At 63.6% G+C, this 115,002-nt stretch carries 101 protein-coding genes, 1 tRNA gene, 1 other RNA gene, 2 pseudogenes and 1 riboswitch (2 of these 106 cut by a window edge); of the genes and pseudogenes, 40 read left to right on the top strand and 65 right to left on the bottom strand.

Annotation, left to right across the window (positions count from 1 at the left end):
- A protein-coding gene (locus J2T23_RS04645) for a DUF8094 domain-containing protein (RefSeq protein WP_141183386.1) crosses the window boundary here: on the bottom strand, positions 1-1,376 show its 5' portion. It extends 292 nt beyond the left edge of the window; the window shows 1,376 of its 1,668 coding nt (coding positions 1-1,376); the start codon lies at positions 1,374-1,376; the stop codon falls past the left edge of the window.
- 234 nt (positions 1,377-1,610) lie between these two features.
- Between J2T23_RS04645 and J2T23_RS04640 the strand changes: the two genes are divergently transcribed.
- Complete coding sequence (locus tag J2T23_RS04640; RefSeq protein ID WP_307357612.1) at positions 1,611-2,924, top strand: AI-2E family transporter; 1,314 nt, start codon at positions 1,611-1,613, stop codon at positions 2,922-2,924.
- 10 nt (positions 2,925-2,934) lie between these two features.
- Here J2T23_RS04640 and J2T23_RS04635 read toward each other — a convergent pair whose 3' ends face one another.
- Both J2T23_RS04635 and J2T23_RS04630 read right to left on the bottom strand, forming a co-directional pair.
- On the bottom strand, positions 2,935-3,732 hold the full coding sequence (locus J2T23_RS04635) for an alpha/beta hydrolase (protein WP_307357610.1): 798 nt from the start codon (positions 3,730-3,732) through the stop codon (positions 2,935-2,937).
- A 45-nt stretch (positions 3,733-3,777) separates the two neighbouring features.
- Entirely contained in the window at positions 3,778-4,131 is a 354-nt protein-coding gene (locus J2T23_RS04630; protein ID WP_141160064.1) for an Rv1322 family protein, read from the bottom strand.
- Positions 4,132-4,249: 118 nt separating this feature from the next.
- Here J2T23_RS04630 and nucS point away from each other — a divergent pair, with 118 nt between their 5' ends.
- Together nucS and J2T23_RS04620 are read left to right on the top strand one after the other, a co-directional pair.
- Positions 4,250-4,945 carry an endonuclease NucS gene (nucS, locus tag J2T23_RS04625; protein ID WP_141160063.1) on the top strand — a complete coding sequence of 232 codons (696 nt, stop codon included), beginning with the start codon at positions 4,250-4,252 and terminating at the stop codon, positions 4,943-4,945.
- Positions 4,946-5,252: 307 nt separating this feature from the next.
- Entirely contained in the window at positions 5,253-5,456 is a 204-nt protein-coding gene (locus J2T23_RS04620; RefSeq protein ID WP_011692441.1) for a cold-shock protein, read from the top strand.
- A gap of 148 nt (positions 5,457-5,604) precedes the next feature.
- On the opposite strand, the gene J2T23_RS04615 is transcribed toward J2T23_RS04620, so the two are convergent.
- From J2T23_RS04615 to J2T23_RS04550, 14 genes are all read right to left on the bottom strand, one after another.
- Positions 5,605-8,169, bottom strand: coding sequence for a bifunctional lysylphosphatidylglycerol flippase/synthetase MprF (locus tag J2T23_RS04615; protein ID WP_370871395.1), 2,565 nt, complete (start codon positions 8,167-8,169; stop codon positions 5,605-5,607).
- A gap of 32 nt (positions 8,170-8,201) precedes the next feature.
- On the bottom strand, positions 8,202-9,530 hold the full coding sequence (locus J2T23_RS04610; protein WP_307357607.1) for an alpha/beta hydrolase: 1,329 nt from the start codon (positions 9,528-9,530) through the stop codon (positions 8,202-8,204).
- A 5-nt stretch (positions 9,531-9,535) separates the two neighbouring features.
- Positions 9,536-9,967, bottom strand: a complete 432-nt coding sequence (locus J2T23_RS04605; protein ID WP_307357605.1) for a DUF2550 domain-containing protein — start codon at positions 9,965-9,967, stop codon at positions 9,536-9,538.
- Positions 9,968-9,977: 10 nt separating this feature from the next.
- Positions 9,978-10,262: a F0F1 ATP synthase subunit epsilon gene (locus J2T23_RS04600; RefSeq protein WP_018760117.1), complete on the bottom strand. Its 285-nt coding sequence runs from the start codon at positions 10,260-10,262 to the stop codon at positions 9,978-9,980.
- 1 nt (position 10,263) lies between these two features.
- Entirely contained in the window at positions 10,264-11,718 is a 1,455-nt protein-coding gene (gene atpD, locus J2T23_RS04595) for a F0F1 ATP synthase subunit beta (RefSeq protein ID WP_110541032.1), read from the bottom strand.
- Positions 11,719-11,800: 82 nt separating this feature from the next.
- Positions 11,801-12,691: a F0F1 ATP synthase subunit gamma gene (locus J2T23_RS04590; protein WP_141160060.1), complete on the bottom strand. Its 891-nt coding sequence runs from the start codon at positions 12,689-12,691 to the stop codon at positions 11,801-11,803.
- Positions 12,692-12,763: 72 nt separating this feature from the next.
- Positions 12,764-14,401, bottom strand: a complete 1,638-nt coding sequence (gene atpA / locus J2T23_RS04585; RefSeq protein WP_141160059.1) for a F0F1 ATP synthase subunit alpha — start codon at positions 14,399-14,401, stop codon at positions 12,764-12,766.
- A gap of 78 nt (positions 14,402-14,479) precedes the next feature.
- A complete protein-coding gene (locus J2T23_RS04580) occupies positions 14,480-15,307 on the bottom strand; it encodes a F0F1 ATP synthase subunit delta (RefSeq protein ID WP_141160058.1) in 828 nt (275 codons plus the stop codon).
- Positions 15,307-15,858, bottom strand: a complete 552-nt coding sequence (locus J2T23_RS04575; protein ID WP_141160057.1) for a F0F1 ATP synthase subunit B — start codon at positions 15,856-15,858, stop codon at positions 15,307-15,309. Before J2T23_RS04575 ends, J2T23_RS04580 begins: the two co-directional genes overlap by 1 nt.
- 55 nt (positions 15,859-15,913) lie before the next feature.
- Positions 15,914-16,132 (bottom strand): ATP synthase F0 subunit C, encoded by a 219-nt coding sequence (gene atpE / locus J2T23_RS04570; protein ID WP_003804776.1) that lies wholly within the window; start codon positions 16,130-16,132, stop codon positions 15,914-15,916.
- Between the two features lie 110 nt (positions 16,133-16,242).
- On the bottom strand, positions 16,243-17,043 hold the full coding sequence (atpB, locus tag J2T23_RS04565) for a F0F1 ATP synthase subunit A (RefSeq protein ID WP_141160056.1): 801 nt from the start codon (positions 17,041-17,043) through the stop codon (positions 16,243-16,245).
- 81 nt (positions 17,044-17,124) lie between these two features.
- Positions 17,125-17,463: an AtpZ/AtpI family protein gene (locus J2T23_RS04560; RefSeq protein ID WP_141160055.1), complete on the bottom strand. Its 339-nt coding sequence runs from the start codon at positions 17,461-17,463 to the stop codon at positions 17,125-17,127.
- The gene (locus J2T23_RS04555) at positions 17,456-17,938 is read right to left on the bottom strand and encodes a Cg1360 family ATP-synthase-associated protein (RefSeq protein ID WP_141160054.1); all 483 of its coding nucleotides are present in this window, start codon (positions 17,936-17,938) and stop codon (positions 17,456-17,458) included. The genes J2T23_RS04560 and J2T23_RS04555 overlap by 8 nt, the downstream gene beginning before the upstream one ends.
- Before the next feature lie 110 nt (positions 17,939-18,048).
- On the bottom strand, positions 18,049-19,161 hold the full coding sequence (locus J2T23_RS04550) for an MraY family glycosyltransferase (protein WP_141160053.1): 1,113 nt from the start codon (positions 19,159-19,161) through the stop codon (positions 18,049-18,051).
- 289 nt (positions 19,162-19,450) lie between these two features.
- On the opposite strand from J2T23_RS04550, the gene J2T23_RS04545 reads away from it, so the two are divergent.
- Positions 19,451-20,347 carry a glycosyltransferase gene (locus J2T23_RS04545; protein WP_307357599.1) on the top strand — a complete coding sequence of 299 codons (897 nt, stop codon included), beginning with the start codon at positions 19,451-19,453 and terminating at the stop codon, positions 20,345-20,347.
- Between the two features lie 33 nt (positions 20,348-20,380).
- Here J2T23_RS04545 and J2T23_RS04540 read toward each other — a convergent pair whose 3' ends face one another.
- The 10 genes from J2T23_RS04540 to argS form a co-directional block, all read right to left on the bottom strand.
- A complete protein-coding gene (locus J2T23_RS04540) occupies positions 20,381-21,148 on the bottom strand; it encodes a WecB/TagA/CpsF family glycosyltransferase (protein ID WP_307357597.1) in 768 nt (255 codons plus the stop codon).
- Positions 21,148-21,954, bottom strand: coding sequence for an L-threonylcarbamoyladenylate synthase (locus tag J2T23_RS04535; protein WP_307357595.1), 807 nt, complete (start codon positions 21,952-21,954; stop codon positions 21,148-21,150). The genes J2T23_RS04540 and J2T23_RS04535 overlap by 1 nt, the downstream gene beginning before the upstream one ends.
- Positions 21,951-22,832 carry a peptide chain release factor N(5)-glutamine methyltransferase gene (gene prmC / locus J2T23_RS04530; RefSeq protein WP_307357593.1) on the bottom strand — a complete coding sequence of 294 codons (882 nt, stop codon included), beginning with the start codon at positions 22,830-22,832 and terminating at the stop codon, positions 21,951-21,953. Before prmC ends, J2T23_RS04535 begins: the two co-directional genes overlap by 4 nt.
- A 10-nt stretch (positions 22,833-22,842) precedes the next feature.
- Complete coding sequence (gene prfA, locus J2T23_RS04525; protein ID WP_307357591.1) at positions 22,843-23,916, bottom strand: peptide chain release factor 1; 1,074 nt, start codon at positions 23,914-23,916, stop codon at positions 22,843-22,845.
- A gap of 285 nt (positions 23,917-24,201) precedes the next feature.
- A complete protein-coding gene (gene rho / locus J2T23_RS04520) occupies positions 24,202-26,325 on the bottom strand; it encodes a transcription termination factor Rho (RefSeq protein ID WP_307357589.1) in 2,124 nt (707 codons plus the stop codon).
- A gap of 292 nt (positions 26,326-26,617) precedes the next feature.
- Positions 26,618-27,592, bottom strand: coding sequence for a homoserine kinase (gene thrB / locus J2T23_RS04515; RefSeq protein ID WP_307357587.1), 975 nt, complete (start codon positions 27,590-27,592; stop codon positions 26,618-26,620).
- A 2-nt stretch (positions 27,593-27,594) separates the two neighbouring features.
- Positions 27,595-28,701, bottom strand: coding sequence for a threonine synthase (gene thrC / locus J2T23_RS04510; protein ID WP_141160045.1), 1,107 nt, complete (start codon positions 28,699-28,701; stop codon positions 27,595-27,597).
- A complete protein-coding gene (locus J2T23_RS04505) occupies positions 28,702-30,018 on the bottom strand; it encodes a homoserine dehydrogenase (protein ID WP_141181835.1) in 1,317 nt (438 codons plus the stop codon).
- Entirely contained in the window at positions 30,019-31,491 is a 1,473-nt protein-coding gene (lysA, locus tag J2T23_RS04500; RefSeq protein ID WP_307357585.1) for a diaminopimelate decarboxylase, read from the bottom strand.
- A 5-nt stretch (positions 31,492-31,496) separates the two neighbouring features.
- The gene (gene argS / locus J2T23_RS04495; protein WP_307357583.1) at positions 31,497-33,161 is read right to left on the bottom strand and encodes an arginine--tRNA ligase; all 1,665 of its coding nucleotides are present in this window, start codon (positions 33,159-33,161) and stop codon (positions 31,497-31,499) included.
- A 143-nt stretch (positions 33,162-33,304) separates the two neighbouring features.
- Between argS and J2T23_RS04490 the strand changes: the two genes are divergently transcribed.
- The 4 genes from J2T23_RS04490 (at position 33,305) to J2T23_RS04475 (ending at position 36,450) form a co-directional block, all read left to right on the top strand.
- Positions 33,305-33,826, top strand: coding sequence for an FMN-binding protein (locus tag J2T23_RS04490; protein WP_307357582.1), 522 nt, complete (start codon positions 33,305-33,307; stop codon positions 33,824-33,826).
- Positions 33,827-33,829: 3 nt separating this feature from the next.
- Positions 33,830-34,702, top strand: a complete 873-nt coding sequence (locus J2T23_RS04485; RefSeq protein WP_307357580.1) for an FAD:protein FMN transferase — start codon at positions 33,830-33,832, stop codon at positions 34,700-34,702.
- On the top strand, positions 34,699-36,264 hold the full coding sequence (locus J2T23_RS04480; RefSeq protein ID WP_307357577.1) for a ferredoxin--NADP reductase: 1,566 nt from the start codon (positions 34,699-34,701) through the stop codon (positions 36,262-36,264). Before J2T23_RS04485 ends, J2T23_RS04480 begins: the two co-directional genes overlap by 4 nt.
- 113 nt (positions 36,265-36,377) lie before the next feature.
- Positions 36,378-36,450, top strand: a tRNA-Arg gene (locus tag J2T23_RS04475).
- 89 nt (positions 36,451-36,539) lie between these two features.
- On the opposite strand, the gene J2T23_RS04470 is transcribed toward J2T23_RS04475, so the two are convergent.
- Positions 36,540-37,490 (bottom strand): cation diffusion facilitator family transporter, encoded by a 951-nt coding sequence (locus J2T23_RS04470; RefSeq protein WP_307357575.1) that lies wholly within the window; start codon positions 37,488-37,490, stop codon positions 36,540-36,542.
- Between the two features lie 125 nt (positions 37,491-37,615).
- Between J2T23_RS04470 and J2T23_RS04465 the strand changes: the two genes are divergently transcribed.
- From J2T23_RS04465 to hrpA, 3 genes are all read left to right on the top strand, one after another.
- Positions 37,616-38,668 (top strand): M4 family metallopeptidase, encoded by a 1,053-nt coding sequence (locus tag J2T23_RS04465; protein ID WP_307357572.1) that lies wholly within the window; start codon positions 37,616-37,618, stop codon positions 38,666-38,668.
- Between the two features lie 61 nt (positions 38,669-38,729).
- Positions 38,730-39,062 carry a protealysin inhibitor emfourin gene (locus J2T23_RS04460; RefSeq protein WP_141160037.1) on the top strand — a complete coding sequence of 111 codons (333 nt, stop codon included), beginning with the start codon at positions 38,730-38,732 and terminating at the stop codon, positions 39,060-39,062.
- A gap of 62 nt (positions 39,063-39,124) precedes the next feature.
- The gene (gene hrpA, locus J2T23_RS04455) at positions 39,125-43,105 is read left to right on the top strand and encodes an ATP-dependent RNA helicase HrpA (protein WP_307357570.1); all 3,981 of its coding nucleotides are present in this window, start codon (positions 39,125-39,127) and stop codon (positions 43,103-43,105) included.
- Positions 43,106-43,174: 69 nt separating this feature from the next.
- On the opposite strand, the gene J2T23_RS04450 is transcribed toward hrpA, so the two are convergent.
- Genes J2T23_RS04450 through J2T23_RS04440 form a run of 3 tightly spaced genes read right to left on the bottom strand, consistent with a single transcriptional unit; the run spans position 43,175 to position 45,638 of the window.
- Positions 43,175-43,603, bottom strand: a complete 429-nt coding sequence (locus J2T23_RS04450; protein WP_307357567.1) for an HIT family protein — start codon at positions 43,601-43,603, stop codon at positions 43,175-43,177.
- A complete protein-coding gene (locus J2T23_RS04445) occupies positions 43,600-44,748 on the bottom strand; it encodes an NAD(P)-dependent alcohol dehydrogenase (protein ID WP_307357566.1) in 1,149 nt (382 codons plus the stop codon). The genes J2T23_RS04450 and J2T23_RS04445 overlap by 4 nt, the downstream gene beginning before the upstream one ends.
- The gene (locus J2T23_RS04440) at positions 44,745-45,638 is read right to left on the bottom strand and encodes a sulfurtransferase (protein ID WP_307357565.1); all 894 of its coding nucleotides are present in this window, start codon (positions 45,636-45,638) and stop codon (positions 44,745-44,747) included. The genes J2T23_RS04445 and J2T23_RS04440 overlap by 4 nt, the downstream gene beginning before the upstream one ends.
- Before the next feature lie 91 nt (positions 45,639-45,729).
- Here J2T23_RS04440 and J2T23_RS04435 point away from each other — a divergent pair, with 91 nt between their 5' ends.
- A complete protein-coding gene (locus J2T23_RS04435; RefSeq protein WP_370871390.1) occupies positions 45,730-46,833 on the top strand; it encodes a PLP-dependent cysteine synthase family protein in 1,104 nt (367 codons plus the stop codon).
- On the opposite strand, the gene J2T23_RS04430 is transcribed toward J2T23_RS04435, so the two are convergent.
- Positions 46,830-47,486: an MBL fold metallo-hydrolase gene (locus tag J2T23_RS04430; RefSeq protein ID WP_307357563.1), complete on the bottom strand. Its 657-nt coding sequence runs from the start codon at positions 47,484-47,486 to the stop codon at positions 46,830-46,832. The two genes, J2T23_RS04435 and J2T23_RS04430, sit on opposite strands and share 4 nt — an antisense overlap.
- 90 nt (positions 47,487-47,576) lie before the next feature.
- Here J2T23_RS04430 and J2T23_RS04425 point away from each other — a divergent pair, with 90 nt between their 5' ends.
- A complete protein-coding gene (locus J2T23_RS04425) occupies positions 47,577-48,038 on the top strand; it encodes a Fur family transcriptional regulator (protein ID WP_141161536.1) in 462 nt (153 codons plus the stop codon).
- On the opposite strand, the gene J2T23_RS04420 is transcribed toward J2T23_RS04425, so the two are convergent.
- The 5 genes from J2T23_RS04420 to J2T23_RS04400 form a co-directional block, all read right to left on the bottom strand.
- Positions 48,016-48,900 carry a metal ABC transporter permease gene (locus J2T23_RS04420; protein ID WP_307357561.1) on the bottom strand — a complete coding sequence of 295 codons (885 nt, stop codon included), beginning with the start codon at positions 48,898-48,900 and terminating at the stop codon, positions 48,016-48,018. The genes J2T23_RS04425 and J2T23_RS04420 overlap by 23 nt on opposite strands.
- The gene (locus J2T23_RS04415; protein ID WP_307357559.1) at positions 48,900-49,718 is read right to left on the bottom strand and encodes a metal ABC transporter ATP-binding protein; all 819 of its coding nucleotides are present in this window, start codon (positions 49,716-49,718) and stop codon (positions 48,900-48,902) included. The genes J2T23_RS04420 and J2T23_RS04415 overlap by 1 nt, the downstream gene beginning before the upstream one ends.
- The gene (locus J2T23_RS04410) at positions 49,715-50,701 is read right to left on the bottom strand and encodes a metal ABC transporter solute-binding protein, Zn/Mn family (RefSeq protein ID WP_307357557.1); all 987 of its coding nucleotides are present in this window, start codon (positions 50,699-50,701) and stop codon (positions 49,715-49,717) included. The genes J2T23_RS04415 and J2T23_RS04410 overlap by 4 nt, the downstream gene beginning before the upstream one ends.
- Positions 50,702-50,841: 140 nt before the next feature.
- Complete coding sequence (locus J2T23_RS04405; protein WP_141160028.1) at positions 50,842-51,912, bottom strand: hemolysin family protein; 1,071 nt, start codon at positions 51,910-51,912, stop codon at positions 50,842-50,844.
- On the bottom strand, positions 51,909-53,243 hold the full coding sequence (locus tag J2T23_RS04400) for a hemolysin family protein (protein ID WP_307357555.1): 1,335 nt from the start codon (positions 53,241-53,243) through the stop codon (positions 51,909-51,911). Before J2T23_RS04400 ends, J2T23_RS04405 begins: the two co-directional genes overlap by 4 nt.
- Positions 53,244-53,771: 528 nt before the next feature.
- Between J2T23_RS04400 and J2T23_RS04395 the strand changes: the two genes are divergently transcribed.
- The 4 genes from J2T23_RS04395 to J2T23_RS19865 all read left to right on the top strand — a co-directional run bounded on the left by J2T23_RS04395 (position 53,772) and on the right by J2T23_RS19865 (position 59,491).
- Positions 53,772-57,587, top strand: a complete 3,816-nt coding sequence (locus J2T23_RS04395) for a multifunctional oxoglutarate decarboxylase/oxoglutarate dehydrogenase thiamine pyrophosphate-binding subunit/dihydrolipoyllysine-residue succinyltransferase subunit (RefSeq protein ID WP_307357553.1) — start codon at positions 53,772-53,774, stop codon at positions 57,585-57,587.
- Positions 57,588-57,741: 154 nt separating this feature from the next.
- Positions 57,742-58,341: a GDSL-type esterase/lipase family protein gene (locus J2T23_RS04390; RefSeq protein ID WP_141160025.1), complete on the top strand. Its 600-nt coding sequence runs from the start codon at positions 57,742-57,744 to the stop codon at positions 58,339-58,341.
- 84 nt (positions 58,342-58,425) lie between these two features.
- The gene (locus J2T23_RS04385; RefSeq protein WP_307357550.1) at positions 58,426-59,259 is read left to right on the top strand and encodes a DUF4097 family beta strand repeat-containing protein; all 834 of its coding nucleotides are present in this window, start codon (positions 58,426-58,428) and stop codon (positions 59,257-59,259) included.
- A gap of 157 nt (positions 59,260-59,416) precedes the next feature.
- Positions 59,417-59,491 (top strand): 50S ribosomal protein bL37, encoded by a 75-nt coding sequence (locus tag J2T23_RS19865; RefSeq protein WP_369299106.1) that lies wholly within the window; start codon positions 59,417-59,419, stop codon positions 59,489-59,491.
- 101 nt (positions 59,492-59,592) lie between these two features.
- Here J2T23_RS19865 and rsrA read toward each other — a convergent pair whose 3' ends face one another.
- The gene (gene rsrA, locus J2T23_RS04380) at positions 59,593-59,853 is read right to left on the bottom strand and encodes a mycothiol system anti-sigma-R factor (RefSeq protein ID WP_141160023.1); all 261 of its coding nucleotides are present in this window, start codon (positions 59,851-59,853) and stop codon (positions 59,593-59,595) included.
- Complete coding sequence (locus tag J2T23_RS04375; RefSeq protein ID WP_370871394.1) at positions 59,850-60,662, bottom strand: sigma-70 family RNA polymerase sigma factor; 813 nt, start codon at positions 60,660-60,662, stop codon at positions 59,850-59,852. The genes rsrA and J2T23_RS04375 overlap by 4 nt, the downstream gene beginning before the upstream one ends.
- Before the next feature lie 237 nt (positions 60,663-60,899).
- Between J2T23_RS04375 and J2T23_RS04370 the strand changes: the two genes are divergently transcribed.
- The 8 genes from J2T23_RS04370 (at position 60,900) to J2T23_RS04335 (ending at position 68,540) form a co-directional block, all read left to right on the top strand.
- Positions 60,900-61,448, top strand: coding sequence for a DoxX family protein (locus tag J2T23_RS04370; protein ID WP_141160022.1), 549 nt, complete (start codon positions 60,900-60,902; stop codon positions 61,446-61,448).
- A 6-nt stretch (positions 61,449-61,454) separates the two neighbouring features.
- Positions 61,455-62,840, top strand: a complete 1,386-nt coding sequence (gene aroA / locus J2T23_RS04365) for a 3-phosphoshikimate 1-carboxyvinyltransferase (protein WP_307357547.1) — start codon at positions 61,455-61,457, stop codon at positions 62,838-62,840.
- Positions 62,824-63,939: a ribosome small subunit-dependent GTPase A gene (rsgA, locus tag J2T23_RS04360; RefSeq protein ID WP_307357544.1), complete on the top strand. Its 1,116-nt coding sequence runs from the start codon at positions 62,824-62,826 to the stop codon at positions 63,937-63,939. The genes aroA and rsgA overlap by 17 nt, the downstream gene beginning before the upstream one ends.
- Positions 63,940-63,983: 44 nt before the next feature.
- Positions 63,984-64,796, top strand: coding sequence for a histidinol-phosphatase (gene hisN, locus J2T23_RS04355; RefSeq protein WP_141160019.1), 813 nt, complete (start codon positions 63,984-63,986; stop codon positions 64,794-64,796).
- Between the two features lie 152 nt (positions 64,797-64,948).
- Positions 64,949-65,062, top strand: a riboswitch (SAM riboswitch).
- A gap of 36 nt (positions 65,063-65,098) precedes the next feature.
- Positions 65,099-66,514, top strand: a complete 1,416-nt coding sequence (locus J2T23_RS04350) for an aminotransferase class V-fold PLP-dependent enzyme (RefSeq protein ID WP_307357541.1) — start codon at positions 65,099-65,101, stop codon at positions 66,512-66,514.
- A gap of 84 nt (positions 66,515-66,598) precedes the next feature.
- Positions 66,599-67,357 (top strand): class I SAM-dependent methyltransferase, encoded by a 759-nt coding sequence (locus tag J2T23_RS04345; protein ID WP_307357539.1) that lies wholly within the window; start codon positions 66,599-66,601, stop codon positions 67,355-67,357.
- A gap of 47 nt (positions 67,358-67,404) precedes the next feature.
- Complete coding sequence (locus tag J2T23_RS04340; protein ID WP_141160016.1) at positions 67,405-68,115, top strand: metal-dependent transcriptional regulator; 711 nt, start codon at positions 67,405-67,407, stop codon at positions 68,113-68,115.
- Between the two features lie 47 nt (positions 68,116-68,162).
- Complete coding sequence (locus J2T23_RS04335) at positions 68,163-68,540, top strand: hypothetical protein (protein ID WP_307357537.1); 378 nt, start codon at positions 68,163-68,165, stop codon at positions 68,538-68,540.
- Positions 68,541-68,584: 44 nt separating this feature from the next.
- Here the strand turns inward: J2T23_RS04335 and J2T23_RS04330 are convergent, their stop codons facing one another.
- Positions 68,585-69,568 carry a S1C family serine protease gene (locus tag J2T23_RS04330; protein WP_141160014.1) on the bottom strand — a complete coding sequence of 328 codons (984 nt, stop codon included), beginning with the start codon at positions 69,566-69,568 and terminating at the stop codon, positions 68,585-68,587.
- Positions 69,569-69,730: 162 nt separating this feature from the next.
- Here J2T23_RS04330 and J2T23_RS04325 point away from each other — a divergent pair, with 162 nt between their 5' ends.
- Positions 69,731-70,195 carry a pyridoxamine 5'-phosphate oxidase family protein gene (locus J2T23_RS04325; protein WP_141160013.1) on the top strand — a complete coding sequence of 155 codons (465 nt, stop codon included), beginning with the start codon at positions 69,731-69,733 and terminating at the stop codon, positions 70,193-70,195.
- 12 nt (positions 70,196-70,207) lie between these two features.
- Here J2T23_RS04325 and J2T23_RS04320 read toward each other — a convergent pair whose 3' ends face one another.
- Both J2T23_RS04320 and J2T23_RS04315 read right to left on the bottom strand, forming a co-directional pair.
- Positions 70,208-71,263 (bottom strand): zinc-dependent alcohol dehydrogenase family protein, encoded by a 1,056-nt coding sequence (locus J2T23_RS04320; protein ID WP_141181854.1) that lies wholly within the window; start codon positions 71,261-71,263, stop codon positions 70,208-70,210.
- Positions 71,260-72,207, bottom strand: a complete 948-nt coding sequence (locus tag J2T23_RS04315; protein ID WP_307357535.1) for a hypothetical protein — start codon at positions 72,205-72,207, stop codon at positions 71,260-71,262. Before J2T23_RS04315 ends, J2T23_RS04320 begins: the two co-directional genes overlap by 4 nt.
- 95 nt (positions 72,208-72,302) lie before the next feature.
- On the opposite strand from J2T23_RS04315, the gene J2T23_RS04310 reads away from it, so the two are divergent.
- Positions 72,303-72,773 (top strand): pyridoxamine 5'-phosphate oxidase family protein, encoded by a 471-nt coding sequence (locus J2T23_RS04310; protein ID WP_307357533.1) that lies wholly within the window; start codon positions 72,303-72,305, stop codon positions 72,771-72,773.
- A 44-nt stretch (positions 72,774-72,817) separates the two neighbouring features.
- Entirely contained in the window at positions 72,818-73,828 is a 1,011-nt protein-coding gene (locus J2T23_RS04305) for a zinc-dependent alcohol dehydrogenase family protein (RefSeq protein ID WP_307357532.1), read from the top strand.
- Positions 73,829-73,852: 24 nt separating this feature from the next.
- Here J2T23_RS04305 and J2T23_RS04300 read toward each other — a convergent pair whose 3' ends face one another.
- From J2T23_RS04300 to J2T23_RS04225, 16 genes and pseudogenes are all read right to left on the bottom strand, one after another.
- Positions 73,853-74,878 (bottom strand): ATP-dependent 6-phosphofructokinase, encoded by a 1,026-nt coding sequence (locus J2T23_RS04300; RefSeq protein ID WP_307357530.1) that lies wholly within the window; start codon positions 74,876-74,878, stop codon positions 73,853-73,855.
- Positions 74,875-78,063, bottom strand: a complete 3,189-nt coding sequence (locus tag J2T23_RS04295; protein WP_307357528.1) for an HAD-IA family hydrolase — start codon at positions 78,061-78,063, stop codon at positions 74,875-74,877. The genes J2T23_RS04300 and J2T23_RS04295 overlap by 4 nt, the downstream gene beginning before the upstream one ends.
- A gap of 57 nt (positions 78,064-78,120) precedes the next feature.
- Positions 78,121-78,585, bottom strand: a complete 465-nt coding sequence (locus J2T23_RS04290) for a pyridoxamine 5'-phosphate oxidase family protein (protein WP_307357525.1) — start codon at positions 78,583-78,585, stop codon at positions 78,121-78,123.
- A 177-nt stretch (positions 78,586-78,762) separates the two neighbouring features.
- Positions 78,763-79,131, bottom strand: a transfer-messenger RNA (tmRNA) gene (ssrA, locus tag J2T23_RS04285).
- Between the two features lie 73 nt (positions 79,132-79,204).
- Positions 79,205-79,678, bottom strand: a complete 474-nt coding sequence (gene smpB / locus J2T23_RS04280) for an SsrA-binding protein SmpB (protein ID WP_307357523.1) — start codon at positions 79,676-79,678, stop codon at positions 79,205-79,207.
- Positions 79,679-79,759: 81 nt separating this feature from the next.
- Complete coding sequence (locus J2T23_RS04275; RefSeq protein ID WP_307357521.1) at positions 79,760-81,190, bottom strand: M23 family metallopeptidase; 1,431 nt, start codon at positions 81,188-81,190, stop codon at positions 79,760-79,762.
- Between the two features lie 27 nt (positions 81,191-81,217).
- The gene (ftsX, locus tag J2T23_RS04270) at positions 81,218-82,132 is read right to left on the bottom strand and encodes a permease-like cell division protein FtsX (protein ID WP_141160004.1); all 915 of its coding nucleotides are present in this window, start codon (positions 82,130-82,132) and stop codon (positions 81,218-81,220) included.
- On the bottom strand, positions 82,129-82,917 hold the full coding sequence (gene ftsE / locus J2T23_RS04265; RefSeq protein ID WP_141160003.1) for a cell division ATP-binding protein FtsE: 789 nt from the start codon (positions 82,915-82,917) through the stop codon (positions 82,129-82,131). Before ftsE ends, ftsX begins: the two co-directional genes overlap by 4 nt.
- Positions 82,918-83,103: 186 nt before the next feature.
- The gene (gene prfB, locus J2T23_RS04260; protein WP_018760183.1) at positions 83,104-84,219 is read right to left on the bottom strand and encodes a peptide chain release factor 2; all 1,116 of its coding nucleotides are present in this window, start codon (positions 84,217-84,219) and stop codon (positions 83,104-83,106) included.
- A gap of 47 nt (positions 84,220-84,266) precedes the next feature.
- A complete protein-coding gene (locus J2T23_RS04255) occupies positions 84,267-84,713 on the bottom strand; it encodes a pilus assembly protein TadG-related protein (protein ID WP_141160001.1) in 447 nt (148 codons plus the stop codon).
- Positions 84,710-85,096, bottom strand: a complete 387-nt coding sequence (locus J2T23_RS04250) for a hypothetical protein (RefSeq protein ID WP_141160000.1) — start codon at positions 85,094-85,096, stop codon at positions 84,710-84,712. Before J2T23_RS04250 ends, J2T23_RS04255 begins: the two co-directional genes overlap by 4 nt.
- A gap of 157 nt (positions 85,097-85,253) precedes the next feature.
- On the bottom strand, positions 85,254-85,670 hold the full coding sequence (locus J2T23_RS04245) for a TadE family protein (protein WP_307357519.1): 417 nt from the start codon (positions 85,668-85,670) through the stop codon (positions 85,254-85,256).
- A 3-nt stretch (positions 85,671-85,673) separates the two neighbouring features.
- Complete coding sequence (locus J2T23_RS04240) at positions 85,674-85,970, bottom strand: hypothetical protein (RefSeq protein ID WP_141159998.1); 297 nt, start codon at positions 85,968-85,970, stop codon at positions 85,674-85,676.
- Between the two features lie 73 nt (positions 85,971-86,043).
- Complete coding sequence (locus J2T23_RS04235) at positions 86,044-86,958, bottom strand: type II secretion system F family protein (protein ID WP_141161534.1); 915 nt, start codon at positions 86,956-86,958, stop codon at positions 86,044-86,046.
- Between the two features lie 23 nt (positions 86,959-86,981).
- Complete coding sequence (locus J2T23_RS04230; protein WP_141159997.1) at positions 86,982-87,839, bottom strand: type II secretion system F family protein; 858 nt, start codon at positions 87,837-87,839, stop codon at positions 86,982-86,984.
- A pseudogene (locus J2T23_RS04225) lies at positions 87,836-88,162 on the bottom strand (CpaF family protein); the annotation flags it as partial. The pseudogene J2T23_RS04225 and the gene J2T23_RS04230, both read right to left, overlap by 4 nt.
- Positions 88,163-88,346: 184 nt before the next feature.
- On the opposite strand from J2T23_RS04225, the gene J2T23_RS04220 reads away from it, so the two are divergent.
- From J2T23_RS04220 to J2T23_RS04200, 5 genes are all read left to right on the top strand, one after another.
- Positions 88,347-89,456, top strand: a complete 1,110-nt coding sequence (locus J2T23_RS04220; RefSeq protein ID WP_307357514.1) for a hypothetical protein — start codon at positions 88,347-88,349, stop codon at positions 89,454-89,456.
- Between the two features lie 23 nt (positions 89,457-89,479).
- Positions 89,480-90,328 (top strand): class I SAM-dependent methyltransferase, encoded by an 849-nt coding sequence (locus J2T23_RS04215; protein ID WP_307357512.1) that lies wholly within the window; start codon positions 89,480-89,482, stop codon positions 90,326-90,328.
- Between the two features lie 811 nt (positions 90,329-91,139).
- Positions 91,140-92,120 (top strand): hypothetical protein, encoded by a 981-nt coding sequence (locus J2T23_RS04210; RefSeq protein WP_307357509.1) that lies wholly within the window; start codon positions 91,140-91,142, stop codon positions 92,118-92,120.
- A gap of 355 nt (positions 92,121-92,475) precedes the next feature.
- Entirely contained in the window at positions 92,476-92,760 is a 285-nt protein-coding gene (locus J2T23_RS04205) for a hypothetical protein (RefSeq protein ID WP_307357507.1), read from the top strand.
- Positions 92,761-93,118: 358 nt separating this feature from the next.
- Positions 93,119-93,562, top strand: a complete 444-nt coding sequence (locus J2T23_RS04200) for a hypothetical protein (RefSeq protein ID WP_307357505.1) — start codon at positions 93,119-93,121, stop codon at positions 93,560-93,562.
- Positions 93,563-94,827: 1,265 nt separating this feature from the next.
- On the opposite strand, the gene J2T23_RS04195 is transcribed toward J2T23_RS04200, so the two are convergent.
- The 3 genes from J2T23_RS04195 to J2T23_RS04185 all read right to left on the bottom strand — a co-directional run bounded on the left by J2T23_RS04195 (position 94,828) and on the right by J2T23_RS04185 (position 102,143).
- Positions 94,828-96,030, bottom strand: coding sequence for an AlbA family DNA-binding domain-containing protein (locus J2T23_RS04195; protein ID WP_307357503.1), 1,203 nt, complete (start codon positions 96,028-96,030; stop codon positions 94,828-94,830).
- 379 nt (positions 96,031-96,409) lie between these two features.
- Positions 96,410-99,073, bottom strand: a complete 2,664-nt coding sequence (locus tag J2T23_RS04190; RefSeq protein WP_307357501.1) for a site-specific DNA-methyltransferase — start codon at positions 99,071-99,073, stop codon at positions 96,410-96,412.
- Positions 99,060-102,143, bottom strand: coding sequence for a BPTD_3080 family restriction endonuclease (locus J2T23_RS04185; RefSeq protein ID WP_370871389.1), 3,084 nt, complete (start codon positions 102,141-102,143; stop codon positions 99,060-99,062). Before J2T23_RS04185 ends, J2T23_RS04190 begins: the two co-directional genes overlap by 14 nt.
- Before the next feature lie 527 nt (positions 102,144-102,670).
- On the opposite strand from J2T23_RS04185, the gene J2T23_RS04180 reads away from it, so the two are divergent.
- Entirely contained in the window at positions 102,671-103,261 is a 591-nt protein-coding gene (locus tag J2T23_RS04180; protein ID WP_307357496.1) for a hypothetical protein, read from the top strand.
- On the opposite strand, the gene J2T23_RS04175 is transcribed toward J2T23_RS04180, so the two are convergent.
- Entirely contained in the window at positions 103,185-104,021 is an 837-nt protein-coding gene (locus J2T23_RS04175) for a hypothetical protein (protein WP_307357494.1), read from the bottom strand. The genes J2T23_RS04180 and J2T23_RS04175 overlap by 77 nt on opposite strands.
- Before the next feature lie 233 nt (positions 104,022-104,254).
- Between J2T23_RS04175 and J2T23_RS04170 the strand changes: the two genes are divergently transcribed.
- Entirely contained in the window at positions 104,255-104,833 is a 579-nt protein-coding gene (locus J2T23_RS04170) for a recombinase family protein (RefSeq protein WP_307357492.1), read from the top strand.
- Here J2T23_RS04170 and J2T23_RS04165 read toward each other — a convergent pair.
- Both J2T23_RS04165 and J2T23_RS04160 read right to left on the bottom strand, forming a co-directional pair.
- Entirely contained in the window at positions 104,820-106,319 is a 1,500-nt protein-coding gene (locus J2T23_RS04165) for a recombinase family protein (RefSeq protein WP_307357490.1), read from the bottom strand. The two genes, J2T23_RS04170 and J2T23_RS04165, sit on opposite strands and share 14 nt — an antisense overlap.
- A gap of 53 nt (positions 106,320-106,372) precedes the next feature.
- Positions 106,373-107,287, bottom strand: a pseudogene (locus J2T23_RS04160) (TadA family conjugal transfer-associated ATPase); the annotation flags it as partial.
- 734 nt (positions 107,288-108,021) lie between these two features.
- Here J2T23_RS04160 and J2T23_RS04155 point away from each other — a divergent pair.
- The gene (locus J2T23_RS04155; RefSeq protein WP_141159995.1) at positions 108,022-110,523 is read left to right on the top strand and encodes a GH25 family lysozyme; all 2,502 of its coding nucleotides are present in this window, start codon (positions 108,022-108,024) and stop codon (positions 110,521-110,523) included.
- Between the two features lie 61 nt (positions 110,524-110,584).
- Here J2T23_RS04155 and rfbA read toward each other — a convergent pair whose 3' ends face one another.
- Complete coding sequence (gene rfbA, locus J2T23_RS04150) at positions 110,585-111,454, bottom strand: glucose-1-phosphate thymidylyltransferase RfbA (RefSeq protein WP_141159994.1); 870 nt, start codon at positions 111,452-111,454, stop codon at positions 110,585-110,587.
- 55 nt (positions 111,455-111,509) lie between these two features.
- Here rfbA and rfbB point away from each other — a divergent pair, with 55 nt between their 5' ends.
- The 4 genes in view from rfbB to J2T23_RS04130 are tightly spaced (at most 8 nt apart) and all read left to right on the top strand, a layout consistent with a single transcriptional unit that may run on beyond the window.
- Positions 111,510-112,508: a dTDP-glucose 4,6-dehydratase gene (gene rfbB, locus J2T23_RS04145; protein ID WP_141159993.1), complete on the top strand. Its 999-nt coding sequence runs from the start codon at positions 111,510-111,512 to the stop codon at positions 112,506-112,508.
- 3 nt (positions 112,509-112,511) lie between these two features.
- Positions 112,512-113,942, top strand: a complete 1,431-nt coding sequence (locus J2T23_RS04140) for a sugar nucleotide-binding protein (protein WP_307357487.1) — start codon at positions 112,512-112,514, stop codon at positions 113,940-113,942.
- Entirely contained in the window at positions 113,939-114,664 is a 726-nt protein-coding gene (locus tag J2T23_RS04135) for a glycosyltransferase family 2 protein (RefSeq protein ID WP_141159991.1), read from the top strand. The genes J2T23_RS04140 and J2T23_RS04135 overlap by 4 nt, the downstream gene beginning before the upstream one ends.
- Before the next feature lie 8 nt (positions 114,665-114,672).
- Positions 114,673-115,002: the 5' portion of a DUF2304 domain-containing protein gene (locus J2T23_RS04130; protein WP_141159990.1), read on the top strand. 57 nt of this gene lie beyond the right edge of the window; 330 of the gene's 387 nt are visible here — the first part of the coding sequence; it begins with the start codon at positions 114,673-114,675; the stop codon falls past the right edge of the window.

The following is a 115,002-nucleotide window of genomic DNA, read 5'->3' as shown; positions in this document are numbered from 1 at the left end:
GAGAAGTTGCCGTTTTCGCCGGCCTTGACCACCTCTGCCTGGTAGGACAGGGTGTCGGCGATGTACGGGGAGGATTCGCCCTCTGTGAGCTTGTCCTTGAACGGCGAGTCCGCGGACGTGAGCCGGTCGGCGAGGCCTGACATGGCTTCCTCGCCGCTGTAGAGCAGCCCGGACTTGTCCGAGGCGGCCAGGGTTTCGGTGCCCCCGCGGCTTATGTTGGGGAAGGTGGTGCCCGGTTGAAGGGGCGTGGTTTCCATGAGCTTGTAGTTCTCACGCGGAGACTGCTGGACCAGCGTCAGGATCTGCGGCACGACATTGCCGTCGCCCTGGGTCACGGCCAGCACCGAACGCGGCCAGTCACGGCCGCTGGTGACCACCGTCGTCAGAAGCTTGGTGGAGCGGACGGGCATGCGGGGCTCATAGGATGCCACCTGGGAGCGGATCTTGTAGTTCTGGGTGCGGACTTCCAGTTCCGGGCCGGCAACCCGGTCCGTGAGCTTGGCGGCGTCCTTGGCAGCGTCCCCGGCGTCGGTGGCGCTGGAGACCTGCTCGAGGATCCGGCGGAACTGGGCGTCCAGCAGGACCGGTGAGCCGGATGCTTCCTTGGCCGGCGATGAGGCACTGCCCGAGGGCTGCGGGCTGGGGCTGGCCGCCTGGGCGGCGGCGCCGGATCCGGCCAGCACGGCTGCCGCCACACCAGCGGCCACCATGGTGACCCTGGAGGAAGAGGCCGACGACGGGGCCTGGCCTTGGGCCTTCCGGGCCCGGGCACGGCGGGCGAAACCGGAGTCGCCGCCTTCGCCGTCCTTCCGGCGGGCAGAAAGCAGCGCCAGGACGATTCCGCCCAGGATCAGGATGCTGCCGATGACCATCAGCGGAACAGCCCACGGGGTGGACGTGTCATTGGGGAAGGTCATGGAGATGTTGGCCGGCGCCGGTTTGGTGCCGTCGGCCGCCAAGAGGAGGCTCCAGTCGCCGTCCGCGGGCGGCGTCCAGGTGTACTCCAGCTCGCCGCTGGCGTTTTCGCTCGATACCCAAAGGTCCGAGCCCGCGGGGTTGGGGGCAGTGCCTTCGCCGTCGGCGTGCTCAACCGAGAGGGACTTCCCGTCCTCGGAAACCCCGTTAATGGTGTTATGGGCTGTCTTGCCCACCCAGGCGTCGACGTCGTCCGGCCGGCCGGAGGCCAGCAGGAAGTTCCCGTCACCTTGGATGTTGATCTTGACCGTGCCGCCGTGCAGGGTGCGCAGCTTCTGGTCGATCACTGTCAGCGGCGCCGCGGCGGCGCCGGCCGGCGCGGAAGCCGTAAACGTCTCGGAGGGAGCCCAGATGGTTCTCTGGCCGATACCGGCCAAAAGTGTCAGGAGGCCGAGCAGCACAAGTGCGGCTGCAGTCTTTAAACGCAAGGGAAACACCTATCATCAGCGGGGGTTTGCCTTCAATAGTAACCTTTCTGTTATCAGGGAGCCCTTTTAGGCCTGCGTCCGCCCGGCACCGCCGGTGCCCGGGAGGCGCCTTCGGCTCGCGGTGGCAAGCCTGCTGATAGTGTTTGCGATGATCATCACACCGGCCCGCGCAGGCGGTGCCACGCACGGAACAGGCCCCCAAAACCATTGACTGACAAGACGGACCCGTCCTCGGCTGCAGCCGGAAATCCAGGGGATCCCAGGGGCCCTGTCCCTGCCGCCGTTCCTCCGCTGGGCATGGCCGCACGCCGTGGTGGCTCAGCCGCTGCAGCCCTTGGCCACGTGGTCCGCAGGCTCCGGCAGCCGCTGCCCGGCGCGCAGCCCCGGCTGCGGTTTGAAATGCCGCCGGAATATACCGGACAGCTTCCGGAGGAGGACCACGACGGCGGCGAGGAGCCGCAGTTCGGCCATCCCGGACCCCGGATGTCACCCCAGCACCCGCTGTATATGGGGTTCATGGGTACCGTGGGCGTGGGCCTGGCGCTGTTGGTCTACTGGATCGGTTCCCACACGACGCAGCTGCTGCTGTGGATCGTTGCTGCGCTGTTCATAGCACTGGGCCTGGAGCCGGTGGTGGGCTGGCTCGAAGGCCGGAAGATCCCCCGGCCTGCCGGAATCCTGGTCTCGGTGGCGGTCCTGATGGGCGCCGTCGTCGGTTTCTTCGCCACCCTCATTCCCACCATCGTGGAACAGGTCTCCGAGATTGTGCGGCAGGCGCCGGACTGGGTACGCAACTTCATGGATTCCGACCTCTTCCGCAGCCTTGACGACCAGTTCGGCGTACGCGACCGCATCACCGAGGAACTGAACAAGTTCGTCAACGACCCCGCAGCGATGGGTGGTATTTTCGGCGGGGTGCTGGGCTTCGGTTCCACCGTGGCCAACAGCCTCTTCGGGGCCCTGATCGTCCTGGTGCTGAGCCTGTACTTCCTGGCCGCCCTGCCGGCCATGAAGAAGTGGGGCTACCGCCTGGCTCCGCGCTCCCGGCGGAAGCGGGTGGCCGCCCTGTCCGAGGAGATCACCCGGTCGGTGGGAAACTACGTGATCGGCCAGGCCTGCGTTGCCCTGCTCAACGCCACCTTCGCCTTCGTGGTGATGTCCATCGTGGGCATTCCATTCGCCCTGCTCCTGGCGTTCGTGGTCGTCCTCCTGGCTTTCATCCCTCTCGTGGGCGGGATGATCGCAGGCATCGTGGTGACCCTCGTGTCCCTCACCGAGGGCTGGCAGGTGGCGGCCATCTATGCTGTCTGCTACTTCGCCTACCTGCAGTTCGAGGCCTACTTCATCTCACCGCGCATCATGCAGAAGGCCGTGGCAGTCCCCGGCGCCGTGGCGGTCATTTCCGTTATCGCCGGCGGCAGCCTGCTGGGCGTGCTCGGCGCCCTGATCGCCATCCCCACCGCGGCCGCCGTGCTGCTGCTGGTCCGCGAGATCTACATCGTCCGGCAGGACCAGCACTAGGCCCGGGACGTCACGCGCCGGCGGTTGCCACCGGTCCGTCCCATTCGTGCGGCAGTCCTGTTCCGCCGTGGCCCGGTACCACCTGGGCCACGATGTCGTTCAGGACCCGGGCCGCGTACTTCTCCCCCACCCAGAGGTGCTTGGCCCCGGCCACCCCCTCCACGCGGGCCTGCGGGACCAGGCGGAAGCGTTCGGCGGCTTCGGCCGGCTGGAGGAAATCGTCATGCTCGGGGACCAGGACGGTGAGGGGCTTGCCGGACTCCGCCCAGAGCTGCAGGTGCTTGTCCGTGGCGCGGTGCAGCGGGGGCGACAGCAGTATGGCGCCTTCGATCTGGCCGGCTACCGGCTCCACGGCCCCGTACATCAGGGCCAGTTCGGTCCCAAAGGACCAACCCACCAGCCAGCGGTTGGGCAGGCCCCGTTCGACGGCGAAGCGGACGGCGGCCTCCACGTCATGGCGCTCCCCCACCCCTTCCTCGAAGGTGCCGGTGCTGGTGCCGCGGGGCGAGGCGGTGCCCCTGGTGTTGAAGCGCAGCACAGCAACGCCCGCCAGCGCCGGCAGCCGGTAGGAGGCCTTGCGGTACACATGGGAATCCATGAAGCCGCCGTGGGTGGGCAGGGGGTGGAGTGTGATCAGCGTGGCCCTGACCGGGCCCGATTCCGGCAGCGCCAGCTCCCCCACGAGCGTGTGGCCATCCTCCGTCTGCAGCTCGATGTTCTCGCGCCGGGCAGGCAGGACCGTGGAGGCACGGATGGGCGCGGGCCCTTGGGTTTGGGTGAACTGGTACGACGCCGGATCAAAAGTCATGCCTGCCAGCTTAGCGACAGCGGAGCCCGTCCAGCCCCGAGCGGGTCAGCGGTAGCGGTAGCTGCGCGTCATCCAGCAGTTGGTGTGCCAGTGCCGCCGTTCCGCCAGGCCGGCAGCCGCCCCAAAGAGGTGGTCGTCCTTCCACACCACCAGGTGCGCAACACCGGGCAGGACGGCCGTGGAGCATTCCGGGCAGATGTAGGTCTTCTCGGCGTTCTTGGCGGTCATGGTCCGGACCATCCACTCGCCGTCGGGGGCGCTTTCACGCCGGGCGATGCCGGCGCGTGCGCGTTCAAGGTCCAGCTCGGGAACGTCCGCACTCCCCTTCCGCCCTGCACCGCGGCCCGAAACGGGGCCCTTGCCGGAAGCAGGACGGCGGGGACGGTTGGAACGCGGCATATATCCATTCTGCCCCAGCGGATCCCCCGCCCACGCCGCGCCGCAGGTCCCCCGCCGCCCCACCAGGCCGTCCGCCGTCGGGCACGGCCCGCCTGGTCCACGCGATAGTCTGTACGGCGTGCGACTCGTCATAGCCCATTGCTCCGTTGATTACGTTGGCCGGCTTAAGGCCCATCTCCCCCTTGCCACCCGGCTCCTGCTGGTGAAGGCGGACGGGTCCGTGCTGGTGCATTCCGACGGCGGCTCCTACAAGCCGCTGAACTGGATGAGCCCGCCGGCGACGCTGCGCGTCTCGTCCCCCGACGAAGTGGACCTGGAACTGGGCGTGGTGGAGCAGTGGACCGTGCAGTCCGCCAAGACCGACGACCGGCTGATCATCAACATCCACGAGAAGGTCAGCGAGTCCTCCCACGACCTCGGCGTTGACCCCGGGCTGATCAAGGACGGCGTGGAAGCGGACCTGCAGCGGCTGCTGGCCGAACAGATTGAAACGCTGGGCCAGGGCTATTCCCTGATCAGGCGCGAGTACTTCACGGCGATCGGCCCCGTGGACATCCTGGCCCGGGACGCAGACGGCGCCACCGTTGCCATCGAACTCAAGCGCCGCGGCGACATCGACGGCGTGGAGCAGCTGACCCGGTACCTGGAACTGCTCAACCGCGACCCCCTGCTGGCACCTGTCCGCGGAATCTTCGCTGCGCAGCAGATCAAGCCACAGGCAAAGGTCCTTGCCAACGACCGGGGGATCGACTGCATCACCCTGGACTATGACGCCATGCGCGGGGTGGACGACAGCGAATCCAGGCTCTTCTAGGAATTCACCTTTGTTGCTTTGGGCACCTAATTGGCGCTTGTATGAAGGTATCTTCCGTGTCACCTGCTTTTTACCCAAATTTTCTCCTTTTTACCGGCCGGGCCGTTGACCTGCGGGAACGGGCATGAAATTCTTGTCTCAGTCTTTGTGTAGGTGTTTTTCATGCTTGCAAGACATGTTGCGAGCGCGAAGCTCCTGCAACGCCGGATCCTTCCCGGAAAAGGCAAACCAGGATTCTTCTCGCGGAGTGACCAAGGCCGGCACGCGGTGTGCCGGTCTTAAAAAGTTCCACAATGAGGAGAAATAAATGGCACAGGGAACCGTCAAGTGGTTCAACGCTGAAAAGGGCTTCGGCTTCATCACCCCGGACGACTCCGATGGCGATGTCTTCGTTCACTACTCCGAGATCCAGACCGGCGGCTTCAAGACCCTCGACGAGAACCAGCGCGTTCAGTTCGAAATCGGCCAGGGCGCCAAGGGTCCCCAGGCTACCGGCGTGACGCTGGTCTAGCAGCCGCCGGCCGCACATTTGCGGCCGAAAGCTTCAACAAATGATCCCTGGGAAATTTCCCGGGGATCATTTGTTTGTCTGTAAATAGGCACAGCAAATGCAAATTAATCGCTTTGGGCCATAAGGCCTTCACGGGCCGTGGAGCCGCTCAGGTAACCAGCTTGCGGACCAGCCGGGCGCCCTGCGCCAGGGAAAGCCCCGGCAGGTAGGCACGGGTCAGCGCCCTCCCGATCGCCGGCAGATGGAGTGGGTCCTGGTAGTACAGGTAGAGTGCCCGGTACTCAGGCTTGAACCGGGACTTGAACGCTGCCAGGGAACGGAAGCCGTAGACCGGCTCCAGCGCGTGGCCCACCAGGTCGAGGATCCGTACCAGGTTCTGCGCGCCCTCGTCGGTGGCGGTCCCGTCCTCCGTTCCGGCATCATCCCCTGTCCCCTCTGCCTCCGGCTCCCCGGCCCGGGTGTGCTGGGCCTCCGGTCGGCTGGCAAGGGGCGAGCCGGACAGCGAAATCATGTCCACCGAATCGCGCAACTCCAGGACTGCGGAGGCGATCAGGAATTCCATCACTCCCGGGAAGCCCTCGCTGCCCCGGCGCATAACGTCCAGCGTCCTGCTGACCAGCCGGCCGCCGTCGTACACCGGAAGCCAACTGGTTACCCCGTGAACCGCACCGTTGCCGTCCACGGCGAGGCAGCAGAGCACTTCCTCGTCATCGAGTTCGTCCACTCCCCCGAGGGTGAACCCCATTTCCGGCACTGACTTGCTGGCTGCCCATTCTTCCGACACTTCATTCAGCCGCGACCGCAGTGCCGCCGGCAGCGAATGGTAGGAGCCCCACACTGCATGCACGCCCAGTTTGGTGGCACGGTTCAGTGCCGTCCTGACGTTCTGCCACTCCTTGCCCTTGAACTCCAGTTCGTTCAGCGCCAGCCGGGTCTCCTGTGCCACCGCCACGCGCGAGAAGCCCCGTTCCTTGAGTGCCGGCCACAGCGTGTCGTCGCAGGAATACAGGGCCGGGACCAGCGCCTGGCTGCGGCAGTAATCCAAGAACCCCTCCGTGACCCGCTGTTCCGCCTTGCGGTCACCAAAGGCACCGCCCAGGGTCAGGGCCACCGTCCCGTGCTGCTGGAAGGCAACGGCCCCAGCACCGTCCGGGCTGAACCAGTATGTGTTGGGTTCCCACAACGCCATCCAGGACAGGGGGCCACCGCCCTGGTGCAGCAGTTGGCGGGCACGGTCCTTGTCCTGCCGTCCGAAGTTCAGCCCGTGGTGCCGGCCGACGAGCACCCACCAGACGGCGATCAGCGCCACCAGCCAGAACACGGGACCGGAGTAGGCAAACAGGATGGCTTCTGCGCTGTCCCGCTCCGGGAACGCCCTGCGGAAGTGCTGCGGGATGGGCACCGGGACGTATTGCCGGGCCAACTCTGCGAAGAGGCCCAGCAGCCCGCCGTCGCGGGCCAGGCCGCCGGACCAGAACCAGGCAACAGTGTAGGAGCCCGCCAGGACGAGCCACGTTCCACAGACAACGGCCCCGAGGGTGCGGCGGGCGCCCGGGCGCGTCTGCACGCGGAACTGGCGGCGGTTCAGCCACAGGACCACTGCCAGCAGCAAGGGGACAACCACCAGGGGAAGCACATGGGCAAAGGCCGAAGCCAGCGGGGTCGCATGGGTCCCCTGGAGTCGCGAGGGAACGAGGGCGAAGAGGGCAAGGTAGACGGCTGCCAGGGCCGTGACCGCCAGCTGGATGGCCAGGGCTATGCTGAGCGCCAGGCGCCGTCCCCGCCGCATGCCGTCCGCGCAGATCAGCAACAGGATCACCGGCACCACGGCCAGGGCCAGTCCGAACGGCCCGGCAAACCCTGCCCTCCCCGTTTCCAGGCATGAAGCATCAACGGTGGCCCCGCAGTTGAACACCAGTTGGCTGAGCGTGGGCATCGGACTGAGCACCACATCCCGCAGCAGCGCCAGCGGTCCGGTGGGCGCGCGCGTGATTCCCGTGAGGATGGGGCCCACTGCGAAGACCGCGACCGTGAGGGCCAGCAGGTTCCTGGTCTCGCGGCCGGTGGACCGGTGGCGGTGGAGCCGGCCCTGGTCGCCCTGGATCCACCAGCCCGCCAGGAGGCCCAGGAGGGCCCCGATAAGGCCTATCACCGTTTCGGCGTGACCGACATAGAGGACCAACAGGATCGAGATGGACAGCACCGCGGTGCGGAGCCGGCGCTGCCACAGCAGCGTGATCCGGGCACTCGCCGCCAGGCCCGCCGTCAGTACCGGAGCGTAGGGTCCGATCAGGCTGTCATCGACCATCTTGTCCAGCCAGCCGTCGCCCACGTACACCGCCAGCTGCGTCACCAGGAGGAACACAGTCACGGCAACAAACTGGCCGCCGAAGAAGAGTCCGACGGCGGCGCGGCGGCCCAGCTTGCGCTCGGCGAGTCCGAGCAGCAGCACGATCATCAGTGATGCGCTGAGGTAGGCCAGCGGATTCGTGGCAAAGAAGAGGCTGGTGAATAGGGACCACCATTTGCCGTCCCGCAGGCCGGGTCCGCTGACTGAGGCGAGCCCCAGCAGCCGCTCCGGCGGACCGTCCAGGAAGCTCCCGGTCAAGGCAGCGGCGGCCAGGAAGGCGACCACCACGCCCAGCGTGAAGGGCATGGATTTCAGCGTGCCAAACACCTGCTGGACTGCCGGACGGCCGACGGCGGCCCACATCAGCACCATCGTGCGGTCCGGTTTCCTGGTGCTCACCACTGCAGGCCCCACTGGCTGCCGAGGAACTGCAGCGCGTCAGCAAAGCGCTTGGACGATGTGTCCCAGGAGTGGCCGGTATGTTCCACCTCGTGGGCCTGCACGGTGAAGCCCGCATTCCCGGCGGCTGCGGCCAGGGCGTGGAGGTTCCCCACGAACTCCGGATCGTTCTGGCCTGCAGTGAGGTACATGCCGCTGGACTCGAAGCGTTGGTGTTTCATGATCTCCAGAGGAGTCTGCTTGATGAATTCATCGGGGTTTCCGGGAAAGGCTGCGTCGATGGTCTTCTGCCGTTCCTTGGCAATGGCGGGTTCGGCTTCACTGGAAAATGCCAGCACGTCGGCGTAGATGTCCGGATGCCGCGTCCCCATCTGAACAGCGCACGTGCCGCCGAAGGAAAACCCGCCCACGGCCCAGTGGCGGTGGTTGGTGTCCACCGCGAGGGTGGAACTGATCCAGCGTGGCACGTCCTGTGACAGGTACGTGTCCGCGTTGGCAATCCGGCTGTCCATGCACATGGTGTTGGCGGACTGTGATCCATTGGGGTCCGGGATGACCACCACCGGGGCCACTCCCCCGTGTGCGGCGGCGAAGGAATCCATGTGGCCGCGGAGGGCGCCGCCCGTAAGCCAGTCGGCCGGGCCGCCCGGCTGCCCGGCCACCAGGACCAGTACCGGCAGCGCCGGCCGGTTGGCGGCAAAGTAGGCCGGCGGAAAGTAGATAAAAGCATCACGGGTCGTCATCCCGGAAGCCGGGCCGGGGATGGCGGTCTTCCGCAACTCGCCGCCCGCCGGCAAGTCCCCCTCCGGCTTCCAGCCTTGAAGCGGGGCACCGTCTGGTTCGCCCGCGTGCCGCATCAAATCCTGCTCGAGCACCGGGATGCGGGCCAGTGCCGTCCCCATCAGGTCACTGACCGTCCTGTTCAGGCCAAAATAGGCGTTGATCTGGATCGTTGAGAGAAGCACCACCAGGACTGCGGCCAGGAAACCTGTTCCGTAATGCAGCCAGCTGGTCCGCGGCATTCTCAGGATGCCCAGGATGACAGCGGAAACAGCCGGCACGAACCAAAGGAGAACGGGACCGGGAATGTCCTCCGGGAAGACGGTGAGCACGTTGATCATGACCCAGTGGACTGTTGCCACCAGCACGAACGCCGCGGCTACTGCACTGAAGACACGGATTGCCCAGGCCCTGGTGCGCATGGCGGCATCTTCGGAGGCGCGCCAGGGCGGCACCAGAAGGTAGGCTGCGCCGCCAACTCCCAATACCAGGACGGTTCCATAGAGTGGACCGTCCGTAAGCCGGATGTCTGAAAACCAGTCCACGTTGGCTAGCGCCAGGTCCCCACGCCGATGACCGGGCCTGCTTCCAGCCAGGACGAAAGACCCGTATAGGCGTCGAATTTCATGGCGAAGTGCAGGTCCTGCCCCTCGTAGCGGAGTTCGACGATCACCACGTCGGGCTGGACTCTGACAGCCTCGGCTTCGGTCGGTTTCCTGCGTCCCAGCAGCTCGAGGGAACTGCGCTTGAACGTGTATTTGGGCCGGACGCTCAGGGAGATGAGCCTGAACCACTCAAGGTCATTGTCCTGATAACGACAAACCCCCATCTGCCAGCTGTTCCCAGCTACGCAAATGGAGGCGTCCACCGTGCCGAGGGCACGCCGCAGGTTGAAGCGGCGCACCCCCGAAAGGCACAGTGCAAATATCAGCAATCCGAAAACGATTGCCAGTGCGATGAACGAAATACCCGGTGCGTCCATCAAGGTCGTGCTAGCGGATCCCAGCGGTAGCCGAGCCGCCCAGCTGGGCGTTGTCAGCAACGATCACCACGCGGTTGTTGTCAACGGAGAAGAACCCGCCGTCCACATCCACCGCAATACGGTCCCCGGATACCGGCTGGATTGCCAGTTCACCTTCGGCCAGGATCGCCAGCAGGGGCGAGTGGCCGGGCAGGATTCCGATTTCACCATCGCTGGTGCGGGCCTTGACCATCTTGGCCGCTCCGGACCACACGAAGTGGTCCGCTGCGACAATCTCAACCTCAAGCTCAGCCATATTACTTGGTCTGTTCCTGGATCTTGGCCCACTGGCGCTCAACGTCATCGAGGCCGCCGACGTTGAAGAACGCCTGCTCCGCGATGTGGTCCAGCTCGCCGTCGCAGATGGCTGCGAAGCCCTCCACGGTGTCCTTGATGGAAACCGTGGAGCCCTCGACGCCGGTGAACTGCTTGGCGGTGTAGGTGTTCTGCGACAGGAACTGCTGGATGCGGCGTGCACGCGACACCACGATCTTGTCCTCTTCGGAGAGTTCGTCGACACCGAGGATGGCGATGATGTCCTGGAGTTCCTTGTTCTTCTGCAGGATCTGCTTCACGCGGACAGCCGTGTTGTAGTGGTCCTTGCCGATGTACTGGGGATCCAGGATGCGGGACGTGGACGTCAGCGGGTCCACGGCCGGGTACAGGCCACGGGAGGCGATTTCACGGGAAAGTTCCGTGGTGGCATCCAGGTGCGCGAAGGTGGTGGCCGGGGCCGGGTCGGTGTAGTCATCTGCGGGAACGTAGATGGCCTGCATCGAGGTGATGGAGTGGCCCTTGGTGGAGGTGATGCGCTCCTGCAGGAGGCCCATCTCATCGGCCAGGTTGGGCTGGTAGCCCACGGCCGAAGGCATGCGGCCCAGCAGGGTGGAAACCTCGGAACCTGCCTGGGTGAACCGGAAGATGTTGTCGATGAAGAGCAGCACGTCCTGGTTCTGCACATCGCGGAAGTACTCCGCCATGGTCAGAGCGGACAGGGCCACGCGGAGGCGCGTTCCCGGCGGCTCGTCCATCTGGCCGAACACAAGGGCGGTGTCCTTGAGGACGCCTGCCTCTTCCATTTCCACCCAGAGGTCGTTGCCCTCACGGGTACGCTCGCCAACACCGGCGAACACGGAAGTACCACCGAAGTTGCGGGCAACACGGGTGATCATTTCCTGGATCAGAACGGTCTTGCCCACGCCGGCGCCGCCGAAGAGGCCGATCTTTCCACCCTTGATGTAGGGGGTCAGGAGGTCGATGACCTTGATGCCGGTCTCGAGCATCTCGGTGGAGCCTTCGAGCGAAGCGAAGCTGGGGGCCTTGCGGTGGATGGGCCAGCGTTCGCTGACGTCCAGCTCAGACTCGGCAACGTCCAGGGGCTGGCCCAGCACGTTGAAGATGTGGCCCTTGACGCCGTCGCCTACGGGAACGGAGATCGGGGCACCGGTGTCGATGACGCCGGTCCCGCGGACCAGGCCGTCGGTCGCCTGCAGCGAGATGGCACGGATGAGGTTGTCGCCGAGGTGCAGCGCAACTTCGAAGGTGATGGTCTTGGTCTCACCGTTGAGAGTGATCTCGGTGGTGAGGGCGTTGTAGATCGACGGGATTGCGTCAGCCGGGAATTCGACGTCGACAACCGGGCCGATTACGCGCGCAATACGGCCGGTTGCACCGGACGTTGCGGCTACGTGTTCGGTAGCAGTGGCAGTCATCTCTCTCACTTCATTCAGTAGATGGCGTGGGGTTAAGTCTATCTGTGGTGGTGCTGGTTACGCGGAACCGAGGGGCCGGAGGCTAGGACGCGAGAGCGTCGGCACCTGCAACAATCTCAGAAAGCTCCTGCGTAATTTCGGCCTGGCGGGCCGTGTTGCGCAGGCGCGTGTACTTCTTGATCAGGTCCGTTGCGTTGTCGCCTGCGGACTTCATCGCCCGCTGGCGGGCGGCAAGCTCGGACGCTGCCGCCTGCAGCATGGCTGCGAAGATACGGGATTCGATGTAACGCGGGAGCAGGGCGTCAAGGACACGCTCAGTTTCCGGCTCGAACTCGTACAGCGGCAGGAGATCCGATTCGGAAGCAGCCTGTTCTTCCACTACTTCCAGCGGAAGCAGGCGGATGACCGTCGGCTCCTGCGTAACCATGGACTTGAAGCGGGTGTAGACAACATGGATTTCGTCCACGCCGCCCTCTTCGAAGTCGGTTGCGAAGTCTGCCAGCAGCGCTTCGCCGATTTCACGGGCGGTGGCGAACTCTGGAGCGTCGGTTCCTCCGGTCCAGACCCGCGAGTACTCGCGGTTCCGGAAATCGAAGTACGCCTGGGCCTTGCGGCCCACGAGGTAGGTTTTGACTTCCTTGCCTTCGTCGTGGAGCAGCTCGAAGAGACCTTCCGCCTGCTTGAGCACACTCGCGGAGTAGGAACCTGCCAGGCCACGGTCCGAGGTGATTACCAGGACGGCGGCACGGCGGATCTGCTCCGGCTCAGTGGTCAGCGGGTGGTCGATTTCGCTTTGGCTGGCGACAGCAGAAACGGCGCGCGTGATCGCGTTCGCGTAAGGCAGTGAAGCTGCTACGCGCGCACGGGCCTTCCCGATGCGCGAGGTAGCGATCAGTTCCATCGCTTTGAAGATCTTGCGCATCGACGTGGTCGAGCTGATCTTCTGGCGGTAGACCCGGATCTGGGCTCCCATACTTATCCTTTCCTAACATTCCGTAGCCGGGTGTGCCGGACCCTGGGGCCCGGCACACCCGGCGATGCGGAACTAGCGCTTCTGCTTGACGATCTTTTCCTGGTCGACTTCGCCCTCGGAGATAGCGTCATGCTCCTCGTGGCCGGCGCCTACCAGGTGGTTGTCACCCTCGCCGAAGAAGCCCTTCTTGAAGTCCACGATGGAGGACTTGAGGGCAGCAACGGTGTCGTCGTCCAGCACGTTGGTCTGGGCCAGCGTGGTCAGGATCGAGGACTTGTGGCGCAGGTGCTCCAGGAACTCAGCCTCGAAGCGGCTGATGTCCTCGACGGGAACGTCATCCAGGTAGCCGTTGGTGCCGGCCCAGATGGAGACGACCTGGTCCTCGACCGGGAACGGTGAGTACTGGCCCTGCTTGAGCAGTTCCATCAGGCGGGCGCCACGGGTCAGCTGCTGGCGGGATGCTGCGTCCAGGTCGGATGCGAACATCGCGAACGCCTGCATGTCGCGGTACTGGGCCAGGTCCAGCTTCAAAGTACCGGAGACCTTCTTCATGGACTTGACCTGGGCGGCACCGCCAACGCGGGACACCGAGACACCCACGTCAACAGCGGGGCGCTGGTTGGCGTTGAAGAGGTCCGACTGCAGGAAGATCTGGCCATCGGTGATGGAGATGACGTTGGTCGGGATGTAGGCGGACACGTCGTTCGCCTTGGTCTCGATCAGCGGCAGGCCCGTCATGGAACCGGCACCGAGCTCGTCGGAGAGCTTGGCACAACGCTCCAGCAGGCGGGAGTGCAGGTAGAAGACGTCGCCCGGGTAGGCTTCGCGTCCCGGCGGGCGGCGGAGCAGCAGCGACACGGCGCGGTATGCCTCGGCCTGCTTGGACAGGTCATCAAACACGATCAGGACGTGCTTGCCGCCGTACATCCAGTGCTGGCCGATAGCCGAGCCTGCATACGGTGCCAGATACTTGAAGCCTGCGGGGTCGGACGCAGGAGAGGCCACGATGGTGGTGTACTCCAGCGCGCCGTTGTCCTCGAGGGTCTGGCGGATGGCGGCGATGGTGGACGCCTTCTGGCCAATGGCAACGTAGATGCAGCGCACCTGCTTGGTGACATCGCCTGAAGCCCAGTTGGCCTTCTGGTTGATGATGGTGTCGATCGCAATGGCCGACTTGCCGGTCTGGCGGTCGCCAATGATCAGCTGGCGCTGGCCGCGGCCGATCGGGATCATCGCGTCAATGGCCTTGAGGCCGGTCTGCATCGGCTCGTGCACCGACTTGCGCTGGGTCACGCCCGGAGCCTGCAGCTCCAGCGCGCGGGTGGTCTCCGCCTTGATCTCGCCAAGGTCGTCCATGGGCTGGCCCAAGGGGTCAACTACACGGCCAAGGAAGGCGTCGCCAACCGGAACGGACAAAACCTGGCCGGTCCGGTGCACTTCCTGGCCTTCTTCGATGCCCTGGAAGTCACCGAGGATAATGACACCGATCTCGCGGACGTCAAGGTTCTGGGCCAGGCCCAGCGTGCCGTCTTCGAAGCGAAGAAGCTCATTCGCCATGACCGAGGGAAGGCCCTCAACACGGGCGATGCCGTCACCTGCGGTCGTTACACGGCCAACCTCTACGCGCTCTGCGTTTCCGGGTTCGTAGGACGCCGCGAACTCGTTCAACGCATTACGGACGTCGTCGGCGTTGATGGTCAATTCGGCCATCTGCAGTCCCTGCTCTCCTGTTTGTGATCACCGCAAACGGTGACCGGGGTTTCTATCAGTTTGGTTGTGCTTGTCCGGCTAGCCGGCCAGCTGGCGTTGCAGCTCACCCAGCCGGGTAAGGACGGAAGCGTCGAGCACTTCGTCACCCACCTGGACACGGATTCCGCCAATGAGCGCCGGGTCAACGTTGATGTTGACCTTCAGTTCCCGCCCGTACAGTGCATTCAGGCCTGCCTGGAGGCGTTCCAGCTGCGTCTGCGACAACGGGCGGGTTACGCTGACCGTAGCAATCCAGCGCTGCTGCCGCTTGGCCGCCAGCTCGGCGAACCGCTCCACAAGCCTGGTGGGCTTGATACCGCGGGGCTGGCTGACTGCCTGGCTGATGAGGACTTTTGCTTCCTCGCTCACACCGGGTACCAGTTTCCCGGCAAGGGCAGCCTTCGCTGCGGCACTTGCCTGCGGTTCGGACAGAGCACGTTGTACCTCGTGGCTGGAGGCAACAGCCTGGTTGAAGGAAAACAGATCGTTTTCCAGCTCTTCCAGGCCAGTGATTCCGGAGGCAGAAACGGCCGACTTGTTTTCGGCAACGGAAATGACCACCGTTGCGGCAAGAGTCTCGAGTGCATCGCCGATGTCACGCGCCGATGCCCAGCGTGAGCTGGCCAGTCCGCCCGCGATCTCAGCAGCATCAGCGGAGACTTTTCCGCTAACCAGCTGCCTCACCAGCGCCGACTTTTCGTCACCGCTGCGGGAGGGGTCAGTCAGGGCACGGCGCAAGCCAGCCGAGCTGTCCACCATTCCCAGAATTCCGAAGAGTTCCTTTGCCAGCTGCAGCGACGCCGTAGGAAGCTTGGCTTCCAAAGCGGCAAGGGCTGTTGCCAGCGATTCGCTCGATACGCCTGCCATTACTTAGCTGCACCTGCGTTCTGGGACTCCAGATCTGCCAGGAAGCGGTCCACGACCCGTGCTGCGCGTGCGTCGTCGTCGAGGGACTCGCCCACGATGCGGCCGGCAAGGGTGGTGGCCAGGGTGCCAACCTCGGAGCGCAGTGACACAACGGCCGCCTGGCGCTCGGATTCGATCTGTGCGTGGGCCTGCGCGGTGATGCGGGCAGACTCTGCGGCTGCCTTTTCCTTGAGATCCGCGAGGATCTGGGCACCTTCGGCGCGGGCTTCCTCACGGATGCGGTTGGCTTCGGTGCGGGCGTCGGTCAGCTGCTGCTTGTACTCTTCGAGTGCAGCAGACGCCTCAGCCTGGGCCTTTTCAGCCTTGGCGATGCCGCCTTCGATGGCCTCGGCACGCTCTGCGAAGGTCTTCTCGAACATCGGGACAACATACTTGACCACGATGAAGAAGAGGATGGCAAAGCCCACGAAGACAACCAGCATTTCCCAGCCATTGGGAACAAGGGGGTTGACGTCGCCTTCAGCGGCGGCTGAGATGATCAGCTGATGCATATTTCACCCGTCCTTATCTACTAGGTTCTGAATGTTCGCTGAAGTTCTGAAGGGTTTACTTGAGAACGAAAGCGAAGACCAGGCCCAGGATGGCGAGTGCTTCGGTCAGGGCCAGGCCGAGGAATGCGATCGGCTGCAGGACGCGCTGGGCTTCCGGCTGGCGCGCAACGCCGTTGATGTAGGCAGCGAACACGAGACCCACACCGATACCACCGCCGATAGCCGAGAGGCCATAGCCGATGAGGTTGAGGGAGCCGTTGATGGAGCCTTCCATTTTTTTTCCTTTCAAGATGCCACTCTGTGTGGCAGGTTGTTTGGGTTGCTTCATCCCCGCAAGGGGAAGACTGTGGTGTGCGGCCGGAGCGTGCTGCCCCGGCAGCGTGCCTAGTGGCTGTCGGCGTGCAGTGCACCTTCGATGTAGATCGCGGTCAGCAGCGTGAAGACATAAGCCTGCAGGACCATGATCAGGGCTTCAAGCATGTACATGGCGATGGCACCGGCAAGGACCAGGACCGAGGTGCCCTTCAGCAGGAAGTTCTCCTGCATGATCAGGTACTCGATGCCGGAACCGGCGATCATCACGATCAGGTGGCCGGCGAGCATGGTCGCGAACAGACGGAGGCTGTGCGTGACGGGCCGGACAACGAAGTTGGAGATGATTTCGATCGGGATAACGATCGGCAGGATGTACCACGGCACGCCCGAGGGAACGGTGGCCAGCTTGAAGTAGCGGATGCCGTTCTTCTTGACGCCGATGGCGATCCAGGTGATGTACACCAGGCCGGCCAGCACGTACGCTCCACCCACGTGCGAGAACGTGGGGAGCTGGAACACCGGAATGGCGCCGTAGATGTTGTTGACCAGGATGAAGAAGAACAGGCTGAACAGCAGGGGGACGTACTTGATGAAGTCCCGGCCGCCGATGATGTCCTTGGCGATGCCGTTGCGGACGAAGCCGTAGGCGGCTTCGCCGGCGAACTGGAGCTTGCCGGGTACCAGCTGCTGCTTGCGTGCTGCGAGCACGAAGAAGACGGCGATAAAGACGACAGAGAGGAGGACCAGCAGCATCTGCTTGGAGAATCCTTCTGCGGCACCCCACGGCAGGATTGCCGGCAAATGCATTTCGTTAATACCAGGAGGAGTGAACTCTCCTGAATCTTGGGCCGGGAGCGCAAGCGCGATCAACGCGTTTCCTCTCTGCAGTGTCCATCATTGGGCGTTGGGCGGGGTCCGGCAGCCTGACAGCCTGCTGTTCCCCCTGTGAAATTATTTGGCATTATCTTCTCCGTCCTGGGACGGTGCGCTGGGAGCATGGCGCCCATCAGCATTTTTGCGGGAACTGGTGAGGCCATGCATGTGGGAAAGGTAGAAACCTCCGACGGCTCCAAGCAGAGCGCCTGCGAGCACAATCCAGCGCGTTCCCCACAGATAATCCAGTCCCCACCCTATCAAACTCCAGACGATGATTCCGCCAATGATGTAGCTGAATACAGCCATTCCAGCGTTGTAGCCGCCATCGGTGGATGCGTCGGAAGAAACCTCTGCGGAGCCGTGTGGGCCGCGCTTGCCATGTGCGGCGCGTGCGGTTTTTTTCGGATCACGCATCGGATGCTCCCTTGTCTTCTGGATCGTTGTAGATCTGGAGGCGTGCCCTGCTGAAGCCATGGATCTCCGCGGCCTGCCACAAGACGACAGCCACAACGGCGCCGATGATGAACCACCGGCCATGAAGCCACTCCGGAGCACCTATAACGAACAGGACGACGGCAAAACCGACGACCTTGATGAAGTAGGTGGCTACGAACATCCCGATTGCACCGGAGGGGTTGCGGCGTCCCACGAAGTGCCCCACCAGCAGGCTGATGCCGAAGAAGAGCATCACCAGCAGGCCGCCCAGGAAACTGGACACCGCCCCGGTTGCCCCGTTGAGGATGCCGGCCGGAACTGCGCAGAGCACAAGCCCTGCCGTGGCGGCAATCGAGCTGCGCTTGAGCAGGTTCAGCCAGAGCGAACGGGTGGGACCGGACGTACCAACGGGTCCATTGCCGGAGGCAGATCCGGACTCGGCGTTGGAGGTCATGCGATCCCATCGTCGGCACCACATGGCAGATCGCCAGGAGGCAGTGGGTGGAGTGGCAGCTTGGGCTGCCCCTAAATTCTACACGAGATAGAAATAATTCAGAACCGCCGTTACGCCGTGGTTTCGCTACTGCCGCGGGACAGGTAGGGCCAGGCGGTCACCAGTCCCATGACCAGCGTGGCAAAGATGTCCACGGCAAGCACAATGTGCCAGGGGAAGACGGCGAACGCCAGGCCGCCGAAGGAGAGCACGGCGGTCCAGAGGTACATCAGGATCACGGCAGTGCGGTGGGAATAGCCGATGTCCAGCAGTTTGTGGTGCAGGTGTCCGCGGTCTGCGGACCAGGGCGACCGGCCGCGGGCCGTCCGGCGAACGACGGCCAGTCCAAGGTCCAGCAGCGGGAGGAACAGGACAGCGAAGGGAAGCAGGATGGGAATGACGGTGGAAATACCGTTGGCGCGGTCATAGAGCCCGGAGGTAATCTGCCCCGTCGACACAACGCCGGCCGACGCCATGAGGAGCCCGATCAGCATGGCACCGGAGTCGCCCATGAAGATCTTCGAGGGAAAGAAGTTGTGCGGCAGGAAGCCCAGGCACCCGCCCACGAGGACCGCGGTTATGAGGGTTGCCAGGTCCGAATAATCCAGCAGCACCGCGTTGCGGTGGACCCAGTATGCGGTGATGAAGAAAGCCGTGCCGCCAATGATGGCAACGCCCGCGGCCAGGCCGTCCAGCCCGTCGATGAAGTTGAAGGCGTTCATGGTGGTGACGATCAGCCCGGCGGTCAGCACTATCCGCAGCGTTCCGTCCTGGAGGTAGATTGGCTCCGGCACCCACGGGACGATGGTCATCTGGACGCCCCAGATCGCCACCGTGAGGCCCGCAGCACTTTGGCCGATCAGCTTCACCCACCAGCGGATGTCCAGCAGGTCGTCAGCCACACCGACCAGGACGATCACGGCCGCCCCTGCCAGCACGCCCCACGGCGAAAAGTTGTTCCGGTAAATGTCCTTGACGAAGAAGGACTGGCTGGCAACAACCAGCGCCACCATGACGCCCAGGAAAATGGCCAGGCCGCCCAGCCTGGACACGGGCGTGGAGTGCATGTCCCGGCTGCGGATGGGCAGGTGCAGCTCGAGCCTGTGCCCCACGACGCGGGCGCCCCACGTGGCCGCGTAGGAGACGATGGCGGCGGTGAGGCCCATGAGCAGGTACATGATCATGGGATGGGTACCGCTCCGGGAGTGGTGGTGCCAGAACCGCTCAGCTGCGGCGGCAGCCGGTTGGGGGTGGGTGGGCTCACGGGCCGGGAATCTGTTCGTCGATAAATGAAACTTCTCCGTCGCCGAGCGCGCAGCAGGCATTGCGCACAGACATACGCGCAGCGCCTTACAGGGCTGTATTACAGTGGACTCTAGTCAAAGATACTAGTGCCACCGGCACCATGGCTCCGCGCCACACGGGCGCACTACCGGCGGGGAACTCCCTGGCAGCCATGCTGAAAGGACCCCCATGACCCCCCGCATTGCGGTTGCCGCCGTGACCTTCGACCGGCCCAAGGAACTGTCCGTCCTGCTGGACGCGATCAACGCCCAGAGCCGTCATGTCGACACGATCTGCCTGGTGGACAGCGGCACCACCCCGGCCGCGGATGTGGCGGCGGCCCATCCCAACGTGGACTATGTCCGCTCTGAAGCCAACCTGGGCGGCGCAGGCGGGTTTGCGCTGGCCGCCCTCAAGGCAGTGGCCAGCGGTGCCCGCTGGATCTGGATGATGGACGACGACGCCGAGCCGGTAGATCCGGAATGCCTCGCCACGCTGCTTCGAGAGGCTGAGGCACGCGACCTGGAGGCCGTGGTCCCCTTGGTCACGGCGCCCGGCCATCCGGACCGGCTGTCCTTCTTCTTCCGCCTGGACGGAAAGGTCACGCACGACCGGGCGGAGGTGGAGAAACTCGGATTCCTGCCGGACGACGGGCACTTCTTCAACGGTGCACTGATCCGCTCGGACGTGTTCTTCAAGGTGGGCCTGCCGGACATGCGGCTGTTCATCCGCGGCGATGAAGTTGATTTCACCATCCGGCTGCGGAAGGCCGGGATCCGCTTCGGCACCGTCACCACCACCGCCATCACGCACCCGCACGCCTTCGGGGAAACGCAGCATGTCTACGGCGCACGCTGGCACGTGATCGTCCCGGACTCCGCCTTCAAGCGCTTCTACTACTACCGGAACCGCGGCTACCTCATCCGCCGCTACTTCAGGGTGCGCTCCTTCGTCGCCGACGTGGGCGGCTACCTGGGCTACTTCCTGCAGCGCCGGGACCTACCGGGCTTCCTGGGGTGGGCGCGGTCGTTCACCACCGGGCTGCGCGGCAAGGGCTTCGCCCCGCTCGAAGAGCAAAAGTTCTAGGAAAAGCCCGCCAGCGCTGCCTCCGGGGCCCGCTTACCTGTCCAGTCCGGACTTCCTGAGCCTGCGGGCACCCAGGAGCCACAGCAGGACCCAGGGCTCTCCCAGCACGCGGTACGCGACCCGTCGCGGATGCAGGAGCAGGCGCCATGCCCATTCCAGCCCCATGCGGCCCAGCCACCGCGGGGCCAGCTTCTGGACCCCCGCCAGCTGTTCGATGGCACCGCCCACTGCGCAGTACACAGCAGGGGGCATGTCAGCGAGCCGCCGCTGCATCACTTCCTCCTGGAGCGGCATGCCCAGTCCCAGCAGGACCAGCTGTGGTTGTTCACGGTGCAGCCAGGCAACGGCTGCGTCTTCCAGGTCGGGGCCCCATCCTTCGCCGGGGAATCCGGACACGCGTGCGCCGGGAACGATATCCTGGAGCCGGCTGACTGCCCCCGCATTCGCCTCAACGCCGGCGCCGATCACGGCAATCCGTTCCAGTCCCTGGACCTGGTCCAGGGCCGGCAGCCAGTCGGTGGACCCCAGCCGGTAGTCCATGACGGGCCCGTCGGCGTTGCCGGTCCTCCCCCACAGCCACAGCACCGGCGCCCCGTCCAGGAGCACCACGTCGCTTTCCTCGTAGAGCCGGCGGAAGCCGTCGTCGGACAAGGCCAGCGTGACGCTGTGCAGGTTGTGGCCCAGGACCGTGCGGGTGGCTCCCTCCGCTATGAAACTGCTCAGTTCCGCCACCAGCTCGGGGACCCGCAACGGAGTGGCCTGCACGCCGAGGACCGGGACCTGCTGGCGCTCCAGCGTCATCACGGCTGCTGGTCCCCGGCAGGGGCGGTGGATTCGGTGTCCGGCGCCGTCACGGCGGACGAGCCGGCTTCCGACGCCGGGACGTCGCCGCCGTCCTGCGCATCGCCCGCCGGCGCGGCGCCTGCATCTCCAGCAGGAGTGGGGTCCTCCCCCAGGCCAAGGACTCCGGGGACGTGCTCGCGGAGCTGGTCAAGGCTCACTGCTCCGTCGCGCACCACGCGCAGGACGGGTCCGGTGGCGTCCACGATGGTGGACGGCACGCCGGGATCGCCTTCCAGGGGACGCGGGCCACCTTCCAGGTACACCTCCACGGAATCGGCCAGCTGCTCGCGGGCAGCGGCGGCAGTCTGGGCCGGAGCCTGGCCGGTGCGGTTGGCTGAAGACACGGCGAGGGGGCCGGTCAAGGTCAGCAGTTCGAGGGCAACGTCGTCGGCGGGCATCCGCAGTGCCACGGTCCCCTTGGTTTCGCCCAGGTCCCAGTCGAGGGACGGCTGAGCGTGCAGGATCAGTGTCAAGCCACCGGGCCAGAAGGCCTCAGCCAGCTTGCGCGCTTCCGCGGACACCTCGGTGGCCAGGCCGTCCAGCGCGTTGATGCGCGGGATCAGGACGGGCGGCGGCATGGTGCGGCTCCGCCCTTTGGATACCAGCAGCATGGTCACGGCCTGCGGCGAGAACGCGTCCGCGCCGATCCCGTACACGGTGTCCGTGGGGAGCACGACGCACTTCTTTTCGCCGATGGCGCGCTGGGCGTCCTCGAGGCCGCGGGCGCGCTCGTCTTCAATGGTGCAGTCATAAGTTGTGGTCACTGGCCCATTCTTTCATTCCGTGTGGCCTGGTCCGCGAGGACGGCGCTGGTGGCGCGGTCCTTGCCGTTGAGGTCCAGGTGCGTCGTGATGTGCGTCCAGGCTCCGGTCCTGGCAAGCATGGCGGCAATCCAGCCGGCCTGCACTTCGGCGTGTTCCATGACGAAGTAACCCCCTGGCCGCAGCAGCCTGGCAGCGGACTTTGCCGCCGCCGTCGGAAGTTCCATGCCGTCCGCTCCCCCGCCATACAAGGCCTCGGGCGGATCGTGCAGCGCTACTTCGGGTTCGTTGGGGATGGCTTCCGCCGGGATGTACGGCGGGTTGGATACTACGACGTCGACGCTTCCGTTGAGTTCCTGAAAGGCGTCGCGCAGGTCCCCCAGGACAAGGTCCACACCGAGCGGCACCAGGTTTTTCGCGGCCCAGGCGTGCGCAAAGGGGCTGAATTCGACCGCGTGCACCTCGGCATCGGGAACCTCCGAAGCGAGCGAACCCGCAATGGCGCCTGAGCCCGTGCCGAGGTCCACGATCCGGGGAGCCTGCATCCCCTTGACGTGGTCGATGGCCAGCTGCACCACCGATTCTGTCTCCGGACGCGGGATGAACACGCCAGGTCCCACGGCCAGCTCCAGGTAGCGGAAATGCGCCACCCCGGTGATGTGCTGGAGCGGCACCCGCCCGGCCCGTTCGGCCACCAGCTCCGCATAGCCGTCGGGAGCCGGCGTGTCGCCCAGCATCAGCGCGCGGAGCCGGCCGAGGCCCACGTTCAGCAGGTGGTCGGCCAGGAGCTCGGCGTCCACCCTGGGGCTGGGCACGCCGGCGTCGCGGAGGACGGCCGTGGCCGCGCTAACGGCCTCGGCGAGGGTCTGGCCCGCGTTCATACCGGGAGGACTAGTCGCCGATGGCGTCCAGGCGTGCCTGTTCGTCCATCTCGATCGCGGACTGGATCACCGGTTCCAGGTCGCCGTTCATGACCTGGTCAAGGTTGTACGCCTTGTAGCCGGTGCGGTGGTCCGCGATCCGGTTCTCCGGGTAGTTGTAGGTGCGGATCCGCTCGGAGCGGTCCATGGTGCGGATCTGCGACTTGCGCTGGGCCGAGTTCTCGGCGTCGATCTGCTCCTGCTGGTGGGCCAGGATGCGGGCGCGGAGCACGCGCATGCCGGCCTCGCGGTTCTGGAGCTGGGACTTCTCGTTCTGCATCGCGACGACGATGCCGGTAGGAAGGTGCGTGATGCGGACGGCCGAGTCCGTGGTGTTGACGGACTGGCCGCCGGGGCCGGAGGAACGGTAGACGTCGATTTTGAGGTCGTTCTGGTTGATTTCGAGTTCTTCGGGCTCGTCCACTTCGGGCAGGACCAGCACGCCGGCCGCGGAGGTGTGGATGCGGCCCTGGGACTCAGTGACGGGCACGCGCTGGACGCGGTGCACGCCGCCTTCGAACTTGAGCCGGGCGTACACGCCTTCGGCGGGGTCGTTGGAGTTGCCCTTGACGGCCACCTGCACGTCCTTGTACCCGCCCAGGTCCGACTCCGTGGCGGAGATGATTTCGGTCTTCCAGCCGCGGGACTCCGCATAGCGGGTGTACATGCGCAGCAGATCGCCGGCGAACAGGGCAGCCTCGTCGCCGCCTTCGCCGCCCTTGACCTCGAGGATCACGTTGCGGGCGTCGTCGGGATCGCGGGGAATCAGCAGGCGCCGCAGCTTGGCCGCGGCAGTTTCCAGGGCAGCCTCCAATTCAGGGACCTCGGCAGCGAACTCGGGATCCTCGGCAGCCATTTCCTTGGCCGCGGCAAGGTCATCCCGGATGCCTTCCCACTTGTGGTAAGCCTCGACAATGCCATTGAGCTGAGCCGACCGCCGCCCCAGCTTCCGGGCAAGCCGCTGGTCAGCATAAACAGCAGGATCCCCCAGCTGCGCCTGGATGGAGTCATGCTCATCAAGCAGGCCCTGTACGGACTCAAACATTTAAAACCTCTTTCGACTTGTACGAGTCTAGTGACAAACGGGACGTGGCCGCGGCGGTGAGTCCGCGCCCACGCACGGCAGGCGACCCTGCTGAGGAGGCGTTCGGTTTTGCCGCCCCGGGAGTGGCATCGGGCCTGCCGGAGCTGGGCGGCAAACGATCGAAGATCGTGAAGCCGCCCAGCGAAGGGGCGGGGGCGGCAAAACTGAACGACGAAGGCGGGGGCGGCAAAATCCGAACGACAAAGGCGGGGCCGGCAAAATGCGTCGGCCCCGCCTCTGGTGAAGCTACTTGTCGTTATCCGACTTAGCACCAAGCGTCGTCTTCTGGACCTGCATGAGGAACTCGACGTTGCTCTGGGTTTCCCGGATCTTGTTGGTGAGCAGTTCAAGGCTCTGCTGGGTTTCGAGTCCGGAGAGGACGCGGCGCAGCTTCCACATGATCTTGACTTCTTCGGGCGAGAGCAGGTTTTCTTCGCGGCGGGTGCCGGATGCGTTGACATCCACGGCCGGGAAGATGCGCTTGTCGGCCAGCTGGCGGGACAGGCGGAGTTCCATGTTGCCGGTGCCCTTGAACTCTTCGAAGATGACCTCGTCCATCTTGGAACCGGTCTCGACGAGGGCGGTGGCCAGGATGGTCAGCGAGCCGCCGTTTTCGATGTTCCGGGCGGCACCGAAGAAGCGCTTGGGCGGGTAGAGGGCTGCGGAGTCGACGCCACCGGACAGGATGCGGCCGGAGGCCGGTGCTGCCAGGTTGTAGGCGCGGCCCAGGCGGGTCATGGAGTCCAGCAGGACCACCACGTCCATGCCCATTTCCACCAGGCGCTTGGCGCGTTCGATGGAGAGTTCGGCCACGGTGGTGTGGTCGTCGGCGGGACGGTCGAAGGTGGAGGCGATGACCTCACCCTTGACGGTGCGCTGCATGTCCGTGACTTCTTCGGGCCGTTCGTCGACCAGCACCATCATGAGGTGGACCTCAGGGTTGTTGGTGGTGATGGCGTTGGCGATGGACTGCAGGATGAGCGTCTTGCCGGCCTTGGGCGGGGAGACGATCAGGCCGCGCTGGCCCTTTCCGATCGGGGCCACGAGGTCGATAACGCGGGGACCGATTTTCTTGGGGTCGGTCTCGAGGCGCAGGCGCTCCGACGGGTAGAGCGGAACCAGCTTGGCGAACTCGACGCGGTCCTTGAGTTCTTCGGGCGTCTTGCCGTTGACGGACGTGACGCGCACCAGGGCGTTGAACTTCTGGCGGTTGGACTGCTGGCTGCGGTCTTCGCCTTCGCGGGGTGCACGGATGGCACCCACCACGGCGTCGCCCTTGCGCAGGTTGTACTTCTTGACCTGGGCCAGGGAGACGTAGACGTCGTTGGGGCCGGGCAGGTAGCCGGAGGTGCGGATGAACGCGTAGTTCTCGAGAACGTCCAGGATGCCGGCAACCGGCAGCAGGACGTCGTCGTCGGTAACCTCAACGTCGTCCACGTCCGGTCCCTGGTTGCGGCCGCGGCGGCGGTCGTTGCGGTCGCGGAAGCGGTCGTTGCGGGAGTTGTCCCGGTCCTGGCCGCCGGAGCGGTCGTTGCGGTCATTCCGGTCGCGGCGGTTGCGGCGGTTGCGGCGGCTTCCGCCGTCGGAGTCGTCGTTGTCCCGGTTGTCCCGGCCGCCGTCGCGCTGGCCGGCGTCGCGGCTGCCGCTGTTGTCGCGGCCGCCGTCGGAATCGCGGGTGTTGTCGCGGCCGCGTGTCCGGCCGCCATCGCGGCGTTCGGTGCGCTGCCCGGCGTCCCCTGCTTCTGCGGGGGCTTCGGTGCGCTGTTCACCTGCACGCTGTTCCGTTGCCGGCTGCTCTGCCGGGGTTTCGACCGGCGCTTCCTGGATGGAGGCGGCAGCGGCTTCGCTGCGGCGGCGGTTGCGGGTGCGGGGCTGGCGGCGCTCTGGGGCGCCTTCGGATGCCTCGGTGCTTTCCGCGGGGGCGGCCGACGGCGCCTCAACGGCTGCGGTGGCAGGCGCCGCAGCGGTTTCCACGGCGGGAGCTTCGGCTGCCGGGGCTACCACGCCGTCGCTGACGGCGCGGCGGCTGCGGCCGCGTCCGCGGGCACGGGTGCCTTCAGCGGCCGGAGCTTCTGCGGTGGCTGCTTCCGGAGCGGCTGCAGCCGGAGCCACGGTGCTTTCCGAAGCCTTGTCCGCTGCCTTGGCAGGGGTCTTGACGGTCAGGTTGCCTGCGCGGTGGGCGGAGATGGCCGAGACCAGGTCCCCCTTGCGCATGCGGGAGCCGCCGGAGATACCGAGCTGGCTGGCGAGGGCCTGCAGCTGGGCGAGCTTAAGGCCGGCAAGGCCGCTGCTCTTGGCGGGTGCTGCCGATGATTCGGCAGCAGAAGTTGTGTGTTCCACAGCTGGCGACAGCTCAGTGGTTTCGGTCACGAAGGATCCTTCCCCCTCGACGGCGTCCAGACTGGGAGCTGGACGCGATGATTTGATCTGGGCTGCAGTTCAGATCTGCAGCCGGATTTCAGCCTTGCCGGTTGGATTTCGGCCAGCAGGGCCGGATACTGATTCACCTTGCGCTGCGCCCACGGCGCAACGCCTGACTGACGCTTCAGGGGCAGTTGGATGCTGCAGATTCCTGCGACAGACCAAGCAGGTGGCACCGGAATACATTCACAGTGGTAGATCAAACAGCAACTGAATGCAGGAGCAGATCAGATAGGCGGAATTACCGCCGGTGCACGTCCACCTTAGCACCTTCAACGTCCACTGCGAGCTTCAGCACACGCCAGCCGATGTCCGGCGTGTTCTCCGCCGTAAAGGCTTCGATGAAGGCCACGGCGTCCGTGCCCTGCGCTTCTCCGTTGGCCAGCACCAGGACGGTGGGCCCTGCACCGGAAACCACTGCGGCATAGCCTGCCTTGCGGAGGGCGCCGATCAGTGCCGCACTGGGCCGCATGGCCTCCGCGCGGTAGCTCTGGTGCAGGTAGTCCTCGGTGCCCGGCACCAGGAATTCCGGCTTTTGCGTGAGCGCGTGGATCAGCAGCGCTGCCCTGCCGGAATTCATGGCGGCGGCGTGGTGTCCCACAGAGGCCGGGAGCAGGGCGCGGGCAGCTTCGGTGGAGAGTTCGAAATCGGGCACCGCCACGACGGGGATCACGGATCCGGCAACTGTGGCACTGGTGCTGCTGTACTGCTCACTGTCCTGCCACGACAGCGCCAGTCCGCCGAAAATCGCGGGTGCGACGTTGTCCGGGTGGCCTTCCATCTCGCTGGTGAGCTGGAGGATCCAGTCCTTTCCGCGGCGGCTTTCGGCCGGAACCATGGCATTGGCAGCCGAGACTGCGGCCACCACGGCTGATGCGGAGGAGCCCAGCCCACGGCCGTGCGGGTTGACGTTGCGGGCCGTCACCTTCAGGCCTCCGTGCCGGTAGCCAAGCCGCTCAAACGCTGCGTCCATGGCCCTGATTACCAGGTGGCTGGCATCCCGCGGAAGGGTGTCTGCGCCCTCGCCGCTGAGCTCGAAGACGAGTTCGTCCGTGTCCAGGCTTTCCACGGTCAGGGTGTCGTGCAGGGCCAGGGCCAGTCCCAGGCTGTCGTATCCGGGGCCCAGGTTGGCCGTCGTGGCCGGGACGCGGACGGTAACGCGCTGGCCCGGCTCGATCAGTTGCAGTCCAACGGCGGCCTGCGAGGTGGTGTCCAAGGCTATTTTTCTTCCAGTCCCAGCTCAGCGGCCACAGTGACAACGTCATTCGGAACCTTGACCGGTTGGACGTCGTTGCCGTCTTCGGTGCGAAGGGCCCACTGCGGGTCCTTGAGGCCATGGCCGGTGACGGTAATGACGATGGTCTTTCCGCTGGGGACCTCACCGGCGGCGTGCTTCTTGAGCAGGCCCGCCACGCCGGCCGCGGATCCGGGCTCCACGAAGACGCCTTCCTTGGCTGACAGCCAGCGGTGGGCGTTCAGGATCTCCTCGTCGGTGACGGCTTCGATGAGCCCACCGGATTCGTCACGGGCGCCTACGGCACCATCCCAGGACGCCGGGTTTCCGATGCGGATGGCGGTGGCGATGGTGTCTGGTTCCGTGATGGGGTGGCCTGCGACAAACGGGGCGGCACCGGCGGCCTGGAAGCCCCACATTGCGGGCGTCTTGGTGGATACAGCGGGAAGCGTGCCGGCGGTGTCCGATTCGAAGGGGGCGCAGTACTCCTTGTAGCCCTTCCAGTAGGCCGTGATGTTGCCGGCGTTGCCCACGGGCAGAACGTGGATGTCCGGTGCATCACCCAGGGAATCGACCACTTCGAAGGCGCCGGTCTTCTGGCCCTGGATGCGGGCGGGGTTGACGGAGTTGACCAGGAAGACGGGGTAGGACTCCCCCAGCTTGCGGGCGATGTCCAGGCAGTTGTCGAAGTTGCCGTCCACCTGCAGCAAGGTGGCACCGTGCGCGATCGCCTGGCTGAGCTTGCCCATCGAGATCTTGCCCTCGGGCACCAGGACGGCGCATTTGAGGCCGGCGGCCGTGGCGTAGGCTGCGGCGGACGCGGAGGTGTTGCCGGTGGAAGCGCAGACCACGGCCTTGGCGCCGGAGGCCACCGCGGCAGTCATGGCCATGGTCATGCCCCGGTCCTTGAAGGAGCCGGTGGGGTTCATGCCCTCCACCTTCAGGTAGACCTCGGACCCGGTGAGTTCTGAGAGCTTCTGCGCGTGAACCAGAGGGGTGCCGCCCTCGCCCAGGGTGATCACCCTGGTGGACTCCGTCACGGGCAGACGGTCAGCGTATTCGCGGATGACGCCGCGCCATTGGTGAGCCACTTAGACTCCTTCTACCCGCAGAACGGATGTAACTGAATTGATGACGTCCAGGCCCTTTACGGCCTGGACGGTGGCTGCAAGGGCAGCCTCTGATGCGCGGTGGGTGACAATCCGCAGTTCGGCCGACTCCACGTTGGATTCCGCATCCCGGTGGATGGTCTGCCGCATGATTTCGATGGAGACGCCGTGCTCGGCGAACAGCTGGGCAATCCGGGCCAGCACACCGGGCTGGTCTGCAACGTCCAGGCCGATGTAGTAGCTGGTGGTGGCCGCTTCGATGGGCAGCGCCGGGACGTGGCCGGTGGTGGTTTCCGTGCGCTGGGGTCCGCCCAGGACCAGGCGGCGGGCGGCCGACACGAGATCGCCCATAACGGCTGACGCCGTGGGGGTTCCGCCGGCGCCCTGGCCGTAGAACATCAGCTCGCCGGCGTTCTCGGCTTCGATGAACACGGCGTTGAAGGCACCACGGACCGCGGCCAGCGGGTGTTCGCGCGGCAGGAGGGTGGGGTGGACACGGACGGACACGCCTTCCTTGCCGTCAACGTCGGTCAGTTTCTCCGCGATGGCCAGCAGCTTGATGACGAAGCCGGCGTCTTTCGCCGCGGCGATGTCGGCAGCGCTGACGTTTGAGATTCCCTCGCAGTGGACGTTCTCCAGGGCGAAGCGGGTGTGGAAGGAGAGCGAGGCCAGGATGGCAGCCTTGGCGGCGGCGTCGTGGCCTTCGACGTCGGCCGTGGGATCGGCTTCCGCGTAGCCAAGGCGCTGGGCCTCGGCGAGGGCGTCCGCAAACTGGGCACCGGTGGTGTCCATCTGGTCGAGGATGAAATTGGTGGTGCCGTTGACGATGCCCAGCACGCGGGTGATCCGGTCGCCCGAGAGGCTGTCGCGGATGGGGCGCAGGATCGGGATGGCTCCGGCGACGGCGGCCTCGTAGGACAGCTGGACGCCGGCCCTATCCGCCTCTTCGTAGAGCGTGGGGCCATCCTGCGCCAGGAGTGCCTTGTTTCCGGTCACCACGCAGGCGCCGTTCTGCAGCGCGGAGAGGATCAGCGTGCGGGCGGGCTCGATGCCGCCCATCAACTCGATGACAAGGTCGGCGTCCTTGACCAGCGTTTCGGCGTCGGTGGTGAAAAGATCCTGCGGCAGGTCCACGTCGCGGGGGGCGTTGACGTTGCGCACGGCGATGCCGCTGAGCTGCAGGCGGGCACCGGCGCGGGCAGCGAGGGCGTCCGCGTCCTCAATGAGGATCCGCGCAACCTGGGCTCCAACGTTGCCACAGCCCAGCAGGGCTACTTTCAGCGTTCGCATTTCCGTCATTCAGGCTCCCATGTCGCGGTTCAGCAGGTCTTCTTCGGTTTCCCCGCGGACAATCAGCCGGGAAGATCCGTCGCGCACCGCGACAACGCCCGGCCGGGCCAGATAGTTGTAGTTGCTCGAGAGGGCCCAGCAGTAGGCGCCGGTTCCCGGTACAGCAAGCAGATCACCGGCTGCCACGTCCTCGGGCAGATATACATCTCTAACAACTATGTCGCCGCTCTCGCAATGTTTGCCCACCACGCGGGACAGCTGCGGGGCGGCGCCGGACGTCCGCGAGGCCAGGACGGCCGAATAATCCGCGTCGTACAGCACCGGGCGGGCGTTGTCGCTCATGCCGCCGTCCACCGAAACATACCGGCGGGGATACGTAACGTTGTTGCCCGCGTCACCGTCGCCGGAGGTGCCGGGTACGTCCACGCGGACCGTCTTCAGCGTGCCCACTTCGTACAGCGTGAAGGTGGTGCTGCCCACGATGGCGCGTCCCGGTTCGATGGAGATGCGCGGCGCGTCGATGCCCAGCTCGGCGCAGGTGGAACGCACGACGGCGGCCATCGCGTTGGCGATCTCCGCGGCGGGGCGGGGGGTGTCCACCGGCGTGTAGGCGATCCCGTAGCCGCCGCCAAGGTCCAGTTCCGGCAGGGTGATGGAGTACTTTTCCTGCATGGCGGCCAGGAAGCGCAGCAGTTTCTCGGCGGCCAGCGCAAACCCGTCCGGCTCGAAGATCTGGGAGCCGATGTGGCAGTGCAGGCCCAGCAGCTCGATGCCAGGATGCGCTGATGCGGCTGCCACCGCTTCCTCGGCAGCGGAGATCCCGGCTTGATCGGTGGTATCGGCAGCCATCGAGAGGCCGAACTTCTGGTCCTCGTGGGCGGTGGCGATGAATTCGTGCGTGTGGGCATGCACGCCGGGGGTGAGCCGCAGCATGACCTTCGCCTGCTCCCCGCGCCCCTGCGCGATCGCGCCGACCCGCACGAGCTCATCAAGGCTGTCCACCACGATCCGCCCCAGGCCCATGTCAAGCGCCCGGTGGATCTCGCCGTCGGACTTGTTGTTGCCGTGCAGGGCGACGTCCGCGCCGGGAATTCCGGCCCGGTAGGCCACGGCGAGTTCGCCGCCCGAGGCCGTGTCCAGCCGCAGCCCTTCTTCCTCCACCCAGCGCACCACCGCGGTGCAGAGGAATGACTTGCCGGCGTAGTAGACATCCACTCCCCCGCAGATATCCGCGAAGGCGTCATTGAAGGCGTCGCTGAATGCCCTGGCGCGGGCACGGAAGTCGTTCTCGCTCATCACGAAAAGCGGGGTCCCGTATTGCCGCTGCAACTCGCTGACGGGGATGCCGCCGATGCTGAGTTCACCGTCCCCGTTGCGTGCTGCGTCGCCGGCCCACATCGGTTCGTGGAGGGCATTGAGGTCATCCGGAACGGTAAGCCATTCCGGGGCAAGCGGAGATCCCTGTGCTGCTGCGTGCGGCATCGGTCCTACATCCGTTCCGGCGCGGAAACGCCCAGGAGGTCAAGGCCGTTCGCCAGTACCTGGCTGGTGGCGTCATTCAGCCAGAGCCGGGTGCGGTTGAGGTCCGTGACGGGTTCTTCACCCATGGGGGCAATGCGGCAGGCGTCGTACCAGCGGTGGTAGGCCCCGGCGATGGCCTCGAGGTGGCGCGCCACGCGGTGCGGTTCGCGCAGTTCCGCGGCCTTGGCCACGATGGAAGGGTAGCTGCCCAGGTAGGAGAGCAGCTCGTTTTCCGTAGCGTGGTCCAGGAGCGAGGCGTCGAAGCTGTCCTGGGCGTCCACCTGGCGTTCGACGCCGGCAGCCACCGCGTTGCGCGCGGCGCCGCGGGAACGGGCGTGGGCGTACTGGACGTAGAACACTGGGTTCTCGTTGCTGTGCTTCTTCAGCAGCTCCGGATCAAGCGTCAACGGCGAGTCGGCGGGGAAACGGGCCAGGGAGTAGCGGACGGCATCCTTGCCCAGCCACTCAATCAGGTCCTTGAGCTCGATGATGTTGCCCGCGCGCTTGGACAGCTTGGCTCCATTTACCGAAACCAGCTGGCCAATCAGCACCTCGATGTTGACTTCTGGATCATCCCCGGCCGCGGCCGCAATGGCCTTGAGCCGGTTGATGTAGCCGTGGTGGTCGGCGCCCAGGAGGTAGATCTTTTCCGTGAAGCCGCGGTCCTTCTTGGACAGGTAGTAGGCGGCGTCCGCGGCGAAGTAGGTGGGCTCGCCGTTGGCGCGGATCATCACGCGGTCCTTGTCGTCGCCAAAGTCCGTGGTCCGCAGCCAGACCGCACCGCCGTCGTCGAACACGTGGCCCTGCTCGCGAAGGCGCGCCACGGCGCTCTCGATCGCGCCGGCGTCGTGCAGTTCCTGCTCGGAGAAGAAGACGTCGAACTCGACGCCGAACTCTGCCAGCGTGGCCTTGATGTCCTTCATCTGGGCTTCATAGGCCGCGGCCCGGATGACGGGCAGGGCCGCAACTTCGGTGAGCTCGCGGATGTCGGGGTGGGCGGTGAGCACTTCGTGGCCAAGGTCCGCGATGTACTGCCCGGGGTAGCCGCCGTCGGGCACGGGAAGGCCGTGCAGCCGGTTATAGACGGAGGTGGCGAAGGTGTTCATCTGCGAGCCGGCGTCGTTGATGTAGTACTCCGCAGTGACGTCGGCGCCGGAGGCGCGCAACACCCGGGCAATCGAGTCACCCAGGGCTGCCCAGCGGGTGTGTCCGATGTGCAGCGGCCCGGTGGGATTGGCGGACACGAACTCCATGTTGACCGTGCGGCCGGCGAGCGCCGTATTGGTGCCGTAGCTCCGGCCGGCCTCAACGATGGCCTTGGCCAGGGCACCGGCTGCCGCGGCGTCAACGGTGATGTTCAGGAATCCCGGGCCGGCGATGTCCACGGCGGAAACACCATTGATGGACTTCAGCCGGGCACTGAGGATGGCAGCGAATTCACGCGGGTTGGTCCCTGCCGGCTTGGCGAGCTGGAGGGCGATGTTGGTGGCCCAGTCGCCGTGGTCCCTGTTCTTGGGTCGCTCCACGCGCACCTCAGCAGGAATTGCTGATTCCGCAAGGGCGATTTCGCCGGCGGCGACGGCGTCCTTGAGGCAGGCGGATATGGCGAGGGAAAGTTCTTCGGGAGTCACCCCCCTAGCCTACCGGGGGCCAGTGACAGCAAAGAATTTAACGCCGGCCGAAGCCCCGGGGCGAACCTTTCGGGCAGATCCGGCGTTATGCAGAGCGTAGCCACTGCCGCACGGCATGACCTCAGAGTGAAACGAGAGCCTTCATGAGACCCTCCACCCGTAAAAGCCCGTCCATATCCGCAGGCTCCCCGGCAGCGGGCGGCGCCCTCCGCCGGACCCTCTACGCCGGAATCGCCGGCTTGTCACTGGCCGGAACCGTGGCGGGCTGTGCACCCTCGGCGGCCGAGGCCCCGTCGGCCACCAACGGCGCCCCCGGAAACTCCTCCGCCGCGCCGTCGGGCGGCTCCACCGCCCTGGCCGGCAGCGGTGGCAGCTACAAGGACGGCACCTACAGCGCGGACGGCAACTACGTTTCCCCCAACGGCACGGAGACGGTCGGCGTGCAGTTGACCCTCGCCGCGGGAAGAGTCACCGATGTGCAGATCACCCAGCACCCGTCCAACCCGAATACCCGCAAGTTCCAGGGTGAGTTCGCCGGCGGCATCGCGGCGCAGGTGGTGGGCAAGAACCTCGACGAGCTCAACGTTTCCAAGGTTGCCGGCTCCTCCCTGACCAGCGGAGGCTTCAACCAGGCCGTGGGCAAGATCAAGTCGGAGGCGCAGTAGGCGGTGTCCGGCACGGACTGGGAGGGCTTTGCGTTCCAGGGGATCGGCACCGACTGGGAGATCTCCACTCACCTGCCCTTGACGGCGGCGTTGCGGGAGAGCCTCCTGGACCACATTGAAAGGTTCGACGCCGCGTGGTCCCGGTTCAGGGCCGACTCGCTGGTGGCGGCGATGGCCCGCGCACCGGGACGCTACCGGTTTCCCGACGAGGCCGCAGCGCTCGGCCCGTTGTATTCCACCCTGTACGGTTTGACCGACGGCGCCATGACGCCGCTGATCGGCAGCAGCCTGGAACGGCTGGGGTACGATCCCGCCTACTCGCTCCGGCCGGCAGGTCCGCCACTCCCGGCGCCCGCCTGGGAGTCGGTCCTCAGCTGGTCCGGGACCAGCCTGACGGCCAGTGAGCCGGTGGTGCTGGACATCGGCGCCGCCGGCAAGGGTTTGTTGGTGGACCTGCTGGCCGCCGAACTGGAGGGCGCCGGCACCGGATCCTTCATCATTGATGCCAGCGGCGACCTGCTGGTCCGCGGCCCGGACCCCGTCAGTGTTGCCCTCGAACACCCCTACAACCCGGCCCAGGCCATCGGCGTCGTGGAGCTGGACGGGCGGGCCCTGTGTGCTTCCGCGGCCAACCGGCGTGCTTGGGGCGACGGACTGCACCACGTCCTGGACGGAACCACCGGGCAGCCGGTGCGGACCGCCGTCGCCACCTGGGCGCTGGCGGAAACAGCCATGGTCGCCGATGCCCTCGCCACCGCCCTCTTCTTCGTTCCGGGCGCCCTGCTCGCGGACACGTTCGATTTTTCCTGGCTGACAGTCTTTTCCGACGGCAGTGCAACCTACTCAGCCGAATTCGAAGGGAAGCTGTTCTCATGAGTTCCGTGGACACACCCCAAACCGGCCCGGTTCCCTCCCTGAGGGGACGAATAGGGACCGCCGTGGGCAGGTTCACCATGTACCGGCTTATCCTCCTGGTCCTGGCCGCCCTTGCCGCCTACAGCCTGCTCCTTGACGTGCTGGGCTGGCTGACGTTCGGCATCCCCGAAATGCTGGCACACCTGGCACTGTGCCTGGGAATGACCTGGGCCACCAACCGGGCGCTTGCGGCGCTCTTCCGGGTTAATCCCCACACCGAGTCCTCCCTGATCACAGGACTGCTGCTCTACTTCCTGTTCTGGCCCTCCCTGCAGCCGATGGACCTGGCGGGGGTGGCGCTGGCGTGCGTCCTGGCGTCGGCGTCGAAATACGCATTGGCGTGGCGCGGACGGCACATCTTCAATCCTGCCGCGGCGGGCGCCTTCGCCACCGGCCTGACCGGGCTGAACGTCGCCACCTGGTGGGCGGCCACTCCGGCCATGCTCTGGCTGCTGGTGCCGGGCGTGCTGCTGGTCCTGAACCGCACGCGCAAGCTGTTGATGGCAGCCGTGTTCACAATCGTTGCAACCGCCATCATCAACGTTGAGCTGCTTCGCTCCGGCATGACCGTCGGGATGGGCCTCTGGCAGGCCCTCGCGCAGCGTCCGGTGCTCTTCTTCGTGGGTTTCATGCTGACCGAGCCCCTCACACTGCCGCCGCGGCGACGCCAGCAGCTGGTCCTTGCCGGCGTGGTGGGAGTGCTCTTCGCGCTCCCGTGGAACCTGGGTCCTGTGGCGAACTCCCCCGAGGCGGCGCTGCTGGCGGGCAACCTGCTGGCCTTCCTGTCCGGCCAGCGCGGGGCCGTGAAGCTCCGGTTTGCTGGAAGCCGCCCGCTGACGCCCACCACTGCCGAGTTCTCTTTCGAGCCCGCCAGGCCGGTGCGTTTCCTCCCCGGACAATACATGGAGCTGGACCTCCCGCACGCCAGGCCGGATGGGAAAGGCCGGCGCCGCGTGTTCAGCCTGACCGGTTCCCCTGGCGGGCGCCTGGTGTCCTTTGGCGTCCGCACGGCCGGTCCGGCGTCTGCGGCAAAGGAGGCGCTCCTGGCACTGCGGCCCGGCGACCCAGTGACGGCCACGGCGGTGGGCGGCGACTTTGTCCTGCCGCGGGATCCCCGCCGGCCGGTACTGCTCATCGCCGCAGGCATCGGCATCACGCCATTCGTGTCCCACCTGTCCTCCGGCGCCTTGCGGGAGCGGGATGCCATCCTCCTGCTCCTGGCCAGGAGCGCTGACGAAGTTCCCTACACAGACGAACTCCGGTCATCCGGCCTCCCGGTGATGGTGATGCTGGCAGACGGCTCCCGGCCGCCGTCGGGCCTGGCCTCAGCTTCACCCGGGGCGCGCGGCGAGCCCGGCCCTCCCGGCCGGCTGGATGGAAAGGCGCTTGCAGCGCTTGTCCCGGACATTGCCCGCCGGGAGGTCTACGTCTCCGGCTCCCCGGCAAGCGTCGCATCCCTGCGCCGGGCAGCGCGGCACGCAGGTGCGCGCAGGGTCAGAACCGACTCTTTCGCCGGCTACTGAGGCCTCGCCGGCAGCCGCCGCGGACAAGACCCTGCGCCTGTTTTCCCTTGCGGGCCACCTTCCTGCTAAGCTCTAGGACGTCCCGCCGGGAACGGCAGGATATCCGGAAAATTGCCCTCGTAGCTCAGGGGATAGAGCGTCTGCCTCCGGAGCAGAAGGCCGTAGGTTCGAATCCTACCGAGGGCACATGGAAACCCCCGCCGCTTCTTGGAGCGGCGGGGGTTTTTCGTTCCCCGGGGTCCCCCCGCCCTGCGCCGATCACCCCCGGAACAGGGTCAGAAATTCAGTGCCGGCTCATCAAGGGTTGCCAGGGTCAGCACGGCTTCTTCAACCGTTGCGTGGTCCTCCAGCTCCCGCTCGATCCTGCGCAGGGCCACTGCCACCTCATGCTCCGGATGGTCCCCCTCCAGGTCCACCGCCGCCACCAGGTACAGCTTGCGCGGACCAACGAATTCCAGGTGCAGGTAGGTGAGCCGGGCGATGTCGCGGTGCTCCAGCACCCGCCGCGCCATGGAACGCTCAATATCGGGCGTGACGCCCTGGCCCACCAGGAAGCGCCGGTTCCGGTCGATCAGGACCACGGCGACGACGGCGAGCAACACGCCCACGGCGATCGAACCAATCGCATCGGGCAGCGGCGACCCGGTGACCTGGTGCAGGAACACGCCCACGAACGCTATGACAAGGCCGATCAGCGCCGCGGCATCCTCCGCAAAGACGGCGCGCAGCGTGGGATCAGAGCTGATGAGGACCTGTTCAAGGGTGTGCCGTTCCAGTTCGTGCGCCGCTTTCCGGGTTTGGCGGAACGCCTGGACGAAGGAGATCCCTTCGAAGACGAAAGCCACCGCCAGGACGATGTAGGCCACCATGAAGTCGGCGGCCGGCTCAGGGGAAACTATTTCCTGGATGCCGTGCATGATGGACACCACCGCACCTGCCGTAAAGAGGCCGAACGCGGCGAACATCGACCAGACGTAGGCTTCGCGGCCGTATCCCATGGGATGCCCCTGGTCCCGGGGCCGGGCTGACCGCCGTTCCGCGAAAAACAGGAACACCTGGTTGCCCGTGTCCGCCCAGGAGTGCGCCGCCTCCGCCGCCATCGAAGCCGAGCCGGAGAGGACGGCCGCCACCGACTTTGCCGCCGCCACCAGCACATTCGCCACGAAGGCGATGATGACCGTCAGCAGGGTGGAACTGGACTTGGTTCGCTTTTCGGATTCAGCCATGCGCCTACCGTACCCAGCGCGGGCTGCTGCAGCCCGTTGCAGGCTGCCGAATTCCTGGCGGTGGCGTCCCTCCCAATGTCGGAGCCCGCTCGTAGGCTGGGTCCACCTAGATGAGGGGGTACGCCATGCACGTTCCGTTCTGTTCAATCGTTCCGCCGTACATGTTGCGGCTGCTGGCGCAGCAGGATGCGCCGGAGTTCTCTTCCGCGGCCAGCGCCGCCAGGAAAGCACTGGTCCACGTCGAATCGTTCCAGGCGGCCCGTTCACAGGCTGTTCCGGCCCTTCCGCCCGGACTGCGGCAGGACAAGCCGGGGCCGGTCAAGCGGGCCATCTACGATGCCGGCGGCGAGGAAACCCTCCCGGGCAATCCTGTCCGCAAGGAAGGCGGAGCCGCCACGGGAGATGCCGCCACTGACGAAGCCTATGACGGGCTCGGATCCACTCACCGGCTCTATGCCGACGCCTTCGGGCGGGATTCGGTGGACGGCCGCGGACTGAAGCTGGACGCCACGGTGCACTTTGGCAAGCTGTACGACAATGCCTTCTGGAACGGCAGCCAGATGGTCTTTGGCGACGGCGACGGAGATGTCTTCGAACGGTTCACCAAGTCCCTGAGCGTCATAGGGCACGAACTGGCCCACGGCGTCACCCAGTACTCGGCCGGGCTTGCCTACCGGAACCAGGCCGGCGCCCTGAACGAATCCATGTCCGACGTCTTTGGCGCGCTCGTTGAGCAGCACGTGGAGAACCAAACGGCAGCGCAGGCCAGCTGGCTGATCGGGGAAGGGCTCTTCACGCCGAAGGTCCAGGGACAGGCGCTGCGGTCCATGAAAGCGCCGGGGACCGCATACGACGACGACGTCCTGGGCAAGGACCCGCAGCCTGACTCCATGGACTCCTACGTCCGGACCAGCGCAGACAACGGCGGCGTCCACATCAACTCAGGCATCCCCAACCGCGCCTTCTACCTGGTGGCGGACGCGCTGGGCGGCTACGCGTGGGAGGCCCCGGGCCGCATCTGGTACGAGACCCTGACCAACGGTTCCCTGCCACCGTCGGCAACCTTCAGCGTCTTCGCCCGTGCCACGGTGCGCGCCGCCACGGACCTGTTCGGTTCCGGGTCCACGGAGCATGACGCCGTAGGGACGGCGTGGGAAACTGTAAAGGTCAAACTTTAACCGTTGCCCCGGCGCCCCCTCCATCGGCTCCGGGTCCGGATGGAAGCCCAGGGGCCAGGCCATGAAGATCAAGGTGGAACGCACGGGCGGAATCGCGGCGATCACGCGGGTATGGACGGTGGACGCCCGGACGGACAGCGACCTCAGCCAGTGGCAGCCCCTCGTCGAGGCTTGCCCGTGGGATGCGGTTCCCAGCACCCCACGGGCAGCAGCGGCGGCCTTCGCGCCGCCCCAGCCGGACCGCTTCATCTACTCCATCACCGCAGGGCAGCGCCGGGCTGCCCTCCCCGAACAAGCCCTCACCGGACCCTGGCGCATCCTGGTTGACACCGCGCGGGCCGCCGCGGAGGAAGCCGGCGGACCGCTTCCCGGTGCTGGCAGCGGCCCTGCCTGAGGGCGGCCGGCGGCCCGGAGCCGAAGGAGGCGGTTCCCCACGGCAGTAGACTGTCTGCAGCCATGACTTTTCATATCTCCTATCCCGCTGAGCTGCCGGTTTCCGAGCGCCGCGAGGACCTGATGGCCGCCATCGCCGCCAACCAGGTGACCATCATTGCCGGCGAAACCGGCTCCGGAAAGACCACCCAGATCCCCAAGATGTGCCTGGAGCTGGGGCTGGGCGAGCATGGCCTCATCGGGCACACCCAGCCGCGCCGGCTGGCAGCGCGGACGGTAGCGGAGCGCATCGCGGAGGAGCTCGGCGTCGAGATCGGCCAGGAAGTAGGCTTCCAGGTCCGTTTCACGGGCGAGGTCAGCAAGGCGACCAAGGTCAAACTCATGACCGACGGCATCCTGCTCGCCGAGATCCAGCGGGACAAGCTGCTGCGGAAATACAGCACCATCATCATTGACGAGGCCCACGAACGCAGCCTCAACATCGACTTCATCCTGGGCTACCTCAAGCGGGTCCTCCCCCAGCGGCCCGACCTGAAGGTCATCATCACCTCGGCCACCATTGATCCCGAACGGTTCGCCCAACACTTCGGCACCCCGGAAGACCCGGCCCCCATTGTTGAGGTGTCCGGCCGGACCTACCCGGTGGAAATCCGGTACCGCCCCCTCTCGCAGCCGAAAGAGGACGAAGAAGACGCCTCGGACGATGAACTTGAAGAGGACCGGGATCCGCTGGACGCCGTCTGCGATGCCGTGGACGAGCTTGCCGCCGAAGCCCCGGGTGACATCCTGGTGTTCTTCTCGGGCGAGCGCGAAATCCGGGACGCCGCAGAAGCATTGCAGGCCCGCATCCAGTCCAACCGCAGGCTGGCAAACACCGAGATCCTTCCGCTCTTTGCGCGCTTGAGCCTGCAGGAGCAGCACAAGGTGTTCCATCCCGGCAGCAAGCGCCGGATCGTGCTGGCCACCAACGTGGCGGAGACGTCCCTGACGGTTCCCGGCATCAAGTACGTCATCGATACCGGCACCGCCCGCATTTCCCGGTATTCGCACCGCACCAAGGTCCAGCGCCTGCCCATCGAGCGCGTCTCGCAGGCATCGGCCAACCAGCGTTCGGGCCGCTGCGGCCGTGTTTCCGACGGCATCGCCATCCGCCTCTACTCCGAGGAAGACTTCGAATCACGGCCCCGGTTCACCGACCCTGAGATCCTGCGGACCAACCTCGCAGCCGTCATCCTCCAGATGACGGCCATGGGCGTGGCCAGGGGTCCCAAGGACGTCGAGGACTTTCCCTTCGTCGAACCGCCGGAAACCCGCGCCATCAACGACGGCGTCACCCTCCTTCGCGAGCTTGGCGCCCTGGCACCCCCTCGAGCCCACGGCACCGGCACCAAGCCTGAAGCAGCCGCCGGCCGGGGCGGAACCACGGGCGGCGGCCTGACCGCCGTCGGGCAGAAACTTGCCCAGCTCCCCGTGGATCCCCGCCTGGGCCGCATGATCGTGGAAGCGGGAAAGAGGGGCTGTGTCCGCGAAGTCATGGTGCTGGCGGCCGCGCTCACCATCCAGGACCCGCGCGAACGGCCAACCGACAAGCAACAACTGGCTGCGGAAAAGCACAACCGCTTCCGGGACGAAAACTCGGACTTCACCGGCTACCTCAATCTTTGGAACTACCTGCAGGAGAAGCAGCAGGAGCTGTCGTCATCGGCTTTCCGCAGGCTGTGCCGGACCGAGTTCATCAACTACCTGCGCGTGCGGGAATGGCAGGACCTCTTCACCCAGCTGCGGCAGCTGGCCCGTCCGCTGGGGATCACGCTGGACAACAAGCGCCTGGCGGATCCCGTGGGCAACCACGACGGCATCCATATCAGCCTGCTCTCCGGACTCCTGAGCCACATCGGCATCCTGGACGAGCGCAAGCGCGAATATGCCGGCGCCCGCGGCAGCCGCTTCGCGATCTTCCCCGGATCGGCGCTGTTCAGGAAGTCCCCCACGTTTGTCATGGCGGCCGAGCTGGTGGAGACCAGCCGGCTTTGGGCCAGGGTGGCCGCCAAATTCGATCCGGTATGGGCCGAACAGGTAGCCCCGGACCTGGTGAAGCGCAGCTACAGCGAACCACACTGGTCCACCAAACAGGGCGCAGTCATGGCCTATGAAAAGGTCACCCTCTATGGCGTTCCGATCATCGCCCAGCGGCGAATCAATTACGGCCGGGTGGATCCGGTGGTTGCCCGTGAATTGTTCATCAGGCACGCCCTGGTGGAAGGTGACTGGCGCACCCACCACAAGTTTTTCCACCGCAACCGGGCGCTCCTGCACGAGGTGGAGGAACTTGAGGCCCGCATGCGCCGGCGGGACCTGCTGGTGGATGATGAGACGCTGTTCGAGTTCTACGACGCCAGGATCGGCCCCGATGTTGTCTCCGAACGGCACTTCGACAAGTGGTGGAAGGACGCCCGGCGGGAGGACCCGGACCTCCTGGATTACGACAAGTCGCTGCTGCTCAGTGACGACGCCGAGGACCTGGACGAGTCCGCCTACCCCAAGACGTGGCTGCACAAGGGCTTCGAGCTTCCACTGACATACGAATTCCACCCGGTGGCACCTGGGTCCGCGCCCGACCCTTCCGACGGCGTGACGGCCGAGGTGCCCGTCCTATTCCTGAACCAGCTCGACGACGCCCCCTTCCGCTGGCTCATCCCGGGCCAGCGGGTGGAGCTGGTAACCGCCCTGATCAAGTCGCTGCCCAAGCAGGTCCGCAAGAACTTCGTCCCGGCGCCCGATGTTGCCCGGCAGGCCGTTGCCGTGCTCGAGTCCGATTTCGATCCCGCCACGGACGAACTGGAACCTTCGCTGGAACTGGCGTTACGGCGGATCCGCGGAGCGGTCATCCCACCCGGCTCATGGAACTGGGACGCCGTTCCCCCGCACCTGCGCGTCAGTTTCAAGGTGGTGGACAGCAAGGGCAAGGTCTTGGGCGAAGGCAAGGACCTCGTCGGCCTCCAGGAGCAGCTGGCGCCCGCCACCCGCCGTGCCATCGCCGAGTCTCTTGGTGCCACCCCCGCCTCCACCGTGCGGGGCGGCGCCAGCACTGCGCAGCGCCGCAACGGCAAGGCGTCCGACGCCGGGTCACCGGCCGGTCAGCAGGGCACCGGAGTGCCGGGCAGCGCGGGATTCGTCGAGCAGGACGGCCTGACCGAATGGACCGTCGGCACCATTGAGCGCCAGGTGAGCAGCATGGTCAAGGGCCACACGGTCACCGGATATCCGGCGCTGGTGGACCAGGGAACGTCGGTGTCCCTGCGCGTGTTCCAGACGGCCGGGGAACAGCTCGACGCCATGCGCGGCGGTGTGATCAGGTTGCTGGCCCTGCGCGTTCCGGCACCGGACCGCTATGTCCTGGAGCACCTGAGCAATACCGAGAAACTCACTTTCAGCCAGAACCCGCACGGCTCGGTGGCAGCCCTGATCGCCGACTGCGCACTGGCGGCCATCGACAAGCTCACCCCTGCTGAACTCCCCTGGGACCGCAAGGCCTTCGATGCGCTGTATGAGGTGGTGCGCGCGGAACTGATCGACACGGTCTTCTCCGTCACCGCCGTCGTCGAGCGCATCCTGGCCAGCACCCGGCGGATCGAAAAGCAGCTCAAGGGCACCACGAGCCTCGCCCTGATCAGCGCGCTGAACGACATCAGGAGCCAGCTGGAGCAACTCGTCTATCCAGGTTTTGTGGCACGCACGGGCTACGCCCAGCTCAGCCAGCTGCCACGGTATCTTGCAGCGATCGAGAAGCGGCTGGAGCGCCTGCCCGGGAACGTCCAGCGCGATGCCCTGAACATGGCGGTGGTGCAGCGGCTCGAGGACGACTATGACGATGCCGTGTCCGCGCTGCTGCCCGGACGGCGTGCCGGACAGGAGTTAACCCAGGTGCGCTGGATGTTTGAGGAGCTCCGGGTCAGCCTCTTCGCCGTCGAGCTGGGAACTGCCTACTCCGTGTCCGAGAAGCGGATCCGGACCGTGCTCAACAAGGCCTTGGCCCCAGCCTGAGCGGCGCCCCGTGTGCCCTGCCCTGGGTGCCCGGCATGCAAAGGCCGGGCACCCAGCAGAAAGCCGCCGTCAGGCCGCCGGAACGGATTCGCCGTAACCGGCCGCCCGGAGCCCTTCGCGCAGCTTCTCGGCGTTGGCGTCCAGCACGGCGGGATCCGGGTTCTGGTCCGCTGAGCCGAAGTCGAAGTCGGCCATGCTCCGCGACGGCCATACGTGTACATGCAGGTGGTTGACTTCGTAGCCCGCGACGATCAGGCCGGCTCGCCTGGCGCCGAAGGTATCCACCTGGACCGCACCGATCCGCCGCGCCACTTCCATGACCCGGGCCAGGGTCTCCGGCGACGCGTCGGTCCAGCGGTCCACTTCTTCGGTGGGGACCACCAGGGTGTGGCCGTCGGCGAGCGGTCCGGTGGTGAGGAACGCCGCAACGTCGTCCTCGCGCCAGACGAACCGGCCGGGAATTTCGCCCTTCAGGATCTTCGTGAACAGCGTGCTCATGCGTCTGCCTCCTCGGCTGCTGCCTGCAGCGTGCTGGTGTCCAGCACGAACCGGTACTTGACGTCCCCAGCGACCATCCGGTCGTAGGCTTCATTCAGCTGGCCGGCGGCCACCACCTCGATGTCGGCAACCACGCCGTGCTCCGCGCAGAAGTCGAGCATTTCCTGGGTTTCGGCGATCCCGCCAATCAGTGATCCCGCGTAGGCGATGCGGCGCCGGATCAGTGCACCCGGATTGACCGGCGGCATGGCGTCGGAGGGCAGCCCCAGCTGGAAGAGTGCTCCGTCCACGCGCAAGGTGCGGAAGAAGGGGTTCAGGTCGTGAGGTGCCGCGACGGTGTCGATAATGAGATCGATGGTGCGGTTCGCGGCGGCCATGGCTGCCCCGTCCCGGGACAGGACAACATCGTCCGCCCCAAGTTCCAGGGCGGCCGCAACCTTCGATTCGGAGGTGGTGAAAACCACCACCTTTGCGCCCATGGCCTTTGCCAGCTTGACGGCCATGTGGCCGAGCCCACCCAGCCCCACGACGCCCACGACGTCGCCTTCTTCGACGTCGAAATGCCGCAGCGGCGAGAAAGTGGTGACACCGGCGCACAACAGCGGCGCGACGGCGGCAGGGTCCAGCGAGTCCGGGACACGGAGGACGTAGCGGCGGTCCACGACGATGGACGACGAATAGCCGCCCTGGGTGATGGCGTCGCCGTTGCGCCGGTCCTTTGCGCCGTAGGTGCCGGTCATGCCGTTTTCGCAGTACTGCTCAAGGCCGTCCAGGCAGCTCTCACATTCCCGGCAGGAGTCCACCATGCACCCAACGCCGACGCGGTCGCCCACGGCGAAGTCGGTGACGTTCGAACCGGTCCTGCTGACCGTTCCCACGATTTCGTGGCCGGGGACCAACGGGTAAGTCTGGCCTCCCCACTCTCCACGGGTGGCGTGGACGTCCGAATGGCAGAGCCCGCAGAAGTCGATGGCGATCTCCACGTCGTCCGGCTTGGGGGCGCGCCGGGCGACTGTCAGCGGCACCAACCCGCTGTCGCCGGACACTGCGCCGTAGGCGGCAGCGCGAATGCCGGCTTCGGAGCCTGCGGGTGCGGGTGGGATGGGGTTGGCTAGGGGCGGTGGTACGGGACGTCCTGGTGTCATAGTGCGACGCTACCCCCGGCTCCACCGGAGTTTCCACCCGGGCCCGGGCCGGTCCCCGGTTCCGGGCCCGTTGCCACCGGCAGCTCCGGGCGGTTTGACCACTCCGAGAAGGAGCCCGGGTAGAGGGCAGCGGAGAACCCGGCCAGTTCCAGCGCGGCCACCTCGTGCGCGGCCGTGACGCCGGAGCCGCAGTAGACAGCTGCCGGCCGGCTGTCCTGGACCCCCAGCGATTCGAACCTCCTCCGCAGCTCCGCCGGCGGAAGGAACCGCCCGGAACCGTCCACGTTCGCGGCGGTCGGAGCGCTGACGGCTCCGGGGATGTGGCCGGCACGGGGGTCGACGGGTTCCACCTCGCCCGGGTACCGCTCCCCCGCCCTTGCGTCGAGCAACAGGCCGCCCTGCGGCCAGGTGGCGGCAGCACCGCCGTCGATTACGGGCATCTGCCCGCTGCCCAACTCCACGTCGCCGGGGACAGGATGGACCGGTCCCGCCTCAAGCGGCAAGCCTGCGGCACGCCAGGCGCCCAGGCCGCCGTCGAGCAGGTACACCTCCGCCAGCCCGGCGTCGCCCAGCATCCACCACACCCTTGCCGCCGCCATGTTGGCGCTGTCATCGTAGGCAACCACGACGTCACCATTCCGCAGGCCCCACCGGCGGGCCGACTCCTGGAAGCGCGCGCGGGACGGCAGCGGGTGGCGCCCCCGGTCCGGAACGGCCGGATCCGCAAGCTCCGTGGCCAGGTCAACGAACACGGCGCCCGGCAGGTGCCCGGCAAGATAGTGGTCGTGGCCATGCGCGTCGCCCAGCGCCCAGCGCACGTCCAGCAGCACCGTCCGGCGCCCGGCGGCGAGCCTGGCTTCAAGGCCGGGGACGTCAATCAGCGGATTCATGGAGCTCCTTCTGCAGGATCCGGGCCACCTGCCGGCGCAGGCAACGGTCCAACTCTAAACGGGCAAATCCGGCTGCGGGTAGGCTGGTGCGGTGACGATCGAGGGCAGCACCGGCACGGGCAGCGGCGGAACGGACCGGGACTGGGCGGACCGGGCCATCCGCACCATCATGGCGGAGAACAACCGTTCCGCGGACACCCATCTCTACTCGGTGGCGCTGCCGGAGCATTGGGGCATCCAGCTGTACCTCAAGGACGAGTCCACGCACCGGTCCGGCAGCCTCAAGCACCGGCTGGCCAGGTCGCTGTTCCTGTTCGGCCTGGTCAACGGCTGGATCAGGGCGGACACCACCATCGTGGAAGCCTCCAGCGGAAGTACCGCCGTTTCGGAGGCGTACTTCGCCCAGCTGCTGGGCCTCCCGTTCATCGCCGTCATGGCGCGCACCACCAGCCCGGAGAAGATCGCCCTGATCGAACAGTTCGGCGGCTCGTGTTTGCTGGTGGAAAACGCCTCTGACGTGTACTCGGTGGCCGAAGACGTGGCAGCCACCTGCAACGGGCATTACATGGACCAGTTCACCTACGCCGAGCGGGCGACGGACTGGCGCGGCAACAACAATATCGCCGAATCGATTTTCGGCCAGCTGGACCTGGAGCCGCACCCGGTGCCTGAATGGATCGTGGTAGGCGCCGGCACCGGTGGAACGAGCGCCACAATCGGCAGGTACCTGCGCTACCACAGCCATCCCACCAGGCTGCTGGTGGTCGACCCGGAAAACTCCGCTTTCTATCCCGGCTGGCTGGGGGAATCAACCGGAAAGCCCACCGGCCTGCCGTCCCGGATCGAAGGCATCGGCCGGGCGCGGATGGAGCCAAGTTTCATTCCCACCGTCATCGACAGGATGGTCCAGGTGCCGGACGCGGCGTCGGTGGCCGCGATGCGGCACCTGAGGTCCTATGCCGGACTGCACGCCGGGCCGTCCACCGGCACCAACCTCTGGGGTGTGTGGCAGACAATTTCCGGCATGCTCTCGGAGGGCCGCCGGGGAAGCATCGTGTCGTTGATGTGCGACGGCGGCGAACGCTACGCGGGCAACTACTGGAACCAGGACTGGCTGGCTTCCCAGGGGCTGGATCCGGCGCCGCATGAAGCAGTAATCAGCCGCTTCCTGGACACCGGGGACTGGACCGGCTAGACCTCCACGGACTCGCGTGGTGCAAGGTGCCGGTACTCCGTGCCGTACTTGGCCCCGATCCGCTTGACATGCCCCTCAACGATGCCCAAACCGGTGTCGTTGAGCAGCCCGTCATGGATCTGGAACGCCCGCGGCGCACGCACGCCGATCACAAAGTCCACTACCTCGGCGGCCTTGCTCCAGGGCGCGTGCAGCGGCACCAGGAGTGTCTGGACCTGGCTTCCGTCCGGGATGACGAAGGAATCCCCTGGGTGGTAGAGGTTCTGGTCCACCAGGAAACCGATGTTGGCCACCATGGGAATTTGCGGGTGGATCAGGGCATGCTGGCCGCCGAAGCTGCGGATGTCGAAGCCCGCCGCCTGGAAGGACTGGCCGGGTTCCACGGTGTAAATTCGGTCCGCGGCGCTGGGAGCATCCTCGCGCAGTTGCTGTGCCACGCCCGCGGGAGCGTGAAGCTCGAGGTCCGGGTTGCCGTGCAGGGCTTCGACCACGGCCTTGGTGTCCAGATGGTCGGCGTGTTCGTGGGTTACCAGGACAGCCTGCGCTCCGGGCAGCGCCTCTGCGGTTTCGGAAAAGGTGCCTGGATCGAGGACCAGGACCCCGCCCTCCTTCTCGAGCCGGACACAGGCGTGGGTGTATTTGGTCAGCTTCATGGACGCCAGCCTAGGGTTCGTACCGGAACGCTGTCCATGAAGTTCAGGCTGGTAATCTTGATGTTTGCCCCCAAGGAAGCGAGTTCGTCCATGCCGATCGGCGTCAAGGCTGATTCCGCCGCCCCGTCCCCGGCGGGAGGCGGCAAGGAACAGCGGGTTACCAAGCAGCGCAAAGCCGTCAGTGCTGCCCTGGACCGCCTGGATGACTTTGTCAGCACGCAGGAGCTCTACCGGATCCTGCAGAACCAGGGCGTGTCGGTTTCACTCGCTACTGCGTACCGGATCCTGCAGTCCCTCGCTGATGAGGGCCTCGTTGACGTGCTGCGCAACGGCGACGGCGAGGCCGTGTACCGTCGCTGTGCGGTGACCGCACACCACCACCACCTGCTCTGCAGGAACTGCGGAAAAGCTGTTGAAGTCGAAGCCCCGGCCGTAGAGACCTGGGCTGTTCGCACAGCTGCCGAGCACGGATTCACCGAAGTGGACCACACCGTGGAAATTTTCGGGCTGTGCCCGGACTGCACCGTCCTTAAGGCTGCCGGGAAGCTGTAAGCACACGCCCGTTGAGGCCACGGGCCTCGCGCACGGACCCGATGGCACGGCACACCACATAAATCAGGAACGACAACGTGGTGACATAGGGGCTGATGGGAATCCGGCCGCCCAGGGCCAGCAGGATTCCACCCACCGTGGCGGACACTGCGAAGACCACGCTGAGGACCACCGCCACCGCCGGCGAGGAGGTGACCCGGAGCGCGGCGGCCGCGGGGGTGATGAGCAGGGCGAGCACCAGCAGGGCGCCAACCACCTGGATGGACAGGGCCACACTGACGCCCAGGATGATCATGAACACGATCGCCAGGCTGCGGACGGGCACTCCACGGGCCTCGGCGAGTTCGGGATCCACGCTGGCGAAGTTCAGCGGGCGCCAGATGGCCACCAGCACGAGCATGACGACGACGGCCGTCACGGCGAGTGCCTGCAGCTGGATGGTGTCCACGGAGACGATTTGGCCGGTCAGCAGGCCGAACTTGTTCGCGGCACGGCCCTGGTACAGGGACAGGAACAGGATTCCCAGGCCCAGCCCGAACGGCATGATGACCCCGATGATCGAGTTCTTGTCGCGTGCACGGACCCCCATCAGCCCCAGCAGCAGCGCCGCCGCCACCGACCCCACCAGCGAGCCGAAGACCACATCCGCCCCGACCAGCAGGGCGAACGCGGCTCCGGCGAAGGAGAGCTCGGAAATGCCGTGGACGGCGAAGGCAAGATCACGCTTCATGACGAAAGTGCCTACCAGTCCACCAAGGAGCCCCAGGATGGCCCCCGCCCAGATGGAGTTCTGGACCAGGACCAGCAGTTCGCCGTAGTTGTCGAAATTGAAGATGGCCCCCAGGATGCTGTCGGCGTCCATTAGGCCACCTCCCCTGCCATCGTGTCCGCCTCCGCGTGGTGGTGATGGGTGGTGGCGTCGGGGAGGCCGACCACCACGATCCGGCCATTGGCGCGGATCACCTCCACATGGCTGCCGTAGAGATCCGACAGGACTTCGGTGGTCATGACCTCGTCTGGCGCCCCGACGCGGAACCGTCCCCCGGCCAGGTAGAGGACCCGGTCCACATATTCGATGATCGGATTGATTTCGTGGGTAACGAAAACGACGGCGCTGTTGTGTTCCCGGCTTTGCTTGCTGATCAGGGCGCTCACTGCCTGCTGGTGGTGCAGGTCAAGGGACAGCAGCGGCTCGTCGCAAAGCAGGACCTGGGGATCGGTGGCCAGGGCCTGCGCCACGCGAAGCCGCTGCTGCTCGCCGCCGGAAAGCTGCCCAACCGGGACGTTGGCGTAGTCGGAGGCTCCCACAAGCTCAAGGAGCTGGTCCACCTGGCGGCTGGTCCTGGCCGACGAGAGCCGGATACCCCAGCGGTGGCCGTCCACTCCGAGTGCCACCAGGTCCCGGGCCCGCATGGGCGTGTCAGGTGCAAAGGATTTCTGCTGGGGAATGTAGCCGATCAGGCTGCTGCCGCGCTCCACGGGGCGCCCGCCCAGGGCCGCTTCGCCCGAGTGCAGCTTCTGCAGGCCCAGCAGGACCTTGAGGAAGCTGGTCTTGCCGCTGCCGTTGGGGCCGAGCACCGCGAAGAACTCACCTGGCCTGATGTCGAGGTCGAGGTCCTCCCAGAGCGTGCGCTGGCCGAACTTGAGGCACGCCCCTTTGAGGCTGACGACGGATTTCACCTGTTTGTCTCCAGAACCTTGCCGATGTTGTTCACATTGTCCGTCATCCACTGCAGGTAGGTCTTGCCTTCGGGCAGTGTCTCCGTGAAGTCCACGACGGGAACTCCGGCGTTCTCGGCTGCTTTCTTCAGCGCTTCAGTCTGGGGACCTTCCGTCTGGGCGTTGTAGGCAAGCAGGCGGACTGCCTTGGATCCCACGAGGTCCGTGGCTTCCTTCAGGACGGCGGGAGGAACGTCGGTGCCCTCCTCAATGGCCGCCGTGTACTGTCCGGGCGTCGCGTTGTCCAGCCCCGCGTCCGCCAGCATGTACAGCGGTACCGGCTCGGTGACTGCCACCGTGCCCCCGCCACGCGAGGCCTTCATGGCATCGAGCCGGCCGTGCAGGGCAGACAGGGAGGACTTGAAGGAGTCCGCGTTTGCGGTGAAGGTTGCCGCAGAGCCGGGGTCCAGCGCTGCCAGCTTTCCGGCGATGGCGTCTGCGAGCCGCTCCATCGCAGGAAGGCTGTACCAGACGTGCTCGTTGAGGTCACCGTGGTCGTGGCCATCGTGCGAGCCGGCAGCGTCCGTGCCGGCCGGTTGCGGTGACGGGGCAGCGTCGCCGGGATGGGCAAGGCCGGAAACGTCGACGGCGGTCAGCACCGAGGCGCTGTCAAGCTTGCTGCCCTCCACCAGGGTGTGGATGAAGTCGTCGTATCCCCCGCCGTTCTCAATGACAAGCCTGGCCTTGGACACCGCCAGCCGGTCCTGGGCGGTTGCCTCGTAGGAGTGCGGATCCTGGCCCGCATTGTTAATGATGGCGGTCACCTTCACCTTGTCCCCGCCGATAGTCCGGGCGATGTCACCGTAGACGTTGGTGGACGCCACCACGGCGATCCCCTGTGCCGGGTCAGCGGTTTGCGAGGGCTGGGGACTGCAGGCACTGAGCAGGAGGCCAACACCCGCGAGGGCGGCAAGGAAAGAGCTGGCAGCGGCTGGACGGCGCACGGAAAACCTCAGTTCACGCAGGATGGGGGGACAACACTGCCAGCCTATACCTAAATGCGAATGATTCCTATTTAGGTTCGGTTGCCAGGGACTGCGGCGGGGGCACCCCTTGCCGGATGGCAGGGGGCACCTCCCGGGCCTCAGTTGCCGTTCGGCTGTCCCAGGCGGCGGATGCCGGTGGCCTGCGTTGCATCGCGGATTTCGCCGACCAGTTGCTCGATCACGTCCTCCAGGAACAGGACCCCGCGCGTGGTGCCGTCCGGCCCAATCACGCGCGCAAGGTGGGAACCCGTGCGCTGCATGACGGACATGGCCTTCTCGATCTCGTCGCCCAGCGCCAGGTTTGCCAGTGACCGGACCCGGCTCTCCGCGATGGGCAGCTCGTAGGCGGACTCCGGGATGGACAGCACGTCCTTGACATGGAGGTAGCCGTACAGCATGTCCTCATCATCCAGCATGGGGAACCGGGAGAAACCCGTACGGCTCACGGCCTTCTCGAACTCCACGGGCGTGGTGGAGGCGCCCAGCATGACCAGGTTCCCGATCGGGACCATGATGTCCTCCGCGGTGTGCTCCGAGAACTCGAGCGCTCCGGTAATGAGCCCGGCGTCGTCGTCCACGAGCCCGTGGCGGGTGGATTCCTGGACGATCGACTGGACCTCCTCCAGGGTGAACGAGGACGTGACTTCGTCCTTGGGTTCGATCCGCATCAGTTTGAGGATGTGGTTGGCTGACCAGTTCAGGACCGAGATCACGGGATGCACCAGCCGTGAGACGAACAGCAGCGGCGGCGCCAGGAAGAGTGCTGCCTTGTCCGCCACGGACACCGAGATGTTCTTGGGAACCATCTCGCCGAAGGTGACGTGCAGGAAAGTCACCAGCATCAGGGCCACGGCGAAGGCTGCAACATCAGCCGCTTCCGCCGGCAGGCCCACCGTTTCAATGGGGACGGCCAGCAGGTGGTGGATGGCCGGCTCGGCCACCAGCAGGATCAGCAGCGAACAGACCGTGATGCCCAGCTGCGCACAGGCCAGCATCAGGGACACATTTTCCATGGCGCGCAGGGTGGTCTGGGCGCGCTTCGAGCCGGTATCAGCCAGCGGTTCGATCTGGCTGCGGCGCGCGGACATGATGGCGAACTCGGCCGCCACGAAGAAAGCGTTGCCCAGCAGGAGGACGCCCAGCCACAGGATTCCCGCCCAGTCACTCATGGATTGCTCCCGTTGTCGGCATCCTGCGCAGCGGGTTCGCCGGCGGGATGGAAACAGATGCGGTCGATCCTGCGGCCGTCCATCCTGGTCACGCTGAGTGTGCCGCCGTTCACCGGGACAGTGTCGCCTACTGCCCCGATCCTGCCGAGTTTGCTCATGACGTAGCCGCCCACGGTTTCATAGGCAGCTTCGTCGGGAACGCTGAGGCCTGGAATCTGTTCGGACAATTCGTCGGGACGGAGAAGCCCCGGGAAGTACCAGTCGCCGGAGGCGCTTTGCAGGAGCCCCGGGCGGACTTTGTCGTGTTCGTCCGCCACTTCGCCGACAATTTCCTCCACCAGGTCCTCCAGGGTGGCGATGCCGGCGGTGCCCCCGTACTCGTCCAGCACGACGGCAAGCTGCAGGTTTCCCTCCCGGAGCTCGGCCAGCAGCGCGTCCAGATGGATGGTTTCGGGCACGCGGAGCACCTCTGTCATGATGGCGCCCGCTTCAAGGTTTTGCCGGCGGTCCCATGGAACGGCAACCGCCTTCTTGACGTGCACCAGGCCGCGGATGTCGTCGGCCGACTCACCGATGACGGGGAACCGCGAGTAGCCGGTCCTGCGCGCAGCATCCACGACGTCGGAGACGGGCTGGTCGGCGTCGATCGTCTCCAGCCGGATCCGGGGCGTCATGACGTCCGCAGCCGTCCGGGTGGAGAAGTTCAGCGTCCGGGCAATGAAGTTCGCCGTCCCGGCATCGAGCGTTCCCATGGCAGCGGACCTGCGGACCAGCGAGGCCAGCTCTGCCGGCGTCCGTGCCCCGGAAATCTCCTCTTTGGCTTCCAGGCCGAACACGTGCAGCACCTTGTTCGAGAATCCGTTGAGCACCAGGATCGCCGGCTTGAAGATGGTGGTGAAAACAAGCTGGGGGCCGGCCAGGGCACGGCCCACGGGAAACGCGAGGGCGATGGCCATGTTTTTCGGTACCAGCTCGCCCAGGAGCATGGACAGCAGGGTTGCCAGCACCATCGCCAGGATCAGGGACACGGATTCCACCGCGACGTCGGGAAGTCCGACGGCGACCAGCGGCGCACGGAGGAGCCGGCCAACCGAGGGTTCCATGACGTAGCCGGTGAGCAAAGTGGTCAGCGTGATGCCAAGCTGGCAGCTGGACAGCTGGGTTGACAGGGACTTGAGGCAGGTGAGCAAAGGCACCGCGCCCGTATCGCCGTCGTCAATGGCGCGCTGGACGGTGGCCTGGTCCAGGGCGATAAGGGAGAACTCGACGGCCACGAAGAATCCCGTACCGGCGATCAGCAGCAGGCCTGCTGCAAGAAGGAGCCACTCCATTCAGCATCCCGCCTGGGGCGGGGAGGAAAAGAGGGTGGAAAAACTGTTTCGTCCCGGCGGAGGATGATCGGCAGATACCGACGCTTGCTCCGTGCGGGTTGCGGCAAGCTGGGCCGTGGGCTGGTGATGGGCGCGTTGTCGGGGTTTGCCGGCTCTGGGGGCGGACTGCGCGGCGCTGCTCTTCAAGCTCCGCTGGCAGCGCCCAGGCCGGCACCTAGATTTACTGTCCATAAGAATTTCAGTCTACAGGAGCAGCCCCCCGGCCGGACGCCCGGGAACGGGCCGGAGGCGCCCATTCCGCCCGCCTCGGAAACCCCTCGGCCGGCGGTCCTGCGCACCCCGCCGGCCGCCATATTTGGGCCCCGGTTCGTCACTTCATGATTTGAGTCACCCTTATTGGCAGTTAACACGGAATGCTCACTAGACTTGCAAAGGTCCGGGTTCAGCGGACAGAGACTGGTTCGAACGTAGTGCTGAAGCACCGGGGGGCCAAAGAGAAATCAAACTCATGGAAGAGGCGTATTTCAAGTGCCAGAGCAGCCAAGCCACCGTCTACCAGAGGAATTTGGCGGAAACGAGTGGCTCGTTGACGAACTGTACGAGCAGTACCAGCAGGACAAGAACGCCGTGGATGCCAAGTGGTGGCCGCTGTTTGAATCCTTCGACTCGGGCAACGGTTCTTCTTCCAATGGAAATTCCACGCATGCCGCCAATCCTCCCACCCGGGAACTCCCCGTCGTAAAGCAGGCTCCCGCCGCGCCGGCATCGTCGCCGGCCGCGGCACCCGCTGCGCCGGCCGCCGCCGCTGCCCCGGCGCCTGCCGCACCGGCAGCAGCCCCCGCCCCCGTCAAGAAGGCCCCCGCCACGGAAGCGCGCGACGGCGGCAAGAAGACCGAGGCCGGCACCGGCTCGCAGCCCATTCCGGCGCAGCTGCCCAAGAACGTCAAGGCGCCCACCGCGCCCGAGGAAGACGTCGTCTCCGTCCTTCGTGGACCGGCAAAGGCGATCGCCACCAACATGGTCACCAGCCTGCAGGTGCCCACCGCCACCAGCGTCCGTGCCATCCCCGCCAAGCTGCTCATCGACAACCGGGTGGTCATCAACTCCAACCTGGCCCGTGCCCGCGGCGGCAAGGTTTCCTTCACGCACCTGATCGGCTACGCCGTCATCCGCGCCCTGTCCCAGTTCCCCTCCATGAACGTGTACTACGACGAGGTGGACGGAAAGCCCGTCGCGGTGCAGCCCGCCCACGTCAACTTCGGCATCGCCATCGACATGCCCAAGCCCGACGGAACCCGGCTGCTGATGGTCCCGAACATCAAGAAGGCCGAGACCCTCAACTTCGCCGAGTTCTGGCACACCTACGAGGACCTGATCAAGCGGGCCCGCAACGGCAAGCTCACCGCCGAGGACCACCAGGGCACCACGGTGTCCCTGACCAACCCGGGCGGCATCGGCACCGTTCACTCGGTACCGCGCCTTTCCAAGGGCCAGGCTGCGATCATCGGCGTCGGCGCCCTTGACTACCCCGCAGAATTCCAGGGCGCCAGCGAAAAGATCATCGCCCAGAACGCCATCAGCAAGGTCCTGACCCTCACCTCGACCTACGACCACCGCGTCATCCAGGGTGCCGGCAGCGGCGAGTTCCTCAAGCTGGTCCACCAGCTGCTGCTGGGCGCGCAGAACTTCTACGACGAGATCTTCGAAGCCCTCCGGATTCCCTACGAGCCCGTCCGCTGGAGCCCCGACCTGCAGGTGGATCCCGCCGACGAGATCAACAAGGTGGCCCGGATCCAGCAGCTGATCCACTCGTTCCGCGTGCGCGGCCACCTCATGGCGGACACCGATCCGCTGGAGTACGTCCAGCGCAAGCACCCGGACCTCGACGTCCTCACCTACGGTCTTACCCTCTGGGACCTGGACCGCGAATGGCCCACCGGCGGGTTCGGCGGCAAGCCGATGCTGAAGTTCCGCGACATCCTTGGTGTCCTGCGTGATGCCTACTGCCGCACCACGGGCATCGAGTACATGCACATCCAGGAGCCTGCCGAGCGCAAGTGGTTCCAGGACCAGCTGGAGCACGCCTACTCCAAGCCCAGCCGCGAGGAACAGCTGCGGATCGTCTCCAAGCTGAACGCAGCGGAGGCCTTTGAGACCTTCCTGCAGACCAAGTTCGTGGGCCAGAAGCGCTTCTCCCTCGAAGGCGGCGAGTCCCTGATCCCGCTGCTGGACGCCATCCTGTCCGACGCAGCCGACGACGGCCTGGACGAGGTCGCGATCGGCATGGCCCACCGCGGCCGCCTCAACGTCCTGACGAACATCGCCGGCAAGACCTACGCCCAGGTGTTCCGCGAATTCGAGGGCACCCAGGATCCGCGCTCCGTGCAGGGCTCGGGCGACGTCAAGTACCACCTGGGCACCGAAGGCACCTTCACCTCGGACAACGGCAAGGAAACCAAGGTCTACCTCGCCGCCAACCCGTCACACCTTGAAGCAGTGGACTCCGTCCTCGAAGGCATTGTCCGCGCCAAGCAGGACCGGCTGGACCAGGGCGAATCGTTCCCGGTCCTGCCCATCATGGTCCACGGCGACGCCGCCTTCGCCGGCCAGGGAGTTGTGGCTGAAACCCTCAACCTGTCCCAGCTCCGCGGCTACCGCACGGGTGGAACCATCCACATCGTGGTCAACAACCAGGTGGGCTTCACCACCGCCCCGTCGTCGTCGCGGTCCTCCACGTACTCCACGGACGTGGCCAAGATGATCCAGGCGCCGGTCTTCCACGTGAACGGCGATGACCCCGAGGCTGTTGTCCGCATCGGACAGCTGGCCTACGAATTCCGGCAGCGCTTCCACAAGGACGTTGTCATCGACATGGTGTGCTACCGCCGCCGCGGCCACAACGAGGGCGACGACCCCTCGATGACCCAGCCGCTGATGTACAACCTGATCGAAGCCAAGCGCTCCGTCCGCAAGCTGTACACCGAGTCCCTCATCGGTCGCGGCGACATCACCGAGGAAGAAGCCGAGCAGCTGCTGCGCGACTACCAGGAACGGCTGGAGCGTGTCTTTGCCGAGACGCACGCTGCGCAGACGTCTCCGATCCCGATTGTCACCGCAGACTCCGCCGCTGTGTCCGATATCGAACGGCCCAAGGCCCAGCAGTCCGATTCCAGCGTCAGCGCTCCGGCCTCGACGGCCATCAGCGCCGAGACCCTGGCCCGGATCGGCAAGGCACACGTCGAGATTCCCGACGGTTTCACGGTCCACCCGAAGCTGAAGCAGCTGCTGGATAAGCGCGAACAGATGTCCCGCGAGGGCGGCATCGACTGGGGCTTCGGCGAGATCGCGGCCTTCGGTTCGCTGATCATGGAAGGCGTCCCCGTGCGCCTCGCCGGCCAGGACTCACGGCGCGGCACCTTCGTGCAGCGCCACGCCGTCTTCCACGACCGCGCCAACGGCAAGGAATGGCTGCCCCTGGGCAACCTTTCGGACGACCAGGCCAAGCTGTGGATCTACGACTCGCTGCTGTCCGAATACGCCGCCATGGGCTTCGAATACGGCTACTCCGTGGAACGCCCCGACGCCCTGGTCCTCTGGGAGGCCCAGTTCGGTGACTTCGTCAACGGCGCCCAGACCATCATTGACGAATTCATTTCATCCGCCGAACAGAAGTGGGGACAGCGTTCCTCGCTGGTCCTGATGCTCCCCCATGGCTATGAAGGCCAGGGCCCGGACCACTCCTCGGCAAGGATCGAGCGGTTCCTGCAGCTGTGTGCCGAGGACAACATGATCGTGGCCAACCCGACCACTGCGGCCTCGCACTTCCACCTGCTGCGCCGCCAGGCGTACAGCCGTCCGCGCAAGCCGCTGATCATCTTCACGCCCAAGCAGCTCCTCCGCCTGAAGGCAGCCGCTTCCTCCGTGGAGGACTTCACCACCGGCACGTTCCGGCCCGTCATCGGTGACCATGAGCAGCTGCCGGCCACCGCCGTCGAACGCGTGCTCCTGGTCTCCGGCCGCCTGTACTACGATCTGCTGTCCACCCGGCAGAAGACCGGTGACAAGACCACTGCGATCGTCCGCGTGGAGCAGCTTTACCCGCTGCCGCAGGCCGAGATCGAAGCGGAGCTTGCCAAGTACCCCAACGCCGAGGTGGTGTGGGCCCAGGATGAGCCCGCCAACCAGGGACCCTGGCCGTTCATGGGGCTGCACCTGCCCGAAGCCCTGGACCGGCGCGTGCGCCTGGTGTCGCGGCCGGCCTCGGCCTCCACGGCAGCCGGTTCCATGAAGCGGCACGCCGCAGAGCAGGATGTCCTGCTGAAGCAGGCGTTTGCCCGGAAGTAGGCAGTAAGGCTGCCCGGCCGGAGTCGAAATACCAGACTCCGGCCGGGCAGTTCTGTTTAATGGACTGACAGCGCCTCCCCGAGCCTCCGCAAGGCGGCGGCAACGATGGCAGCGGCCGTATCGAAGTAACCCGTACCGAAGTAAAGAGGAACGCGTGGAAGACAGGAAGCTGCGGATCGCAGCTGTAGGAGACGAACTGCTGGCCGGACTGGGCGATCCCCGGGCCCTTGGCTGGCTGGGCCGCGTGCTGGCCCGCACTCCCCAGGACGGCATGCTCCTGGAAAGCTACGCCCTCCCCTGCCCGCAGGAAGGTACTGAAGGTTTGGCCGCACGGTGGCTGGACGAGGCCGGGAGGCGCTTCAGCCCGCAGGCGGAGAACCGGCTGGTGATCGGCCTCTCGGGGCGCGACATCGAGTTCGGCCTCTCCACCGCGAGGAGCCGCCTGAACCTGGCCAACATCCTGGACTCGGCTTCCCAGAACCGTATCGAGGTGTTCGTTGTGGGTCCTCCCCCAACACTCGACCCCGCGCAGAACCGGCGGCTGGATGAACTGAACACGGCCTTCGCGGATGTGACCACGCGCCGCAAGCACCTCTACGTCGACACCTTCTCCCCGCTGCTCAACCACGAACAGTGGCGCCAGGACCTGGCGGCAAACGGAGGCACGCCCGGCCAGGCCGGGTATGGGCTCATGGCCTGGCTGGTGCTGCACCGCGGCTGGTTCCAGTGGCTGGGGATGGACGCCCCCCAGTAGCCTTTCGGGACCTGTTTTGACCCTTCCGCCCGGCGGCGTTACGTTGGAGGATCAACGCGATATATCGCTTCTTTGGAGGGGACCATGCCCGGAGGGAACTGGACCGTCACAGGCCCGCAGAGCATTGACGTCGACGCCGTGACGTCGCTGAAGCTGGGCCTGGTCAGGGGCAGCTTCACCATCACCGAACACGATGACCCATCGGTCCGTCTCCAATTCTCGGAGGTCCATGGCGACCCCGTAGCGGTGTCCCTGAACGGCGGGCGGCTGGAAGTGCGGCATCAACTTCACGGCGCCCAGGGCTGGTTCAAGAACCTCATGGAGACTGTCAACCACAACAGCGACAATGCCGCGGCCGTCACTGTGGCAATTCCCCGTGGAGTGGAGGTGGAGGCCGGGACTGTGAGCGGCGAGGGCCTGGCGTCCGGCATTTCTGCCCACGTCCGGCTCAACACCGTGTCCGGCGCGGTCACGGCGGAGGACACCTCCGGAGAACTTCAGGTCAATACCGTCAGCGGCCAGGTGTCAGTCAGGAACCACCGGGGCGTCCTGACCGCCAAGAGCATCTCCGGCGAGGTCACCGCCTCCGGCCATTTCACGCACGTGCGCACCAATACCGTCAGCGGGCACCTTAACTTCAACCTGCTCGGTTACACCCAGGATTTTGGCTCCAATTCCGTGTCCGGAGACCTGACCATAACCCTGCCTGCCGACGTGGGGGTTGACATCGTGGCGAAGTCCGCAGGCGGAGCGGTCATCCTGGACGGCAGCCAATGCCTCCCCACCAACGGCAAAGTGGAGACCATTGCAGGCCCTGACATGCAACTGATGCTCGTCAGGACCAATTCGCTGTCCGGCAAAACCACCATCATCCACGCTCCCGGCCCCGTTGGCGCCGAGGGGGACGCGGAACGCTGAGGCTGCGCCGCGCACCCCACCCTGCCCGGGCAGTCTCGATGAATACGGCCAAGCGGCCCGGCCGCAGGTCATCCGAAGTTTCCCGGTTCGCGGGCCGCCGGATCATGTGGGAGACTGGAGGGCAGCTCTTTTGAGTACAACATTAAGGAGGCCAGCTATGAGCAAGCGTGCACGCAAGCGTCGTGACCGTAAGCGTGGCGGCGCGAACCACGGGAAGCGCCCCAACACCTAGGCACATGCCAGGAACTACGGTTCAAGCAAAGGACCCCGCAAGCCAGTCGGCTTCCGGGGTCCTTTGCTGTTTGCGGCCCTGGCGGGCAGGGGGCGCCGGTACTACGCCTCGACGGGACGGATGGCGTGTATCCGGTCCAGGATGGCGTTCTTCAGGTTGTCCGGAGCGGACTCCTTGCAGGAACGCTTGACCATGTTGCGGATGACGCATTCGAGATCGTACTGCTCCGTGCATTCAGGGCAGTCATCGAGGTGGTTCTTGATTTCGGTAATATCTTCGCGGGTCAGTGCCCCGTCGAGGTACTCATAGATGCGTTGCATCCGGGTATCGTCGCAGTCGCCCAATCCCTGGCAGTCGCTCATTTCCTGTTCTCCTGTGCTTTGCTTCCTGCCGCATCCGACGCATCAGCGGCCGTTTTAAATCCCCGCTCGGCGGCGTATTCCGCGAGCATGTCCCGCAACATTCGGCGGCCGCGGTGGAGCCGGGACATCACGGTGCCGATGGGCGTATTCATGATGTCTGATATTTCCTTGTAGGCGAAGCCCTCCACGTCAGCGAAGTAAACCGCCAGCCGGAACTCCTCCGGAATGTCCTGGAGCGCCCGCTTGACGTCCGAATCCGGAAGGTGGTCCAGTGCTTCTGCCTCAGCCGAACGTAGTCCGCTCGACGTGTGCGACTCCGCCCGGGCCAGCTGCCAGTCCTCGATGGTGTCCGAATTTGACTGCAGCGGCTCGCGCTGCCGCTTGCGGTACAGGTTGATGTACGTGTTGGTCAGGATCCGGTAGAGCCACGCCTTGAGGTTGGTGCCCGGCTTGTACTGGTGGAAGGCCGAGAAAGCCTTGGTGTAGGCCTCCTGGACCAGGTCCTCCGCGTCCGACGGGTTCCGCGCCATCCGCATCGCCGCAGAGTAGAGCTGGTCCACGTACTGCATGGCGTCCCGCTCAAAGCGCAGGCGGCGCTGTTCCACTGTCTCCGCGGCAACGTCCAGCGTGCTGTCCTCGGCGTCCGCTGCTGCGGCCGGTGGTTCGGTTGCTGCCTGCCCGGCGGGGAGCGGCGCTGCGCCTGCCCTGCCGTTCACTTCGCCGGGGGACGCCTCATACATGGCCGCGATGGCCGGATCCAGGGTACTCATTGCCTTCAAGTCTACTGTCAGGCGCCCCGCCGGGGGCATGCCGTACTCCGGCGAATCGGCGGCAAGCTTGTCCACTTCCACCGGTCCTGCCTGCCTGGTTCCGTCCAACACCTTCCGCAAGGCCCAACTCCGCTCTGTATCGGGTGATTGATCGCCAGGGCCCACGTCGCGGACCCAGTCGACATAACCGCCTCCCGCGGGCAAATATTCCCCAAAAGTGCAAGACTAGGACCGACTCCGCCGCTTGCCGCGGCTCGTCCATCCAGGAGGAAATCCATGCCCTTTGTCCGCACTCTCGCCAGGCCCATGCTCGCCTCCAGTTTCATCCTTGCCGGACTGGACAAGCTCAAGAACTCCGACGACACCGCCCAGCAGCTCTCGCCGCTGCTGCGCAAGGCTGCAGCCTCGCTTCCCTTCCAGACGAACGAGAAGACCCTGGCCCGCGTCATCGGCGGTACCCAGGTGGGCGCCGGCGTCCTGTTCGGCCTTGGCAAGTTTTCCCGGCTCTCGGCCGGCCTGCTCACCGTCGTTTCCCTCCTGAACACCTTCGTGGAATGGCGGAGCGCGGACATCAGCAGCAAGGAAGGGCGCGAGAACCGCCGGAACCAGCTGCTCAAGAACGTCTCCCTGAGCGGGGGTGCCCTGCTCGCCTCCGTGGACACGGCAGGCAAGCCCGGACTGGCCTGGCGCGCCGAGCACCTTGCCGCCGACGCGCGACGGAACGCCTCGCACCTGGCCGCCGACGCCCGCAGGACCACCACCAAGAAGCTGAACAAGGCGGACAAGGCTGTACGCCGCGCCGTCGAACACGCCGCGGGAGCCTAGGCACGAATGACCGCAGCAGCTGCTACCCGGGAATCCGGAACGCCTGTCCAGTACTGGGCCGCGCCTTTTGCGGCCCGGCCCGTCAATGCAACCGTGACGGTGCCCGGATCGAAGTCCCTGACCAACAGGTACCTGGTCCTGGCCGCCCTGGCGGACGGACCATCGCGCCTTCGGGCTCCCCTGCACTCCAGGGACTCCGCGCTGATGATCGATGCACTGAGGCAGCTCGGCGCCACCATCAGCGAAGTGCCCGGCGACGGCGCCTTTGGTCCTGACCTGGAAGTTGTTCCGATCCCGGCGTCAGCGGCGCCATCCACCACCAGGATCGACTGCGGGCTGGCCGGCACCGTCATGCGGTTCGTCCCACCACTTGCGGCGCTCCGCAGCGGAGCCACCGTGTTCGACGGTGATCCGCACGCCCGGAAGCGTCCCATGGGTACCATCATCGAAGCCCTCAAAGCCTTGGGCGTCGCGGTTTCCGCCGAGGACGGGAGCACGCCGTCGTCCCTTCCCTTCGTGGTGGAAGGGACCGGCGCGGTCCGGGGCGGCCACCTGGTGATCGATGCCAGCGCCTCGTCGCAGTTCGTCTCCGCCCTCCTGCTGGTGGGAGCAAGGTTCGACGACGGCCTGCACCTTGAGCACGTCGGGAAACCGGTGCCAAGCCTGGACCACATCAACATGACGGTGGCTGTCCTCCGCGGCGCCGGCGTCTCCGTGGACGATTCGGTCCCCAACCACTGGGTGGTGGCCCCGGGACCCATCCAGGCCTTCGACCAAAGAATCGAACAGGACCTCTCCAACGCTGGGCCGTTCCTGGCAGCGGCCCTGGCATCGCAGGGCACCGTCCGCATCCCCAACTGGCCCACGGAAACGCAGCAGGTGGGCGACCTCTGGCGCGGCATCCTCACCCGGATGGGAGCCACGGTCACCCTGGAGGACGGACTCCTGACCGTCACCGGCGGCCCAGAAATCAAGGGCGGCGACTTCGCCGACACCAGTGAACTGGCTCCTACGGTCGCGGCACTCTGTGCCCTTGCCACGGGGCCTTCCCGGCTCAGCGGAATCGCCCACCTTCGCGGGCACGAAACTGACCGGCTCGCCGCCCTGGTCACCGAGATCAACCGGCTCGGCGGCGACGCCGAGGAAACCAGCGACGGCCTGGTCATCCGGCCAGCCCCGTTGCACGCCGGCGTCGTCCACAGCTACGCCGACCACCGCATGGCCACTGCCGGGGCAATCCTGGGCCTCTCGGTAAGCGGCGTCCAGGTGGAGGACATCGCCACTACCGCCAAGACCATGCCCGACTTCCCGCAGCTGTGGGCCGGCATGCTGGCCCAGGCTGCTCCCGAGGTACCGCGGCCGGAAGAGCGTGGCAGTGGCGCGGAGCACTGACTCCTGGGACGAATCCGACGTCCGGATCCGCCCCAGCAAGAAAGGTTCCCGTCCCCGCACCAAAGACCGGCCCAGCCATGACGACGCCGTTACCGGGCGGATCATTACGGTTGACCGCGGCCGGTACACGGCAGTGGTGGGCGAGGACTCGGACAACGAGCGCGTCGTCATCGCAGCGCGTGCCCGTGAACTCCGCCGGTCACCTGTCGTTGCGGGAGACTTCGTCTCGCTCGTGGGGGACGTGTCAGGCGCGCCGGACACGCTGGCCCGCCTGGTGAAAATCCAGGACCGCCACACCCTCCTGCGCAGGAGCGCCGACGATACCGACCCCGTGGAGCGGGCCGTGGTGGCCAACGCGGACCAGCTGGTCATCGTCGTGGCGGCTGCCAACCCGGAACCCCGCACCGGATTCATCGACCGCGCCCTGGTGGCTGCCTACGACGCCGGGATCGAGCCGATCCTGCTGGTCACCAAGGCCGACGTCAAGGACCCCGCCGAGCTCCTCTCCAATTACACGCACCTGGACTTCCCGGTGATCATCAGCAAGACCGCCGACGCACAGGCTTCCGGGATCGACGCACGCTCTGACGACGGCCTCTCCGCCCGGCTGGACAGCACTGCGGTGGCGGCCCTCCGCGCCCACCTCGACGGCAGGGTCACCGTGATGCTGGGGCACTCCGGCGTGGGCAAGTCAACCATGGTGAACGCGCTGACCGGTGCCGAGCGGGCCACCGGCGGCGTCAACGCCGTAACCGGACGTGGCCGCCACACGTCGTCGTCGGCCCTGGCCCTGCGCCTGGCTGACGCGCCGGCCGGAAGCTGGATCATTGACACCCCCGGTATCCGTTCCTTCGGACTGGCCCATGTGGACCCGGACCGGATCCTGCGCTCCTTCCCGGACCTCTCCCCCGGCATCGAAAACTGTGAACGCGGGTGCAAGCACACGGCAAACGCGGTGAACTGCGGCCTCGACGACTGGGTGGCAGGCGGGCACGCAGGTCCCACCGGCCCGGCACGCCTGGCGTCGCTCCGGCGCCTGCTCGGCACGGATCCGCGCATGGAAGCACAGGAAACCAAGGAGCTCGGCAGCGTCAACTGACGCGTTCTCCCGGCAGAAGCGTCCGCAGACGGTAGTTTGTAACCATGATCCAACCCGCTTCGAGCTACAACGATGACCTGCGCCTGGCCCATGTCCTGGCCGACTCCGTGGATGACCAGACCATGAGCCGCTTCAAGGCCCTGGACCTCCACGTTGAGACCAAGCCGGACCTGACGCCCGTCACCGACGCCGACAAGGCAGCCGAGGAAGCCATCCGCGGCCAGCTCTCCCGCTCCCGTCCCCGCGATGCCGTCCTGGGCGAGGAGTTCGGCAGCACCGGGCACGGTTCACGGCGCTGGATCATCGATCCCATTGACGGGACCAAGAACTTTGTCAGGGGCGTCCCGGTCTGGGCCACCCTGATCGCCCTGGTGGACGAAGGCGAACCCGTGGTGGGCGTGGTCAGCGCCCCGGCCCTCGGCAAGCGCTGGTGGGCGGCAAAGGGCATGGGCGCCTACATGGGCAGGTCCTTGGCAGCTGCCACCCGGCTGCGCGTCTCCAACGTGTCCAGCCTCTCCGACGCCTCCCTCTCCTACTCCAGCCTGAGCGGCTGGAAGGAACGCGGCAACCTCGACGATTTCCTCGGGCTGACCGAGGACGTCTGGCGGACCCGGGCATACGGCGATTTCTGGTCGTACTGCATGGTGGCAGAGGGCTCCGTGGACATCGCCTGCGAACCGGAACTCAACCTCTACGACATGGCTGCGCTGGTGCCAATCGTGGTCGAGGCCGGGGGCCGGTTCACCTCCCTCGAGGGCGAGGACGGACCGTTCGGCGGGAACGCGCTGGCCACCAACTCGATCCTGCACTCCGAGGTCCTGCACCGTCTCAACCCTTACCTGGACGATCTGCTGTAACTGCCACGGTTTGCCCGCTTGGGCGAATATTGCGACGCCGGACACCTTCAGAAGGAGGTGTCCGGCGTCGTTTATTCGATATTGCGTAATAAAGCCCTTAACAATTGGCCCGGCTTCCAGCCTGGCCGCCCCATGTCCTACGCTTTTATGCAGGTCACGAGTGCCAGCGCAAAACCCCGGTTTGCTGGCCGGCAACCCTCCATTCGCGGCGGGGTGCCCCGGGTGACGACCAGGCCGGTCCGGAGTGGATGCGGCAAGCGCGGATTCCGTACGCCGGAGTCCTGTACACAAGTGAGGTCTCTGTGACAACTGCCACCGTCTCCCCCAAACCCGTCACCGAATCCGCCGTTGCTGCCGAACGCCGTGCCGCCGCCGGCCGCCCGCTCGCTGCAGTCACCGGGGCCGAAATCCAAGCACCACTGATAACCGGCGGCCACGTGCGGTACGCCAACCTTGATTACGGGGCATCGGCCCCTGCACTCTCCGTGGTGTCCGCTTACCTCAACGAGATCCTGCCCTACTACGCCAGCGTCCACCGCGGCGCCGGGTACGCCTCCCAGATCAGCACCTCCGTGTACGAGAACGCACGCAGCATCGTCCGGGACTTCGTGGGCGGCCGGCCGGACGATTCGGTCATCTTCACCCGGAACACCACCGATTCGCTGAACCTCCTGGCGGGCTGCCTGCCCCGGACGGACGGACGGCCCGCCGGTGACGTCCTCTACCTGGACATCGAACACCACGCCAACCTCCTGCCGTGGCAGGGCGTCCCGCACCGCAGCATCGTTGCCGCGGACACCATCGCCGGCACCCTTGACGCGGTCCGCGCCGAACTCGAACAGGGCGGCGTCAGCCTCCTGGCCGTCACCGGCGCCTCCAACGTCACCGGCGAGATCCTCCCCATCCGGGCCCTGGCCGCGCTGGCCCACCAGCACGGCGCCCGGATCGTGGTGGACGCGGCCCAGCTCGCGCCGCACCGCCGGGTGGACATCAGCGCGGACGACGTCGACTACCTCGCCTTTTCCGGCCACAAGCTGTACGCGCCGTTCGGCGCAGGCGTCCTGGTAGGCCGGCCTGACTGGCTGGATTCCGGCGTCCCGCACCTCGCCGGCGGCGGGGCGGTCAAGGAAGCACGGCTCGACGGCGTCAGCTGGGCCACCGGGCCGGCCCGCCACGAAGGAGGCTCGCCGAACGTCCTCGGCGCCGCCACCCTGGCACGCGCCACGCAGGTCATCGCCGAACTCGACCAGGACAGGTGGCATGCGCACGAGTCCGCGATCCGCTCCTTCCTGGTGGAGGGCCTCCAGGGCATCGACGGCGTCACCGTCCACCAGATCTTCAAGGACACCAATCCGGAAACGGACACCATCGGCGTGGTCAACTTCTCCGTCGAGGGCTACGACGCAGGGCTGGTGGCCGCCTACCTTTCCGCAGAGCACGGCGTGGGCCTGCGGGACGGACGCTTCTGCGCCCATCCCCTGCTGAAGCGCCTGGGCCTGCCGTCCGGCTCCCTCCGGGCGAGTTTCGGCGTGGGCTCGCGGCTGGAAGATGCTGAACGCCTCCTTGCCGGTATCCGGGCTTTGCGCAGCAACGGACTCGGGTGGGACTACGTGGTGGACGCAGGCCGCTGGGTGCCCGCCAACGACTTCCGCACCTACCCGCACTGGGCACCCAATACCCCCGGGACGGCCGGCGCGGCCCCCTGCCTCGACGACTAGCGGGGTAACGGCGGCTGCCTGCCGGCACCGGCCATGCGGTAAATTCGAAGGACATCCGCAGGCAGCACCGGAAGGAGGCCACGCGTGGTTCGGGGTGGCCCCAGGCTTGATCACGGCCGGCGCACGGAGCTCGGGCAGAGCTTCCAGGACGGCGGCCGCCACTACCAGCGCGTCCGCCCCGGCTATCCGGCGGAATCCGCACGGTGGCTGGTGCCTGCCGGGGCCCGTGACGCCCTGGACGTCGGGGCGGGTACCGGTAAATTCACCGCCTTGCTGCTGGCCATGGGACTGGATGTCACCGCCGTCGATCCTTCTGCGGACATGCTTGCCCAGCTGAAGACCCACTGCCCGGCCGCCACGGCTGCGGCGGGGACGGCCGAGGCCACAGGCCTTCGGGATGCGGCCTTCGACGTGGTCACCGTTGCCCAGGCGTGGCACTGGTGCGATCCCCTCGCTGCGAGCACCGAACTGGCCCGCGTCCTGCGCCCGCACGGAACCCTGGGCCTGGTCTGGAACCAGCTGGACACCTCTGTCCCCTGGGTGCACCGGCTCTCCCGGATCATGCACGCCGGCGACGTCTACCGGCCCGGCCACAAGCCCGTCGTCGGGCCCGAATTCCACGGGCTTGAGGGGCATGTGACGCACTGGCAGGACCGGGTGACCACCAGTGACCTGATGGAGCTCACCAAATCGCGCAGCTACTACCTGCGGGCCGGTGAGTCGACGCGGGCGAAGGTCCTTGCCAACCTGGACTGGTACCTGCACGAACACCTGCCCCATGCTCCGGGGCAGGAACTCGACCTCCCCTACCTGACGCTGGCCTGGCGCGCCGCCAAGGCCTGATCCGGGGCCGCCCCTGCCGGACCGGCCAAACCGGTAGGCTTGGACCTGTGAAGACCAGCGCGCCCTCCTCCTCGATCGAGGACTACGTCAAGGTCATCTATTCATTCACTGAATGGCAGGACAAGCCCATCACGTCCTCCCAGCTGGCACAGCGGCTGGGCGTGGCGAATTCCTCTGTGTCGGAGATGGTCCGCAAGCTGAAGGACCAGGGGCTGGTGGACCACAAGCCCTACAGCGCAGTCACCCTGACCGATTCCGGCCTGCGCCTGGCCCTGTCAATGGTCCGGCGCCACCGGCTCATCGAGACCTACCTCGTCCAGCGTCTTGGCTACAGCTGGGACGAGGTCCACGATGAAGCCGAACAGCTGGAGCACGCGGTCTCGGATACGTTCATCGAACGCGTCGCCGCCAAACTCGGAAACCCGGAACGGGACCCCCACGGCGATCCCATTCCCACCGCGGACGGCCAGGTGCTGATGCCCAGCGCCCATCTCCTCGCCGGGCTGGACCAGGGGCACAGCGGAAAAATCACCCGTATCAGCGATGACAATCCTGAGCTCCTGCGGTATCTCGCCGCGCAGGACATCGATCTCGACGCCGAGGTTGAGGTGCTGGGTCGGCGCCCGTTCGGTGGTGCACTGATGGTGCGCATCGCCGGCCCCGGCGGCACCCGCGACTTCGACCTTGCGGATGAGATCGCCTCGGCGTTGTGGGTCTCCACCGAAACGCCCCACCCCGGCTGCATCCTGGGAAGCTGAATCACCGGCGCACGCCGATTTGGCCGCCTCCCGTATCGTGGAACGTGATGATCAGCAGACGCGACGCAGCAATAACCCTGGATGTTCCCCTTGAGATGGCGCAGCGCCATGGCCTGCCGAAGTGGATGTCCGAGGCCGAGCTCCGCAGCATCCTGGACAATCCCCCGCCCTGGCTGGTGCAGTCACGGGCCAACCGCACCGGCAAACGGCCCGTCTGGGTGCACCTTGAGTGCGCCGTGTGCGGGTACGAGGAGGCTGCCCGGCCCAAGAAGTGGTGGCCGGACTTCACCTACGTGGTGTGCGGCCACCACGCGCCGTCCGAGGTTCCCGCCGTGCGTCCCGGGTGCGTGCGCAGCGAGTACGACGGCGTGGGGACGCGTTTCGTAGGCATCGCTGACGTGGAAGCCCCCCAGGTCAGCCCCTAGCCTTTCGTATGTGCCTGCCCATGGTGCCGGCCCGCCGTCGGCCGTTATCCAGCCCCGTTGGCCGTCATTTCCTCCGGAACCGCCGTCAGGTGGCGTTCTGCGCCATCGCGCAGCACGGCAAGGTTGAGCGGCTGGCCGATGGCATCGGCGAACAGCAGGCGCTGCAGGCTTTCGGCGTTGCTGACCGGGCGGCCCCCGGCCGTGACGATGACGTCCCCTGCCGACAGGCCTGCCTTGTCTGCAGGCGACCCGGGCAGTACCTCTACGACGCGGAGCCCTTCACGCAGCCCGGTGCGGATCACGGCGCTGGATCCGAGCTGCATCGGGGTACTCACCAGGCCCAGGTACGCGCGGCGCACCCTTCCGTCTGACAACAGCGCGGAGATGATCCTGCGGGTGGTCGCGTTGATCGGAATTGCCAGTCCCAGGCCGGCTCCGGCCACTGCGGTGTTGATGCCCACGATCCTGGCGTGAGTATCCGCCAAGGCACCGCCGGAGTTGCCGGGGTTCAGTGCCGCATCGGTCTGGATGACGTCCTCGATGACCCGCCGGTTACCGCCCGACCAGACTGGAATGGCCCTGCCCAGCCCGCTGACCACCCCCGCGGTCACCGAACCGGCCAAGCCCAGCGGGTTGCCCACGGCCACCACCAGCTGCCCGACCCGGAGGGATTCCGCCGCGCCGAACACGGCGGGCCGGATTCGCGGCCGCGAACCGTGCACCACCGCAAGGTCGGACAAGGGGTCCGCGCCAACGAGTTCCAGCTCCATCCTGCTGCCGTCGCCGAAGACCGCGAAGCCGTGCCGGGTGCCGGCCACCACGTGGGAATTGGTGAGCAGGTAGCCGTCCTCGGTGAAGAGGACGGCCGAACCTGCTCCCACCCGGGCCCGGCCATTGCGGCGCTGCGCCGTCATCTCGATTGCTGCCACGTGGGGCGTCACGGCAGCTGCCACCCGCATCACTGTCTGCGAGTACGAGTCCAGGACATCGTCATTGTCCGCTGTTGTTGGTACCTGCGCCTGGTCCATGGCGCACCTCCGGCTTTGAGTGCCGCTTCCGGCTGTTCCGTGCCCTCTGGGGCCCTTACGGGAATCAACGGTGGACGGCCTGGATCCAGTCCCGTCGCGGCTACGCCTAGGGTGAACGCCCCAGCAGTGCACACCCGCGCTCCAGGCCCTAGGATCGGTACCATGGCTGATTCCGCTGGTGGGTCTCGAACAGAAGTGCTGAATCCCGATGAATGCTGGCGGTACCTTCGGTCCTCATACATCGGCCGGCTGGCAGTCATCAATGGTGACGTTCCCGAGATTTTTCCGGTCAACTTTTCCGTTGCCGGGGAATCGCTGGTGTTCCGTACCGCGCCCGGCACCAAGCTGCGCGCCCTGCTCAGCGGCGCAGTCGCGGCACTCGAGGTGGATGGACTGAACCCTTACGCCACGGAAGTCTGGAGCGTGGTGGCTAAGGGCAAGCCGGAAGAATTCGATGGGACCCGGATGACGCTCCCCGACTCCGATGCCGACCGCGAGCCGTGGGAGCCCGGGATCAAGGACCACCTGGTAGCTTTGATCCCCACGGAGCTCACCGGACGGCGGTTCGCCGTCAGGTCCCGGACACGGTGGTGGCCGCCGGTGGACTTCTCCGCAGACTGGCTGTAGCGGTGTCCGGATTCACGCCGTGATGATCACTTTGAGGGCCTTGGTTTCGGCAGCCCGGGAAAAGGTGTCGTAGGCGTCAAGGAACTGATCGAAACCAAAATGGTGCGTGGCGAATTTCTCCGCCCTGATCTTTCCCTGGGCCACCAGCTTGAGCAGCATGGGCGTCGTGTTGGTATTCACCAGCCCCATGCTGATGCTGATGTTTTGGATCCACAGGTTTTCCAGGTGCAGCTCCACGGGTTTTCCATGCACCCCGACGTTCGCCACCGAACCACCGGGCCGTACGATGTCGGTGCACATGCCAAATGTTGCCGGCACGCCAACAGCTTCAATGGCCACATCGACTCCCTGTCCCCCTGTCAGGGCCAGGACCTGTTCCTTCCAGTCACGGCTGCCTGACAGGACCGTGTCCGTGGCGCCAAACTCCTTTGCCTTCTCCAGGCGGTTGGCGTCCAGGTCGATGGCCACCACCGTAGCGGCGCCGTACAGCCCTGCTGTGGTGATCGCCGCCAGTCCCACCGGCCCGGCACCGACCACGGCCACGGTGTCGCCGGGCTTTACCCGGCCGTACTGGACGCCGATTTCGAATCCCGTGGGGAGGATATCGGAGAGCATGACGGCCTGTTCGTCGCTGACGCCGGCAGGCAGCAGGTGCAGGGAATTTTCGGCATAGGGCACCCGGACGTACTCCGCCTGGGTACCGTCAATGAGGTGCCCGAAGATCCATCCCGTGCCTTCCTGGCCCTCGCCGCCCAGGCAGTGCGAGTAGAGTCCGGCCTTGCAGTTGGCACAGTGGCCGCAGGATTTGATGCACGAGATGATGACACGGTCGTTCACGTTCAGCCCAGTCACGGAAGGCCCGGTTTCCACGATGGTTCCCACCCCCTCGTGGCCCAGGATCCGGCCTTTTTCGACGGCGGGCACGTCACCTTTGAGGATGTGCAGGTCCGTACCGCAGATGGTGGTGGTATCGATTTTGACAATGACGTCGCCGGGTTGCTGGATCCGGGGGTCCGGAACATCCGTCCATGACTTGTTGCCGGGTCCGCCGTAGACGAGGGCTTTCATGCGTTTCTCTTTACTGTGGGGGACGGCTTTTCGAGGGTTTGCCGGCCGGAGCGCTCGGATTGCTGAGGGATGGGTTGGGAGCCGGCGGCAGCTGCTGCCAGTGGATTCACGGCCTTCAGTTTGGCCAGATGCAGGCTTCCAAGCACCAGGAAGAGCCCCGAGAGCCCAAGTGCGGGAAGGAAGGCGGCCAGGCTTGGTTCTGCACCGAAGAGGGGTTTGACCAGTTCACCCACCGCCAGGGAGAAGATGAGGGTGAAGCCGAGGACGTACAGGGCCGGGAGAAGCAGCAGACCCGTACGGTGGTTCCGGTACGTGAGGAAGGCAAGGATCAGGAATCCGGGCATGATGAAACAAAGGTCCAGGATGAAGATCGAGTAGAGGGAATCGATTTGTTCGCCGCTCCGCATGAGGGGCAGGAGCATGCCAATCCACAGGGGGTAGAAGATGAGCGGCTGAAGGATGGCGCCGGCTGCTGAAGCAATCCTGGGTGCACGAGAAAGGGAGACGGATGGCGCGTCGCGGGCCACGGTGGCCCCGGCGGTGACCAAGGCCCAGAATGACAGGGCGAAGACTGCCATGTAGAGCAGGTACAGGCCGTTGTAGGTCCGCTCAATGACATAGATCCCGTAGGCGTAGAAGAGGTAGCCAAGGAGTCCCAGGGCCACGATCTGGAATTTGGCCCTCTGGGGCTTTGCCGCATACGACAGGTACAGCAATCCGAGCCCGGCCGCCACTGACAGCAGGTCCTGGGAGTAGGCGCCGGGGACCAGGTCGGGGGCCACCACGCCGTTGTAGATTCCAGGGCGCCAGACCCCGGTTGCCGCAGCAGCCAGCGCCAGCAGTCCGGCGACGGCCCACAGCACGCGGTTGAGGAACAAGTGCGTCAGCATGGCCACCTCCCGCAGGAAGATCAGGGTTTCCCGGGTGTTCCCACAGCGTCCCATTGGGCCGCCCCGGGCCCAAGGGCCATTGGTCCTGCCCTTGACGCCGGGCCTTTGTGCCCTTTCCCGATGCCGAAGAGTTGCCTACGCTGTGCCCTATGACTGACAAATCAAACGTACCCGTGCCGGAAATCCTCGACCCTGAAGAGTGCTGGGACCTCCTGGGCCAAACCGGGGTGGGACGGCTCGCCGTCATCGCCGATGGCCACCCCGACGTGTTTCCCGTCAACTTCAAGGTTGATGGTGACACGCTGGTTTTCCGCACCGGGTCAGGAACCAAGCAGCAGGCCATCCAGTCGGATGCCACGGTGGCCCTGGAAGCAGACGCCGTCAGTTCGCAGTTCGGGCTTGCGTGGAGCGTCGTCGTTAAGGGCAAGGCTGCCGAGACAACACCCACTGGACCCGACCTGGATGACATCCGGCGCGCCTTGTTCCCCTGGCAGGGCGTGGGCCAGGAGTACTTCATCCGGATTACACCGGAGTCGGTGACGGGCAGGCGTTTCACGATGAACGCCCCGCTGCTGTGGCAGGCCTCGCTGGACGAGGCAACCCGCGCCGGTCTCGAGTAGGCGGCCCGGACCGGCAGGTGCGCAGGTTCCAGGCAGGAGATCCAGTGCGTGCATGGTGGGTAGGCGAGCCCGGTCCCATGTCCACCCGCCCGCTGGTCCAGGGGATCCGTGCAGTTCCCAGGCCTGCGGCCGACGAGATACTGGTGGACGTGACCGTCTGCGGTGTGTGCCGGACCGACCTCCATCTCGCCGAAGGTGACCTCTCCCCGCGGCGCCCCCACGTGGTGCCGGGGCATGAAGCTGTCGGAGTCGTGGTCGAAACCGGAGCGGATTGTTCCCGTTTCGCGGCAGGCGACAGGGTTGGCGTGGCTTGGCTGGGTGGCGTATGTGGCAGCTGTGCTTACTGCCGCCGCGGCGACGAGAATCTGTGCAGGTCACCGGTGTTCACGGGCTGGGACAGGGATGGGGGCTATGCCGAGCAACTGGTTGTCGCGGAGGATTTCGCCTACCCGGTGCCAGCTGGCTTCACTGACGAACAGGCCGCGCCGCTGCTGTGCTCGGGGATCATCGGATACCGGGCCCTGAAGCGTGCGGCCCTGCCCGTTGGCGGGCGCCTTGGCATCTACGGTTTTGGCAGCTCCGCGCACATCACCGCCCAGCTTGCCATCAAACAGGGTGCCTCCGTGTTTGTCATGACCCGGTCTGACAGTGCCCGGTCGCTCGCCAGGGAGTTGGGAGCCGACTATGCGGGGGACGCTTATGACGAGCCGCCGGTACCCCTCGATTCCGCGATTCTTTTCGCACCGGTGGGAGAACTTGTCCCGGCTGCGCTGCGCGCCCTGGACAGGGGTGGAACCCTCGCCATCGCCGGAATCCACCTGAGCGACATCCCGGCCCTCAATTACAGCAGGGAGCTCTTCTACGAACGTCAAGTGCGGAGCGTAACAGCCAATACCCGGGCTGACGGGCATGAGTTCCTGACTCTCGCAGCCAGGCTGTCCCTGGCCCTCACCACGACGACCTACCCGTTCGACGCAGCAGACAAGGCCCTCGACGACCTGGCCGCCGACAGGATAACCGGTTCAGCGGTCCTCCGGGTCCGGGCGGAACGGTAGGCTCTGCTCAACAGGTCCCCTGCCTCATCCAAACAGGACAGCGGCCTCCTCGTACCGTGCTTCAGGGACCACCTTCAGTTCTCCCAGCGCTTCCCCCAGGTCAACATTGACTATGTCCGTACCACGCAGCGACACCATGGTGCCCCATCTGCCGGCGGCTGCCGATTCGACAGCGGCCAGCCCCAGCCTGGTGGCAAGGACCCGGTCGAAGGCCGTAGGTTCGCCGCCACGCTGAATGTGGCCCAAAACGGTGGCGCGCGTTTCGATGCCGGTCCGTGTCTGCAGTTCCCCTTCGAGCAGCAGGCCGATCCCTCCCAGTCGCGGCCGCCCAAAAGTATCCAGGCCACGGGGTGCGTAGGGTGCTTGGTGACCCTCGGGAGCGAAGGCCTCGGCCACCACCACAAGGGGAGCCCGGCCTCGGTCCCGGGCTGACAGTACCCACGAACATATTTGGTCCAGGGACACCGGATGTTCAGGTATCAGGATGGCGTGCGCGCCCGACGCCATGCCGGAATGCAGTGCTATCCAGCCGGCATTCCTGCCCATGACCTCTGCGACCATGCACCGGTGGTGCGATTCGCCAGTAGTCCGGAGGCGGTCGATGGCTTCTGTGGCAGTCTGGACCGCGGAATCAAAGCCGAAGGTGTAGTCCGTGGCACCGAGGTCATTATCGATGGTCTTTGGGACACCCACCACATTGATGCCCTGCCCGCACAATTCCCGGGCAGCTGCCAGTGTCCCCTCTCCCCCAATGGCAATCAGGCCGTCCAGTTCGTGGCGCCGGACGCAGGAGCGGACCCCTTCGATCCCCTTCCCCACCAACGGATTGGTCCGGGACGTGCCCAGGATGGTTCCGCCCAGGCGGGAGATACCGCGGACACTCGTCCGGGGCAAAGGAAAAACGTCCTGCTCCAGGACACCCCGCCACCCGTCCCGGAACCCGATGAATTCGTAGCCATGCGCCACGTCTCCGCCCAGCACGGCTCCCCGGATGACCGCGTTGACGCCGGGGCAGTCACCGCCGCTGGTGAGGATGCCCAGCCGCTTCACGGCACCACCACCCCCGCAGCGCGGGCAGGGAGCGGGAAGTGCCGGGTCTGCCCGGCGGGAAGGAACTCGTCATTGCCATGGACCCGTACCTTGATGGGGCCGGCGTCACCTGGAGCGGAGGCGATACTCATATCCCCGCCCTTGAGATGAATGCGGAGGCGGTGCCCGCGGTAGAGGACCTCAAAAGCAACGGCCCGCAGCCCGGTGGGGAGGTTGGGGGCAAACAAGATGGTGTCGCCGCTGAACCGCAGCCCCGCAAAACTGCGCTGCACTACGTCGATGGTTCCAGCCATCGCGCCCAAATGGATGCCCGCGCGCGTGGTGCCATGCTGGGTATCGTCGAGGTCGGCGTCGAGCGCTTCCCGGAAGCTGTCCCACGCCCGGTCCGCGTCCAGGCCGGCCAGGACCGATGCGTGCGCAACCCGGCTCAGTGTGGAGCCGTGGGCCGTCCGGGCAAGGTAATACTCGACGGTCCGGTTGAGCTGTTCGTGCGTGAACCCGTAGCCCAAGCGCTGCAGCACGGTGACCAGCCCATCGTGTCCCAGGAGGTACGGGAGCATCAGGACATCCGCCTGCTTCGCCAGTTTGTAATGGTTGGTGGCGTCGTCTTCTGCCTCGAGGATCAGGTCCAGCCGCTCAATGTCGCCATAGGTGTCCCGGTAATGGTCCCAGTCAAGTTCCTGCAGATCCCCGTAACCAGCAAACTGGCTGATGACACCGTCGCTGTGAAAGGGCACGTACATCAAGGTCCCCAAACGCTCCCACCCGGCCGCTTCCGCATCCGTGACGCCAAGGCGGTCCATCAGCCCCGCGCGCTCGCTGCCGTGCAGGAATGAGAGGATGCCTGCTGCCTGGGAGCAAACCCAGGCGGCCATGACGTTCGTGTACGCGTTGTCATCCAGGCCCGGTTTGTCACGGTACGGGTAGCCAGTATGGTATTCATCCGGTCCCACCACGCCCCGCACGTGGTACCTGCCGCCTGTCTCGTCGTACTCCGCCAGGGAGCAGAAGAAGCGGGCAACTTCAACCACCAGCTCAGCACCCTTCTGCAGAAGCCAGATCTTGTTCCCGGTGGTCTGGAAGTACTGCCATGCGTTGAAGGCGACGGCCAGGCCGGAGTGCACCTGCAGATGCGAATAGTCCCGGACCCATCTGCCGGACCTGTCGTTGTACAGCCATTTCGGGGTTTCCTCGCTCCCGTCGCTGCCGCTTTGCCAAGGAAACTTTGCTCCCTCCTGCCCGGCCAACGATGCTGCATGCCGGGCCGCGGGCAGCCTGCGCCACCGGTAGTCGAGTACCGAGCGGGCAATATCCGGAGTTCGTGAAGTCAGCACCGGAAGGACAAACAGCTCATCCCAAAAGACGTGGCCGCGGTAGCCCTCGCCATGGAGTCCGCGTGCCGTCACGCCGGCATCCAGTTCCGCCGTGTGGTGGGTCAAGGTCTGCAGCAGGTGGAAGATATGCAGGTTAAGGACCATGCGCACGGGCAGCGGGGCGTCAATCTCCACCAGGAAAGGTCGGAGCTCACGCCGCCAGGCCTCCTCGTGGGCGGCGAGCAGCACATCGAAATCCCCGGGCGCGCGCTCAAGCACTGAACGGGCACCCGTTTCGGGCGAGGAGATGGCACGGTCGCGGGAGGTCACCACCGCCACTGACTTGGTGATCCGCGCCGTGGTACCGGTTTCAAGGGAAACCGGCAGGGTCTGGAAATGGAAGGCTCCGATCGCGCCCCCGGTAATGTGTGCGGCGGCCGGCGAGACCTGCGTCCGGTAGGCCACGGCGATGCGGATGAGGCTTTGGGTGGTTTCAACCTCAACGACGGAGGTACCGTCAGGGCGCACCTCCGGGTCCGGGCGCTGCGGGGCCGTCTTGTCGGCCAAGTGGACATCGGAGCCCTGGGCACGCTCGGGGAGGTTCGCGTTGCGGACTCCGGCGTCAATTCCGCTGCGGACCTCCACCATGCCGCTCCAGCCCAAGGCCGTGATCGCCGTCTGAAGGACCAGCAGGTGAGGCTCGGCCATGGATGCAAATCGTGTCTGCACCACCTCCAGGCGCCGCCCGTCGGCACCTTCCAGCAACAGCCTTCGCTCCAGCACCGCTTTTTTGAGGTCCAGGACCCTGCGCTCGCGGACGACGTACAGCCCGCCCGCAGACCACCATTCCTGCCCGGCCAGGCGCAGGTCAAGCGGAAGGCAGTTGGGCGCGTTGACCATGTGTTCTTCCAACAGCATCTCGTCGGCGGACTTCGCCCTGACCCGGTTGTAAATGCCGGCGAGGTACATGCCTGCGTAGCTGTACGGACCGCCCTCGGGGGCCGCTCCACGAACGCCCAGGTAGCCGTTGCCCAGGGTGGTCAGGGCCTCCCGGTGTCCTTCGTGCCCGGCGTCAAAACCTTCAAACACAAGGTGCCAGGCATTGCCGATCACCTGCCCCAGGTCCAGCTCGCCCACATCGTTGAGGACAGTGTCCGCCCCCGCGGCTTCAAGCTGGCGGCGGTTCCCGGCCCGGTCGATTCCCACCACCAGGCCAAAACCGCCGCGCCGCCCGGCCTCGACACCAGCGGCCGAATCCTCAATCACCACGGCATGTGACGGACTGACGCCAAGCCTTGCTGCGGCAGCCAGGAAGACGTCAGGGGCAGGCTTTCCCTGCAGCCCAAGCGCTGCCGCCGTCGTCCCGTCCATGACGACGGTGAAGAGATCCTGGACGCCCGCTGCTTCCAGGACCGATGCCGCGTTTCGGCTCGAGGTGACAACGGCCATGGGCACTGCAGCCTCGGTGAGCCGGCGCAGCAGCTGCAGGGTCCCGGGGTAGCTTTGGACCCCGTCCCGCCGGAGGTGTTCCAGGAACAGCTCGTTCTTCCACCGGCCCAGGCCGAATCCTGTCCAGGCACCGGCTTCATCTGTTTCGTGCCCCTTCTCAAGAAGCACTCCCCTGGCTGCCAGAAACCGCACCACTCCTTCTTCGCGCGGCATGCCGTCGATATAGGTGAGGTAGTCGGCCCTGCTGAGCGGGGCACGGTCGGTGCCCGGCGGAATCCTGGGGTCGTGCAGGATCCGGGCGAACGCGTCCTTCCACGCTGCCTGATGCACCAGTGCCGTGTTGGTGACCACCCCGTCCAGGTCGAAAATGACGGCGTCAAACGGTGGCTTGGCAGCGGCAGCGGCGGTGGGCGACGCAATCATAGGACATTGCTACCAGCAAGCAGGACTTCAGCAAAGGGCCGATGGGCCCTCCACCCGCTAATCCGTGTCCCTGGCCGCTGTCTCCCGTACGTGGTTCCACCACGTCAGCGGTGATGTGATGACGAAGCGCCGGCCTGTGACGGAGGTGGGGACGATGCGGACGAAGTGGTCCTTCTCTCCCGCCTGCCAGGGAAACAGCGTCAGGGCGGCTCCCGCCAGGAGTTCCTGGGTGGGCTCCAGGATGACGGCCTTGCCTTTGACCAGCACGCTCCAGGCTTTTGAGTCGTCGTGGCCGTCTGCTTCAAGCGCGACGGCGAGTGGTCCCCCGGCGGCCCGCAGCTTGGTTCCTTCCCCGGTGCGGAAGACAACTGAGTGCTGGTCCACTTTGTAATTTACGGGGAAAACTTCCGGGTATCCGTCCACCAGCACAGCCAGGTGGCCAACAGACACTCCATGCAGGAGGTCCCAGCACGTGGCGGCGTCCAGGACTTCAGTGGGCAGTTGCGCCGGGTCGTTGTGCATGCCTTGACGATAAGGGCGGGGCCGGCCGACCCGCTAGAGCCCTTAGGCCCTGCCGGCATTCCCGGTGCGGCGCCCCGGTATCCGGGCAGCCGGGCAAAGAAAAACACCCCGGTCAGGAGACCGGGGTGTTTTTCGATGACTCGGCCCATCCGCAAAGGATGTCCCGATTCATCTCGGGGGTGGAGATGGGGGGAATTGAACCCCCGTCCGATGTCGTGTTGTCAGGGCTTCTCCGGGCGCAGTTTGCGTCGGATTTTCTCGGCCCCAGCCATGCTGCAAACAGCTGGCTGATCCGGGCCCAGTCACCTAAAAGTCCCGTTTACTCCGATGACGGGAGTAAACAGCAGTGGCTATCTAAATGACGCCAGGATCCGGGGCGATAGCAACCTCGGGCTGACGGACTGTCTTACTGCTTAGGCAGCAAGAGCGAAGTCAGTGCGCTTAGAATTGGCACTTATTGGTTTGCAGACAGCGTTTACGAGATAAATCTGCATCCTCGGCCCGCTTCACCTGTCGCGACTAACATCGTCGAAACCGATCATCCCCGTATTTTGTTACCAAACCGGCTGGCACGCCTGCCGGACTACCCATACTAACGCATACCCGCCCGAAATAATTCCTAGCGGCGCCGGTTGCGCTCCCGCATCTCGCGCTGCGCCTCACGGTTGTCCTGCTGCTCGCGCAGGGTCTGCCGCTTGTCGTACTCACGCTTGCCCCGGGCAACCGCGATTTCCACCTTGGCCCGGCCGTCGACGAAGTAGAGCTGCAGCGGAACGACGGTGTACCCGGCCTCCTGGACTTTGCGGGCGATCTTGATGAGTTCCTCGCGGTGCAGCAGCAGCTTGCGCCGCCGCCTGGCGGCATGGTTGGTCCAGCTTCCCTGGTTGTATTCGGGGATATGGATCGCTTCCATCCACAGTTCGTCGTTATAAAAGGTGCAGAATCCGTCCACCATGGAGGCATGCCCCTCGCGCAGGGACTTCACTTCGGTGCCCATCAGCGCGATGCCGGCCTCGTACGTGTCCAGCACGTGGTAGTCATGCCGGGCCTTGCGGTTGGTGGCCACCACCTTACGGCCACTTTCTTTCGGCACGGGAAAACTCCTCAGGTTCAGGTTGGACGGTCCGGGCCAGTGGCGCCGGAGCTATACCAGTCTACGGCAGGCGGTTACTGCCTACAGCAGCCCCATGGGGTCGACGGCTCGGCCGTTGAGCCAAGTCTCGAAGTGGGCGTGGCAGCCCGTGGAGTTACCGGTACTGCCCGAGTATGCAATGAGTTGCCCCTGCGAGACCTTTTGGCCGTTCGAGACCACGATGCTGGAGTTGTGGTAGTAGATGGTGGTGAGGGTGTTGCCCTGCACCATGCCGTGATCGATCTTGACACGCCACCCACCGCCGTCGGCGGAGTTCCATCCTGAGCTGAAGACTTCCCCGGCTGCGGCCGCGTACACGGGCGTTCCGCAGGCTGCACCGAAGTCGATGCCGGTGTGCATGTACCCGCCCGTGCCGTAGAAGTCGATGGTTCCCGGCGGAGTGGTGCGGTAACCAAAGCCGGAGGTGATGGGGATGCTGCCGTCGAAGGGGTGGCGGAGGCCAAAGGCCGACGGCGAACCGGCGGCCGGCGGGGCGTAAGGCTGGGCGGGCGGGGCGGGGCGGTTCGCTGCCGCGGCTGCGGCGGCGGCAGCAGCAGCGGCCGCTGCAGCCTGACGGCGCTGCTCCGCTTCCCATGCCTCGCGGGCCTTGCGGTCTCGTTCGGCAATTTCGTTGGCCACTTGGTTTTGGTTGGCCTGGACGCCCGCCAGTTGCGCCTGGATTCCGGGCTTGGCAGCCTGGAGTTCGGCGTCGAGGCGGGTGGTGTCGGCAATCAGCTGGTCCACCTGGGCCTTTTTGGCGGCCGCCTCGTCGCGTGCCGCCTTCTCGCGTTCAAGCGCGGCGTCGGCTTTGGCCTTGAGGTCCTTGATTTCCGCTTCCACGGCCTGGAGCCGGGCTTCCGAGTTCACGTTGGTGGCGTTCTGCTGGCTCAGCTTGTCCATGGCGGCGTTCTGGCTCCGCATGGCCTGGTCCGCCAAGTCCATGGTGTCGGTGAGGCTGCCCCCGCCGTTGGAACCGAAAAAGAGCGACAGGTTGGAGGGGACTCCGCCGGACTTGTAGGCCTGGGTCGCAATCTGGCCGATCAGCTTCTTGGTATCGGCAATTTTTTGCTTGTCGGTTTCCAGCTGCTGGGTGATCTTGGCTTTGTTTTGCTGGGCCATGTCGACACGTGCAGCCAGTGCTTCCGATTCTTTGACTGCGCTGGCAACGCGGCCCTGCGCGTCAAGCAGTGCTTGCTGTGCCCCCGGTAGCTGGCCCTGGTAGATCACAAGGTCGCCGGCGGCCTTTGCGATTCGGGAATCGACAAATTCAAGCGACGCCTGGACGCGGGCAGCTTCGGCCTCGAGCGCGGCTTTCCGGTCTTCGAGGTCGTCTGCGAAAGCCACGGGGGTGGCTACGGCCATGCCTGCGGACAGGATGACGGTGAGCAGGCCGCTCACAAGTCCCCAACGGCGGGCAGCGGACCGTCCCCGGCTTCGCTGGGCGCGGGGCGCGGTTTGAGCAGTAACGTTCATTGGCATTCCTTGGTCGGTGTGCACAGCCTAAACGCGCAAATATCTGCGAAGGGTCAAGAGGGACGAAATTCCTGCCAAGGATCCGCCAAGGACCAGCAGCGCCGGCGCGAGGATGAGGGTCTGGCCTGCCGAAATGAAGGCCGTATCAGGGTATTGGCGGGACATGTAGTCACCCAGGAAGAACTGCGCTACGGCCCACAGGGTGCCCGAGGCCAGGGCTGCGCCGATGACGGCCGCGATGACGCCTTCGAGGATGAATGGCAGCTGGATGACGGTTTTGGACGCCCCCACGAGCCTCATGATGCCGGTCTCCCGGCGCCGGCTGAAGGCGGAGAGCCTGATCGTCGTGGCGATGAGCAGGATCGCGCAGACGATCATGACTCCTGCGATGCCCACTGCCACCAGGGATGCCCCATTCATCACCGAGAAAAGACGTTCCAGCAGCTGCCGCTGGTCGATGACCGTCTCCACGCCGGGCTGGGAGGAGAACGTCTCGCTGATGATTTGGTACTTCTCCGGATCCTTCATGTTGATCCGGAAGGAAGCCGGCAGCTGGTCCGGGGTCACGGAATCCACGATGGGCGAATTGGAGAACTGGTCCTTGAAGTGCTTGTAGGCCTCATCCTTGGACTCGAACTGGAAGTCGTTGATGTACTGCGCCACAGCCGGGGATTCCAGGAGTGCGTTCAGGCCCTGCTGCTGTTCAGGGGTCACGGGTCCGGACGCGCACCCGGGCGCGGTCGACCCGTCGCTGCAGAGGAAGATGGCCACCTGGACCTTGTCGTACCAGTAGCCCTTCATCTGGTTGATCTGCATTTGCAGCATGCCCGCCGCGCCCACGAACGTCAGGGACACGAAGGTCACTAGGATGACCGATACCACCATGGACAGGTTACGGCGCAGGCCGCTGCCAATCTCGGAGAGAATGAATGCGAGCCTCACCGCTGGGCCTCGCCTTCAGCGCCGTTGCCCGGCAGGCCGGCGTCGGGAGCCTCCCTGCCGCTGGCGTCCTTCAGGCGCCGGGACTGTCCGACGACGGGAATCATCGAGGTGTACAGGGCCTTGGCTTCGTCGCGGATCACCACGCCGTTCTTGAGTTCGACCACGCGCTTGCGCATCTCGTTGACGATGTCGTCGTCGTGGGTGGCCATCACCACGGTGGTTCCGTTCTGGTTGATCTTGTCCAGTACGCCCATGATTCCCATGGACGTGGTGGGATCGAGGTTTCCCGTCGGCTCGTCTGCGAGGAGGATCCCGGGGCGGTTGACCACGGCACGCGCGATGGCAACGCGCTGCTGCTCACCGCCGGACAGCTCGTGCGGCATGCGGTGTTCCTTGCCTTCGAGCCCTACTGTCTTAAGTACCTCCGGGACGGTGTCGCGGATCACGCTGCGGCTCTTGCCGATGACCTGCATGGCGAACGCGACATTGGCGAACACGTTCTTCTGGGGAAGGAGGCGGAAGTCCTGGAAGACGACGCCGATTCCGCGGCGGAGGCGCGGAACCCGCCAACTGGAAATTTTGGCGACGTTTTGGCCGGCGACGTACACGGCACCGGAGGTGGCGCGGTCTTCCTTCAACACCAGCCGGAGGAAGGTGGACTTTCCGGAGCCCGAGGCGCCGACGAGGAAGGCGAATTCGCCACGGTCGATCTCAAGGTCGATGGAATCCAGTGCCGGTCGGGCTTTCTGGTCGTAAACCTTGGTGACATTTTCGAATCGGATCATGGCCCTAAGTACCCTGCAGGGCATGGCTCATCGGTCTGATGCAGCCCAGTTCTGCAGCCGGTGCACGGGTTTTTCGTTTGGGGAAAGTAGGGCCCCGGCCCCTCGACTATACGCAGGATCGGTGCCTGCCGGGCGGGCTTTCGGGGGCGTGTCGCCGCATCGTCCCGCAGCCCGCCGGAGGGCATCCTACTTTTCGGCGTTACGGTTATCCGTCCGCCACCGGATTCCGGCGTCGATAAAGTCGTCGATTTCACCGTCGAACACTGCCGATGTGTTGCCCACTTCATGTTCTGTGCGCAGGTCCTTGACCATCTGGTAAGGGTTCAGCACGTAAGAGCGCATCTGGTCACCCCAGGACGCCTTGACGTCTCCGGCCAACGCCTTCTTCTCCGCGTCCTCCTGCTCCTTCTTCAGGAGCAGGAGCCTGGACTGCAGCACGCGCATGGCAGCGGCACGGTTCTGAAGCTGGGACTTCTCATTCTGCATCGAAACCACCGTTCCGGTGGGGATGTGCGTGAGGCGGACCGCCGAGTCAGTGGTGTTGACCGACTGGCCACCCGGACCGGATGAGCGGAAGACGTCAACCCTGATCTCGTTGTCCGGGATGTCGATGGAATCGGTCTGTTCAATCAGCGGGATGACTTCAACAGCCGCGAACGAGGTCTGGCGGCGGCCCTGGTTGTCGAACGGGCTGATCCGGACCAGGCGATGGGTCCCTGCTTCAACACTGAGGGTGCCGTAAGCGTAGGGCGCCTTGACCTCAAACGTGGCCGATTTCAGCCCGGCTTCCTCGGCGTATGAGGTGTCCATGACGGTGGTGGGGTAACCGTGCCGCTCGGCCCACCGGAGGTACATGCGCATCAGCATTTCGGCGAAATCTGCCGCGTCGACACCGCCCGCTCCCGCACGGATGGACACCACGGCTTCGCGCTCGTCATATTCTCCGGACAACAACGTGACCACTTCCAGGTCCTTGAGGGCCTTCTTAATGGATTCGAGTTCGGCGGCGGCCTCCCCCATCGAGGCGGCGTCGTCCTCGTCCTGGCCCAGTTCCACCAGGACTTCGAGATCGTCGATACGCGAGGCCAGGTTGGTGAGGCGTTCCAGCTCGGACTGTCGGTGGGAGAGACGGGAGGTGATCTTCTGCGCCGCTGCGGGGTCGTCCCACAGGTCCGGCTCCCCTGCCCGCTCGCTGAGTTCGGCGATGTCTTCACGGAGTGCATCCACGTCGGAGACGCGTTCGATGGACTCGTAGGTGGCGCGGAGGGCGCGGATTTCAGCAGAAAAATCAATATTGGCCATGGTGGTTTAACCCTACGCTATCGCCGAATCCTGCCCGTTCCGGTGTCCTAACGGGTCAACCGCGAGCGCGCGGTTGACGTTGCCTCGATGGCGATCCCGTCAGGAATGAGGAAGTTCACCACTGGCGGGTGGACGGCGGCCGTGAGGACAACGACGGCGGTGGAACCGTCCGGCGTACCCGTCGCCCCGGTGACCGCAAGGCTGGAGAAACGCTGCGAAGCGGGACTTCTTGCAACGAAGTCTGCCGCCACGTTCCGGACGCGTGCCGGGTAGAGGACAGCAGAGGGGCTGCCGCCTTGCGTTGAGACTTCGCCAAGGGTGTAACTGCCGGCAGCGGCAAGCGATGCACCGTCTGCCAGGGACAGCAGGCGTTTGTGCTCCAGGTAAACGGAGGAAATGCCGATGACCACCGTCGCCACCAGGAGCGCGAGGAGCACGTAGCCGAGGATCATGACCATCAGCTGGCCATCCTGGTCCGGTTCCCGGCGGTTCATCGGTAGCGGCCCACCAGCTGGGAAGAAGAGGCCTGGACCTCCGTGGCGGACAACCCCTTTGCAAACGGCATGAAGGGCAGGGGCACACTGAGACTGACGGTCACCGTTACCGTGCTGCCCGCGGCCTGGCAGTCGGCCGGGCTGCAGAGGGTGCTCAAGGTGGCCCGGTCCCCCTGGTGGCCGAAGTCGGAGAGTGCAAGTGCCACCGCCTGCTCCGCAGCAGCCTGGGCGCTCCCGGCATCGGGTTGGGCTACATAGACCTTGGCTGCCTGGTCCGCGGCGCCCACAACGGCGAAGGATCCCCCTTGGATTTGCCCGACAGTTATTACGAAATACACCAGCGGGACCATCAGCAGGAGTGCAAGGAACGTAAATTCGACCACCGCGCTTCCCTGTTCACGGCCCAGGCCAGGCTGACGACGTTCCGCCCTCCTCACAGGTTCCGGACCCTGGATGATGTCCCGGGGCTTCTCCTGGCAAAGTGCCTCTGCAAGGCGGCTCCTGAAGCTTGGCCCCTGCGATCTCCTGAAGCTGGCCGGTTCAGGGCTGGACCGGAGCATGCCCCTTCACCTCCAGCATGTCCCTCGGTCCGATCAGGCCAATAACAGGCATTGGGGACCGGACCGTGACCTCCAGGGTACGCATGCCTTGGAACTGTACTTCCCTGGTACTGACCTGTTCAGCGAAGCCAGGGTTGAGGGCCATGCTGATGAGGCCGCGTGTCCGTTCTTCAGCATCGTTGGCGTTGCGGTCTGCGAGTGTCCCGTATCTCGCCCCGGATGCGGCGGCGTCGATGAGTGTGTTTCTGACGTGCAGGACCAGTGTCAGTTGGAGTATCGCCAGGAAGAACATCGTCAGCAGCCCACCCACCAGGACAAAGTCCACAACGGCAGAACCCTGCTCGGCTGCCCGGGCTGGACCCTGCTGATCCTGCGGCCCTGGGGCGGACCTGCCCATGGTTCAGTTTCCTACCTTGTCCATCGCCTGGTTGAACATGGCTTCCAGTGCGGGACCCGCAAGCGCCAGAAGGGCTGCCACCAACACCGCGGACATGAGGGTGATCATTACCCACCCTGGTACGTCCCCGCGTTCAGTGCTGTCGCCAAGGCTTACCGGGGGTTCCGGGCGGGCAACAGGTCCGCCGTCGAACTGACGGGCCTGTAGCCGGTGCGGACGAAGCGTCCGAATCATCCGAAGTTGCAGCATATCCGCGAGGCCAAGAAGCAGCATCCCAAAACGGATTCCCATGGTCTTCATTTTTGCGTCCTATTCTTTTCTCGTTGAGGGGGCCAGCTGTTGCTGGGCGTGGTCGTGGGGCTTGTCCGCTTCATCAGAATCCGAGGTTGATCGCCGCGAGACCGGGGAAGACGGCAAACACCACGGTCAGGGGAAGTACTCCGAATACGAGCGGCACCATCATGGCAATCTCCTTCTTGCCTGCAGCTTCCATGAGGTCGCGCTTCGCTGAATCGCGTACATCCTGCGCTTGGGCGCGGAGCACGTCTGCGAGGGGTGTTCCCCGTTCCACTGCCACGATGATTCCGTCGACGAACCTGACCAGCGGCGCCAGGTCGGTGCGGGCGGAGAACTCCTGCAAGGCCATGACCAGGGGTTTGCCGGCCCTTGTCTCAGCTAGGATTTTCGAGAATTCCTTGGACAGTTCACCCTTGGCGCTCCTGCAGACCCGGTCCAGAGCGCCGGTCGCGCTTTCCCCTGCTCCCACCGCCAGGGCCATCAGTTCGGCCAGGCTGGGAAATTCTGCCATCATCCGAGTTTCCCGCCGGCGGACCTGGACGCCCAGCCAGTAGTCACGCAGCACAAACCCCGCTGCGGCACTGCCGATGACCACGACAGCCGCGAGGAGGGGGCTGAACCTGCCCGCTGCCGCACCAACGAGGATGACCGTCAGCGACAAAACGAAGCCGCCGGCGGCCCACAGCAACTGCTCCGCGCGGAAGTCGATGGGCGCTTTGTTGATTCCCGCCTGCGCCAGGCGCCGGGCTGTGGCGCCCGGCGAGGGGTTGAGCCTTCCGAGCGCGGAGAACCAATCCCTGATTATGGGCCGGAGGATTCGTTCAAGCGGTCCAAACGGTGTCAGGTTCTGATCGCCGGCGCGGAGAAGCCGCGATTCCAGGTTCTGTGACTTCAGCTGGGGTTCAATGCGGTCAGCCAAGGTCATGGGGCGCATCGGAGGCGACCGAAAGATCACCAGCCATAATCCGAGGCCGAGCCCCAGTCCGCACATGACAGCCGCAGGGGAAAGGAAAATCACCGGAGCACCCTTTCATCCTGCGGCAAGGCGCCGATCCTCAACATGGCTGTGTAGCAAAGCAGCGAGACCACCAGGCCTCCGACCAGCACTGCGGCCCCCATCGGCGTGTTGTAGGCCTGGATTGCTTCCGGTCTGGTGGCGAGAAGGATCATCACGATCCACGGTGCGGCGACCGCGAGCCGGGCAGCATTAATAGTCCAGGATTGGCGTGCCTCGAGCTCACTGCGGGTCCGGGCGCTTTCCCGCAGGAACTCGGCCAATGTGCCCAAGAGCTTTCCGAGGTCGGAGCCGCCTACTTCCCGGGTGAGCCGCAACGCTTCGATAATGCGGTCAGCCACGGGGTCGGCCAGCCGCTGCTTCAGCTTGTTCAGGGACCCCTCGAATTGCCCTCCGGCCCGGTAGTCGGCTCCAAATTCGCGGAAGATAGGCCGCAGCTCCTCTGGCCCCTTCTCTCCAAGCTGGATTAAGGCTTCTGGCAGGGGCAGCCCCGCCCGGATCGCGGAACGGAGGTGATCCACGACGTCGGGCCACAGTTGCCGGAGCATCGCCGTCCGCTTCCTTGCGCGCCACCGCAGGATGGTGATGGGCAGCCACATGCCGAAAAGTCCAAAGCACCCGGCGATCGGCCAGGAACGGCTGACCACGTAAAAGACAAGCGCAACGAAGATTCCCAGCCCAAGACAAGTCCCCACCAGACTGCGCACGGATACTTTATCTACCCCTGCGGCGGCCAGGAGGTCAGCCAGGCGTCCCGGTTTACGCTGCCGATTTCCGCGGTCCGGCGTTTCCCAGCAGGACCACCAGATCAGGAAGAGCCCAACCCCGGCCACAGTTCCCACCAACGCCGGGATCATCGCGGGTCCAGCAGTGCGGCGACGTCGTAACCGGTCCTCGAGAATTTCTCGGCCGAAGGCATGGCGTTGGCACGTGGCTGCAGGACGCCGTTCTCCAAGCCAAACACCAAAGACGACTCGATGACGCCGTTCTCCACCCGGCGGCCCAGCGACAGGATCTGAGTGACTTGCCGGCGGCCGTCAGCATTCCTGCTGCAGTGAACTACAAGATCTATGCACGAAGCGACTGTCGGCACAACGAACGCACTTGAGATGTTCTCCCCCGCCAAGAGCGGAAGGGTGCAGATCTTAGTGACTGCGTCATGAGCCGAATTCGCGTGGACGAATTGAGATAAAAACATTATGCCTTCCCGCGACGCGACGGGCACTACCCGAGACCGAACCCGGCCTAGTGGTTTCGTCTCAGAGGACGACAGCGCAGAAGGAGGTTTATATCTTCGTCACGACTCGAAGCAATCATTTAACTAACGACATCTCGCCCGGCGGTCTACTGCTTATACTGCTCTCGTGTTGCGAATGGCGGTTCACCGGATACTGCATCGCACTCGCGCGCGCCCGTTGCACAGAACGCCACCGCCACAAACGGTCGGACTTGCTTGGCACTCCGGGTATCAACGCATCTTCATTTTGAAGATGGTGCGCGCCCAAGACTCCTTCTTCACACCATCAAGGGCAACAGCGCTCACGCTTGCTTTGTGCGTCCTCGTTTCGAGCACCCCCGCGCTCATCAACCATCTCCTGCTGGCGCTAAACGTACCCATCGCCCTTGGGCGAGACACGGAGATCAAATGGCTGTGGGGCTTTGCCGCAATAGACTTTATCGTTTTGCTCGCCTCGGTCGGCGCTTGGACAGTGGTGGCCCGCAGAACAGCGGACCTCGACCACATGGTGTCTGATACGACAGACGCGGCTCTGGTCTCTGGATGGTTGAACAGAAAGCTATCTTTTCACTTACAGGCTCCTCCCCCCGTTTTTTCGGCCATCGCTGCTGTCGCGTTTATTTATCTCGTCCAAGAGCCGATTTCGCCTTTCATCCATGTCTCGCTGGCGTCCTATTTGTCAGTGTTCTGGACAGCCTTCATCGGAGGGAACTCGCTTTACTGGCTTTACGTCGCACCGGGGATGGTTAGCGTCATTGCTCGCTGTCAGCACCTGCACCTTTGGTGGCAGAACCCAGCGATGACTCCTGCCTTACGAGCGTTGAGCGATGGTCTTGCCTTCTCCGCTTCCGCAGTCCTCACAGGAGGGATATGCGCAACCTTCCTCGGTTTCTTCGGACCTCAAACCGTTCAAGTTCCTCTAATACAGGTCCTTCTAATCGGTTTCTTCGTTGTCGTAATGCTGTCGGCGGTGCAAGTCGTCCTTGCCCCAACCATCCACATATATGCGATGATTCGGCGAAGGAAGTTTGACGTTCTTCGCAAGATAAGCGATGAAGTAGGTGATTTGGAGCGGGTATTGAAGCGTGAGCGCACCTATGACGTTGAGTTCAGCTCGCTCTTTCTGGCAGTTGCGGAGACACCTAATCTGCCGTTTTCCACCTCCACCGTTGTGCAGTACAGCGCGGGTTTCGCAGCAACAATCGCTGGTTTCGTCATCAGCCAGTTGGTCAAGTAAAAGATAGTTAGACAGGACAACACATGGATTCAGACCAAACCAACCCCGTGGTCAACTACTACAATCGAACGGAATCCAAGGTCGGCTATCAGGTCTTCCTCGGTGGCACCAAGCACTTCGGGTTTTACAACAAGGGCGACCGTATGTGGTCCTTCCGTGCTGCACTGCGGCGAATGGAGGATCGACTCGGAGAAAGTCTCGCTCTTCCCCGAGGTTCCTATGTTTTGGACGCCGGGTGCGGAATGGGAGATGTGGCCTCAAGGCTGGCTGACAAATTCGGGCTCCGCGTCAAGGGCATAGATATCCTCGACTTCAATGTCAGTGAAGCCCAGAAACGTGTTAACGAGCGTGGCCTAAGCGATAGAGTCTCGGTTGAGCTAATGGACTACTCGAACTTATCGTTTGAGGACGGTACGTTCGACGGCGTGTACACGATGGAGACGCTCGTCCATGCAAGTTCCCCTGAGGAGGTACTACGGGGCCTTTTTAGGGTCTTGAAGCCGGGTGGCAGACTTGTAATGTTCGAGTATTCCCGTGATCCTCAGGCGGCGGTAAGCGCGAAGGTCAATTACGCGTTTGCAAAAGTCAACGAACTATCTGCGATGCCCAGCTTCCAGCGTTTCGACCACGGCGTCCTTGAGCAACTTATAGCGGCAACAGGCTTTGAGAAAGTTGCAGTCGAAGACATCACGGCAAATATGCTCCCCATGGTTCATGGGTTCTCCATCATCGGCTGGGTTCCGTATCAGGTCGCGAAATGGCTCAATAAGACCCACAAACTCGTGAACGCGATGTCAGCCGTGGAGTTCTGGAAGTACAGGAAGCACTTCCGGTATAACATCTACACCGCCTGCAAACCAGAAGAGAATTGACTAAGCCTGCGGCACTTGTCACTGGCAGCCCTTGAACCAAGTTCCCATTCGAGGAAAATCAACCTATGACACTTCTTCCCCTTAGGAGGATCGTGGAATAAGCCAGCCTTGGGGAAGCGTCGTGCTGTAACATCTGTTGCCGCAGCGAAGGGACTGCGCCATGCGGCGACCCAACACCAATTCCACCACCTCTTTTGCCCATCCTGTTCCCATCGAAGCTATCTTCCATGTCGGCGCCTAGAGACGCCCCTATCACTGTGGACTAATCGGACCGTCGGGCATGATTTGCACGCTGCCAGCGAACAAAGGAAATCGAGCCAGCCAGTACAGGTACGCTAAACAGGTCTGCGGCACGATACAACCTTCGGCAGACGGTGAGCGCCCGACGAACAGCGGCTAGCCAAAGGTTGTCGGACTGCCCCGCAGCCGTAAGGGAACCAACATTGAGCAGCAAGTAAAGCAACGCCTCCCCGGCACTCCTGCACCTCCAATCGGAGAGGCGGGTAGCAGCAGGCGAGGGTAACTGCTCAATGTTGAGGAGCAGGCCCGTGGCTGCAAAAAACCGACTCCAGCGATCTCAGGAGTTCTCAAAAGACTTTCTTTCTGATTTCTATGCAAGATCGCGAAAGGCGCAGGGACTTACCCCAAAACCCTCCAAGCGAGAAATCCAACCCCTTCTTAACCAGTTTGATGCTGCCCGCGCAGCAGGGCGGTCATCTTGATGCTCACGCGGGCATGCCACTGCTCGCCAGTTGAACTCGGGAAAGTTAGTGCACACTTTGACGCTCGCCGTTCAGAACGAGTTCATATTGTGGCAAGTTACGACGAATTCTGTACCTCTTGTGAATTTCGTTTGGCACTTCAGCAGCCATCCACTAATGCCGAGGATGAGGTAATAGGGGTTGTTCTGAAAAACAAAAGACGCATTCGAACCATCTTAAAGCGGCAGCGAGTGAGACAAGTTCGAAAGCCACGAAAGAAACGTGAACTCACACTCCGACTCTCCACCGCGTCCCGTCTCGCAAAGTGGGAAGCGTTCGAGAATGCAGACATCGATCGCTACGTGTTGCAAGCGGCAGCCGCAGGCTACGAGGTTTGCCTAGTCACCCTGAAACTCCCTGTCAGGGAATGGCTTCCGTACGCCCCCACTCCCTCCATATTGAAGGAAGGGTTGAACCGTTGGATGCGCAAGACCGGAGGTAAGCGACGGTTCGGACTTCCGGGGCACAATAAGCCGGTTTACTGCTTCAACGTCCTCGAATTCAAAGTCGAAGGCGATAAAGCTCCTCATTTTCATCTCGTGATGATGCTTCCACCTCACGCAGACGAAACCATCCGTGAACTTTGGCGAAGCCAACTCGGCCTTCCAAAGAGCCTAACCGAGAATGACGTGGCACATGTTTCACGCAAATACTATGACCCGGCGGACCCGATCGAAAGTTTTCGTCGGGCTTCCCGCTATCTTTGCCGAAAGAAAAGCCTACAAGAAGTGGTGTGCCCACTTTGGGTCGAAGCCAAATTGGAGGTGGGGAACATGTGGGCTGTTCGTGGTTTCCTGCCCTACCCAGATGAGGAGTACGAGCTACGGCAGCGAGATGTCGTACCCACCAAGACAGTGTTGGAGTCTGTTTCCACGCGCCCACGCTACCGGGTAGACGAGCTGAGCGGCGAGCTGAAAAGAAACTATATGCCCCGACATCAAATTGACTCTCCCAACGGCAATACAGAAATCTTGGGAGACCGCACGGACGAAGTATTTTCACAAATTGCAGCTCAAAATGGTTGGTCTTGACTACATCAGTTGTCGAGGTCGCATATAATCGCGCTACGTTTACGGAGGACAGTTTCAGAACTCCTAAATACGCTGCGCCGCTTTCGGCCTGCACTCAGAATGGCCCGCTCCAGCCCCACATATCCGGACCCAGCCGGTTATATCTCGTGCCTCACCCTATTGCCTAGGAAAACTGCATTGACTATGAACTGCGACCGTTGCCACTTCAAGCGGGCTGCCCAGATTGCTCCAATTCCTGCGGCACGCGGAATGGCGCTGATTTGGATTCGACTTTAGGCAGGCGCTGCGCGCGGCAGCAAACGGCGGCGGCGCGAACCTGTGGCTTTCCTGATTTCGCAATGCTTAAATAATAAGCATGGCTGACAAAACACGAAATGGTTTGGCGACTATCGACCTAGTCGGTGGTCCTTGTTGCGGTGAAATCTATCAGAGTGACTATTCCATTCCGCAAGAATACTTTTCTGTCCGTCTCGTCACTGATATCCGCTGCGAGCACGGGGATCATGATACCGATGAGTCTCGTGATGGCGTTCTCGTTGCTGATCCGTTAGCGAGGTGGTTTACGTATCAAAAGTCCTATCAGGATGCCGTGACCTGCTATTGGATTTTTGTGCCGCGCGATCCTCAGGTTCAACCGTGAGTGCGCTGAGTGGCTTCATGATGATGGCAGATCGAGAACACACCAACGGGGCTTGTGCCTGTGAGGAAGCCATCAGAATGCACAACCCGAAGTCATTTTTGGTGCAGCGGTATGTATTGATCCATGGTGCCTTACGACGAGGCATTCATCAGCAGTTAATTGAAGGAGTGCTCTAGCTGAGAAATCATCGTCTCGACTTCCAGCAACCTACAGTCCACGTCAAAGAGCTAAAACAGTTTGAGCAGTGTTCATTCCGACTTGGATCAACGCGGCCTCTGGGCACGAATGCGGGCGGACAGCTAATTCTCTTTACCGACCACCACCATCCGACCGGCACTCATCCCTGAGGAAAGAAACCATGTCGAAAAAAGAACCGCAGTCAATGGAAGAAGTTCTGGCAGAAGAAGGAGATGTACAGGAAACTCTTTGCACCGACGTGAAGGGCCAACCCCACCCTTTTACGCCTCACGCGGAGTCGATGTTGCAGCCGCTCCTAGAAGCGCTGACACCAGCTCCTCGGTTGCAAGTGCTGCGGGTATTGCTAGATGCAGGCGAACCGTTGTCGGTTACCTCGATCCATAGGCAGACTTCTGGACTGCAACCCATCGGAGTAGGCAAGGTCTTATGGCGGCTCCGGGACGCGGGAATGCTGACGGTAACAGGAAGCAACGACAATTATCGATTTGCCATCCTTCCTTATCGACGGGCGGACGTTGAGGCCCTGCTATCAGGAGCCAAGAGCCTCAGGTCGGACTCCAAGACCGCCATTGAAGCACATCAGCAATCAGCACCGATCGCTTGAATCACAGGAGGGCCTTCTGATTGGGGGCTACTTGTAAACACCCATGGACGTGGAGACGAGGCCGTGGCACAGGCGATGCCAATGGGAATTCAAGCCGTGATATCTAAGCAAGCGTCCTGACTACTCGCACAAATTGGACAAGGTCGCTCAAACCTTGCTTCGCCGGAAGAGGAATGAAGCAGCGGCAGCAGCAGCAAGTACAACCAAAGCAGCGCCGATGATCCACCAAGAGTCAATTGAAGCATCAGAGGACACCGGGATTACCTCCGTGGTACCGACCCCGTCACCCTCGTCCGATGCAGGCAGAGGGATAGCGGGAGGTACAGATTGTTCAGGAACAGTCACAGAAGCTAACGGAGCCTCTACAGACGGTGCTTCCTCGGCAGCAGCCGGTAAAGCCTCGCCCTCGATGTCTATCGGGGCTTCTAATGCCTTACCAACAGCCGCAGGAACCTCGTAGACCGTATACACGCCCCGCGCCTCATCAGGCGTGCCCGGAGCCTGATAACCGGGGACGCCCGCTGGAGCTACATACACTGTCTGCGGCTCAACAACCGGGGCTGGCGGTACATAAACAGGCGCAGGAACTCGATTCACAGGCTGCGGGGCGGGAACTATTGGTGCGGGTGTCGCAGGAACATACGGAGCGGGTGCAGACGCTGGAGCTGGTGGGGCCGGTGCCACGGCGCAACCAGAAACTGGATGGGGGTTAGTACACGTTGGTCCGGGCGGCGGCGTCGGCACGGGTGGAGCCGGGGGCGCTACATACGCGTCTCCCCCACCAACGTAACCGGAATCAGCGTTAGCTGGCAGCGGCGTCAAAGCTGAAGTGAGCATTAGAAATGACGTTGCAGCAAAAACGCCTATGGATTCACGCACTCCTAGTACTCCTATTCGATTCAACCAGCCAGCATTCGAATACATAGACTAGTTGATAACCATGTTGATTAATAGGGTTTGGGAGATTCTCGTGACTGCTGCGTTATGGCCCTCACCATTGTGTTGAGCATCCTCACGCTTATTGGCGTAGTCACCGTTAGTGAGGCGATTGCCGAAGAATGCAGGCGCCGAATCTCACCACACTGACAACACGTGTAAGCTGCATCAGTCCGAAAGGAGTCGCTGTGAGTGAGAAATTTATTCCGCTGGTTTTATAGCTCGCGTCATGCCGGGTGCTGGCAGCCTCCGGGTGACTAAGGACTCCCGAGACGCGTGGTCGATGCCGTCTTTCGAACCGAACCCACGCCCTGCTGGCATCGCATTGCTCAGCTTGTCTTGGGCAGATGATGATGGGTGGTGCCTAGTATCTTGAGGAGACGACCGACAAGCGATTCGACTACGTCATCAGGTGTACTTGCCAGCGCACTGGCACTGACTGTGATCGCGCGTGAGTAGACGTCACTGTGCATGGTTCTGGGCGGTTCAAAACTAGGCGAGTTGTCTTTCATCATGTGAGACGGCCACCCCTTCAGGCCGTTCATTCGCAGCCCAAGAGTCCACAAAGAGCGGTAAGCGTATCGTTCGCTGAGCATGCTGGTCCAATGAGCCAGTCGCTGAGCGTATGCCACCGCCAACCCGTCGCAAATCATGGACTCCTCTGGGGTCCACTTTTCAGTGCCGCGCCCTATCAGGATACGGATGCCACCTGACTCGAGAAGCTCAATGTCGAGGATAGATCTCTCGCTGAAGTAAGTGGGTCTGGGCACCTGTCCAACGCCTTCGGCGTCGCCGTTCACGATCGAGACTCCGAGATCACGATGCTTGATTCTTGTGGCGTCTTGAGGCGACGGGGCGAAGGAAGCAAGATTCGCTTTACATCTGTTCTGACCAGACAGTACGAACTCGATGAGGGCTTGGTCGTCGTTCATAAACTGCTCCACTAGCAGTTCATTCGTAGGCATCAGAGGTTCGGAGATCAGATAGATGTGCCCATGTTCACGTTCGGCGACAGGCATGTAATCATTCGACTCGGCCTCGTCGAGTAGTTTCATCCCCACGTCCGTTTGTTCCTGACGTCGCTGGTGATGTCGCAAAACCTCGGCGTCTGACAGAGCGTGTTTAGAGGCATCTCCACGCCCGTAATATTTGTTGCCAGTCATATGAGGGGCAACCGGTGACGGCTGGACCGACACCACCACAAACCCCAAGCCATGACCGGCGGGGATCAGTTGGGTGGTAACTGGCAGCGGGGGCTCTATAGCATTTCGGGAAATCCCGTCGATGCGCTCAATCATTCCCTCGATCGTCACCGGTTTGGCAACCAGTCGCTTGGAGCCGTCGCCCTCCTTGACCTCGGCGATACCGATGATGAACAGCCCACCGTCGATAGCGAAGCTGGCAAGCGTCTGGGCAATTTGCTCATTACGTGCCTGTTCCTTAACTTCAAGGTAGTGAGACTCAGATATCGCTCCGCTGCGGATTCCCTCTGCGATGTCCGATTCACTGGTCGGCTGCCACATGGTTGCCACTTTGCCCTCATTTCATGTGAATTGATACAGGTCGAACGAAAGCCGCTACCGATCCAACTGACGCTGAGCGTGGACGTTCGCCAATGCGTCCTGATGGACTCAGGGAACAGACTCTCGGGCAGAGGGTATCTGACGACTTTCCCTGCGGCACGTTGTTCTGAAGCCACCGCAACAATCACGACGCCAGAGGCGGACCGTGCGCGGCACGTTTCCACTCGTTAATGACACTTAGTCGATCCCCTTGCCGCCACTTGCAGGAGTGCACGCTTAAGTCGGCCCAGAACGCTTCGGTCATTACCTCGTAGCTTTTGATACTGCCCTTTCTGGACCGGGACGAATTGACCTCTTCGTCCCGGTCCAGTGGTCAAAAATCTATTGCTTAAACCACGAAGACCTTCATTACTTCATCTCCATAGTCATTGATAACTTTGACTGCTATCTTGCCCGTGTCAGGCTTATGGAACGGACGCGAGGTAGTCGAATACAAGGACTGCCATGCCTCAGCATTGATCTCCGACTTGAGGGTGGACTTGAGCTTTTTGAAAGGGTCTCCCCCGCCCGTAAAGTAGCAATGCCGGACGAAAAACGACTCCTCGTTGTAGTTGGTGTCGATCATCCACAATGCAATCTTGTCGGTGCCGCCAGATCGTACTTCACCAGTAGTGGGATCAAATACGTCCACACCCCTCAGATCAACTATGACCGTGCCAGCATCAGTCTTTACTTCAATGTCTGGCTCTCCGAACACAGTAAACAAGTTGCCTGTTCCCGTCTTCTTCAAGTCCTCGCCCATGAGCAGGTCAGAATTCATCCGGACAAATAAGACGTTGACCTTGCCGAGCCTTCGTTGTCCGGCCACTTCTGCAAAACCGGCGTCAGACGCATCCACAGTCACGCCGTCATCCTTGGTCACGTTCGTGGCTTGCGGGTCAAAGGCGAATCCGAGCACGCAGAGCATGTCGATGTCTTCGGCTTCTATAGCTTCTCGCGCCGCCTTCTTAACAAAAGTTGGCGAAACCGTCCCATACTGAGGACCGATCGCTAAGCCGATCCTGCTTTCGCCCGTGGACTCTGTGCTGGTAGCCACCGCCTGCATAAAGCTGCCCGGATACATCTCGATCGACGACAGGACAATACGCTCCGCCTTTTTGCCGTTCTGAATACCCGCCTTCATGAGATTGTCCAGAATCGACTGTTCAAACGGGATGTCGTCGATATTGTCTTTAAGCAGTGAAGAAGCGGATTCACGTGACGCTTGGGGTGTCGTATCGTCGAAGGTGACTGAACGGTGAGGTGTAAGGGACTCAACCGTGAAGGGACCGGAGACACGAACCTTGTTCTTGTCTTCTATGGGCTTATCGTAGATCGAGACATAGTCGGCATGGCGCTTGATGGCGGCATCTACCTGCTCTTTGGTCATCCCGTCACGAATATCAGGGTTCGTCGTAATGGATTTCAACGTGATTCTTTGAATACGGTCGTATACAAACCCGTGTCTTATGTCATTCGTTATCGAAGCACGACTCGTTGACTGCCTATAAGCGTCTGCGCCCTTTGCCCGCCCCTCTACAGAATCAGCAAGCAGATAATAGGGGTATCGAGCAGCCATCAACCGCTGCCGCGCAATGGCTAAAGCAACTCTTGAGGTATCGATGGTTATCCACCGTCTCCCCCACTGTTCTGCCACATAGGCAGTAGTCCCCGAACCGCATGTCGGATCAATAACGAGATCGCCGGGGTCGGTGCACATCATCATGCACCTTTGAATGACCTTCGTGTATGTCTGGACTACGTATAGGTTTTCCGCAGCAAAAGTGCTCTGGACGGTGTCATCCCACCAATTTGTTAGGGCCCGAACTGGAAAATCACTGTAATAGCGCTTGAAAGACAGGGTCTTGCCGTTTCCTTCCAGCCGTCCTGCTTGACGTAGGCGCTGCATCCCGGTCTCGTTTGTCTTCCAGAAGTTTCCCCGGCTTGGAAGGTAATCAACGCCGTCGTGGGTGACCGTGAACGAGGTGGTTGCGCCACCACTCTGCGACGTTAAGTTGTCTGTTCGGAATCGCGCTGACGGGGTTCCCGGCTTACTCGGAGTCGAACGTTCTCCACCTCTCTCTCCGTCAAAATAGGGGAACGCGCTAAAGGAGAGGTCAGAATCACTATAAAGCTGGCGGTACTTTGCGACGCTCTTGTCCTTCGCGTACCAAATAAGGTAGTCGTTAACTCCATCCAGCCCCAGTCCATTTACTGCACTGGTCTTCTTGAACGGGATGAGTGCCATGGAATTCTCACTACCGAAGACTTCGTCAACAAGGCTACGGACGAGGTGGACGTTTTCGTCTCCGATCTGAACGAAGATAGAACCGGACTCGGTCAGAAGGTCTCGCGAGGCGATGAGACGATCCCGGAGATATCCGAGGTACGAGTGAATGCCCAGCTCCCATGTGTCCCGGAAGGCTTTGATCTGCTCGGCTTCCCGAGCAGCGTCGCTCAACTTGCCGTCGGCCACACTCCTCTTGCGAGTGGAAGACTGCCAGTTCGAGCCGAACTTGATGCCGTAGGGTGGATCGATAAAAACCATTTGAACCTGCCCACGAAGGTTCTCGCGCTCGGCGAGCGACCCCATCACTTGGAGTGAGTCACCAAGGATCATTCTGTTGGACCAGTTGGCCTCGTGTTGATAGAAATCAACCGCTGAATACTCATCCAGCCCATCAAACAGGTCGAAAAGAGTTTCCTCCGGTTCCGGTCCAGTCTCTTTTGCGGTCTTTCGAAGATTTTCGACGAGAACGCGTGAGTCGATTTTCTCCTGAATATAGATCGGCGGCGCGTCAATGACCAGATCGGAGGAGTCGAGTTCATCCTTGCCCTTCCACACCAACTGGGGATCGAGTGATGGGTCACGAGGGTAAAGAAGACTCTTTGGCTGTTCCATCTCCTCCGTCACGAAGTGGTGGGCGTCAGCGGTGGGGATGTTTTTCCTCTTGTCGGCGTGGTGAACAGACTCGACGGGAGTGGGAGACAAAGTATTCTTACGCGGAGGCATTTTTGGTCTCCCTTTCTACATCATTCAAAAGCTGGTTGATGGCCCCGCTGATCACGGATTCGACGTCGAGCATAGTCGTGACCTCTAGGAAGGCCCACCTGCCGAAGCCTCCGTGATTGTTTACGGCGGCGCACCACGAGTATCGAGCGGTCTCTGCCTTGGCTCTGGTGGGTCCCGGTGACTTTTGACCACCAGAGACTTCAATGATCAGAGTGCGCTCAACATCTTCGTCATCCCTGCGCTTCAGGCGCACAAGAAAATCTGGAATATAGTCGTGCGACCGTCCTTTGTGGAGGTACGGGATGGCGAATCCAACATGATCATTCTTCACATACGAGTGCACCTCAGGATGGCGCTCCAACTCGAGCGAGATAATCTGCTCCCATGTATTGCCGTCCTTTCCGTCAAAGACAACGTGGGAGACATGCGATTTCTCAGTCTTCATGGCGGGCTTCCGACTCAGGAAGTAGACATTGTTCGTTGATCCAGTCGGTTGCATGCTCCTCAAAACGGGCATCACGTGCTCTGTGCGTTCCGCTTCAGATTGGATTGCCAACGCCACGACGAACGCTTCTCCCGCCGCGTGGAGCCGTTCCGTCGAGAGCATGAGGTGCCCGATTGACAACCCGTCCCGCAAGTCGATAGCAGAGTCTAGCCATTGGCTGACCATATGGACGAGTCGGGGAAAAAGCCAAGGTTTGGAGTCGTCGCCCAAGGGTGTGAAATGTGACTTCAATACACGGCTTGCGAGAGCGTAGGCGACCTGCTGGGTCCGGATTTCCTCCGGATTGATTTGGGTCTGTCTTTCGCCTTCGCCGACGATGCCGTAGGTATCCGTCCAAGTCGGAATTTCATCCTTGCTAACCACAAACGGAACCACTTTGCCCGGCTCTAGGGTGATTTCTGCGTCAGGAATCTCGACCCGGTAGCCGCTGACATGCGGAAAATCAATGGCGAGGTGCTTCCTGTCTTCGAGCGCGGCAACTTCCAGCGCCGGGGGCTTCGGAAGGTGCTCGACGATCTCCTTGTCTGTAGGAATAAATGCGAAGGGGATACCGTATACATTCGCGTACTCTGGTTCGAATTTCTTGTCGTTGCCGAGAACGTAGTGGCGTCGCCGCAGTCCGCGACCAACAACCTGCTCACACAAGAGCTGCGATCTGAACGGACGAACACCGAGAATGTGGGTAACTGTGTTGGCGTCCCAGCCTTCAGTCAGCATGGACACCGACACAACGCAGCGGACCTCACCACCCAATTTGCCCTTCTTGCCCACGGTGTTCATGACCTCACGCATGATGTCCTCGTCGGTGATTTTGGAGACATCTGCGCCAGCATGCCGTATCGCCCATTCGCGCTTGAACACGGCAATCTCCGCCGAAGCTGCCTGCCGAAAGTCGGGACTGAGGACCTCTCCGGACTCAAGAGTTTTCGAGTCAACCAAAATCGTTCGTGGTTGCCGGAGGGGCCGCCCCATTTCGGTGTTACGGAACAACTCCAAGTTGCCAGCAGCCCGTTCTACAGGCACACCATCTTCGGTGGCATCGTAGATGCCGCTTATCCAGTCGAACACGAGCCGTGAGACGACCGTGTTGGGGCACACAACGATGAACACGGGTGGAGGTTCGCCGTGGTCCTTAAGGTGGTTTTCCCAATGCTGGAACGATGCTTCGTACGAGCGATACAGACTCTTTAGGGCGCCTTCGACCGCCGTAGGTGGGGACCAATTTCGACTGTCGGCAGGTGCTCCTCGATTCGTCTTCGGCAACGGCGGGCTGATGTGGTCCCAGAGATTGAGATAGGTTACCAATTCGCTAGTCGAGTCATCATCGACCGGCGTCCTCGGAATCTTGACTATGCCGGATTCAATAGCGTCCATGAGAGAGAAATCGGACACGGTCCACGGAAAGAGGTATCCCTCGTTGTATCCGCTCCCCGAGAGGAAGTACGGCGTGGCGGAAAGGTCGAATACCTGCTTAACGCCGACCTTTTTGGCGATTGCTTGCAGACCTTTAAACCAAACGCGCGCCTCGGCGTTTGCTTCTTCGGCTTCCTTCTTCGCCGCCTTAGCCTCCGCAGACAGCTTCTTGACGTCCACTTCTCCGGTAACGGGCTTGTCCTGATAGCAGTGGTGCGCTTCGTCATTGAAGATCATGATCTCAGACTTGCCCTTGCTCGCTGAAAAGCCTCGGAGCACCCTTGCAACCATCATGTCGGGCGTTTCTTTGAAAGGATCAGGACCCGAGTTTCCCGCGTTCAAAACCCTGCGTGTTAGGGCAGCGACGCCTTTGATCTCTTTGACGTCCCGCAACATAAACGCGTGGTAGTTATGAATTACGATCTCGGCGGAGCTGATGCCGTGCTTTAGATCAGCGGGGATGAGGTCTCGCGCTGTATAGTAATCCTCGCTGTCAGACGGCAAAAGCACCCGGAGGCGGTCTCGAATGGTCACTCCGGGCGCAACAAGAAGAAACCTCTTCGTGAATCGAGCGTCGTTCTTGTTACCCAATACCTTGTTGAGTGTCTGCCAAGCGATGAGCATCGCCATAACGACCGTCTTGCCCGATCCAGTCGCCATCTTGAGTGCGATGCGAGGGAGGTCGGAGTTAAATTCGGCATTCGCCTGATTGATCCTGACACGCCAGTCGGTATAGCCGTGGCGACCTGCCACTTCAGTGAGGAAGATGGCGGTCTCTGCCGCCTCGCGCTGTCCAAACAGAACACGGTTATCACGGTCGGGATTTGCCCAATGCCAGAGAAGCTTCTTACTGATTGGCGTGGCATGTTCATAATTGAACTGCCTCCAGCGCGCAACCTCGATACGCAGCTCGTTGACCAAGATGTTGCGTTCTCGCCGCTCGTGAGTTGTATCGAAGTCAAAGAGTTCCTGTCCCATGGCGGATGGGGCGTCCAGCTTACCCTTGCGACTCACCGCGATTGGCACAAATGATTCGCTGGAACGGCGCCCAGCTTTGATCTCGCCCGTAGGCCCATTGGCACCGAGAACGTAGTGGCGAGACGGCGGATCGTAGGGGTTGTTTAGAATCGGTTCGTCTATTACACCCTGCAATGCTGCTCCCCAGATTTAGCTCTTGTGGCTATGCGCCGCTCGCTCATAACGTTATCGGATGGACGGCTGATCTCGGGCGTCGAACCGCTCAGCCCGTGGGTAACACCGTAAGCTGACGCCACCCCCATCAACAATCGCCCATCCTGCTATTCATCACCACAACTCGCCCCAGCCACAACGCCGGTTGGTGAAGCCACTGCACAGATGTTCTGCTTTTGCGAGTGTCGTCCTGCGGTCGTATCTGCGTAGGCCCTGAGCAGGTGCATGCGTCCCCGGTGCTCACCCGTAGTGAGGGTCCGTGATGTCTCCAAAGTGCCGAGTCGCATTGGGAGCACAATGCGAGCTGCTTGCTGGTCACATCCGCACGGGGTGCGAGGGCAATCCGGTTTCGAGATGCGCGTCGCCGGTTGTGAGTGTCTGAATGCGTGAGGAACAGAACCCTCACACCTGCCTGACATTAACCAGCGATAGCTTTGCTTCGAAATCCAGCTTGCCCGATCTGCTGTACTTTGCCTATGGAAAATTTGTTGGGGGTACTGATTGGGGCCGTGTTAACTGCCGTGGCGGGGCTCATAGGTCTCCTCATCAGTAAAAAGACAGAGCACCAGCAGTGGCTGAGGAATCAACGGCTGGAGGTCTACAGTTCGCTGCTGCGACAGGCTCATGCATCGAGCAGGTCCTTGGACTTCTACCGTGCCACCAAGGAGCAGCTCAAGACCCCACTTGACGACATCAAGGACACCTACAACTCCAAGTTGTTCATTGTGGCTCCCTACGCTGTACGAAGCGCGGCGCAGAATTATCTGGTGGTCCTTGAGGTAGCTGGGCAGCAGGTGAACATCGACGATGATGACAAGTTCGCCCACTGGTCGCGACGACGCTCGGAAGCTTATCAGGTTCTGGAAACAGCAATCCGGAAGGACCTCGGGACGAACGACAAAGTTCGGATTCCATTCCGCTCACGAGTGTGGAGGGTCATCTACAGCTTCATTGATCCCCCTCAGCGCTGGTACTACAAGAGAACCGGCGTCGCATGGGTGACTAAGCATCCGACGAGGGTGATGCGGCGACACCAGCGGGAAAGGCAGGCGGCTGACACGGCTCAACGGGTGGAGTGAAGGGCACAGGGCTTCCCAGTTGTCCACGCACCCGAAGCCATTCATCAAGTCGAGGCAAGACCTTGTCCGGTGGAAGTAGGTGAATGAGCTGCGACGCACCGAAGAGCTTGGGACCCGTGGCGGTTATGTCTCCCAGTTCATCGAGCGCCCGTGGTACGCGCTCATCCTTCAACTGGATCAGCGCGCAGTCCATGCTGAATATGTCCAACAAGAGGTCTCCGAAATGGAGGGTGCCGCCAGCCGGGTAAAAGGCTCTCAGTGCTTGAAGGACGGGACCGTCGTGACCGGGCGGCGTTCTCATCGAGAGTCCGTCCCTACTGATGTGCCAGTCAATGAAGGAAGACCTGCCCGCGAGAACTAGCGCGTCGAGTCCTTCGTCAAAATGCTCGAAGGCGTTTCTGATCTCCCGAACCCTGAGGACGGGGAACTCATCGTCGAGGTGGAGGATATCGTTAAGCTGGCGTGCTCGTTCTTTCAGCCGCTTTTGCCGTTGCGCTCTCGTAGCCTCGGGATGCTTGAATGCGGGTCCGGGCTGAAGCATCCGCTGAATAACGATGCAGGCGAACAGTGCGGCTTGAAGGTCTCCCCACACCATTGTGTCGTGGGAGTCGGTTTCCGGACGCATTGCCCGCAACCAAGCGCGAGTCAGGTATCTGCTCGCGATTTCCGCCTGCCTGCCCACCTCATCCACATAAATGGCGAGCTGTAGAGCTTCCGTTATCTCATCGGTCTCCCCCGACACTGACCGCAATTTGTTCATGACACCACATTAGGCGGCTGGATTCATGGTTCATGCTGCGTTGTCATGACCGGTGATCAGGACTAGGGGTAGACCTCAGAAGACACTGTCAAAAACTATAGGTTTCGATCGCCCGGATTGGAAACCTCTTTAATCGGGGTATTCCGGGGCTTTCTGCTGTCAATAAGACTTTCAGAATCAAACTGTCATAATCCTTACTGTCATTTTACCTTCTGCCATGGAAGACTACCGGCATGACGACGACGGTGGATTCAACGGGCAAGGTCTGGGGCTACGGACGCATCAGTACTGGCTCCCAAGACGCTTCCTTGCAAGAGGACGCCCTTACGACGTACGGCGTGGACAGGATTTACATTGACACGATCTCCGGTGCAAGGGCTGAACGCCCGCAACTCCAAATCATGCTCGACCACCTTCGCAGTGGAGATACCGTGGTGGTCTGGAAGATTGACCGTATGGGACGCTCCCTCATCCACCTCGTGCAACTCGTTGAGCAGCTACAGCAAAAAGGTGTAGGGCTGGTATCGCTAACCGAAGGGTTGGATACCCGCACCGAAGTTGGCCGCTTCCAACTAAACATTCTGGCGAGCGTGGCACAGTGGGAACGAGACACTATCCGTAGCAGGGTTCAAGCCGGTGTTGATGCAGCAAAGGCAAGGGGACGCGTAGGCGGTCGAAAGCCAAAACTTAGCACTCAGAAGCTAAAGATGGTCAAAACCATGTATGACTCACAGGAATACACCATCAAGGAAATTGCAGACGAGATGGTGGTGTCCGAGTCAACAATTTATCGGGCACTTAGGGAGCGCTGAGCGCACGCTGCTTGGCCTGAATGGCAGGCAACTCAGAAAGTGCGGGCTCCTTCTTGCCAGTATTGAGATAAATAGGAACAAGACGATCAGTGTCGAATACGTTGCCGCGTTTTGAAGCTGGCATGATGTAGACCTTCATTGCCGTCTTCATCGCAGCGCGCTGCTGATCGCCGTCCAACTCGTCCCACTGGTCCAGCATCATCTTCTTGTTCGAAACAAGGTTGTGAGCCGCGTCATGCATAGCCTGAGCTTTCGCCAACTCACGTAGCCGAACCCGCAGGGGTTCATTCCGGGCACGTAGTTCGTCGAGGGCAGCGATCTCACCAGCTTCGTACATATCTTTGTTCCGTTGAATGCGTTGCTGAAGCTCGTTGGACTCCCCCGTTCGATCAACCAAAGAAACTACCGGAGGTGACAGCTCCGTCTCTGTTGATTGCAGCCACTCCAACATCAGCCCCTCCACCAACATGCAGGTCTTCTCGGCTTGGATGCCCACATGTCCACCGGGCGTCCCGTTGGTGCCAGTTACTGAGCACCTATAGGACTTGCCGTCAAAGCCCAGCTTCACCCCGCATACCCCGCAGTAGAGCACCCCGGCCAGTCTGCTTAGTTTTCCTTGGGCACGTCGCTCGTATTCTTCTGGACGCTGTAATTTCCCACGCACGCGCAACCATTCGTCATACTGGAGGATGGGACTCCAAGCAGTGGCTTTGTGCAGTGTGTGCTTGTCCAAAAAACTGCTATCGCGATAGAGGTCACGGATCGCCTCTTTGACTCGGTCTCGCTGTGGAAGATGCACTCTGAACCCTGTAATCGTGGGCGATAAAAGCGCGTTCTTTAGAGTGTTTTGGGCGATCGTTCTGCCAGTGACTTTCAGCCAGTAGGTGTAGCAGGCGTAAAGGGATTTGTCCGCTAACACCATTTTTGCGATCTGTCGAAGGGCCCGAGCTTCACCGGGATGGATGAGAAGGTGGCCCCTTTTCGTAGGGTGCTTCTTGTAGCCGAGGGGAACTCTGCCACCGTTCCATAACCCGTTTGCCGCTGCTTGCTCCCGCTGGAGCACCAGCCTTTCAGACTTTCGTTCGGACTCGTGGTTCGCGAACACAACCGCCAATCGAGCTTGGTTCCGTCCGTCCGTCGTGTTGAGGTCAACTTTGCTCGCGTTGACGGGATGAATGAACAGCGTACGCCGTCTTTCCAGCAGGTCCATTAGATGTTCCAACTCAATCGGACGGCGGTAGAGGCGGTCTATGCCCCAGCACACGATGCCATCGATGGAGCCGTCGCCTATGGCAGTCTTGAGCTTCTCCCATTGAGGACGACGCTTCCCTGTGAATGCGCTTATGTTGTTATCCGCGTAGGTGGCAACGACGGTGAAACCCAACCGGTCAGCAAGCGCCTGACACGAATCAATTTGTCGCTCAATGCCGAGTTCGGTCTCCTCTCGATCGGAGCTAATTCGCGCATATATGGCGACCCTCGTCATCCAGCGATCCTAATGCGGATGGAACTCGTGCTCCTAATCCCTGTCATGCCTTAAGCGCAGTTCGTATGAACCGTACACATTCCAGGAAGCCCGGAGTTCAGGGCGATGAGCATGTCCAGGCTCTCGGCTTCGCGAACCTCCCCCACCACCAGCCGGTCCGGACGCATCCGCAGTGCTTCCTTCACCAGGCGGCGGAGTGGAATTTCTCCCTCACCTTCGAGGTTCGGTTGACGGCACTGAAGCCCCACCACGTCCCGGAGGGGAAACTGCAGTTCGAAGATTTCCTCGACGGTGATGACACGTTCGCGGCTTCCGATGCTGGCAGCCAAACAGTTCAGCATGGTGGTTTTGCCGGCCTGGGTTGCCCCCGATACCAGGATATTCAGGCCGCTGGACACAGCCGCGCCGAGAAAGCGTGCTGCCTGCGGCGTCAGCGTCCCCAACTCCACGAGATGTTCCAGGCGGCTGGCTTTGACTACGAACTTGCGGATGTTAACTGCCCAATGGCGGCGGGTTACATCCGGGATAACCACGTGCAGCCTTGAACCGTCAGGCAGGGCCGCATCGACGAAAGGTGAGGACATGTCAAGCCTCCTGCCGGAGCTCTTGAGCATACGTTCCACGAGGTCGCGCACCTGCTGCTCCGTGAGGCTCAGCGACGTCAACTCGGACTCGCCGTTGCGCGCGACATAAATTTCGTTGGGTGCGTTTAGCCAGATTTCCTCAATCGAAGGGTCATCCAGGAGTGGTTGCAGCACACCGAAGCCTGCAACGGCGTCGAAGAGGAACCGGCGGGCTGCGTCGAGAGGGCCAATGGGCGGCAAAGGCCCCATCAGTGCCCGTTCGTCATAGTCCGTTACTGCTGCTTCAACCAAGCGCCGGACCTCACCAGCCTGCCTTAGCGGGTCCAGCCCGCGGCGACGGATGAGTTCGCGGACTTCGTCCTCGACAATTCCCAGCGCGTCCATATGTTCCCCCATACAACTGCCGCCCCCGACGGAGGCAGTGCGACTTGGGCTACAGCCTAAGGAGCTTGCCCCGGCCGCAACAAGTCATTATGCGCGCATGTGGATATCTGAGGTACCTCAAGATTGTCACCGGAACGACTCAGGATTAAATCCAGATGACCACAGGATTCACATAAGTAACACCAGAATCACTGGTTCCGTCAGTAACACGGGTGCTATGGTGAGCGCGTTATTTATCGAAATAGCACTATCAGGTGCCTTCCTGGGGGAAATCACCTGAGCAGTATCCAAAGAGGCGCTCGGGGGAGCGCCACATTGTCTCCGGAGCCCATATGAAGCGGAACCTGTCTCAGTCCCGTCACCCAGTCATGAAGTCCCTCGGGACCGCCCTGTTGGCCGTCTCGTTGCTCGCCGGACCCGGCATGGCTGATGTAGCCACCGCAGCAGAAGTCAGCCCGGCGCCGACACCTTCTGCTACCTCCACTTCAGCTCCGGGCACCGCAGCATCACCGGCTCCGACGTCGGCCCCTTCGCCGGCATCCGCGCCATTGCCTTCAACCTCGCCCCTGCCTGCAACCTCACCGGGCCCCACTCCTTCGCCACAAACCATGGCTCAGGCGATCGGTCCCGGCGGAGCGGAGATGGGCCAGCGCTCCGCGAGGGTCACGGCATCGAACAGCTCTGACCCCGCCAGGAAGCTCAGCACCGAATCGTTGTCCACCCAAGGCACATGGATGCCCTCGTTTGGCGTTCAGGGACTTGACGTCAGCGGGCACCAAACGAGCGTTGACTGGCAGCAGCAATGGAACATGGGTGCCAGATTCGCCTACGTGAAGGCTTCAGAAGGCAACTACTTCACCAATGACCTCTTCGGCTCCCAGTACCAGGGCGCGCGAAGCGTCGGAATGATCCGGGGCGCCTACCACTTCGCCATTCCCAATTGGTCCTCGGGTGCGGACCAGGCGCGCTATTTCGTAAATAACGGAGGCGGCTGGTCGGCTGACGGGTACACAATGCCGCCCGTCCTGGATTTTGAGTTCAATCCATATGCAGGCAAGACGATCAACGGTTTCTACTTCGGCAATACCTGCTACGACATGTCCGGAAGCCAATTGGCTTCCTGGGTTCGGGACTTTGGCAACACCATGCTGTCCCTTACCGGCCGGCTGCCAGTTATCTACACCAATACGAGCTGGTGGAACCAGTGCCTCGGCACGCCGACAGACTTTGGCGACTACCCGCTGTGGGTAGCCGCATACCCCGGATCCCCCAGCGATGATGCCGGCGCGGTGCCGGCAGGCTGGAGCACCTACAGCATCTGGCAGTACAGCAGCACTGGCCCACTGGCTGGTGACTCGAATGTGTGGAACGGTGACTATGCATCGCTCCAGCGGTTTGCCGGAACCGGCACGCCCTCCGTCCAGGTCCCGTCCCAGGCCACCCAGCAGATAGCGGCATATGCAAAGGCTCATCCATCGCTGGGCAGTCAAACCACCGCCATCACATGCGGCTTGACCAGCGGCGGCTGCTACCAGGGCTTCCAGGGCGGGACCGTGATGTGGTCCCCGGCGTCCGGAGCCTTCGCCGTTTCCGCGGGGCCCGTTACCGGAGCGTGGCAGGCCCTCGGTGCCGAACGCAGCGCGGCAGGCTATCCGACCAGTGACCTGATCTGTGGGCTGAAAAACGGCGGATGCTTCCAGAATTTCCAGGGCGGCAGCATCATGTCGTCGCCATCCACTGGTGCCGCCTTCGTTCCATTCGGCGCGATTCGCGATGCCTGGGCCGCGCAAGGCTACGAAAATGGCCCGTGGGGCTACCCCACGAGCAACGCGACATGCGGGCTGCGGTTTGGCGGATGCTTCCAGCTATTCCAAGCCGGGTCCGCGCTTTGGAGTCCGTCCAGCGGAGCACACTTGGTCAAATCGGGACCGGTCCTCGACGCATGGGCCAAGGACGGGTTTGAGAACGGCCTCCTAGGGTTCCCGACAACAGATGTAAGCTGCAGCGCGTCCGACTGCACGCAGCTGTTCAGCGGCGGAGTCATCGGGTCGACACCCACAGCTGGTGCATGGCCCATCTACATGGGCATCGGTGACACCTGGAAGGCAGCAAGGACAAAGGGAGAACCCATCGGATTCCCGCTTGCCAAGGAAGTCTGCGGACTACGAGGCGGCGGCTGCTATCAGCTGTTCCAGGGTGGAAGCATTCTGTTCTCACCCGCCTCAGGGGCGTACGCAATGACTGGCCGCATCCTTAACTACTGGGCACAAACCGGCTTCGAAAACGGCCAACTGGGCTACCCGACAGGTCCGGCCAGCTGCGGCGCCGTTCAGACCGAATGCTGGCAGTCCTTCGAAAAGGGCACGGTCGCCTACTCCGCGGCGACACCGATCCAGACGGTCCCGGCTGGCCCCATGGCCCAGGCGTGGACGAACCTTGGTGCGGCAGGAGGGGCCCTCGGCTACCCTGCGTCCGCCCAGATCTGCGGCCTCAAGGACGGTGGATGCTTCCAGATGTTCGCCAAGGGAGCACTCATGTACTCCCCAGCTGCAGGCGCCCAACCCAGCCTCCTGGGACCCATCCGTGACTTCTGGCAGAAGCAAGGCTTTGAAAACGGCGCCCTCGGCTACCCCGCTTCAAATGTCATCTGTGGGCTGGTCGGTGCCGGGTGCTTCCAGAACTACCTGGGCGGGACTGTGATGTGGTCCAATGCCAGCGGGGCACATGCAATGTCGTTCGGTCCGGTCCGGGATGCGTGGATCGCTTCCGGTTTTGAGAACGGAATTCTTGGATATCCCACCAGCGAACAGGTGTGCGGTCTCCGGAACGGCGGCTGCTTCCAGAACTTCGTGAACGGAACAGTCATGTACTCCCCCGCCACCGGAGCTCAGACCATGTCATCGGCCCCCATCCGGGACAAGTGGGCCACCACGGGTTTCGAGGGCGGCTCACTTGGCTACCCCACCAGCGGCGCCATCTGCGGGTTGCGCAACGGTGGTTGCTTCCAAAACTTTGAGAAGGGAACCACCATGTGGTCCGCCGCCAGCGGCGCGCAAGTGATGATGCCAGGGCCTATCCAGCAGACCTGGGCAGGACAAGGCTTCGAAAACGGTGCGCTGGCCTTCCCCACAAGCGGCCAAACGTGCACCGCCGACAGGTTGTCCTGCAGCCAGAACTTCCAGGGGGGTGCCATCAGCTGGACCTCGGCCGGCGGAGCGAAGGTACGACTCAACTGACACGTTGACAAAAAGGGGCGGGACCGCTTTCGCGGTCCCGCCCCTGCTTTCTTGCTCGTGATCAGCGGCCGTGTTCCAACAGGTCGATGAGGTACGAACCATAACCGCTCTTGACGAGGGGTTCGGCCCGCTCACGCAGTTCTTCATCTGTAAGGAACCCCAGGCGCCAGGCAATTTCCTCCGGGGCCCCAATCTTGAGTCCCTGCCGGTTCTCCGTGGTCCGAACGAAGTTTGACGCGTCGTTCAGGTCATTGAAAGTTCCTGTATCCAGCCAGGCCGTGCCCCGTGGAAGAATCTCAACCTGCAGTTTGCCGCGCTCCAAGTAAGTACGGTTGACGTCGGTGATCTCAAGCTCTCCCCTGGCGGATGGCTTGAGGTTCTTCGCAATATCCACGACGTCGTTGTCGTAGAAGTAGAGTCCCGGCACCGCGTAGTGGCTCTTCGGTTCGGACGGCTTCTCTTCCAGCGAAACGGCTTTACCGTTTTCGTCAAACTCCACGACGCCATAGGCCTTCGGGTCTGCCACCCAGTAGCCGAATACTGCCCCACCATCGATATTTTCAAATCGCCGCAACTGCGTTCCCATGCCGTGCCCGTAGAAGATGTTGTCGCCTAGGACAAGGGCTACGCTGTCGTCGCCGATGTGCTCAGCACCGAGAACAAATGCCTGCGCTAGGCCATCAGGTGAAGGCTGCTGCTTGTAGGTGATGGAAACACCAAACCGGGAGCCGTCACCGAGGAGTCGCTCAAACTGCTCGGCATCATGGGGAGTGGTGATAATCAGGATGTCCCGGATGCCCGCGAGGATCAACGTGGAGAGCGGGTAGTAGATCATCGGCTTGTCGTACACCGGGACCAACTGCTTACTGACGCCCAAAGTGATGGGATGGAGCCTCGAGCCGGTACCGCCGGCGAGTATTATTCCGCGCATGCACCCATCTTTCCTTTAGCTAAGTGCAGCGGCAAATCCGGTAGTCTTGGGAATTATGCAGCGACTTCTTGTTACCGGCGGCGCCGGCTTCATTGGCTCAAACTTTGTCCACTACGTTATTGAGAACACGGAAGACCATGTCACTGTTCTGGACAAGTTGACCTACGCCGGCAACCTTGCATCGCTGCAGGGCCTTCCAGCAGACCGCTTCTCATTCGTCCAAGGCGATATTGCCGACCCCGCACTCGTGGACGGGCTCGTTGCCGAAGCAGATGTGGTGGTCCACTACGCAGCGGAATCGCACAACGACAATTCCCTGCACGACCCCCGGCCCTTCCTCGACACCAACATCATCGGTACCTACACCCTCATCGAAGCTGCACGGAAGCACAGCAAACGCTTCCACCACATCTCCACGGACGAGGTCTACGGCGATCTCGAACTCGACGATCCCGAGCGTTTCACGGAACAGACCCCTTACAACCCGTCCAGCCCGTACTCCTCCACCAAGGCCGGGTCCGACCTCCTGGTCCGCGCGTGGGTTCGCTCATTTGGGCTTCAGGCAACCATCAGCAACTGCTCCAATAACTACGGTCCCTACCAGCACGTGGAAAAGTTCATCCCACGGCAGATCACCAACGTGATCGACGGCATCCGGCCCAAGCTCTACGGCAAGGGGGAAAACGTCCGGGACTGGATTCACGCCAATGACCACTCCTCGGCCGTCCTCGCCATCATTGCGAAAGGCCGCATCGGGGAGACCTACCTGATTGGCGCCGACGGCGAGAAGAACAACAAAGACGTCGTTGAACTGATCCTCAAGCACATGGGCCAGGCCCCGGACGCCTACGACCATGTGGTGGACCGTGCTGGTCATGATCTGCGGTATGCCATCGATTCAACAAAGCTGCGCACCGAGCTCGGTTGGGAACCTCGGTTCTCAAACTTTGAGACCGGCATCGAAGACACCATCGCCTGGTATAGGGATAACGAGGACTGGTGGCGCCCCCAAAAGGCCGCCACGGAGGCCAAGTACAAGGAACAGGGCCAGTAAGGCATGTCCATCGAGTTCTCTAAAATGCTCGCCGTCCACGAAACGCCCATTCCCGGCGTCGTTCTCTACGACCTTCCTGTCCACGGCGACAACCGCGGCTGGTTCAAGGAAAACTGGCAACGGGAAAAGATGGTTGCACTCGGCCTGCCGGACTTCCGGCCCGTACAGAACAACATCTCCTTCAACGAGAAGGCGGGTACTACCCGGGGGATCCACGCAGAGCCCTGGGACAAGTTCATCTCGGTCGCCACGGGACGGATTTTCGGAGCATGGGTGGATCTGCGCCACGGACCCTCGTTTGGTGCCGTGTTCACCGCCGTGCTCGATCCAAGCCAGGCGATCTTTATTCCACGCGGCGTCGGCAATGCTTTCCAGACTCTTGAAGATTCGACGGCTTACACGTACCTCGTCAACGACCACTGGTCCGCAGACGCGCAAGGTCAATACACGTTCCTGAACCTGGCGGACGAAACCGTCGCCATCGAATGGCCCATCCCGCTCTCCGACGCCGAATTATCCGAAAAAGACAAGGCCCACCCCCGCCTGGCCGACGTCGTGCCGATGCCACCGAAGAAGACCTTGGTGGTCGGGGCGAACGGGCAGTTGGGCAAAGCACTGCGGAAACAGTACGGCGGCGACTCTTCCGTCGAGTTCGCATCGCGCGGTGAGTTCGACCTTGGCAGCCCGGATGCTTTCCTGGCCCGCAATTGGAAGAACTATTCCACCGTCGTGAACGCGGCTGCCTACACGGCCGTCGACGCTGCGGAGACCCCCGATGGCCGGGCGGCCGCCTGGGCAACCAATGTGACCGCGATGACGCAGCTTGCGAGAATCGCCATTGAGCATGACCTCACGCTCGTACACGTTTCCTCCGACTATGTCTTCGACGGAGCCAAGGAAGTCCATGCCGAAACGGAGGCATTCACCCCGCTGGGAGTCTACGGGCAGACAAAAGCAGCCGGCGACGCTGTCGTCAGCGTGGTTCCCCGGCACTACATCGTCCGCACGAGTTGGGTTATCGGGGAAGGCAACAACTTCGTTCGCACCATGGCCTCACTCGCGTCGCGTGGAGTAGAGCCTTCTGTAGTGAACGATCAGTACGGGCGCCTCAGTTTCACCGAAGATATCGCCGCTGGCATCCGGCATCTGCTGGAAACAGCGGCACCGTATGGCACGTACAACTTGAGTAACGACGGCGAGGCGCAGTCGTGGGCCGACATTGCGGCAGACGTCTACGAGCTGGCTGGCAAAAGCAGGTCCTCAGTGACCGGCGTAAGCACCAAGGAATACTTCGAAGGGAAGGATGCTGCGCCCCGACCGCTTAACAGTGTCCTTGACCTGTCCAAAATCAAGGCTGCCGGCTTCGACGCACCCGCAGCGGGGCTGCGTCTGACCGAGTACGTCAATTCGACCATGAGCGGATTTTCAGCATGACCGAAGCACGCCACGACACTCTTGTCATCATGCCGGCTTGGAATGAGTCGGAGGCGATCGGCAACACCATTGCGGAAGTCCTTGAGTTCGGACCGGCCTGCGATGTGTTGGTGGTGGATGATGGCTCCCGGGATGATACCGCCCGGGTTGCGCGCGCCGCCGGTGCCACGGTCGTTCAGTTACCGTTCAACATGGGCGTCGGCGGCGCCATGCGCACTGGATTCAAATACGCCAAGGCGCACGGATATAAGCAAGTCATCCAGGTGGACGCGGACGGTCAACACGACCCCCGGGACATCAAGGCGGTCCTGGACGGACTGCGTGACGCCGACATCGCCATTGGTGCCCGGTTTGCAGATGCCGGAAACTACACCGTGCGCGGTCCCCGGAAGTGGGCTATGAACGTCCTGGCCTGGACGATATCCCGGCTGGCACGGACGAAGCTTACCGATGTGACCTCTGGTTTCCGCGCAGCGAATGCCAAGGCCATCCGCCAATATCTGGACCATTATCCCGCCGAGTACCTGGGCGACACGATTGATTCACTGGTCGTGGCAATACGTTCGGGCTGCACTGTCCGGCAGGTTGGCGTTTCAATGAGGGAGCGTCAGGGCGGCACCCCGAGCCATGACCCCATCAAAGCCGCTATCTACCTCGGCCGCTCAGGAATGGCGCTCTTGTTCGCGCTGACGCGCAAGAAATCCACACCTTCCACCAACTAGGATTCCACATGTCTCTCCTCATGGGCTCCATCGTCGTCGTGGCGATTCTCTTCTTCGTCTTCGAGATGCTGCGAAGGCAAAAGCTGCGCGAGAAGTACGCCGTTCTCTGGATTGTCATCGGCATAGGCACGCTGCTGTTGGCCGCTTTTCCCGCGCTGCTCGAGCAAGCAAGTGGCTTGCTCGGAATCCAGGTTCCGGCGAACCTCCTCTTCATCACCACCCTGGTCCTCCTTGTCGGTGTATGCCTTCACCTGTCCCGTGAGCAGTCGCAGGCCGAGGATGAGGTGCGCATCCTTTGCGAAGAGGTGGCCTTGTTGAAGGTGGAGCTTTCGGCACTG

Origin of the sequence: Pseudarthrobacter niigatensis (genome assembly GCF_030812615.1) — a bacterium.
Lineage (GTDB): Bacteria > Actinomycetota > Actinomycetes > Actinomycetales > Micrococcaceae > Arthrobacter > Arthrobacter niigatensis.
Note: the sequence above shows the minus strand (reverse complement) of the source record. Positions and strands in the feature narration are given on the sequence as shown.

Bases quoted from the DNA above. Each gene is read 5' to 3' on its own strand.
- J2T23_RS04635 (WP_307357610.1), bottom strand. From the start codon at position 3,732: ATGACTTTTGATCCGGCGTCGTACCAGTTCACCCAAACCCAAGGGCCC.
- J2T23_RS04630 (WP_141160064.1), bottom strand. From the start codon at position 4,131: ATGCCGCGTTCCAACCGTCCCCGCCGTCCTGCTTCCGGCAAGGGCCCC.
- J2T23_RS04620 (WP_011692441.1), top strand. From the start codon at position 5,253: ATGGCACAGGGAACCGTCAAGTGGTTCAACGCTGAAAAGGGCTTCGGC.
- J2T23_RS04615 (WP_370871395.1), bottom strand. From the start codon at position 8,169: ATGTGGGCCGCCGTCGGCCGTCCGGCAGTCCAGCAGGTGTTTGGCACG.
- J2T23_RS04605 (WP_307357605.1), bottom strand. From the start codon at position 9,967: ATGGACGCACCGGGTATTTCGTTCATCGCACTGGCAATCGTTTTCGGA.
- J2T23_RS04600 (WP_018760117.1), bottom strand. From the start codon at position 10,262: ATGGCTGAGCTTGAGGTTGAGATTGTCGCAGCGGACCACTTCGTGTGG.
- atpD (WP_110541032.1), bottom strand. From the start codon at position 11,718: ATGACTGCCACTGCTACCGAACACGTAGCCGCAACGTCCGGTGCAACC.
- J2T23_RS04590 (WP_141160060.1), bottom strand. From the start codon at position 12,691: ATGGGAGCCCAGATCCGGGTCTACCGCCAGAAGATCAGCTCGACCACG.
- atpA (WP_141160059.1), bottom strand. From the start codon at position 14,401: ATGGCCGAATTGACCATCAACGCCGACGACGTCCGTAATGCGTTGAAC.
- J2T23_RS04580 (WP_141160058.1), bottom strand. From the start codon at position 15,307: ATGGCAGGCGTATCGAGCGAATCGCTGGCAACAGCCCTTGCCGCTTTG.
- J2T23_RS04575 (WP_141160057.1), bottom strand. From the start codon at position 15,858: ATGCATCAGCTGATCATCTCAGCCGCCGCTGAAGGCGACGTCAACCCC.
- atpE (WP_003804776.1), bottom strand. From the start codon at position 16,132: ATGGAAGGCTCCATCAACGGCTCCCTCAACCTCATCGGCTATGGCCTC.
- J2T23_RS04560 (WP_141160055.1), bottom strand. From the start codon at position 17,463: ATGCGTGATCCGAAAAAAACCGCACGCGCCGCACATGGCAAGCGCGGC.
- J2T23_RS04555 (WP_141160054.1), bottom strand. From the start codon at position 17,938: ATGACCTCCAACGCCGAGTCCGGATCTGCCTCCGGCAATGGACCCGTT.
- J2T23_RS04550 (WP_141160053.1), bottom strand. From the start codon at position 19,161: ATGATCATGTACCTGCTCATGGGCCTCACCGCCGCCATCGTCTCCTAC.
- J2T23_RS04545 (WP_307357599.1), top strand. From the start codon at position 19,451: ATGACCCCCCGCATTGCGGTTGCCGCCGTGACCTTCGACCGGCCCAAG.
- J2T23_RS04540 (WP_307357597.1), bottom strand. From the start codon at position 21,148: ATGACGCTGGAGCGCCAGCAGGTCCCGGTCCTCGGCGTGCAGGCCACT.
- prmC (WP_307357593.1), bottom strand. From the start codon at position 22,832: ATGAACGCGGGCCAGACCCTCGCCGAGGCCGTTAGCGCGGCCACGGCC.
- prfA (WP_307357591.1), bottom strand. From the start codon at position 23,916: ATGTTTGAGTCCGTACAGGGCCTGCTTGATGAGCATGACTCCATCCAG.
- J2T23_RS04505 (WP_141181835.1), bottom strand. From the start codon at position 30,018: ATGACGGAAATGCGAACGCTGAAAGTAGCCCTGCTGGGCTGTGGCAAC.
- lysA (WP_307357585.1), bottom strand. From the start codon at position 31,491: ATGCCGCACGCAGCAGCACAGGGATCTCCGCTTGCCCCGGAATGGCTT.
- J2T23_RS04490 (WP_307357582.1), top strand. From the start codon at position 33,305: ATGAGACCCTCCACCCGTAAAAGCCCGTCCATATCCGCAGGCTCCCCG.
- J2T23_RS04480 (WP_307357577.1), top strand. From the start codon at position 34,699: ATGAGTTCCGTGGACACACCCCAAACCGGCCCGGTTCCCTCCCTGAGG.
- J2T23_RS04470 (WP_307357575.1), bottom strand. From the start codon at position 37,490: ATGGCTGAATCCGAAAAGCGAACCAAGTCCAGTTCCACCCTGCTGACG.
- J2T23_RS04465 (WP_307357572.1), top strand. From the start codon at position 37,616: ATGCACGTTCCGTTCTGTTCAATCGTTCCGCCGTACATGTTGCGGCTG.
- J2T23_RS04460 (WP_141160037.1), top strand. From the start codon at position 38,730: ATGAAGATCAAGGTGGAACGCACGGGCGGAATCGCGGCGATCACGCGG.
- hrpA (WP_307357570.1), top strand. From the start codon at position 39,125: ATGACTTTTCATATCTCCTATCCCGCTGAGCTGCCGGTTTCCGAGCGC.
- J2T23_RS04450 (WP_307357567.1), bottom strand. From the start codon at position 43,603: ATGAGCACGCTGTTCACGAAGATCCTGAAGGGCGAAATTCCCGGCCGG.
- J2T23_RS04445 (WP_307357566.1), bottom strand. From the start codon at position 44,748: ATGACACCAGGACGTCCCGTACCACCGCCCCTAGCCAACCCCATCCCA.
- J2T23_RS04440 (WP_307357565.1), bottom strand. From the start codon at position 45,638: ATGAATCCGCTGATTGACGTCCCCGGCCTTGAAGCCAGGCTCGCCGCC.
- J2T23_RS04430 (WP_307357563.1), bottom strand. From the start codon at position 47,486: ATGAAGCTGACCAAATACACCCACGCCTGTGTCCGGCTCGAGAAGGAG.
- J2T23_RS04425 (WP_141161536.1), top strand. From the start codon at position 47,577: ATGCCGATCGGCGTCAAGGCTGATTCCGCCGCCCCGTCCCCGGCGGGA.
- J2T23_RS04420 (WP_307357561.1), bottom strand. From the start codon at position 48,900: ATGGACGCCGACAGCATCCTGGGGGCCATCTTCAATTTCGACAACTAC.
- J2T23_RS04405 (WP_141160028.1), bottom strand. From the start codon at position 51,912: ATGAGTGACTGGGCGGGAATCCTGTGGCTGGGCGTCCTCCTGCTGGGC.
- J2T23_RS04400 (WP_307357555.1), bottom strand. From the start codon at position 53,243: ATGGAGTGGCTCCTTCTTGCAGCAGGCCTGCTGCTGATCGCCGGTACG.
- J2T23_RS04385 (WP_307357550.1), top strand. From the start codon at position 58,426: ATGCCCGGAGGGAACTGGACCGTCACAGGCCCGCAGAGCATTGACGTC.
- rsrA (WP_141160023.1), bottom strand. From the start codon at position 59,853: ATGAGCGACTGCCAGGGATTGGGCGACTGCGACGATACCCGGATGCAA.
- J2T23_RS04375 (WP_370871394.1), bottom strand. From the start codon at position 60,662: ATGCCCCCGGCGGGGCGCCTGACAGTAGACTTGAAGGCAATGAGTACC.
- J2T23_RS04370 (WP_141160022.1), top strand. From the start codon at position 60,900: ATGCCCTTTGTCCGCACTCTCGCCAGGCCCATGCTCGCCTCCAGTTTC.
- aroA (WP_307357547.1), top strand. From the start codon at position 61,455: ATGACCGCAGCAGCTGCTACCCGGGAATCCGGAACGCCTGTCCAGTAC.
- hisN (WP_141160019.1), top strand. From the start codon at position 63,984: ATGATCCAACCCGCTTCGAGCTACAACGATGACCTGCGCCTGGCCCAT.
- J2T23_RS04335 (WP_307357537.1), top strand. From the start codon at position 68,163: ATGATCAGCAGACGCGACGCAGCAATAACCCTGGATGTTCCCCTTGAG.
- J2T23_RS04330 (WP_141160014.1), bottom strand. From the start codon at position 69,568: ATGGACCAGGCGCAGGTACCAACAACAGCGGACAATGACGATGTCCTG.
- J2T23_RS04325 (WP_141160013.1), top strand. From the start codon at position 69,731: ATGGCTGATTCCGCTGGTGGGTCTCGAACAGAAGTGCTGAATCCCGAT.
- J2T23_RS04320 (WP_141181854.1), bottom strand. From the start codon at position 71,263: ATGAAAGCCCTCGTCTACGGCGGACCCGGCAACAAGTCATGGACGGAT.
- J2T23_RS04315 (WP_307357535.1), bottom strand. From the start codon at position 72,207: ATGGGACGCTGTGGGAACACCCGGGAAACCCTGATCTTCCTGCGGGAG.
- J2T23_RS04310 (WP_307357533.1), top strand. From the start codon at position 72,303: ATGACTGACAAATCAAACGTACCCGTGCCGGAAATCCTCGACCCTGAA.
- J2T23_RS04295 (WP_307357528.1), bottom strand. From the start codon at position 78,063: ATGATTGCGTCGCCCACCGCCGCTGCCGCTGCCAAGCCACCGTTTGAC.
- J2T23_RS04290 (WP_307357525.1), bottom strand. From the start codon at position 78,585: ATGCACAACGACCCGGCGCAACTGCCCACTGAAGTCCTGGACGCCGCC.
- J2T23_RS04275 (WP_307357521.1), bottom strand. From the start codon at position 81,190: ATGAACGTTACTGCTCAAACCGCGCCCCGCGCCCAGCGAAGCCGGGGA.
- ftsE (WP_141160003.1), bottom strand. From the start codon at position 82,917: ATGATCCGATTCGAAAATGTCACCAAGGTTTACGACCAGAAAGCCCGA.
- prfB (WP_018760183.1), bottom strand. From the start codon at position 84,219: ATGGCCAATATTGATTTTTCTGCTGAAATCCGCGCCCTCCGCGCCACC.
- J2T23_RS04255 (WP_141160001.1), bottom strand. From the start codon at position 84,713: ATGAACCGCCGGGAACCGGACCAGGATGGCCAGCTGATGGTCATGATC.
- J2T23_RS04245 (WP_307357519.1), bottom strand. From the start codon at position 85,670: ATGGGCAGGTCCGCCCCAGGGCCGCAGGATCAGCAGGGTCCAGCCCGG.
- J2T23_RS04240 (WP_141159998.1), bottom strand. From the start codon at position 85,970: ATGAAGACCATGGGAATCCGTTTTGGGATGCTGCTTCTTGGCCTCGCG.
- J2T23_RS04235 (WP_141161534.1), bottom strand. From the start codon at position 86,958: ATGTGCGGACTGGGGCTCGGCCTCGGATTATGGCTGGTGATCTTTCGG.
- J2T23_RS04230 (WP_141159997.1), bottom strand. From the start codon at position 87,839: ATGATCCCGGCGTTGGTGGGAACTGTGGCCGGGGTTGGGCTCTTCCTG.
- J2T23_RS04215 (WP_307357512.1), top strand. From the start codon at position 89,480: ATGGATTCAGACCAAACCAACCCCGTGGTCAACTACTACAATCGAACG.
- J2T23_RS04205 (WP_307357507.1), top strand. From the start codon at position 92,476: ATGGCTGACAAAACACGAAATGGTTTGGCGACTATCGACCTAGTCGGT.
- J2T23_RS04200 (WP_307357505.1), top strand. From the start codon at position 93,119: ATGTCGAAAAAAGAACCGCAGTCAATGGAAGAAGTTCTGGCAGAAGAA.
- J2T23_RS04190 (WP_307357501.1), bottom strand. From the start codon at position 99,073: ATGCCTCCGCGTAAGAATACTTTGTCTCCCACTCCCGTCGAGTCTGTT.
- J2T23_RS04175 (WP_307357494.1), bottom strand. From the start codon at position 104,021: ATGAACAAATTGCGGTCAGTGTCGGGGGAGACCGATGAGATAACGGAA.
- J2T23_RS04170 (WP_307357492.1), top strand. From the start codon at position 104,255: ATGACGACGACGGTGGATTCAACGGGCAAGGTCTGGGGCTACGGACGC.
- J2T23_RS04165 (WP_307357490.1), bottom strand. From the start codon at position 106,319: ATGACGAGGGTCGCCATATATGCGCGAATTAGCTCCGATCGAGAGGAG.
- J2T23_RS04155 (WP_141159995.1), top strand. From the start codon at position 108,022: ATGCCCTCGTTTGGCGTTCAGGGACTTGACGTCAGCGGGCACCAAACG.
- rfbA (WP_141159994.1), bottom strand. From the start codon at position 111,454: ATGCGCGGAATAATACTCGCCGGCGGTACCGGCTCGAGGCTCCATCCC.
- rfbB (WP_141159993.1), top strand. From the start codon at position 111,510: ATGCAGCGACTTCTTGTTACCGGCGGCGCCGGCTTCATTGGCTCAAAC.
- J2T23_RS04140 (WP_307357487.1), top strand. From the start codon at position 112,512: ATGTCCATCGAGTTCTCTAAAATGCTCGCCGTCCACGAAACGCCCATT.
- J2T23_RS04135 (WP_141159991.1), top strand. From the start codon at position 113,939: ATGACCGAAGCACGCCACGACACTCTTGTCATCATGCCGGCTTGGAAT.